83 protein-coding genes, 4 tRNA genes and 1 pseudogene (1 of these 88 only partly in view) are annotated in these 115343 nt (G+C 60.0%); 19 read left to right on the top strand and 69 right to left on the bottom strand.

Features of this window, described 5'->3' with window-relative positions; genetic code table 11:
- Nucleotides 1-395, bottom strand: the beginning of a protein-coding gene (locus HMPREF2927_RS08280; protein ID WP_070687083.1) for an alpha/beta hydrolase. Its footprint begins 424 nt before the window's first position; only the first 395 of its 819 coding nucleotides appear in the window; the start codon lies at nt 393-395; the stop codon falls past the left edge of the window.
- Between the two features lie 86 nt (nt 396-481).
- Complete coding sequence (locus HMPREF2927_RS08950; RefSeq protein WP_081094630.1) at nt 482-808, bottom strand: ATP/GTP-binding protein; 327 nt, start codon at nt 806-808, stop codon at nt 482-484.
- 247 nt (nt 809-1055) lie between these two features.
- Between HMPREF2927_RS08950 and nucS the strand changes: the two genes are divergently transcribed.
- Nucleotides 1056-1769 (top strand): endonuclease NucS, encoded by a 714-nt coding sequence (gene nucS, locus HMPREF2927_RS08285; protein WP_005506450.1) that lies wholly within the window; start codon nt 1056-1058, stop codon nt 1767-1769.
- 261 nt (nt 1770-2030) lie between these two features.
- Here nucS and HMPREF2927_RS08290 read toward each other — a convergent pair whose 3' ends face one another.
- The 13 genes from HMPREF2927_RS08290 to HMPREF2927_RS08350 form a co-directional block, all read right to left on the bottom strand.
- Complete coding sequence (locus tag HMPREF2927_RS08290) at nt 2031-2288, bottom strand: F0F1 ATP synthase subunit delta/epsilon (RefSeq protein WP_049340652.1); 258 nt, start codon at nt 2286-2288, stop codon at nt 2031-2033.
- 2 nt (nt 2289-2290) lie between these two features.
- Entirely contained in the window at nt 2291-3754 is a 1464-nt protein-coding gene (gene atpD, locus HMPREF2927_RS08295) for a F0F1 ATP synthase subunit beta (RefSeq protein ID WP_005507810.1), read from the bottom strand.
- Nucleotides 3755-3810: 56 nt separating this feature from the next.
- A complete protein-coding gene (locus tag HMPREF2927_RS08300; protein WP_070687085.1) occupies nt 3811-4752 on the bottom strand; it encodes a F0F1 ATP synthase subunit gamma in 942 nt (313 codons plus the stop codon).
- A gap of 75 nt (nt 4753-4827) precedes the next feature.
- On the bottom strand, nt 4828-6453 hold the full coding sequence (atpA, locus tag HMPREF2927_RS08305; RefSeq protein ID WP_070687087.1) for a F0F1 ATP synthase subunit alpha: 1626 nt from the start codon (nt 6451-6453) through the stop codon (nt 4828-4830).
- A gap of 187 nt (nt 6454-6640) precedes the next feature.
- Nucleotides 6641-7453: a F0F1 ATP synthase subunit delta gene (locus HMPREF2927_RS08310; RefSeq protein WP_070687089.1), complete on the bottom strand. Its 813-nt coding sequence runs from the start codon at nt 7451-7453 to the stop codon at nt 6641-6643.
- Nucleotides 7453-8010: a F0F1 ATP synthase subunit B gene (locus HMPREF2927_RS08315; RefSeq protein ID WP_005506460.1), complete on the bottom strand. Its 558-nt coding sequence runs from the start codon at nt 8008-8010 to the stop codon at nt 7453-7455. The genes HMPREF2927_RS08310 and HMPREF2927_RS08315 overlap by 1 nt, the downstream gene beginning before the upstream one ends.
- Before the next feature lie 51 nt (nt 8011-8061).
- Nucleotides 8062-8265, bottom strand: a complete 204-nt coding sequence (atpE, locus tag HMPREF2927_RS08320; protein ID WP_005506461.1) for an ATP synthase F0 subunit C — start codon at nt 8263-8265, stop codon at nt 8062-8064.
- 143 nt (nt 8266-8408) lie between these two features.
- Nucleotides 8409-9200, bottom strand: coding sequence for a F0F1 ATP synthase subunit A (gene atpB, locus HMPREF2927_RS08325; protein ID WP_070687091.1), 792 nt, complete (start codon nt 9198-9200; stop codon nt 8409-8411).
- A gap of 111 nt (nt 9201-9311) precedes the next feature.
- Nucleotides 9312-9572 carry a hypothetical protein gene (locus HMPREF2927_RS08330; RefSeq protein ID WP_012903763.1) on the bottom strand — a complete coding sequence of 87 codons (261 nt, stop codon included), beginning with the start codon at nt 9570-9572 and terminating at the stop codon, nt 9312-9314.
- Between the two features lie 28 nt (nt 9573-9600).
- Nucleotides 9601-10167 carry a hypothetical protein gene (locus HMPREF2927_RS08335; protein WP_005506466.1) on the bottom strand — a complete coding sequence of 189 codons (567 nt, stop codon included), beginning with the start codon at nt 10165-10167 and terminating at the stop codon, nt 9601-9603.
- Nucleotides 10167-11453: an MraY family glycosyltransferase gene (locus HMPREF2927_RS08340; RefSeq protein WP_070687093.1), complete on the bottom strand. Its 1287-nt coding sequence runs from the start codon at nt 11451-11453 to the stop codon at nt 10167-10169. The genes HMPREF2927_RS08335 and HMPREF2927_RS08340 overlap by 1 nt, the downstream gene beginning before the upstream one ends.
- A 255-nt stretch (nt 11454-11708) precedes the next feature.
- Nucleotides 11709-13667, bottom strand: a complete 1959-nt coding sequence (locus tag HMPREF2927_RS08345; RefSeq protein ID WP_070687095.1) for a polysaccharide biosynthesis protein — start codon at nt 13665-13667, stop codon at nt 11709-11711.
- The gene (locus HMPREF2927_RS08350; protein WP_070687097.1) at nt 13667-15634 is read right to left on the bottom strand and encodes a glycosyltransferase family 2 protein; all 1968 of its coding nucleotides are present in this window, start codon (nt 15632-15634) and stop codon (nt 13667-13669) included. Before HMPREF2927_RS08350 ends, HMPREF2927_RS08345 begins: the two co-directional genes overlap by 1 nt.
- 429 nt (nt 15635-16063) lie before the next feature.
- Here HMPREF2927_RS08350 and HMPREF2927_RS08355 point away from each other — a divergent pair, with 429 nt between their 5' ends.
- Nucleotides 16064-17065, top strand: a complete 1002-nt coding sequence (locus tag HMPREF2927_RS08355) for an NAD-dependent epimerase/dehydratase family protein (RefSeq protein WP_070687099.1) — start codon at nt 16064-16066, stop codon at nt 17063-17065.
- A 161-nt stretch (nt 17066-17226) separates the two neighbouring features.
- Here the strand turns inward: HMPREF2927_RS08355 and HMPREF2927_RS08360 are convergent, their stop codons facing one another.
- The 9 genes from HMPREF2927_RS08360 to argS all read right to left on the bottom strand — a co-directional run bounded on the left by HMPREF2927_RS08360 (nt 17227) and on the right by argS (nt 30735).
- Entirely contained in the window at nt 17227-18414 is a 1188-nt protein-coding gene (locus HMPREF2927_RS08360) for an L-threonylcarbamoyladenylate synthase (protein WP_070687101.1), read from the bottom strand.
- Nucleotides 18415-18583: 169 nt separating this feature from the next.
- Complete coding sequence (gene prmC, locus HMPREF2927_RS08365; RefSeq protein ID WP_070687103.1) at nt 18584-19492, bottom strand: peptide chain release factor N(5)-glutamine methyltransferase; 909 nt, start codon at nt 19490-19492, stop codon at nt 18584-18586.
- 133 nt (nt 19493-19625) lie between these two features.
- The gene (gene prfA / locus HMPREF2927_RS08370) at nt 19626-20708 is read right to left on the bottom strand and encodes a peptide chain release factor 1 (RefSeq protein WP_005506482.1); all 1083 of its coding nucleotides are present in this window, start codon (nt 20706-20708) and stop codon (nt 19626-19628) included.
- A 142-nt stretch (nt 20709-20850) separates the two neighbouring features.
- On the bottom strand, nt 20851-23004 hold the full coding sequence (rho, locus tag HMPREF2927_RS08375; RefSeq protein ID WP_070687105.1) for a transcription termination factor Rho: 2154 nt from the start codon (nt 23002-23004) through the stop codon (nt 20851-20853).
- A gap of 512 nt (nt 23005-23516) precedes the next feature.
- On the bottom strand, nt 23517-24485 hold the full coding sequence (thrB, locus tag HMPREF2927_RS08380) for a homoserine kinase (protein ID WP_070687107.1): 969 nt from the start codon (nt 24483-24485) through the stop codon (nt 23517-23519).
- 123 nt (nt 24486-24608) lie between these two features.
- A complete protein-coding gene (gene thrC / locus HMPREF2927_RS08385; RefSeq protein WP_060823649.1) occupies nt 24609-25709 on the bottom strand; it encodes a threonine synthase in 1101 nt (366 codons plus the stop codon).
- Between the two features lie 166 nt (nt 25710-25875).
- Nucleotides 25876-27165: a homoserine dehydrogenase gene (locus HMPREF2927_RS08390; protein ID WP_005506489.1), complete on the bottom strand. Its 1290-nt coding sequence runs from the start codon at nt 27163-27165 to the stop codon at nt 25876-25878.
- A gap of 302 nt (nt 27166-27467) precedes the next feature.
- Nucleotides 27468-28988, bottom strand: a complete 1521-nt coding sequence (lysA, locus tag HMPREF2927_RS08395) for a diaminopimelate decarboxylase (protein ID WP_070687109.1) — start codon at nt 28986-28988, stop codon at nt 27468-27470.
- Nucleotides 28989-29070: 82 nt separating this feature from the next.
- Entirely contained in the window at nt 29071-30735 is a 1665-nt protein-coding gene (gene argS / locus HMPREF2927_RS08400; protein ID WP_070687111.1) for an arginine--tRNA ligase, read from the bottom strand.
- 74 nt (nt 30736-30809) lie between these two features.
- On the opposite strand from argS, the gene HMPREF2927_RS08405 reads away from it, so the two are divergent.
- The 3 genes from HMPREF2927_RS08405 (at nt 30810) to HMPREF2927_RS08415 (ending at nt 33319) form a co-directional block, all read left to right on the top strand.
- Nucleotides 30810-30883: transfer RNA gene (locus HMPREF2927_RS08405), tRNA-Arg, on the top strand.
- Between the two features lie 223 nt (nt 30884-31106).
- Nucleotides 31107-32054, top strand: a complete 948-nt coding sequence (locus HMPREF2927_RS08410) for an NADP-dependent oxidoreductase (protein WP_044150576.1) — start codon at nt 31107-31109, stop codon at nt 32052-32054.
- Between the two features lie 14 nt (nt 32055-32068).
- Nucleotides 32069-33319: an alpha/beta hydrolase family protein gene (locus HMPREF2927_RS08415; protein WP_070687113.1), complete on the top strand. Its 1251-nt coding sequence runs from the start codon at nt 32069-32071 to the stop codon at nt 33317-33319.
- A gap of 72 nt (nt 33320-33391) precedes the next feature.
- Here HMPREF2927_RS08415 and HMPREF2927_RS08420 read toward each other — a convergent pair whose 3' ends face one another.
- The gene (locus HMPREF2927_RS08420) at nt 33392-33853 is read right to left on the bottom strand and encodes a helix-turn-helix domain-containing protein (RefSeq protein ID WP_044150579.1); all 462 of its coding nucleotides are present in this window, start codon (nt 33851-33853) and stop codon (nt 33392-33394) included.
- A gap of 284 nt (nt 33854-34137) precedes the next feature.
- On the opposite strand from HMPREF2927_RS08420, the gene hrpA reads away from it, so the two are divergent.
- The gene (gene hrpA / locus HMPREF2927_RS08425; RefSeq protein ID WP_070687114.1) at nt 34138-38640 is read left to right on the top strand and encodes an ATP-dependent RNA helicase HrpA; all 4503 of its coding nucleotides are present in this window, start codon (nt 34138-34140) and stop codon (nt 38638-38640) included.
- Nucleotides 38641-38922: 282 nt separating this feature from the next.
- Here the strand turns inward: hrpA and HMPREF2927_RS08430 are convergent, their stop codons facing one another.
- The 6 genes from HMPREF2927_RS08430 to glnA all read right to left on the bottom strand — a co-directional run bounded on the left by HMPREF2927_RS08430 (nt 38923) and on the right by glnA (nt 45858).
- On the bottom strand, nt 38923-39918 hold the full coding sequence (locus HMPREF2927_RS08430; RefSeq protein ID WP_070687116.1) for an HNH endonuclease: 996 nt from the start codon (nt 39916-39918) through the stop codon (nt 38923-38925).
- A gap of 328 nt (nt 39919-40246) precedes the next feature.
- Nucleotides 40247-40318 (bottom strand) — tRNA-Val (locus tag HMPREF2927_RS08435).
- Nucleotides 40319-40342: 24 nt separating this feature from the next.
- A tRNA-Cys gene (locus HMPREF2927_RS08440) sits at nt 40343-40413 on the bottom strand.
- Nucleotides 40414-40460: 47 nt separating this feature from the next.
- Nucleotides 40461-40533: transfer RNA gene (locus HMPREF2927_RS08445), tRNA-Gly, on the bottom strand.
- 409 nt (nt 40534-40942) lie between these two features.
- On the bottom strand, nt 40943-44287 hold the full coding sequence (locus HMPREF2927_RS08450) for a bifunctional [glutamine synthetase] adenylyltransferase/[glutamine synthetase]-adenylyl-L-tyrosine phosphorylase (RefSeq protein ID WP_210399835.1): 3345 nt from the start codon (nt 44285-44287) through the stop codon (nt 40943-40945).
- A 230-nt stretch (nt 44288-44517) separates the two neighbouring features.
- Complete coding sequence (glnA, locus tag HMPREF2927_RS08455; RefSeq protein ID WP_012903787.1) at nt 44518-45858, bottom strand: type I glutamate--ammonia ligase; 1341 nt, start codon at nt 45856-45858, stop codon at nt 44518-44520.
- Nucleotides 45859-46257: 399 nt separating this feature from the next.
- Here glnA and HMPREF2927_RS08460 point away from each other — a divergent pair, with 399 nt between their 5' ends.
- On the top strand, nt 46258-48105 hold the full coding sequence (locus HMPREF2927_RS08460; RefSeq protein ID WP_070687118.1) for a geranylgeranyl pyrophosphate synthase: 1848 nt from the start codon (nt 46258-46260) through the stop codon (nt 48103-48105).
- Between the two features lie 66 nt (nt 48106-48171).
- Nucleotides 48172-49086: a 3-methyl-2-oxobutanoate hydroxymethyltransferase gene (gene panB, locus HMPREF2927_RS08465; RefSeq protein ID WP_070687120.1), complete on the top strand. Its 915-nt coding sequence runs from the start codon at nt 48172-48174 to the stop codon at nt 49084-49086.
- Between the two features lie 153 nt (nt 49087-49239).
- Here panB and HMPREF2927_RS08470 read toward each other — a convergent pair whose 3' ends face one another.
- Nucleotides 49240-49497: a hypothetical protein gene (locus tag HMPREF2927_RS08470; protein ID WP_083311243.1), complete on the bottom strand. Its 258-nt coding sequence runs from the start codon at nt 49495-49497 to the stop codon at nt 49240-49242.
- A 269-nt stretch (nt 49498-49766) separates the two neighbouring features.
- Here HMPREF2927_RS08470 and map point away from each other — a divergent pair, with 269 nt between their 5' ends.
- Together map and ppgK are read left to right on the top strand one after the other, a co-directional pair.
- Entirely contained in the window at nt 49767-50678 is a 912-nt protein-coding gene (map, locus tag HMPREF2927_RS08475) for a type I methionyl aminopeptidase (RefSeq protein ID WP_005506520.1), read from the top strand.
- 147 nt (nt 50679-50825) lie between these two features.
- On the top strand, nt 50826-51677 hold the full coding sequence (gene ppgK / locus HMPREF2927_RS08480) for a polyphosphate--glucose phosphotransferase (protein WP_070687122.1): 852 nt from the start codon (nt 50826-50828) through the stop codon (nt 51675-51677).
- Nucleotides 51678-51837: 160 nt separating this feature from the next.
- Here the strand turns inward: ppgK and nrdR are convergent, their stop codons facing one another.
- From nrdR to dinB, 24 genes and pseudogenes are all read right to left on the bottom strand, one after another.
- Complete coding sequence (nrdR, locus tag HMPREF2927_RS08485; RefSeq protein WP_005506525.1) at nt 51838-52293, bottom strand: transcriptional regulator NrdR; 456 nt, start codon at nt 52291-52293, stop codon at nt 51838-51840.
- A 190-nt stretch (nt 52294-52483) separates the two neighbouring features.
- On the bottom strand, nt 52484-56026 hold the full coding sequence (dnaE, locus tag HMPREF2927_RS08490; RefSeq protein WP_070687124.1) for a DNA polymerase III subunit alpha: 3543 nt from the start codon (nt 56024-56026) through the stop codon (nt 52484-52486).
- Between the two features lie 91 nt (nt 56027-56117).
- A complete protein-coding gene (locus HMPREF2927_RS08495; protein WP_070687126.1) occupies nt 56118-57104 on the bottom strand; it encodes an RluA family pseudouridine synthase in 987 nt (328 codons plus the stop codon).
- 122 nt (nt 57105-57226) lie between these two features.
- Nucleotides 57227-57853 carry a signal peptidase II gene (gene lspA / locus HMPREF2927_RS08500; protein ID WP_105360669.1) on the bottom strand — a complete coding sequence of 209 codons (627 nt, stop codon included), beginning with the start codon at nt 57851-57853 and terminating at the stop codon, nt 57227-57229.
- A gap of 289 nt (nt 57854-58142) precedes the next feature.
- Nucleotides 58143-58682: a DivIVA domain-containing protein gene (locus HMPREF2927_RS08505; RefSeq protein WP_049345219.1), complete on the bottom strand. Its 540-nt coding sequence runs from the start codon at nt 58680-58682 to the stop codon at nt 58143-58145.
- Nucleotides 58683-59149: 467 nt separating this feature from the next.
- Complete coding sequence (locus HMPREF2927_RS08510; protein ID WP_049340717.1) at nt 59150-59449, bottom strand: YggT family protein; 300 nt, start codon at nt 59447-59449, stop codon at nt 59150-59152.
- Between the two features lie 10 nt (nt 59450-59459).
- A pseudogene (locus tag HMPREF2927_RS09335) lies at nt 59460-59771 on the bottom strand (cell division protein SepF); the annotation flags it as partial.
- 805 nt (nt 59772-60576) lie between these two features.
- Nucleotides 60577-61410, bottom strand: coding sequence for a YggS family pyridoxal phosphate-dependent enzyme (locus HMPREF2927_RS08520; protein ID WP_070687130.1), 834 nt, complete (start codon nt 61408-61410; stop codon nt 60577-60579).
- 35 nt (nt 61411-61445) lie between these two features.
- Nucleotides 61446-62294 (bottom strand): purine nucleoside phosphorylase YfiH/LACC1 family protein, encoded by an 849-nt coding sequence (locus HMPREF2927_RS08525; protein ID WP_070687132.1) that lies wholly within the window; start codon nt 62292-62294, stop codon nt 61446-61448.
- A gap of 149 nt (nt 62295-62443) precedes the next feature.
- A complete protein-coding gene (gene ftsZ, locus HMPREF2927_RS08530; protein WP_005507755.1) occupies nt 62444-63634 on the bottom strand; it encodes a cell division protein FtsZ in 1191 nt (396 codons plus the stop codon).
- Between the two features lie 196 nt (nt 63635-63830).
- The gene (locus HMPREF2927_RS08535) at nt 63831-65528 is read right to left on the bottom strand and encodes a cell division protein FtsQ/DivIB (RefSeq protein ID WP_083311245.1); all 1698 of its coding nucleotides are present in this window, start codon (nt 65526-65528) and stop codon (nt 63831-63833) included.
- A gap of 9 nt (nt 65529-65537) precedes the next feature.
- Nucleotides 65538-67037, bottom strand: a complete 1500-nt coding sequence (murC, locus tag HMPREF2927_RS08540; protein ID WP_070687136.1) for a UDP-N-acetylmuramate--L-alanine ligase — start codon at nt 67035-67037, stop codon at nt 65538-65540.
- On the bottom strand, nt 67037-68137 hold the full coding sequence (gene murG, locus HMPREF2927_RS08545; protein ID WP_070687138.1) for an undecaprenyldiphospho-muramoylpentapeptide beta-N-acetylglucosaminyltransferase: 1101 nt from the start codon (nt 68135-68137) through the stop codon (nt 67037-67039). The genes murC and murG overlap by 1 nt, the downstream gene beginning before the upstream one ends.
- Nucleotides 68138-68347: 210 nt before the next feature.
- Nucleotides 68348-70519: an FtsW/RodA/SpoVE family cell cycle protein gene (locus HMPREF2927_RS08550; protein ID WP_070687140.1), complete on the bottom strand. Its 2172-nt coding sequence runs from the start codon at nt 70517-70519 to the stop codon at nt 68348-68350.
- 149 nt (nt 70520-70668) lie between these two features.
- The gene (murD, locus tag HMPREF2927_RS08555) at nt 70669-72255 is read right to left on the bottom strand and encodes a UDP-N-acetylmuramoyl-L-alanine--D-glutamate ligase (protein ID WP_070687142.1); all 1587 of its coding nucleotides are present in this window, start codon (nt 72253-72255) and stop codon (nt 70669-70671) included.
- Nucleotides 72255-73460 carry a phospho-N-acetylmuramoyl-pentapeptide-transferase gene (gene mraY, locus HMPREF2927_RS08560; RefSeq protein ID WP_070687144.1) on the bottom strand — a complete coding sequence of 402 codons (1206 nt, stop codon included), beginning with the start codon at nt 73458-73460 and terminating at the stop codon, nt 72255-72257. The genes murD and mraY overlap by 1 nt, the downstream gene beginning before the upstream one ends.
- Before the next feature lie 6 nt (nt 73461-73466).
- On the bottom strand, nt 73467-75086 hold the full coding sequence (murF, locus tag HMPREF2927_RS08565; RefSeq protein ID WP_070687146.1) for a UDP-N-acetylmuramoyl-tripeptide--D-alanyl-D-alanine ligase: 1620 nt from the start codon (nt 75084-75086) through the stop codon (nt 73467-73469).
- A complete protein-coding gene (locus HMPREF2927_RS08570) occupies nt 75079-76824 on the bottom strand; it encodes a Mur ligase family protein (protein ID WP_070687148.1) in 1746 nt (581 codons plus the stop codon). The genes murF and HMPREF2927_RS08570 overlap by 8 nt, the downstream gene beginning before the upstream one ends.
- A 168-nt stretch (nt 76825-76992) precedes the next feature.
- Entirely contained in the window at nt 76993-78858 is a 1866-nt protein-coding gene (locus HMPREF2927_RS08575; RefSeq protein ID WP_070543344.1) for a peptidoglycan D,D-transpeptidase FtsI family protein, read from the bottom strand.
- Nucleotides 78859-78920: 62 nt separating this feature from the next.
- Nucleotides 78921-79916, bottom strand: a complete 996-nt coding sequence (locus HMPREF2927_RS08580) for a cell division protein FtsL (RefSeq protein WP_070687150.1) — start codon at nt 79914-79916, stop codon at nt 78921-78923.
- A gap of 20 nt (nt 79917-79936) precedes the next feature.
- A complete protein-coding gene (rsmH, locus tag HMPREF2927_RS08585; RefSeq protein ID WP_070687152.1) occupies nt 79937-81001 on the bottom strand; it encodes a 16S rRNA (cytosine(1402)-N(4))-methyltransferase RsmH in 1065 nt (354 codons plus the stop codon).
- 110 nt (nt 81002-81111) lie between these two features.
- Nucleotides 81112-81543, bottom strand: coding sequence for a division/cell wall cluster transcriptional repressor MraZ (mraZ, locus tag HMPREF2927_RS08590; protein ID WP_070687154.1), 432 nt, complete (start codon nt 81541-81543; stop codon nt 81112-81114).
- 511 nt (nt 81544-82054) lie between these two features.
- Entirely contained in the window at nt 82055-82456 is a 402-nt protein-coding gene (locus tag HMPREF2927_RS08595; RefSeq protein ID WP_005506566.1) for a DUF3040 domain-containing protein, read from the bottom strand.
- Nucleotides 82457-82703: 247 nt separating this feature from the next.
- On the bottom strand, nt 82704-84086 hold the full coding sequence (gene dinB, locus HMPREF2927_RS08600) for a DNA polymerase IV (RefSeq protein ID WP_070687156.1): 1383 nt from the start codon (nt 84084-84086) through the stop codon (nt 82704-82706).
- Nucleotides 84087-84271: 185 nt separating this feature from the next.
- Between dinB and HMPREF2927_RS08605 the strand changes: the two genes are divergently transcribed.
- Complete coding sequence (locus HMPREF2927_RS08605) at nt 84272-85504, top strand: polyprenyl synthetase family protein (RefSeq protein ID WP_070687158.1); 1233 nt, start codon at nt 84272-84274, stop codon at nt 85502-85504.
- Nucleotides 85505-85630: 126 nt separating this feature from the next.
- Here HMPREF2927_RS08605 and HMPREF2927_RS08610 read toward each other — a convergent pair whose 3' ends face one another.
- On the bottom strand, nt 85631-85999 hold the full coding sequence (locus tag HMPREF2927_RS08610; RefSeq protein WP_070687160.1) for an Rv2175c family DNA-binding protein: 369 nt from the start codon (nt 85997-85999) through the stop codon (nt 85631-85633).
- A gap of 249 nt (nt 86000-86248) precedes the next feature.
- Here HMPREF2927_RS08610 and HMPREF2927_RS08615 point away from each other — a divergent pair, with 249 nt between their 5' ends.
- The gene (locus HMPREF2927_RS08615; protein WP_246827401.1) at nt 86249-87949 is read left to right on the top strand and encodes a serine/threonine protein kinase; all 1701 of its coding nucleotides are present in this window, start codon (nt 86249-86251) and stop codon (nt 87947-87949) included.
- A 164-nt stretch (nt 87950-88113) separates the two neighbouring features.
- Here HMPREF2927_RS08615 and HMPREF2927_RS08620 read toward each other — a convergent pair whose 3' ends face one another.
- Nucleotides 88114-89478 carry a class II 3-deoxy-7-phosphoheptulonate synthase gene (locus tag HMPREF2927_RS08620; RefSeq protein WP_070687164.1) on the bottom strand — a complete coding sequence of 455 codons (1365 nt, stop codon included), beginning with the start codon at nt 89476-89478 and terminating at the stop codon, nt 88114-88116.
- Nucleotides 89479-89827: 349 nt separating this feature from the next.
- The gene (locus HMPREF2927_RS08625; protein WP_070687166.1) at nt 89828-90577 is read right to left on the bottom strand and encodes a lysophospholipid acyltransferase family protein; all 750 of its coding nucleotides are present in this window, start codon (nt 90575-90577) and stop codon (nt 89828-89830) included.
- Between the two features lie 214 nt (nt 90578-90791).
- Between HMPREF2927_RS08625 and HMPREF2927_RS08630 the strand changes: the two genes are divergently transcribed.
- Together HMPREF2927_RS08630 and HMPREF2927_RS08635 are read left to right on the top strand one after the other, a co-directional pair.
- Complete coding sequence (locus HMPREF2927_RS08630; protein ID WP_070687168.1) at nt 90792-91658, top strand: alpha/beta hydrolase; 867 nt, start codon at nt 90792-90794, stop codon at nt 91656-91658.
- Nucleotides 91659-91808: 150 nt separating this feature from the next.
- Nucleotides 91809-93950, top strand: a complete 2142-nt coding sequence (locus HMPREF2927_RS08635) for an AMP-binding protein (RefSeq protein ID WP_070687170.1) — start codon at nt 91809-91811, stop codon at nt 93948-93950.
- Nucleotides 93951-94078: 128 nt separating this feature from the next.
- Here HMPREF2927_RS08635 and HMPREF2927_RS08640 read toward each other — a convergent pair whose 3' ends face one another.
- The 6 genes from HMPREF2927_RS08640 to HMPREF2927_RS08665 all read right to left on the bottom strand — a co-directional run bounded on the left by HMPREF2927_RS08640 (nt 94079) and on the right by HMPREF2927_RS08665 (nt 103817).
- Nucleotides 94079-95536, bottom strand: a complete 1458-nt coding sequence (locus HMPREF2927_RS08640) for a mycothione reductase (protein ID WP_070687172.1) — start codon at nt 95534-95536, stop codon at nt 94079-94081.
- Between the two features lie 318 nt (nt 95537-95854).
- A complete protein-coding gene (locus tag HMPREF2927_RS08645) occupies nt 95855-96667 on the bottom strand; it encodes a ParA family protein (protein ID WP_070687174.1) in 813 nt (270 codons plus the stop codon).
- 190 nt (nt 96668-96857) lie between these two features.
- Nucleotides 96858-97505, bottom strand: coding sequence for a MerR family transcriptional regulator (locus tag HMPREF2927_RS08650; RefSeq protein ID WP_049337541.1), 648 nt, complete (start codon nt 97503-97505; stop codon nt 96858-96860).
- 726 nt (nt 97506-98231) lie between these two features.
- Nucleotides 98232-99005, bottom strand: a complete 774-nt coding sequence (locus HMPREF2927_RS08655; RefSeq protein ID WP_070687176.1) for a transcriptional regulator FtsR — start codon at nt 99003-99005, stop codon at nt 98232-98234.
- A gap of 594 nt (nt 99006-99599) precedes the next feature.
- Nucleotides 99600-99992: a glycine cleavage system protein GcvH gene (gene gcvH, locus HMPREF2927_RS08660; RefSeq protein ID WP_070687178.1), complete on the bottom strand. Its 393-nt coding sequence runs from the start codon at nt 99990-99992 to the stop codon at nt 99600-99602.
- Nucleotides 99993-100325: 333 nt separating this feature from the next.
- Complete coding sequence (locus tag HMPREF2927_RS08665) at nt 100326-103817, bottom strand: bifunctional proline dehydrogenase/L-glutamate gamma-semialdehyde dehydrogenase (RefSeq protein WP_070687179.1); 3492 nt, start codon at nt 103815-103817, stop codon at nt 100326-100328.
- Nucleotides 103818-104328: 511 nt separating this feature from the next.
- On the opposite strand from HMPREF2927_RS08665, the gene HMPREF2927_RS08670 reads away from it, so the two are divergent.
- The gene (locus HMPREF2927_RS08670) at nt 104329-105255 is read left to right on the top strand and encodes a LysR family transcriptional regulator (protein ID WP_070687181.1); all 927 of its coding nucleotides are present in this window, start codon (nt 104329-104331) and stop codon (nt 105253-105255) included.
- 181 nt (nt 105256-105436) lie between these two features.
- Here HMPREF2927_RS08670 and HMPREF2927_RS08675 read toward each other — a convergent pair whose 3' ends face one another.
- The 3 genes from HMPREF2927_RS08675 to HMPREF2927_RS08685 all read right to left on the bottom strand — a co-directional run bounded on the left by HMPREF2927_RS08675 (nt 105437) and on the right by HMPREF2927_RS08685 (nt 108850).
- Entirely contained in the window at nt 105437-106246 is an 810-nt protein-coding gene (locus HMPREF2927_RS08675; RefSeq protein ID WP_070687183.1) for a transcriptional initiation protein Tat, read from the bottom strand.
- Nucleotides 106247-106257: 11 nt separating this feature from the next.
- Nucleotides 106258-107634, bottom strand: a complete 1377-nt coding sequence (locus HMPREF2927_RS08680) for a 6-pyruvoyl tetrahydrobiopterin synthase (protein ID WP_070687184.1) — start codon at nt 107632-107634, stop codon at nt 106258-106260.
- Nucleotides 107635-107902: 268 nt separating this feature from the next.
- A complete protein-coding gene (locus HMPREF2927_RS08685) occupies nt 107903-108850 on the bottom strand; it encodes a sugar-binding transcriptional regulator (RefSeq protein WP_049359844.1) in 948 nt (315 codons plus the stop codon).
- A gap of 123 nt (nt 108851-108973) precedes the next feature.
- On the opposite strand from HMPREF2927_RS08685, the gene HMPREF2927_RS08690 reads away from it, so the two are divergent.
- The 4 genes from HMPREF2927_RS08690 (at nt 108974) to HMPREF2927_RS08705 (ending at nt 114437) form a co-directional block, all read left to right on the top strand.
- Nucleotides 108974-110719 carry a glycerol-3-phosphate dehydrogenase/oxidase gene (locus tag HMPREF2927_RS08690; RefSeq protein WP_070687188.1) on the top strand — a complete coding sequence of 582 codons (1746 nt, stop codon included), beginning with the start codon at nt 108974-108976 and terminating at the stop codon, nt 110717-110719.
- Nucleotides 110720-111064: 345 nt separating this feature from the next.
- Nucleotides 111065-111862, top strand: a complete 798-nt coding sequence (locus HMPREF2927_RS08695; RefSeq protein ID WP_049345203.1) for an MIP/aquaporin family protein — start codon at nt 111065-111067, stop codon at nt 111860-111862.
- A 45-nt stretch (nt 111863-111907) separates the two neighbouring features.
- Nucleotides 111908-113464, top strand: coding sequence for a glycerol kinase GlpK (glpK, locus tag HMPREF2927_RS08700; protein WP_070687190.1), 1557 nt, complete (start codon nt 111908-111910; stop codon nt 113462-113464).
- A 706-nt stretch (nt 113465-114170) separates the two neighbouring features.
- Nucleotides 114171-114437: an N-acyl-D-glutamate deacylase gene (locus HMPREF2927_RS08705; protein WP_233992197.1), complete on the top strand. Its 267-nt coding sequence runs from the start codon at nt 114171-114173 to the stop codon at nt 114435-114437.
- A gap of 109 nt (nt 114438-114546) precedes the next feature.
- Here the strand turns inward: HMPREF2927_RS08705 and HMPREF2927_RS08710 are convergent, their stop codons facing one another.
- Nucleotides 114547-115164: a hypothetical protein gene (locus HMPREF2927_RS08710; protein ID WP_070687194.1), complete on the bottom strand. Its 618-nt coding sequence runs from the start codon at nt 115162-115164 to the stop codon at nt 114547-114549.
- Between the last annotated feature and the right edge of the window lie 179 nt (nt 115165-115343).

Raw genomic sequence — 115343 nt, forward strand, 5'->3', positions numbered from 1 at the left:
ATTGCGTCGAAGTCCTTCTTCTCGGCAAAGCCGCCGTCAAAGACGCCTTCGCTGGTGCCGCGAATCGAGGAGGTGCCGCGGGTGTTGAAACGCAGCACCGCAATGTTCGACAGTGCCGGCAGGCGGAAGGACGCCTTCTTGTACACGTGCGAGTCCATGTAGCCGCCGTGGGTGGGCAGCGGGTGGAAGGTCACCAGGGTTGCCTTGACCTCGCCTTCGGGCAGGGCGAGTTCACCGACGAGGCGCTTGCCGTCCGCAGTTGTGACGGTGAAGTTCTCGCGGCGTGCCGGAAGCACAGTACGTGCCTTAATGGGGGTGGGCTCAGCGGCGGTGCTGAAGACGTAGCGGGCGGGATCGAATTCCTGCTCGCGGGTGATATCGGCGGTGTTGCTCATTGCGCGTTCCTTCAAAAAATGGATTCGAGAATGTGGTTTTGGTCAAGAATGTAGTCTTAGGCTGCACCTCAAGTGCAGTGTTCAGCCTATTTGCGGCGGATGCGCCAGCAGTGCTGATGCCAGTGTCTGCGCTCGTCAATGGCGCGGCTACGGCCCATCGTGTGGCTTTCTTGCCACACCACCAGATGCGCTGTTCTGGGCGGAATCGGGCGGTAGCATTCGGGGCAGGTGTAGGTTTTTTGGGCGTTGACGGCGGGAATGTATTGCACCAGCCAGTCACCGTATCGGTCACGTTCCAATCGAGGTGCAGGATCGAGGATCCTGCTGATATCACGCCCTGCGGGTGCTTGACGGTGCCACTTATCGCTGGTGGTGCCGGATACTCGCCTACCGGGATGATTCTTACGTGCCATGAGCCCTATTCTACCGCGCCGCTCAGCTATCTCTACCTATCGGTCCTGCCACTGTTCGCTCTGCGCTCTTCCTCATACTGGCGTGGTACTCATGCTGAGGCGGTACTCCCCCGCTCTGTGCCGCGCCTCCCTCCTGTGCCGTACTTCCCTACTGTGCCCCCGTACCGCGACCTGTACCAAGCTCAGGTTCCCTAGCTCATACCCTCACCTGCTAGAGCCAAACACTCGTACCTGCTAGAGTGGACGGATGCGTATTGTCATTGCTGAATGCTCCGTAGATTATGAGGGCCGCCTCCGCGCCCACCTGCCCCGCGCTACCCGCCTGCTGATGGTCAAGAATGACGGCTCCGTCCTCATTCACTCCGACGGCGGTTCCTACAAGCCCCTGAACTGGATGAGCCCTCCCTGCTCCCTGCTGGTAGCTGAGCGTGAGGACGTTCCGCAGAGCATCCGTGAGGACCTAGAGTCCGATGTTCAGCAGCTGTGGACCGTTCAGGCAGCTAAGAGCGATGACCGCCTCATGATTCGCATCTACAAGATTGAGCACGAGCACGCCACCGACCTGGGTGTTGATCCCGGCCTCATCAAGGACGGTGTGGAGGCTGATCTGCAGCGTCTGCTCGCAGAGCAGATCCACACTCTCGGTGAGGGCTATTCGCTGGTGCGCCGCGAGTACCCGACCGCTATCGGTCCGGTAGACATCATGGCGAAGGATGCGCACGGCGTCTCCGTGGCGGTTGAGCTCAAGCGTGTGGGCGATATTGACGGTGTGGAGCAGCTGACCCGTTACCTGGAGTTGCTCAACCGTGACCCGCTGCTGGCACCGGTGCGCGGCGTATTTGCGGCACAGACGATTAAGCCGCAGGCACGTACCCTGGCTGAGGACCGCGGTATCCGCTGCGTGAGCCTGGACTACGATGCGATGCGCGGCGTGGACGACTCCGCTGACCGTCTGTTCTAGCTGACCGTCTGTTCTAAACGGCTCTAGGCTAAGCAGCTGCACATAGCTTGAGGGGCGCCTCCCGACCATGGGAGGCGCCCCTTTTCAGCCCATCATCTTTCTGCCCGCGCTCTTTCGGCGCACGCGTTCTTTCTGTGCACACTCTCGTTCTGCGTAAACAATCTACCCCCGGATACACCAATCGCCGGTGCCCCTCCCCTTTCAGGGTGGAACACCGGCGAGGTGTACACAGTGGCTAATTCCCGCTGAGGGGAACCAGCTTTAGATCTGTGCGTGCTTTGCAACGATGGTCACGTGATCGTTCGAGACGGTCAAGAAACCTGCGTTGAGGATGGTCTTAATGGGCTCACCATCAACGGGTTCAATGAGCAGCTCGCCGTCCTGTGCCAGCAGCGTGCAGGTGGGGATCATGCCCGGCAGGATGCCGAGGTCACCGCTGACGGAGCGTGCACGAACGTACTTCGCTTCGCCAGTCCACACGACGCGTTCGCGGGAAACAACTTCAACTTTCAGAGCCATGATTACTTAGCTCCAGTCTGTGCCTTGATTTCCTCGTAGCGGCGCATAACGTCGTCCATACCACCAATGTTGTAGAACGCCTGCTCGGGGATGTGGTCGACATCGCCGTTGCAGATCATCTGGAAGGACTCGATGGTGTCCTTCAGCGGAACGGTCGAACCCTCGACACCGGTGAACTGCTTTGCAGTGTAGGTGTTCTGGGAGAGGAACTGCTCGATACGACGTGCACGTGCCACGACGATCTTCTGCTCCTCGGAGAGCTCGTCCACACCCAGAATCGCGATGATGTCCTGCAGTTCCTTGTTTTCCTGCAGAATAGCCTTCACACGAATTGCGGTGTCGTAGTGCTCCTGACCGATGTACTGTGCGTCCAGAATTCGGGAGGTGGAGGACAGCGGGTCAATTGCCGGGTACAGACCGCGCGATGCGATTTCACGAGAGAGCTCGGTGGTCGCATCCAGGTGCGCGAAGGTGGTTGCCGGCGCCGGGTCGGTGTAGTCATCCGCAGGCACGTAAATTGCCTGCATGGAGGTGATGGAGTGACCGCGGGTGGAGGTAATACGCTCCTGCAGCAGACCCATTTCGTCCGCCAGGTTCGGCTGGTAACCCACTGCGGAGGGCATGCGGCCCAGCAGGGTGGAAACCTCAGAACCTGCCTGAGTGAAACGGAAGATGTTGTCGATGAACAGCAGCACGTCCTGGTTCTGAACATCGCGGAAGTACTCCGCCATGGTCAGACCGGTCAGTGCCACGCGCAGACGGGTTCCCGGGGGCTCATCCATCTGGCCGAACACAAGAGCGGTGTCCTTCAGAACGCCTGCTTCTTCCATTTCGACCCACAGGTCGTTACCCTCACGGGTACGCTCGCCAACACCGGTGAACACGGAGGTACCACCGAAGTTACGAGCCACACGGGTAATCATTTCCTGGATCAGCACGGTCTTACCCACGCCTGCACCACCGAACAGACCGATCTTACCGCCCTTGATGTAGGGGGTCAGAAGGTCGATGGACTTAATACCGGTCTCCAGCATTTCGGTGGAGCCTTCCAGCTCTGCGAAGCCGGGAGCGGCACGGTGGATCGGCCAGTAGGTGTCAGCCTTGATCTCGGAGTTCGGCACGTCGAGTGCGTCACCGAGAACGTTGAAAATGTGGCCCTTCACGCCGTCACCAACGGGGACGGAGATCGGTGCGCCGGTGTCGACTACAGCCTGACCGCGGACCAGGCCGTCAGTCTGCTGCAGGGAGATAGCGCGAACGATCGAGTCGCCCAGGTGCTGTGCGGTCTCGAAGGTGATGGTGCGGGTGCGACCGTCGAGGGTCAGCTCGGTGGTCAGAGCGTTGTAAATCTCGGGGACCTGACCGGCGGGGAACTCGACGTCGACCACGGGGCCGATGACGCGGGCAATACGACCCGTTGCGCCCTGAGTCGGTGCGGAGACCGATTCGTTGTAGGTGGCAGTCATATTTCTCACTTACTTAGAAAGTTTGGACAGTTGATGGCTTCGTTGGCGTACAAGTACTAGGAGCCGAGGGCGTCTGCGCCGCCCACGATTTCGGAGAGCTCCTGAGTAATTTCCGCCTGACGTGCGTTATTCATCAAACGGGTGTACTTGGTAATCAGCGTCTCAGCGTTGTCACCTGCGGTCTTCATTGCGCGCTGGCGGGATGCCAGCTCACTTGCTGCTGCCTGCAGGAGGCAGGAGAAGATACGTGATGCAATGTAGCGCGGCAACAGCGCGTTGAGCACTTCCTCAGCGGAGGGCTCGAACTCGAAGGATGCCGCCTGCTCGTACTCAGCCTTGGTCAGTTCCTCATCGGGAACGATTTCCTCGCCCATAGCCTTTGCGTCACCCACGTGGATGGGCAGCAGGCGCAGGATCTTGGGTTCCTGAACAACCATCGACTTGAACTCGGTGTATACGATGTGCAGTTCGTCCACGCCGCCCTCTTCGAAGGGCAGGTCGTAGGCTTCGAGTAGCGCGTCACGAATTTCGACGGCAGTTTCAACACGAGGTGCATCGGTGTGCCCCTCCCACGCACGGGCGTAGGGGCGCTCACGGAACTCGAAGTAAGCCTTTGCCTTACGACCAACCAGGTACAGCTGTACCTCCTGGCCGTTAGAGCGCAGCCTCTCAATCAGAGATTCGGTACGACGCAGGATAGCGGAGGAGTACGAACCTGCCAGGCCACGGTCACTGGTAACAACCAGGATTGCGGAGCGGCGATGTTCGTAGGCTCCGGACTCGTTCGGCTTGTGAATCAGCGGGTGCTTAATACCGTGCTGAGTCGCAACCGCAGTCACCACGCGGGTCAGAGCGTTCGCGTAAGGTCCGGCTGCCTGAGCAGCGTTACGAGCCTTGTTAATGCGGGAGGTCGCGATCATCTCCATCGCCTTGAAGATCTTCTTCATAGACGACGTCGAAGCAATCTTCTGTCGGTAAACCCTAATCTGGGCTCCCATAGAGCTTCCTTTCTCCTTGCTTTCTGCCCCGCCCCAGCCTCATAGCTGAGGCGGGGAGAAGGCGAGGACTAATCGCTAACCGATGGTTTCCTGAGTGATGTCGCTATCGCGAGCTGCCTTGTGCTCCTCGTGACCTGCGTCGACGAGGTGGCTGCTGCCCTCAGACTTGAAACCCTGCTTGAAGTCAGCAACTGCGGACTTCAGAGCTGCAACGGTGTCATCCTCAAGCTTGCCGGAGGAAGCGATATCGGTCAGTACCGAGGTCTTGTGACGCAGGTACTCGATGAATCCTGCCTCGAAGCGCAGCACGTCGGAAATCTCGATGTCGTCGAGGTGACCGGAGGTACCAGCCCAAATGGAGACAACCTGCTCTTCAACTGCGTACGGGGTGTACTGCGGCTGACGCAGCAGCTCGGTCAGGCGAGAACCGCGGGTCAACTGTGCCTTGGTAGCATCGTCCAGGTCGGATGCGAACATTGCGAACGCTTCCATCGAACGGTACTGTGCCAGCTCCAGCTTCAGGGTACCGGAGACCTTCTTCATAGCCTTGGTCTGTGCGGCACCACCAACACGGGAGACGGAGATACCGACGTCGACTGCCGGACGCTGGTTAGCGTTGAACAGGTCGGACTGCAGGAAGATCTGGCCGTCAGTAATGGAAATGACGTTGGTCGGAATGAAGGCGGAAACGTCGTTTGCCTTGGTCTCAATGATCGGGAAGCCGGTCATCGAGCCTGCGCCCAGCTCGTCAGAGAGCTTAGCGCAACGCTCCAGCAGGCGGGAGTGCAGGTAGAAGACGTCACCGGGGTATGCTTCACGTCCCGGCGGGCGGCGCAGCAGCAGGGACACAGCGCGGTATGCTTCTGCCTGCTTCGACAGGTCGTCGAAGATGATGAGGACGTGCTTGCCACCGTACATCCAGTGCTGGCCGATAGCCGAACCGGTGTAGGGTGCCAGGTACTTGAAGCCTGCTGCGTCGGATGCGGGAGCTGCCACGATGGTGGTGTACTCCAACGCGCCGCGAGTCTCAAGGGTGTGGCGGACAGCTGCAATGGTGGATGCCTTCTGGCCAACAGCCACGTAGATGCATCGAACCTGCTTGTCCGGGTCACCGGAAGCCCAGTTGTCCTTCTGGTTCAGAATGGTGTCGATCGCGATAGCGGTCTTACCGGTCTGGCGGTCACCAATGATCAGCTGACGCTGACCGCGACCGATCGGAATCATCGAGTCGATTGCCTTCAGACCGGTCTGCAGCGGCTCGTGAACCGACTTACGCTGGGTCACGCCGGGAGCCTGCAGCTCCAGTGCGCGGCGACCTTCGGACTCAATGGGGCCCAGGTCATCGATTGGGTTACCGAGGGGGTCAACAACGCGACCGAGGTACGCGTCACCAACGGGCACCGAGAGGACCTCACCGGTGCGGTGTACGACCTGGCCCTCTTCAATACCGGTGAAGTCACCCAGGACGATTACACCAATATTGCGGGTATCCAGGTTCTGTGCGAGGCCGAGGGTGCCGTCTTCGAAACGAAGCAGCTCATTCGCCATAACCGAGGGAAGGCCCTCGACACGAGCGATACCGTCGGAGGCCGATACAACTCGACCCACCTCAACACGTTCTGCATTGCCGGGTTCGTAAGACGCTGCAAACTCGTTCAGCGCATTACGGACATCTTCGGCATTGATGGTCAGTTCGGCCATCTTGTGTCCCTGCTCTCTCATTGTGGTTGCGTTCCGTCAACGGAACCAACCGAAACTTGCAATTCGGGTTGAACGGGCGGGCAATGCCGCCGCTTCTGCGAAGGAGGCATCAGCCACGCACCCGCTACCCGAGGTATCTTCTAAATCACCGTTGCGACGAACGGTTCAGCGTCGCTAGCTTGAGCCGCTAGCCGATGGAACGAGTCAGGTCGGACATGCGGGTCTCGACGGTACCGTCGATCACCTCGTCGCCCACCTGAACACGCAGACCGCCCAGAACGGCGGGGTCCACCGAAACGTCGAGCTTCAGCTCACGGCCGTACACGGCGTTGAGCGCGCGACCGAGACGTTCAAGCTGTGCCTGCGACAGCGCAATCGCGCTAGCTACTCGCGCAATGTAACGGTTCTGTCGCGTGACGATGATTTCTGCGAACTCATCGGCTACCCGTGCAGCGTGACGGCCGCGGGGATTGGAGCCAACTCGTTCGAGCAGAAGCACACCTTCGGCGGTGGTGGCGGGGCCACCGAGCGCCACGGCGAGCTTCTTCTTTGCTTCTTTGCTTGCCTGATGGTCGGACAGCGCTTCCTGCGCCTGAGCGTTGGAATCAACGGTACGCACAAAGGTGAGTAGTTCGTTGAGCACCTCGTCCAGGGCATCCACGCCACCGCGAGACTGAGCCGATGCGGTCACGGCGAGCACTGCTGCACGCTCCAGGGCGTTCGCCAGATCAGCATCATCAGACCAGCGCTGAGCCACCGCATTGGTGAGCACAGCCATAGCCTGCGAAGAGATCTTGCCGCCGAAGACGGTGTTAGCGATACCCTGACGTACTGCTGCATCACGCGAAGAATCGGTGACAGCACGGCGCAGGGCGCCGTTGTGGTCGAGAACATCAACCACAGCGAAAAGCTCGCTCGCCAGGTTCAGGGGCTGCAGGGAAGCGTGAGCTTCCAGCACCTCTTCCACCTTGCTCAGTGATTCAGTAGATACTCCTGCCATTACCGAGCCGCACCTGCGTTCTGCTTCTCGGTTTCAAGGTCAGCAAGAAAACGATCTACCACACGGGCCGATCGCTCATCATCGTTGAGGGCTTCGCCCACAATCTTGCCGGCAAGGGTCGTAGCAAGAGTGCCAACCTCGGAACGGAGGGACACTGCTGCTGCCGCACGCTCTGCCTCGATAGCCTTTGCTGCATTATCGCTAATGCGCTGAGCCTCAGCGGTTGCACGCTCGCGAGCATCGGCAATGATTGCCTCGCCCTCTGCGCGTGCCTCTTCACGAATCTTCTGAGCCTCCAGTCGAGCGCTTTCGAGCTGCTGGGTGTACTCATCGCGAGCCGCTGCAGCCTCTGCCTGTGCCTTCTCGGCCTTGGCAAGGCCACCTTCGATTGCTTCCTTACGGTCCTGGTAGATCTTCTCGAACGCCGGGACAACGTACTTAGCAACGATGTAGTAGAGGATCAGGAATCCGATGAGGGTAATGACAATTTCCCCGACGTCGGGAATCAGGGGGTTCGAAGTTGCCTCCGCTCCCCCGTCGCTTGCCAGATAAATCATGGAGGGAATCCTGTTCTATGGGATGGGTCGTTTAGGATGTGGCAGAGCCGGTTACTTGATGAAGACGAGAACCAGGCCCAGAATTGCCAGTGCCTCGACCAGTGCGAAGCCCAGGAACAGCATGGGCTGCAGGGTCTTCTGGGACTCGGGCTGACGAGCAACGCTGGTCATGTATGCCGCGAAGATCAGACCCACGCCGATGCCGCCGCCAATAGCTGCCAGACCGTAGCCAACCGCAGTGATGGAACCAACCATTATTTTTCCTTTCAACAGTGTTCGACCGGGAACATACCCGGACCGAACAGAGTTTGATTTGAGTTAATAGCCCGCACAGTGAACGTGTGGGTTGCTTTATTCACGCCCAATGACGAACGCGAAAACCTAAAAAACTAGAGAGTTTAGTGTCCCTCGGAAACCGAGCCCTGCAGGTACACAGCCAGCAGCAGAGCGAACACATAAGCCTGGATGCACTGAATCATGAATTCCAGGAAGTACAGGAACATGCCCAGAGCACCGGGAGCAACAGCAGCCAGGTAGCCGATGCCGCCCAGAGTCTCAACCATGTAGGTCACCATGCTGGATGCAACCATCAGCGCCAGGTGACCACCGAACATGGTCGCGAAGAGACGCAGTGCGTGAGTTGCGGGACGAATCAGCAGGTTCGAGAAGAACTCGATCGGGATCAGGATGGGGTAGATCCACACCGGCAGACCCGAAGGCATGGTGATGTCCTTGAAGAAGCCGCCCAAGCCCTTGCGCTTGATACCAACACCAACCCAGGTCAGGTACGCTACGCCAGCCAGCGCGTAGGCGCTACCGGGGTGCGAGAAGGTGGGCAACTGAACAAACGGAATCGAACCGTAGAGGTTGTTCACCAGAACGAAGAAGAAGGAGGCGAACAGAATCGGCACGAACGGCTTGTAGTGCTGTACGCCCAGGGTTTCCTTACCGAGGGAGTTACGAGCAAACATGTAGCCGGACTCAGCGATGAACTGAGTCTTGCCGGGAACCATGGCGCGCTTACGTGCTGCGGTGAGGAAGAAGACCGCGATAATCACCACGGACAGCAGAATCAGTACGTTCTGCTTACCGAAAGCGAAATCACCAATGGTGAAGAAGGGGGGCAGATGCATGTCTTCGGGGGTCGGCGGCACATAGGCTTCCGCGAGGATCAACCCGTTCTCGATCAAAGCAAGTCCTTTCTTGCTACTAGTGGCTTCAAGAGCCCATGTCTGCCTATAAACGACTGACATGCTAACTACATGGATGAATGTGTGACCTAGCGGTCCGCGTTCAATGACCTAGCGGTCTTTATTCTGCCTGGTCATATGGGTAAAGACGAGGGTCAAACCTCCGATAGCGCCAATCAAGACACCAACCCACACCAGCCAGGTGGTGGAGAAGACCAGGTCACCGAGGTAACCGATGCCGCCCCACACTGCTATACCGATGATCAGATAGAGAATCGACATGACTGCACCGGAGAGCCCTCCGTCAGACACCAATTCTCCGGTGGTGCGGAGCTTTTTATCTCCGTCCCACCACTTCTTCTCTTCGGCCAAACGTTTTTCCTTTCAAACACCAATCGTGTTACCGACCATGGTCTTCCGAGTCGGTGTCGAAGTACAAAATTCTCAGTCGTGCGATGCTGACTGTTTCAATAACAATCCACAGAATCACGCCGGTACATGCGCCTGCGAGAGTCCAACCGTGCCTCAAGTTCTCGGGGAACGGCACAAACATCAATACCAGACCGAGCAGAGCAATCTTCACGAGGTAGCTCACCACCAGCGATTTGGGTACACCCCAGTCGAAAATGGGAGCAACCAACATAACTAATACGCCCAGAGTGAAGCATATATAGATTATCAGAAAGCCCAATGTTATTCCTAGCGCGCCCACGGGGCCCGCAAACAGGTACGCACTCATCATACCGCCCAACCAAGCCAGCAGAGAGTAAGCCGATACCCTGTAGAACAAAAATTTCCAGGAAAGCTCTTGACTCTCGAAAGAAGAGGCCTTTAAACCTGCTTGAGCACGCTCTCGGCGGCGTTTCTGCTGCTTCTTGCGCTCCGCCGGCGGATACCACAGAACGTCCACCACGCGCCTCCAGAGAGGCTCTGCGGGAGCCTGAGATTTAGGCTGCTCAGAAGCCATTAGTGTTTCTCCCCACGATTCTGATTAGACTGAGTCGAATTAGGCTGCGGCGAAGAAGAGGAAGCAGAAGAAGGACGACCCGCACGATCCTTCACGGAATCCGGCATGATCGGCTCCGGATGCAACGAGGTCGGCTCCACGTTCTCGGGAGTCGCTGGAACGCCAGTTGCCGAGGTCAAAGAGCCGGTAGCAGGCTCCGAAATAGTCTTCTTCTCCTTAGGTGCAGAAGCAAAGCGCTTCGACAGGTCAATCGTGGAGGTAGGTGCCTCGCCGCCAAAGAGCTGCGGCATGCGCAGGTACACGGCGAGCACGGCAAGAGCCACCAGCACCACGCCAACAGCCGCCAGCACGGCACCCGAAGCAAACAAATCAGAGGCAAACGCCAACAGCACCCACACCAGAATGGTCGTACCGGTCACCACGGCGGTCGAGCCAAGGTGGCTGAAACCAACGTCCGTCAGACGCTGATAGGTGTGCGTGCGGTGAGGCTTATACCACTGCTCCCCCGCCATGAAACGACGGAACAGAGTAATACCAGCATCCGCAAGGTAGGTCACCAGCGGAGCAAAAGCCAACAGGAACGGAACATCCGCAAACCACGCACCCACAGCCAACGTGCCCAGCGCCGCACCCAAAACATAAGAACCCGCATCGCCCAAAAACACGTTCTTACCTGGGCGCACATTCCACGGCAGGAACGCCGCAAAAGCACCGGCAACAGCCACACCAGCCAAAGCCAGCCACGGCAGGTTCACCATCCAACCGGTCAGCGCATACGCCAAACCAGCCACCAGACCGTGAGCACCAGAAATACCGTTAATGCCGTCCATAAAATTCGCCACGTTAATGTAGCCGGCAATAAAAATCGCGCCAAGAATCAGTACCAGAACGTTCGTGCCCTGCACCGTCGCGAAGCTCACGCTCACCAGTACGCCAATCACCAGCTGCAGGCCCGCACGACGCACAATGCTCACGCCGCGAATATCCTCAAGCCAGCCCAGGGCAAGAGCACACAGAATCGCCGCGGCAATCGTCACCGCCAGCTGCAACGACTCAGCAGAACGGTACGTCCAGCCGAACAGGGTAGCCGCCACAAACGCTACAAAGGTCGCGGCCGCAGTCGCCAAGCCCATACCGCGGTAGGTCGGAGCAGTATGCGAAGAACGCTCATTAGGAACATCCACCATGTTGTAGCGGTGCAAAATCGGGCGCACCGCAAACGGCAAAAGGACACCCAAAACAAAAGCAAGAGCAAAAATACTCAACAGCTCAGAAAAGGAGGTCATACCAGCTCCAAGGCATTGGCGCCGCTCCCCTGGACGCAAGCTCCAGAATCGCGGCTGAGGGACGATGTGTGCGTATAGTGTGTGTTTACTTCGTATTCTATAGAACTCTTCAGTAGCCCGGGACTAAACATTACAGATTCTCTCCATACGTTCTGCATATTCTGCGTCCTGAAATGTTCTACACCCGAGAAAGAGAAAACACCGGATACCGCACCCGCCACGCAAGTGCAGCATCCGGTGTCATTTCCGTAAAGATTAGAACGTCTGCGCATCCGCCAAAGTACGCGGATCAGGGGCACGCTCCAGGCCATGACGCTCATAGCCGCTGTGCTCCCGATAGTTCTGAATCCACCGCTCATAATCGAGCTCATCAGGGTCAAGTGCCGGGGCACTCGACCGGGAAATATACCGGTTCTCCTCGCTCGGCACCAGCTTCTCGGTACCGCCGAAGAGAGTCTCATCCAGCTTCTCACCCTTGCGAAGACCAATCTCCTTGATCTCCACGTCATACCGCTCATACGCCTGGCGCATCGCCTTCGCAACGTCCAGGATCTTGACCGGCTGACCCATATCCAGCACCATGACCTCGCCCGGGCGACCAATCGCACCGGCAAGCATCACCAGCAGGCAGGCATCGGTAATCAGCATGAAGTAACGGGTCGCACGCTTATCCGTCAGAGTAATCGGACCACCCGAAAGAATCTGCTTCGTAAAGAGCGGCTTAATCGAACCGCGTGAACCAAACACGTTACCGAAACGAACCGACACGTAGGTATTGCCGGTTTTCTCGCCAAAGTACGCGGTCAGACGCTCCGCCACGCGCTTGGACTGACCCAGCGCAGTCTTCGGGTCCGCAGCCTTATCGGTCGAAACGTTTACGAAGGTCTTCACACCCACCGCCTCCGCGGCACGCAGCACGTTCAGAGTACCCAAGGAGTTCGTCTTCCACGCCTCCTTCGGGTACGCCTCCAGCGCCGACACATGCTTCAAAGCCGCAGCGTGGAACACCACCTCGGGGCGACGGTCACGGAAAATCTCCAGCAGATTATCGCCCTCACGGATATCAGCCAGAATAATGCGGTCATCATCCAGGCTCGACTCGTGAGTAATCGAAACCTTCGTCTCCATCAGCAGAGTCTCATCATGATCAAGCATCATGAGGGTCTCCGGCTCAAATTCGCTAATCTGACGGCACAGCTCAGAACCAATCGAACCGCCCGCACCGGTGACCAGCACACGCTTACCGTGCAGGTACGAACGCAGAATATCGCGGTCAATATCGTAGTTAATCTCACCACGAATCACGCGCATCAGGTCGTTATCGCTCGCGGTAATCAGACGCTCACCCATCAGTCGAGCATTCGCACTACTAATACGCTGAACCTCAACCTTAAGCTTACGCATGCGGTTGCAGAAGGACTCGAAGTAATCCTCCGACATATCCGAAATCGTCACCAGAATCTTACGGGTACCCGACTCACGAATCACCTGCTCCAGCTCACGGTAAGTCGTAATCACCGAAATGCCGTGGAACTTCGTACCAGCCTTCAGCTGGTCATCATCGAAGACAGCAACCGGGCGAAGCTTCGCCTCCTCATCGTGCAGCATCGAATCCATGACCATGCCACCGATAAAGCCGGCACCGTACACAATCACCGGCTCGCCGGTCAGCTCACGCACCGCACCGCGCTCAGTGTACACACGCTTCGCCATGCGAGCGCCCGCCATCATGATGAGGCTAAATGCCGCCGCGATTGCAGGCACACTATGCGGAATATGCGGCAGACCCAGCAGCTCATCCACAAAGGAGAAAGCAGTCAACACCGCACCCGCACTCAAAGCAGCCGCGCCGGCACGCCAGGACTCGTCAAACGAACCGTACGAATACACGCCGTTATAAATCTTCACACCCGCCAGACCAATGACCAGGTGCAACACCACAGCCAACGTAGCGGTCATCGTCAACGACGCCGGGTGAATAATATCGAACACCGAGCCGTTACTGAGCAACACACTATAGCGGAGCATGTACGCGAACAAAACCGACAGAACCCAGGCACTCGAATCAATCAGCGCCTGCGCAATCAGCCACCACGGCTTACGCTCATACAGGCGGTTCACCAGCATCGTGCCAGAGTCACCCTCCGTCACCATCGTGCCACGCTGAGCAGCCTTCTGCATCACCACATGAGCGTGAGGTTTCAACTGAGCCACTACATGCCTCCTTCAGATGCGGTACCAGAAGAACGAGAAGAAGCACGAGCCGTCAAAGACGACAACGCACGAAACGCTGAACGGCGCGCCTGCTCAGGAACAAAACGGTACACACTCCGCACCGCCATATTCTGAGCCCACTGAAGCTTAGAAATACCGTGACCGGTGTACAGTCGACGCTGAATCGCCACATCCTGCAACCAGGCGTCCAGTCCCCCGCGCTTCGTGTACGCGCCCGCACCCACGCGGTAACGCACCAGAGCCTCGGGGATATTGCCCAGACGGTATCCGGCATCGCGCAGACGCATCCACAGCCACCAATCCTCCGCGCCGGGCACGAACTCGTAACCGCCCAGCTGCTGCACGGCGCTCTTCACGAATGCCACGGACGGGTGATAAATCGGGTTGCGCGAATCCATCGCGCTGAGCAAACGAGCAGAATCAACAATCGCCTCGCGAGTCGACTCCACCGCAGTATTGCCCTCATTCACCTCAAGCATGGCAGAGCCCAGTACCGTGTAGCCGCCCTGCACCAGGGCAGGAATCAGACGCGCAAAACGAGTCGGCTCAGACAGATCATCAGAATCAGCACGAGCAACCACCTCATACGAACACGCCTGCAGACCGGCGTTTAGCGCCTCCGCCAAACCAACATTCTGAGCCAGCTCAACCACCTGAATCGGCGGGCATTCCAGATTCTCGGCGCGCTGAACCCAGCGGTCCACCACGGCATCCAGCTCGGGGGTCAGCGGGCCATCCTTCACCAAAACCAGCTCAGAAGGACGCACAGTCTGGTTCAGCAGATTCGACTCCAACGCCTGATCCAAGTAGGCGGGGTTCTCCTTCACATACACGCTCATCAGCACCGAGAAATCGGGTGCGGAGCTCACGCAACCGCGCGCCTTCTCAGAATCAGCGCGGCTTTCAGCGGATGCCGGCACGCCGTAGCGGCCGGGGAAAGTCAGCGGGTAAATACCCTCAAGCACCTGAGCATTCGGGCGAGGCGCACGCAAACCATCACGCACACCATCGAGGAAATACCCCAGGTAGGTGCGGCGGTCATCAGTACGCAGAACAGTAGAAATCCACAGGCGCGCCGACGAGCCACCGTACAGCAGCTTCTCCAGCGGGTTCAGGGTACGCGAACGGGTAAAGACCCACAGCTTATTGCGCACATCGTTATAGAAACGCGGACCCGGGTCAGCGTTCGTCGTACCAAAAGTCTTCGTGTGGTGCTTAGCCACCGAGGAAGGCACCGCAATGCCGTCACGGTGATGAATCAGACGAGTCGAAAACTCGAAGTCATCATTCCAAATGAAGAACTCAGCAATCGGCAAACCACCATTACGGCGAATAGCCTGCGCATCCATCAGAATCGACACGAATGAGGCGCTACGAATCGGACGGGCACCCACCCCCTGCGCACGAGCATGACGCTGCTGACCCGCCGCAAACATCGTGCGCGGAGTGTTCATCGGGTGGTCCTCACCATTCGTCCACACCACACGAGACGCCACCACCGCGGGGCGCTGCGAAGGCACCGGCGAATAGTTCAGCCAGGCGGCAACCGCCTCCGACAGGGTGTTCTCGGTCGGCTCGGTGTCATCATCCATAACCCACACCAAATCCGGGTTATGGCGTTCCAGGGCGCGATCAATACCCACCGCGAAACCGCCAGCACCGCCCATATTGCTCTCCAGGCGGACGCAATCCACCGGCAGCTCATAGTCCAGGGCACGCAAATACTCGGCAGTACCGTCCGTGGAGGCGTTATCGATAATCACCACCGCCGCAGGCACACGCTCACCAGAAGCGATACCAGCGAGGGTCTTCGGTAGCAGATCCTCACGGTTATAAGTCACCACCACGGCAACCGTGCGGGGATACTCGTTCAAAGAATCGCAAGAGGAAGACTGATCGGAAGAAGACTGGGCAAAAGCGGTCACGTCGCTGTACTTTTCTGCCATAGGTTCTCCCTCCGCGGCGCGATGCGCCTGAATCAGCCGGTACGCGATACACCCATACCGAGCTGGGCGCTTCTGGTGTTTCTCGCGCCCGCGGCATTCAACCGTGTGGATATATCGCTCAAAGAAAATATTCTACCTGTGGTCTCCACTAGAGAGTGAACCATCACCCCAAAAGACGCCCTATATGACAAATAAACAACCGAATTCAGTTGATTTATCCGTATAGCGGACGCACTGGTTCCCCCACTTGTGGGTATCCATCAAGCTATCAACTTCACAGCCTGTGTTTGCGCTGTGCACCCCGTGCGAAAAAACGACCAGAGACCGAATAAAACCCCACAAATTCCCCATAAAATGTTCAAATATGGGAAAGTTGAAATGACCCCATTTTTCCCCGCAACGTACGCGGGCTCGTGAGAGGTAAAAGAGATGTCCGAATCCAAGTGGAAAGTCATTGGCGCCAGCGGCTTCGTTGGTTCCTCCGTCGTCGCGCGTCTAAACGCAGAAGGTATCAGCGTCGACCCCATTGAGGCACCTCGACTCGCAACCCGAGCCCTTGACGTAGACAGCATCATCGACGAAGCAGACCAGGTTGAAGGCATCATCGACTCCCTCGCAGAAGCCTTCGCGGGCGCGCAGGTCGTCGTCAACGCAGCAGGCCTCGCGGCACCCAACATGCAGGATCTGCCCCCGCTCGTCGGCGCAAACGCCCTGCTTCCCGCCGTAATCGCCATCGCCGCGCAACGCACCGGCGTGCGCCGCGTCATCCACCTCTCCTCCGCAGCGGTACAGGGCCCGCGCCTCGTGCTGGATGACTCCGAAGAGACCAACCCGTTCAGCGCCTACTCCTTCTCCAAGGCACTCGGCGAAGAAGCGCTGCTCGACCTGCAGGACTACTTCCTCGAAGAGCACCCCGACAGCGCACCCGAACTGTGCATCCTGCGCGCAACCAGCGTGCAGGGCCGCGGCCGACGCACCACCGAACTCTTCGCCAAGATGGCATCCTCCCCATTCGCATCCGTTGCGGGTGCAGGCACCGGCAAGTCCCCGGTTTCCAGCGTGCACGCCCTCGCAGAATTCGTGGTCATGCTCGGCACCTTCCCCGGCGAGCTACCCACCATCGTGCTGCAGCCGTGGGAAGGCGCAACCGTCGCCTCCGCATCCGTGGATGCTGGTCGCCGCCACCCGCGCCGCCTGCCCGAATGGCTCTGCCGCGCAGCAGTCAAGGCGGGCTACACCGTCTCCGAGCTGATGAACGACAAGTTCGCAGGTTCCGTGCGCAAAGTCGAGGTCATGTGGTTCGGCCAGGGCATCGACGACTCCTGGGCACGCGAAAACAACCTTCTGCCCACCCCGCGCGTGCGTGAAGTACTGCGCAACGCCCACACCGCGCTGGGTAAGAAGAAGGACCGCCGCTTCGAGAAGAACTAGGTAGCGCGCGTGTTCTCCTAAAGGTGCACGACCTGAGGCACACACCCTAGTGGCGCACCTCTAGAGAGCTCATAACGAAAGGGAACCCCCGATATATCTGAACGATATATCGGGGGTTCCCTATACGTTTTTATGCTCCGGGCTCATACACGCGCAGAGGTTTAGAGGTGATCCTCCGGGGTGTCTTTCTGCTCGGTCTTTGCCTCAGCTTCAGTCTTGGTAGCCTCAGTCTTAGCTTCTGCCGGCTTAGCCTCATCCTTAGAGGAAGTCTCAATCTTCGACGCGCCAAAGACCAGCGCGCGAGCAGTATCAGCAGGAACCGGGTGGGTCTGCGGCTCATCCGCACGAACCGGCTTCGGAGTGTTGTCACGGTAGCCGCGCGAACGCTCCTGATCCACGCCAGTGCTGAAAGCAGAAGACAGAGCCGAAGTAGCGCCCAACAGGGACGCAGCGACAGAACCGGCAACCGGTGCCGAAGCGCGACGAGCAGGCTCACCGCTCACAGTGTGGGTGCTGTCCCACTGCTCGTACGCCTCATCCAGGTCAGCCTGCTCATCCAGAGCACGCTCAGAAGGAGTCGACTCAGACGACGCGGAAGAAGCAGCCTCAGCCTCCTCAACCTTACGAGCCGCTTGCTCGTCAGCCTCCGCACGAGTCAGGATGGTCGGAACGACCTCGCGCAGCTCCTCCACCGAAATCGCGCCCTCACGAACCACCACGTAGGGGAAGGAGGTGCAATCCAGAATCGTGGACGGTGCCGGGTCACGCTCAGTCACCACAACCACGCCGTCCTCATTCGGCTCAGACTCAAGCGGCTTAGGACGAGCGCCACCGTCAATCACCACGGCAACGTCCTCACCCAGGGAATCCATGGCGGTATGTGCGTCCAGTGCGGCTTCCTGACCGGTCTTGTTCGCGCTCGAAACCGCCAGCGGACCGTGCTCAGTCAGCAGCTTCAGGGCGAACTCATCATCGGGAACACGCACGGCAACAGTACCGCGGGTCTCACCCAAATCCCAGCTCAGCGACGGGTACGCGTGAAGAATCATAGTCAGTGCGCCGGGCCAGAAGCGACCACCCAGATCGTAAATATCGTCCGGAACGTCGTCGACCACGCCAGCGAGCGCAGCAAGATCAAAGATCAGCACGGGCGGCGGCATGGTGCGGTCGCGGCCCTTATCTGCCAGCAGCTTGGCAACGCCCTGATGCGAGAAAGCATCGGCGGCAATACCGTAGACGGTATCGGTGGGCATCACAATCGTGTCGTGCGCCTTCAGCGCCTCGCGGGCAGCTTCGATGGCCTCGCGGGTCTCAGTTTCAGTCGTTACGGGGTACAGCTTTGCAGTCACGGGTCTTATTCTCTCATGTTTTTCTGGATGCGGCGAGACACCGGCACCCACAACGCGCCATGTGGAAGCACTCTTCCGGGGGTTCACCATATTTCACCGGCTCTGAGCTGGCTGAGGAGGCGGACGCGTTGCCTTCACGCAGCCCGGCACGGGCTAGGTGGTGCATCTACTAGTCTAAAGGCTCTAGTGGGCGCGGTTTATAACCGACGCTATGACGCGGACGATTATTCAGGTCACGCACCGGGTAGCAGCCCTCGAAGCCGACACGCGCCAACAGCTCGGCGACGGCGTCTTCCTGGGTGTCGTCGTGCTCCATGATGAACAGGCCGCCGGGGGTAAGAAGCTCGAAGGCGCGGGCGGCAATTGCGGAGGGCATCTGCATGCCGTCCTCTCCCCCTCCGTACAGTGCCATGTCCGGGTCGTGCAGGGCGGCTTCCGGGTCGGCGGGTACGTTCGCTGGCGGAATGTACGGAGGGTTCGAGAGTACCGCGTCGAAGGTTCCGGCAAGTTCGGGCAGGGCGGTGAGGGCGTCCCCCTGTATCAGGTGCACGCCGAGCGGCTCCAGGTTCTTGCGGGTGTAAGGGATGGCGTCTTCGGAGAGTTCCACCGCGAACACCTGGGCGTTCGGCAGTTCGCTCTTGATTGCCGCGGCGATGGCGCCGGAGCCGGTGCACAGGTCGACGATTCGCGACCCACCGGGTGCAGTGTCAGTGCGTGCGGCCAGCACTTTGAGGGCTTCTTCGACGAGTAGCTCGGTCTCGGGGCGGGGTACGAACACGCCCGGTCCGACTGCCAGTTCTAGGCGGTAGAAGGGAGCGGAGCCGGTGATGTGCTGCAGCGGTTCGCGGCAGGCGCGGCGGGCGACCAGCGCTTCGTACTCTGCAACCTGTTCGGGGGTGAGCCGCTCCCCCATCAGCGCTGCGTGCTGGAGGCGCGAGCGTGAGCCGTCGTAGAGCAGATGCGCGGCGAGGAGCTCGGCGTCGACGCGGGGGCTGGGCACCTGCGCCAGTGCCGCGGTGGCGCGCGTGAGTACCTGCGCGAGTTCTTCTCCGCGCGGGTCGTGCACATTCACCTTCATGACCTCTCCTTTTCATCTCTCAACGCCTCAAAGCCTATCGCGGCATACAGGTGAGGGGCTCCACCGCCGTAGCGGCGAGCCCCTCACCAACATCTCACGTCGATTCAGCGAATCGGCACGAGCAAATACAGAATTACTTCTGTTCCTGGCCCACCTGAGCGAGGCGGTGCGCCTCATCCATCTCAATAGCGGACTGAACTACAGGCTCCAGGTCACCATTCAGCACAGCATCCAGGTTGTACGCCTTGTAGCCAGTACGGTGATCCGCAATGCGGTTCTCCGGGAAGTTGTACGTACGGATACGCTCCGAACGGTCCATGGTACGCACCTGCGAAGCACGGTGTGCCGCGTTCTCAGCGTCAATCTGCTCCTGCTGGTGCGCCAACAGGCGCGCACGCAGAACGCGCATCGCAGCTTCACGGTTCTGCAGCTGAGACTTCTCATTCTGCATCGCCACCACAATGCCGGTCGGAAGGTGAGTAATACGCACCGCCGAGTCAGTGGTGTTCACCGACTGACCACCGGGGCCCGAAGAACGGTACACGTCAATCTTCAGGTCGTTCTGGTTAATCTCGATTTCCTCGGGCTCATCCACCTCGGGGAACACCAGAACACCAGCAGCGGAAGTGTGGATACGGCCCTGAGACTCAGTCGCCGGAACACGCTGCACACGGTGCACGCCACCCTCATACTTCAGGTGCGCCCACACGCCCTCAGCCGGCTCATTCGAGGAGCCCTTAATAGCAATCTGGGCGTCCTTGTAGCCGCCAACATCGGTGCTGGTCGAAGAAATAATCTCAGTCTTCCAGCCCTTGTTCTCGGCATAACGCATGTACATGCGCAGCAGGTCACCAGCGAACAGAGCCGCCTCGTCACCACCGGCACCAGCCTTCACCTCAAGAATGACGTTACGGCCGTCATCCGGGTCACGCGGAATCAGCAGGCGGCGCAGCTTCTCCTGAGCAACCTCCAGCTCCTCCTCCAGACCGGGAATCTCCGCCGCGAAATCCGGATCCTCATCAGCCATCTCGCGAGCAGCCTCAAGGTCATCCTTCAGTGAAGTGTACTTGTTGTACGCAGTCACAATACCGGTCAGCTCCGCGTAACGGCGGCCCACACGGCGTGCCTTACCCTGGTTCGCCTGCACAGCGGGGTCAGCAAGCTGATTCTGCAGGTCAGTGTGCTCATCCAGCAGAACCTGAATAGATTCAAACATTCTGTTCTCTCTTCCATCTCCCGCACTTTACGCCGCACGGGCAGGCACTAGACATCTCGCACCCCACACAACAGGGATGCGCAAAACGAACGTCTCACGCGCCCCACCCACATGAGGAGGTGGGGCGCGTGAGATACGAGCCTTAGTCGACCAGACGCAGACCGTTCTTCTGAACCGTCAGAAGGAACTCCACGTTGCTTTCAGTCTTACGCAGCTGGTTGGTCAGAACGCCCAGAGCCTGCTCAGGCTCCATACCCGCCAGGGCACGGCGCAGACCCCACATAATCTTGATCTCATCCGGGGAGAGCAGATTCTCCTCGCGGCGAGTACCAGAAGCGTTAATATCAACCGCCGGGAAGATACGCTTATCCGCCAGCTGACGGGATAGGCGCAGCTCCATGTTACCGGTGCCCTTGAACTCTTCGAAGATCACTTCATCCATCTTCGAGCCGGTCTCAACCAGGGCGGTAGCCAGAATGGTCAGCGAGCCGCCCTCTTCAATGTTGCGGGCAGCACCGAAGAACTTCTTCGGCGGGTACAGTGCGGCAGAATCCACACCACCGGAGAGGATACGACCGGATGCGGGAGCCGCCAGGTTGTATGCGCGGCCCAGGCGGGTCATGGAGTCCAGCAGCACGACCACATCGTAGCCGAGCTCCACCATACGCTTCGCACGCTCAATAGCCAGCTCAGCCACGGTGGTGTGATCCTCAGCCGGGCGGTCGAAGGTCGAGGCAATAACCTCACCCTTAACGGTGCGCTGCATATCGGTCACTTCTTCAGGACGCTCATCCACCAGGACCATCATCAGGTACACGTCCGGGTTGTTCACAGTAATCGCGTTCGCGATGGACTGCAGCATGAGGGTCTTACCCGCCTTCGGCGGGGACACAATCAGACCACGCTGACCCTTACCAATCGGGGACACCAGGTCAACCACGCGGGTGCCCAGCTTCTTCGGGGTGGTCTCCAGGCGCAGACGCTCCTTGGGGTACAGCGGGGTCAGCTTCGAGAACACGCGGCGGTTCGCTGCTTCCTCAACGCTCTGACCGTTAATCGCCTCAACCTGAACCAGGGCGTTGAAACGCTGGCGGTTGTTCGACTCACCCTCGCGCGGCACGCGAATCGCGCCGAGCACGTGGTCGCCCTTACGCAGGTTGTACTTCTTCACCTGAGCCAGGGAGACGTACACGTCATTGGTGCCGGGCAGGTAGCCGGTGGTACGCACGAAAGCGTAGTTATCGAGGATGTCCAGAACACCCGAAATCGGTGCCAGCACATCGTCTTCGCTCAGACGAGGCTCGTTCTCCTCGCGGCGGCGAGCCTGCTTCTCAGCACGCTCAGCCTGACGGTCACGCTTGGAACGGCGCTCAGTGCGCTCGGCACGCTCTGCGCGTTCTGCACGCTCAGCAGCCTTACGCTCGGCACGTTCGCTACGCTCAGCATTGCGCTCTGCACGCTCCGCCTGGCGGTCACGCTTGGAACGACGCTCAGTACGCTCACCATCCTGGTCGCGGCGACGCTCACGGGTACGAGTACGCTTCGAGCTCTTCTCACCGTCAGGGGTACCAAAAGTCATGTCCAGGGCAGCGTTCAGGCTGTCCAGGCTCGCGGTGCCGTCAGCGGTAGCAGCCTTCAGCTCAGCCGAGTTACCGGGCAGGTCAACCTGCTCCGAACGCTCACCAATACGCTCAGCAGCCAGCTCAGCGCGCACATCCAGCGGGGGAAGCTCAGCGGGCTTCTCATCCTTACGGGTGCGGGTGCGGCGGGTACGCTTCTCCGGCTTCTCGTTATTCTCAGTCTTCTCGGACTTCTCAGCCGATGCGTCCTCGCCCTCAGCGGCGCGGCGAGCGCGCGCACGCTTCTGAGCGGGAGTCTCATGGCGGGAAGAACGGGTACGCTTCTCAGACTTTTCAGCCTTCTCAGCGCCCTCGGCGGGAGCCTCAGCAGCCTCCGCGTTTTCGGTCTTCTCAGCCTTCTCCACCTTCGCCTCAGCATCCTTCTGGGTGCGAGTACGGCGGGTACGGCGAGGGTTAGACTCCTCAACCTTCTCAGCAGCGGGGGTCTGGGCAGACTCAACGGGAGTCTCAGCCTTGGGCTCAGCAGGAGCGGCTACGGCGCCGCCACGCTGATGCTCCTCAAGAGCCTGAACCAGCTCAGCCTTCTTCAACTTCAAATAGCCGCGGATACCAAGCTGCTGGGCGAGGACACGCAGCTGCGCGACCTTCAAGTTCGCAAGTTCCGGTGCGGCAGCGGCCGTACCGTACTCATCGGTGACAACAATATTCTTTGCCAACTACAATTCCTTTGGTTATAAGCCCTGAAAATCTTCAGAATAAAGATCGGGCGAACGCTATAGCGCGGTCAAAGGCTTAGACACTGCCGAAAGAAAACAGCAGTCCGCACCTTCGACTCCCTCGAACCGCACTGGAGGCGGTTCGCGTCTCTTACCGTACCCGCTGATTCAGACACAGCGAGCACACACGGAAGATAAGGCGCTCTATCACAAATGTGGGCAAGCCCAAACCATCATCTCTAAGAACCATCTACATGAGATGAAGAGGACGGATTGGTCACTTTGAAAGGGCACCCGCCGCGAAACCGAACCTCCAGAAAAGTCTTCCCCTATGCGTCAGAAATAAAGAAAGACATGAATCCCAAAGGCACTCCCCCGAACCTTACCGGCTCCCGCCCAGATACAAAAGCATCTGAGGCATCAGGGGAAACGGAAGTACGTTACGAAGGATAGTATCGACGGTCTACATTGAACGACGGGCGAACCTCAACATAGGACGAACTAATAACGTCCTACTGAGTAACTATAACACCTTCAGTATCAATTTCAAGGGGAAGAACCCGCCAGTTCAAGCGGCGATCCACAATAGCGCTACCAGGGTGAGTCGCCTCAAACTCGGCAATCGCCTCCTGAACCTGTCGCACCTGCTCATCACCGTGCGCAAAGGTCAAAACAGTCGGGCCAGCGCCAGAAATCACCGCCGCAAAACCCTGACCGCGCAGGTACGCAACCAGCGCAGCCGACGGCTCCATCGCGGTCACGCGGTACCCCTGATGCAGGTAATCCACGGTCGCATCCATCAGGTACTCGGGAACATCAGAGAGAGTGCGCACCAGCAGCGCCGCACGAGCCGAGTTCGCCACCGCCTCAACATGGGGCATCTGCACAGGGATCAGCGAACGAGCAAGCTTCGTCGACACCTCATAATCAGGCACAGCCACCACAGGGTGAACCTCAGGATGCACCGGAATAATCAGGGTTTTCCAGTTACCCATCTCACCCCAGGACACCGACAGGTTGCCGTAAATCGCCGGAGCCACGTTATCCGGGTGGCCCTCCATATCGGAGGCGACCTGCAGCATCTGCTCACGGCTCAGACGGTGCGCCTCCGGCAGCAGACCACTCGCCGCAGCCACACCCGCCACAATAGCCGACGCCGAAGAACCCATACCGCGAGAATGCGGGATCTTATTATCAGCAATCAGCTTCACCGGCGGCAGTTCACCCAAACCAGCCGCCACAAAACCAGCCTTCATCGCCTGCAAAACCAGGTGGCTCTCGTCGTGAGGAACGTCCGCGCTACCCTCACCACTGAGCTCAAACTCCAGGCCGGATTCAATACGCTCAACAACCAGCTCATCATAGAAGCCAAGACCCAAACCCATGCTGTCATAGCCGGGACCCAGGTTAGCGCTCGTGGCGGGAACGCGAACCTTAACGGACGCGCCCACCGGAATATCAGAAATATGCAGGGAAGACATGAGAAGAACCTCGCGATCGGTGACGTAATGAGTGAATAGGTGAAAGATATAAAAAGGGGCTGTCATGCAGGTGCACCCCGCCCCGCAAACACGGGACGGAGTGCACATCGTAGTATGAATAGGCTAGTGCAAATCGAGAATATCTGCCACAGCAACCACGTCGAAGGGAGCCTTAGTCGGCTCAACCTTCACGCCGTTCACAGCCTGCAGAGCCCACTGCGGGTCCTTCAGACCGTGACCGGTCACGGTAATGACGATGGTCTTACCCTCGGGAGCTTCACCGGCGCGGTGCTTCTTCAGCAGACCCGCAACACCAGCAGCCGAAGCCGGCTCCACGAAGACACCCTCGCGGGCAGACAGCCAGCGGTGCGCCTCCAGAATCTCCTCATCGGTGACAGCCTCAATCACGCCGCCAGACTCATCACGAGCAGCTTCAGCCTTCTCCCACGACGCGGGGTTACCGATACGGATCGCGGTCGCAATGGTCTCAGGAGCCTCAATCGGGTGACCAGCAACGATCGGTGCAGCACCAGCAGCCTGGAAGCCCCACATGATCGGGCGCTTGGTTGCAACCGGCTCCAGAACCTTACCGTCACGGTTGGTGTAAGGCTCCGAGTACTCCTTGTAGCCCTTCCAGTACGCGGTGATGTTACCCGCGTTGCCAACCGGCAGCAGGTGGTAATCGGGAGCGTCACCCAGGGTGTCAACAACCTCGAACGAACCGGTCTTCTGGCCCTCAATACGGTAAGGGTTGACCGAGTTCACCAGGAACACCGGGTAGTTCTCGCTGAGCTTGCGAGCAATCTCCAGGCAGTTATCGAAGTTGCCGTCAATCTGAATGATGTCAGCACCGTGAGCAATAGCCTGAGACAGCTTACCCATAGAAATCTTGCCGTCCGGAACCAGCACTGCACAGCGCATACCAGCCTGCAGAGCGTACGCAGCAGCCGAAGCGGAAGTGTTACCGGTCGAAGCACACACAACAGCCTTCGCACCGTCACGCTTAGCGGCGGTCATCGCGCTGGTCATACCGCGGTCCTTGAACGAACCGGTCGGGTTCATACCCTCAAACTTCAGGTAAACGGTGTTACCGGTCTCAGCAGACAGTGCCGGCGCGTGAATCAGCGGGGTACCGCCCTCGCCCAGGGTCACCGCCTTCACATCGTCTGCGAAAGGCAGACGGTCACGGTACTCATTGATAACGCCCTGCCACACGTGTGCCATTGGCTTCTCCTTCAATCTTGGCGCCCCGCCCGCCGGACCTCCCATAGGTCCGGCGCGGTAGCGGGTACGCGGGTTCGTTCGTGAGCGATGCTTCTACACGCAAACATCGCAGGTTTAGTGAGCGGCGCGTGCCACACATCAGTTCGCGCTAAGTAATTCTCGGCGCTTAGTGCTTCTCAGACTCCACGCGGATGACCGAGTTCACCTCACGCACAGTGTCCAGCGCGTCAATCACAGCAATCGCACGGCGCAAATCAGCGTCCTTCGCAGAGTGGGTGACCATACGAATCTGAGCCACACCCTCCTTCGGGGCGGACTGGCGCAGAGAATCAACAGAAATACCGTGCTCAGTCAGGATGCGGGTAATGTTTGCCAGAACGCCCAGGCGATCCTCCACCAAAACACCCACCGAGTAGCGAGACACCACGTTATCCAGACCGGTTGCGTGCAGCTGAGCGTGAGAAGTCTCCGGAACACCGGGACCGCCCAGCACCAGACGACGAGCCAGGGACACGAAGTCCCCCAGAACAGCCGAAGCAGTCGGTGCGCCACCCGCACCGGGACCGTAGAACATCAGCTCGCCAGCGTTCTCCGCCTCAACGAACACAGCGTTGAACGCACCGTGCACGCCCGCCAGCGGGTGCTGACGAGGAATCAGGGTCGGGTTCACGCGAATGTTCGCGCCATTCTCACCCTCACGCTCGCAAATAGCCAGTAGCTTGATGACGTAACCATCAGCATCCGCGGCAGCAACATCATCAGCGGTGATGGAAGTAATGCCCTCGGTGTGCACGTCATCAATAGTGAACGTCGAGTGGAACGCCAAAGAAGCAACAATCGCAGCCTTCGACGCGGCGTCATGGCCCTCAACGTCAGCGGTCGGGTCAGCCTCAGCGTAGCCAAGCTTCTGAGCCTCAGCCAGTGCGTCCGCGAAGGATGCGCCGGTGGTGTCCATCTGGTCAAGAATGTAGTTGGTGGTGCCGTTCATGATGCCCAGAACGCGGGTCACACGGTCACCAGCCAGGGAGTCACGCAGGGGGCGCAGAATCGGGATAGCACCCGCAACAGCAGCCTCGTAAGAGAGCTGAGCACCGGACTCATCAGCGGCAGCCTGTAGCTCCACGCCGTGCTTAGCCAGCAGCGCCTTGTTGCCGGAGACCACGGACTTACCCGCCTTCAGAGCACGCAGAATGCGAGTGCGAGCCGGCTCAATACCGCCGGTCAGCTCGATGACCACATCCGCCGCATCAATCAGGGATTCAGCGTCGGTGGTGTACAGCGAGGGATCCGCATTCCAGTGGCGGGATGCATTAGTATCGCGCACAGCAATACCGATCAATTCCACGGGCGCGCCAATGCGCTTTTCAAGGACGGCATTATCCTCTACCAGGATGCGAGCAGCCTGGGAACCGACATTACCGGCACCAAGCAGTGCTACTTTGATCTTTTCAGCCACGATAGTCTCTTTCTACGGTCTGTTCCAGGTTCGCCCCGGAATCTCTTCGGGCTAAGGCACGGATACGGCGCAGAGCACGCACCCAACAACCACTTTATCAAGAGGCGGCGACGGGGCTGCAGCCTCAAGGTGCGACTTTTACTCTCTGAGATGAGGTTTCCCTCACAGTGATGAGGTGAACCTTATCTTCTGTCATGTTGTGAACGCACAAAACCGTGAAGACCCCGCCCGCAACCGTCACCTCACGGCACGCATTGTAGAAACGGGAACTTCACGGCTTTTCATGATGTCAGACAGGGCTCTTAGATTTCCGACCCCATATCCAGCGCCAACATATCCTCCTCACGCTGACGGCGAATCATCACGCGCGAAGGCTTACCCTCAGCAGTGGCAATCACCGGCGGGCGAGTCAAGAAGTTATAGTTCGAACCCAGCACATAGCAGTACGCGCCGGTCGCCGGAACCGCCAGAATATCGCCAGCCTGCAGGTCAGCCGGCAGGTAGCAGTAACGAACCACCACATCGCCAGACTCACAGTGCTTACCCACCACGCGAGAGAGCACCTGCTCCCCCGCCGGGGCACGATTCGCCAGGGTCACCGAATAATCCGATTCGTACAGCACCGGGCGGGCGTTATCGCTCATACCGCCGTCCACCGAAACATAGCGGCGCACGCGAATCTCGCCATTCTCATCCTCAATGCTCACGTTCTTAATGGTGCCGACCGTGTACAGAGTCGCACCCGAAGGACCAGAAATAGAACGGCCCGGCTCAAACGACATGTGCGGAATCGCCATGCCCAGGCGCTCGCAGGTTGCCGCGACGGAAGCGGCAATCGACTCGGTCACCTCGGTAATGGAGCGGGGGCGATCCGCCTCGGTGTAGCCGATGCCGTAGCCGCCGCCCAAATCCAGCTCCGGCAGGGTCACGCCCAGGTCACGGTTGAGGCGGTTCATGAACTCCAGGGCGGTAGTAGCCGCCTGTTCGAAGCCCTCCGCCTCAAAAATCTGCGAACCAATATGGCAGTGAATACCGCGAAAATCCAGGGAATCGGTTGCATTCAGAATCGCGGCAGCCAGAGCCGCGTAAGAATCAGTAGACTCAACACCCCAGTGCTCCAGCTCCTCCTCATCCAAACCCGCGAGCGCTGCGGTGCCGGGCTGCAGGGACATGCCGAACTTCTGGTCCTCGTGCGCGGTCGCAATGGACTCGTGGGTCGAAGCATGCACGCCGGGGGTGATGCGAATCAGCACCGGAACCGGGGCGTAGGGTTCCTCGCCCTCCGCCACACGCTCGGCGGCAAGCTCGGCGTACACGCGCTCAATGAGCTTGAGCTCGTCCACCGAGTCAGCCACCACGCGGCCCAGGCCGTTGCGGATCGCGCGGGCAATCTCAGCCTCCGACTTGTTGTTGCCGTGCAGGGCGATGTTCGCGCCGGGCACCTGTGCGCGCAGAGCCAACGCCAACTCACCACCGGAGGCGGTATCCAGGCACAGGCCCTCCTCAGTCGCCCAGCGTGCCACAGCGGTGGACAGGAACGACTTACCGGCGTAGTAGACGCTCACCTTCGCACCGTGCGTGGCGAAAGCCTGCTCAAAAGCGGTGCGGTAGGCGCGGGCGCGGGCGCGGAAGGTCGTCTCGGAGAAGACGTACTGCGGGGTTTCGTGCTCAGCAACCAGGTCGCTGACGGTCACGCCGTCAATGCAGAGCTCGCCCTGCTCATTGCGGGTAAAGGAATCCGTCCAGATGGTGCGGGACAGGGCTTCGGGGTGCTCGGGGTAGGTGAGCCATTCGGGGGCGTAGAGGGCGCGGGCTTCGCTCATCGTGTCTCTTTCTTAGCTATCTTGCCGGCATACGCTCAACCCCCGCCCCGGTAGCACCGGGTCGGGGGTTGAAACGAGAGTATTACATGCGCTCGGGTGCGCTCACACCCAGCAGGTTCAGGCCGTTAGCCAGCACCTGCTGTGCCGCGTTGTTCAGCAGCAGGCGGGTACGGTGCAGGTCGGTGACCTCTTCATCAGCCTTGGGGGTGACGCGGGAGACACCGTACCAGCTGTGGTACGCCGAAGCGAGCTGCTCCAGGTAGCGGTTCACACGGTGCGGCTCGTAGAACTTCGCGGCATCACGCACAGCAGCGGGGAACTGGCCGAGTACAGCCAGCAGCTCGCCGTCAGCAGCCGAGTCGAGCAGGGAGGTGTCCACGCCGTCCTCAACCTTCACGCCAGCCTCCGCAGCATTACGTGCCACAGCGGCGGTGCGTGCGTGAGCGTACTGCACGTAGTAGACCGGGTTCTCGTTGCTCTTGGAGGTCAGCAGGCCCAGGTCAATGTCGATGGGGGTGTCCACCGAGTAGCGGGTCAGCTCGTAGCGTGCCGCGTCAACGCCAACAGCCTCGACCAGGTCCTCGAGGGTGACCACGGTGCCGGCACGCTTGGACATGCGGACGGGCTTGCCGTCCTTGACCAGGTTCACCAGCTGACCGATCATGACCTCAATCTGGTCGGCGCGGTAACCAAGAATCTGGGCGATAGCCTTCAGACGGCCCACGTAGCCGCTGTGGTCAGCGCCGAGCATATAAATCGCCACGTCAGCGGGGTTTACTGCACGGGTCATCTTGTCCTGGTAGTAGGCGATATCACCCGCCACGTAGGCGTGGTTACCGTCAGACTTAATGACCACGCGGTCCTTGTCGTCGCCGTAGTCGGTGGTGCGCATCCACCATGCGCCGTCAGCCTCGAAGAGCTGACCGTTCTCGCGCATAGCGTCGAGCAGGGCGTCCACCTTGCCGCCTTCGAACACGGAGTTCTCGTGGAAGAACACGTCGAAGTGAGTACCGAATGCCGCCAGGGACTCCTTGATCTGATCGAACATCAGGTGAGTACCGATTTCGCGGAAAATCTCTTCGGGGTTCTCAGCCTCAAGCGCGTCGGGGCGCTGAGCCAGAATCTGGTCCTTAATGTCAACAATGTACGCGCCAGCGTAGCCGTCCTCGGGGGTCTCCTCACCGCGAGCAGCGGCAATCAGGGAGCGCACGAAACGGTCAATCTGGGTACCGTGGTCGTTGAAGTAGTATTCACGCACGACGTTAGCGCCCTCAGCCTCAAGGACGCGGGCGAGCGCATCACCGACGGCAGCCCAGCGGGTGCCACCCAGGTGGATGGGGCCGGTGGGGTTCGCGGAAACGAACTCAAGGTTAATGGTCTTACCAGCGAACTTGTCGCTGCGACCGTATGCTTCACCAGCCTCAACGATGGTGGCGGCAAGCTCACCAGCAGCTGCGGCGTCCAGGGTGATGTTCAGGAAGCCGGGGCCAGCAATATCTACGGATGCAACACCGGCGATGGCGCCAATCTTCTCTGCCAGAAGAGCTGCTACCTCACGCGGGTTCTTGCCCACCTTCTTGGCGAGCTGCAGAGCGACGTTAGTTGCCCAGTCGCCGTGTTCACGGGACTTGGGGCGCTCCACTCGGACGGCGGGCAGTTCAGCGCCCTCCACGAGGGTCAGCTGGCCGGAGGAAATGGTTTCTTCAAGGGCAAGCGCAATGGCTTCAGAGAGTTCTTCAGGAGTCATAACAAACTATTCTAGCAAGCCTTGGCAGGTACCTGACCCTTTATCTAGTGCTTATCTGATACCATAGGTGGGTTGCCTCTGTAGCTCAGCGGATTAGAGCACCAGTTTCCGGTACTGGGGGTCGAAGGTTCGAATCCTTTCAGGGGCACGATGTTCTTATTCGAGAGGGAACACGGGAGCCGATATCCGAGGCGTATTGTTCGGGTATCGGCTCCTTTTTATTTAACGGTCATGCCGGGCAGCTTCAACCTCAGAGGGTGGACACTACCCGCCTGCCTATTGTGGCAACGCTAACAGCCTTGAGAGAATGGGAAAACGCGCACACCCGTCACATCAGCACGGCTTCAAGCCACAACAGCGGAGGTAACCCGATGACCACCATGCGCCAGATTCAGCTCACCGAATGGGGCGACGAAAGCGTTCTGCACGAAGCAAACGTGCCTATCCCCTCGCCGGTGCGCGGTCACGTGCTCATCAAAACGGTTGCCGCCGGTGTCAACCCGATTGATGTGACCACTCGCAAGGGTCTGGGTCCCGCCGCTCAGCTGGCGGATCCGTCGTACAAGCCCTTCGTGCCCGGCTGGGATGTTGCCGGCACCGTGGTTGCTACCGCCGGCGACTACACGGGTTTTAAGGTGGGCGACGGCGTATTTGGTCTTGTTTCTTTCCCCTCCCCCGCCGGTGCGTACGCCGAGTATGTTCTCGCCCCGGCGCATCAGCTGGTGAAGGTGCCCGCCGATGTTCCCTGCGCGCAATTGGGTGGCGCTCCCCTGGCGGCGCTGACCGCATACCAGGCGCTCTTCGAAGTGGCGCGTTTGAAGGAAGGCGAGCGCGTACTCATTCACGCCGGTGCCGGAGGCGTCGGCCACCTCGCCGTTCAGCTGGCGGCGCAGGCTGGCGCTCAGGTTTTTGCGACCGCCTCCGCGGCAAACCACGAGTTTGTGCGCTCGCTGGGTGCCCAGCCCATTGATTACCGCACCGAGGATTTCCGCGCCGTACTGGGCCAGACCATGGATGTGGTGCTCAATTCCACTGGTCAGCAGACCTTCCTCGATTCGCTGGAGGTGCTGGTTCCCGGCGGCCGTATTATCACCCTGACCAGCCCCGACCCGCTGGATGTTGCGCGTGAGCGCGGCTTCGAGGCGCAGTGGCTGACGGTTCACCCGGACCGCACGCAGATGCAGGAGATTGCCCGTCTCATGTCCTTGGGCCTGTTGAAGGTGCACGTGGATCAGGTGCTTGATTTTTCGCAGGCTGCGCAGGCTCATGCCCTGGTTGCGACGGGTCGCACCCGCGGCAAGATTGTACTGGTTCCCTAGCGAGGTGCTGATTCATGCAGATTTCTGAGAGCGCGCCCACCGTTGAGGTCGCATTGAACGCTGAGGACGCGCCGAATGTAGAGGGTGCACTGACCACTGAGGGCGTGCCAAAGGTTGAGAGCACCGAGTACCGCTCCGGTTTTTACCGCGAGGCGGGCTTTTACGACGCCCACTCGTTACCCGACTACGGTGCGCAGTCGCCGGTAACTCGCGAGGCGTTCGCCTACGATTTCTTCCCCGCGGCTGCTGATTCTTCAACTGCCGAAACTTCAGCTACCGAGCCTTCTTCCCCCGCGCCGTTGCTGGTGTGGGTTCACGGTGGCGCCTGGCGTTTCGGCACCAACCAGGCCCTACGCGACACTATCCTGCGCGCCCCTTCCGGGGAGCAGCCCAATACCCAGGCGCTCATGCGCGCCGCTTTTCAGCAGGCGGGCTGGGCGGTCGCGTCCATCAACTACCGGTATTCGCATCAGGCGCTCTTCCCGGGTGCCCTGCACGATGTGAAGGAGGCGGTGCGTTTCTTCCGCGCCAACGCGCACGAATTCGGTATTGATCCGCAGCGCATTGCGGTAGCGGGCGGAAGCGCGGGCGGGCACCTGAGCATGATAGTTGCGTATACGGGAAATTCCTCCGTTGAGAATTCCGCCGCCGGTAACTCTGTATTTGGGGATTCTGCGAGTGCACCCGAACACGCCGAGCACGACGAATACTTCGAGGGCAGGGCGGCGAGCGCCTACCCATCCCATAGTTCACGGGTGGTTGCGGCGGCTTCGTTTTACGGGGTCAGCGATTTGAGGACCATCTTCACCGATCGTCCTCTGGCTGGCTATGCCCTCGATCATCCCGAGGATGACGGGGCTGAATGGCGACTGTTGGGAAGCACCCACCCCGTACCCTCAGATCTGTCGGCTGTCGACGCTTCCAAGGGAGAGCGGGCGGTTCCGGGTGTCAGCATCGAGCGCGCCCAAAAGAACTGGGAGCGTGCGCATCCTATTGATGCGGTACGCCCCCAGAAACGAGCGAATAAGATCGAAAGTGCCTCTGCACAGGAAGTGAGCGGCGGTGCCACTCCCCTGATGCTCGTGCACGGTATTAGTGATTCGTGTGTGCCGTACCAGCAATCGGTGCGGGTGTATCAGGCGCTGCGCACGCGGCAGGTGCCTACCGATTTGGTGCTGGTTCCGGATGCCGAACACGGGGATTCGCGCTGTTTTAGCCCCGATATTGTTCAGCAGATGCTGCGATTCTTCAACCGCATTGTATAGCTCAACTGCGCTATCTGAACCGTACTGTCCGGTCTGGGTGATTGATCAGAAAGTAATCGACCAGATGCGGGTTTAGCGAACGCGGCGGTTCACGTATTCGTGCTCGAGGCGGTAACGTTCGAGGTCGTCAAAAGCAACGCGACGGTGCGTGTTAATGCGCTCGAACGGAATATCTCCGCGCTCCAGCAGGCGAACAACGGTCGGGCGGGATACGCCCAGGTAGTCTGCTGCCTCCTGCGTGGTCATGAGGCGGTCCTGGCGGACCACGCAGACATCCTTGCGGTCGGCGAATGCGCGCGCTACGGAGGTGAGGGGCCCGTACATTTCGGGAGAAATCTGTACGCGCTCGCCGTCGCCGGTGACCAGGTAGAGGGTTTCTTCGGCACTGAGGCGGTCAAAGTGGGTGCGCAGACTCGCGTGAACGAGGGCTTGGAAGAGTTCTTCGCAGCGGTGGTGAATTTCTTCGTGCTGTCCGTCTTCGTAGCAATCCAACACTGCAACACGTGTTGCCGGGTACGTCTTTGGTGATGGCATAGTCACTCCTTCGTTACTGTGTTATTCACCACTGTAGCAGTTGAACGAAACTATCGAAAGAAAGTTAAGAAGCGCAGTTAATTCGCATCTACGGTGCATAAAATTCAGATGAATAATTATTAACTCTCTTAATAGCATTTGATGTCATTTATTGTACATTAAATGCTCTCCTGGTGTCAGTATTCCACCACCGCCCACCCTGGGTTACCGCGAACAAACCCAAATATGACAAACAAAGCACACCCCAAGCCCACCGCGGGCAAGGCGAGTACACTGGATAGGATATGTCTGAGCAGAAATCCACGAAGAAACACGCAGATACTTCTAAGGCCCCCCGCACCGCCCCCACCATGGCGAGCATGGCCGCCGCAATCCATGCGGCAAAGGTACGATCCTTCGAAAAAACCGGCGAAAAAACCGCAGATAAAACTACTGAAAACAACGCGATAAAAAACGGCGCCCCCAAGAAGGGCGCGCAGAAGAATAACGCAGACCGCAAGAACTCCTCCCGCGGCGCCTCCGAACGCAACTCCAACGCCTCCCGCTCCAACCGACGCGCAGGCGCCAACAACCGCGCCCGCAAGCTGGGCAACCAGCAGGGCGACAGCAAGAGCAGCCAGCAGAACCGCCCGGCACCGCGCCGCTACGAACCGCTGATCCCCGAGGCCATCACCTACCCCGAAGAGCTACCCGTCAGCGAACGCCGCGAAGACATCATGAACGCGATCCGCGACAACCAGGTCGTCATCATCGCGGGTGAAACCGGCTCCGGTAAAACCACCCAGATCCCCAAAATGTGCCTCGACCTGGGCCTGGGAGAGAAGGGCCTCATCGGCCACACCCAGCCACGCCGACTCGCCGCACGCTCCGTCGCCGAACGCATCGCCGAAGAACTCGGCCAGAAAATCGGCAAAACCGTCGGCTACCAGGTGCGATTCACCTCCGAAGTGGGCGAACACAGCGCTATCAAGCTCATGACCGACGGCATTCTGCTCGCCGAGATCCAGAACGACAAGCTGCTGCGCCGCTACTCCACCCTCATCATTGACGAGGCGCACGAACGCAGCCTGAACATTGACTTCATCCTCGGCTACCTCAAGCGCATCCTGCCGCAGCGCCCGGATCTGAAGGTCATCATCACCTCCGCGACCATCGACCCGGAGCGTTTCGCACGCCACTTCTCCCCCAGCTACGTGCCGGGCAAGGACATCGTCGACGAAAACCTCAGCGCCGAAGAACGCGAAATCGCCGAAGCAATCCTGCCCGACGACGCGCCGCCCATCATTGAGGTGTCCGGCCGAACCTACCCCGTGGAAATCCGCTACCGCCCGCTCGACGAGGAAGACTACCTCAGCGACGACGAAATCGAAGACGACCACGACCCCACCGACGGCATCCTCGACGCCATTAAGGAACTCTCCAAAGAAGCGCCCGGCGACATCCTCATCTTCTTCTCCGGTGAACGCGAAATCCGCGACGCCAAGGACGCCATCGAGGCAATGGTTCTCAAGTCGCCGCGTCTGAACTACGAAGTGCTGCCCCTGTACGCGCGCCTCTCGCTCGCCGAACAGCACCGGGTGTTCTCCCCCGGATCCCGCCCGCGCATCGTGCTCGCCACGAACGTTGCCGAAACCTCACTGACCGTGCCCGGCATCAAGTACGTCATCGACACCGGCACCGCACGCATCTCCCGCTACTCGGCACGCACCAAGGTTCAGCGCCTGCCCATCGAACGCATCTCGCAGGCAAGCGCCAACCAGCGCTCCGGTCGATGCGGCCGCGTCAGCGACGGCATCGCAATCCGCCTCTACTCCGAGGAAGACTTCAACTCACGCCCCGAGTTCACCGACCCCGAAATTCTGCGCACCAACCTCGCAGCCGTCATCCTGCAGATGATCGCAATCGGCGTGGTCCGCGAACCCGGCGACATCTCCCGCTTCCCGTTCGTGCAGCCGCCCGCATCCCGCGCCATCAACGACGGCGTGAACCTGCTGCGCGAACTCGGCGCGCTCACCGAACGCCCCCGCGCCCCCCGCAAGGGCCGCGGCAATAGCGCAACCCTCACCGCCATCGGCCGAGCCATGGCGGCATTCCCCGTGGACCCGCGCCTGGCCCGCATGATCATTGAAGGCGGCCGCCGCAACTGCGCCAAGGAAATGATGGTGCTCGCCGCCGCCCTGACCATCCAGGACCCGCGCGAACGCCCCGCCGACGTGCGCGCCGAAGCAGACGCCATGCACGCCCGCTTCGTCGACGACACCTCCGACTTCTCATCCTTCCTGCTGCTTTGGGACTACATCAACGAGCAGCAGGCGGCGCTGTCCTCCTCGCAGCTACGCAAAATGTGCCACCGCGAATACATCAACTACCTGCGCATCCGCGAATGGCAGGACCTCTTCGCCCAGCTACGCGAAATGGGACGCACCGCCAACATTCACGCCAGCGGCGGCAGGGACATCAACGCCTCCGCCCACGAAATCGACATCCACAAGAGCCTGCTCTCCGGCCTGCTCTCGCACGTAGGCGTCAAGGAAGAACGCGAAAAAGACTCCAAGGGACGCAACCGCGGCCCCCGCGAATACCTCGGCGCACGCGGCACCAAGTTCGCAATCTTCCCCGGCTCCGGCCTGTTCAAAAAGAGCCCCGACTGGGTGCTCTCCGCCGAACTCGTCGAAACCTCCCGCCTGTGGGCGCGCACCAACGCCTCCATCGACCCGCAATGGATCGAAGAAATCGGCAAGCACCTCATCAGCGTGCAATACTCCGAACCGCACTGGTCCCTCAGCTCCGGCGCGGCAGTCGCCTACGCCAAGGGCACGCTCTTCGGCCTGACCATCTACGCCGACCGCCCCGTGCAGTACGCCCGCGTAGACGCCGCCGCGGCCCGCGAACTGTTCATCCAGTCCGCCCTCGTCGAAGGCCAATGGCACACCCAACACAAGTTCTACCTGCGCAACCAGCGCGCCCTCGCCGAAGTCGAAGAACTCGAAGCACGCCTACGCCGCCGCGACCTGCGCGTAGACGACTCCGTACTCTTCGCCTTCTACGACGCACGCATCCCCGCCCACGTGACCGACGTGCGCGCCTTCGACAAGTGGTGGAAGCAGGCACGTCTCGAAGACGACAACTACCTAGACTTCAACCCCGAAAAGCTCATCAACGAGGAAGCCGCCGACTACGACGACTCCCAGTTCCCCCGCCAGTGGGTGCAGTGCACCGACAGCGGCGAACTGACCCTCGACCTGCGCTACGAATACGCCCCCACCGCCGGCATCGGAGGCGCCCGCACCGACGCCGCCAAGCGCGATGGCGTAGCAGTCCAGGTACCCATCCTGTTCCTCAACCAGCTGAACCCCGAACCGTTCCGCTGGCAGATTCCCGGCCTGCGCCACGAACTCGTCACCGCGCTCATCAAGTCGCTGCCCAAGGCGATTCGACGTAACTTCGTGCCCGCACCCGACGTGGCACGCGCCGCCTGCGCCGCCCTGGAAGAGGACTACTCCCCCGCCACCGACGAGCTCATCCCCTCCCTGGCACTCGTACTACGCCGCCTGCGCGGCGTCGTTGTCGAGCCCGAAGCCTTCAACTGGGACGCCGTGCCCGAACACCTGAAAATGGGATTCCAGGTGCGCAACGCACACAACAAAATCCTGGGCGAAGGCAAGGACCTGCGCGCCCTGCAGCAGCAGCTCCACAAGGAGATTCGCGGTGCCCTCGCCGACTCTCTCGGCGCATCCGATGACACCATGGCAAAAATGGTGGCGCTCGCGCAGGGTGGTTCGGGCGGCTCGGGTAACTCGGGTAACTCGGGTAGCTCCGCGGCTTCTGCCAAGAAGAGCGCAAAGAACGCTCAGAACGGCACCGCCCAGGTAGCCGATGCGCATGGTTCTCAGGTACGCGAAATCAGCGGCCTCACCGAATTCCCCGCCGATCTCTTCCTCAACGGAGAAATCCCCCGCAAGGTACAGCGCATCATCGCCACCCAGGCAGTCAACGGCTACCCCGCCCTTGTCGACGAAGAAACCAGCGTAGGTCTGCGCATCTTCCCCACCGAAGCCGAGCAGCTCCACGCACAGCGCCGCGGCATCATCCGCCTGCTCCAGCTGCAGGTGCCCTCGCCCGTACGCTACGTGAGCGAACACCTCTCCCATAAGGAGAAAATCGTCTTCACTCAGAACCCGCACGGCTCCATCGACGAACTCATTCGCGACTGCACCGTCGCGGCACTCGACCACCTGGTGCCGCACACGCCCATCTTCACGCACGCCGAATACAGCGAACTCTACGAGCACGTGCGTGCCGAACTCATCGAGACAGTCTTCGACGTCACCAAGCTCGTCGCCGAAATCCTCTCTGAAGCCACCGCGCTGAAGAAGGCAATCAAGAAGGCAACCTCGCTGACGACCATGCACGCCGTCTCCGACGTGAAGGCACAGATGGAGAACCTCGTCTACCCCGGATTCGTAGCGAAAACCGGCTACGACCAGCTGGTTCACATCCCCCGCTACCTCAAGGCCGCCCAGGTGCGCCTGACGAAGCTCGGACCAAACCTGCACCGCGACAACCAGCTCATGCTCACCGTGCAGGACCTGGAAGACTCTTACGATAACGCGGTCAAGTCGCTACCGGCAGGCACCATCGTGCCGGATGCGCTCCGCCGCGTGAACTGGATGATTGAGGAGCTGCGCGTCAGCTTCTTCGCCCAGGAGCTTGGTACCGCCTACACGGTGTCTGAGAAGCGCATTGCGAAGGCTCAGCGTGAGGCGCTGGACGCTATCAAGCGCTAATTCCGGGAATACGGTTTAGTTGCGGATGGCGGTGTTCGTCCTTGCTCCTGCAGGGGCACCCGCCCTCGCAGAACTCGGGCACCCTGATGTCGCTACGGACGACACCGCCTGTCCGCGGTAGGTTCCCACCTCAGCTTGCGCGGTGAACAGCAAAGAGCCCCCACACGATCTCCTCGTGTGGGGGCTCTTTCATCTCTGTGGTTTTTGATGCCCGGCGGGTCGGCAAGCTATGCACTTCCTCCGCTCCTGCAGGGGAACCCGCCGCACCCGGAAGGTGCGGCTTTATGTGAGCCGCAGGTTCCGTCCGCGTACGCAACGCCAGCAGAGGGTCTGCAAGTTCTCGGGCTCATTGTTGCCGCCTTCGGAAAGCGGAATCTTATGGACGACCTCTAGGATGAGGATTCGTTCACGCATGATGGAGTTGCCGCATCCGGGGTTTTGGCAGGTGTAGTTGTCGCGTTCTTTGATGCGTTGGCGCAATTGGGCGGTCATGAGGGTGCGTTTGCCGCCTTCGGGCCATGCCCAGCGTATTTTGCGTTCTAGGGTTTCGGAGAGCGCGTCGAGGGTTGGGGTGTCGAGGGTGACGGTGACGGCGCGGTTTTCTTTGCTGCTGGGTGAGGCGTATTCGAAGCGGTAGACGGGGTATGGCACGGTCAGCCCCACGTGGCAGACATTGAGTTTGTCCCAGAACTCGTTGGCGTATTGCTTGGTGATAAACTGGGGCGGGTTGATGTGTGCGATCATGTCCTCTTCGCGGCGTCGCACGTTGTCGATTGTGGTTTCGAGACGTGCGATATCGTCGGAGAGGCGTTGTACGTCTTTGAGGGTTTGCAGGTCGGCTTCGATGTGGAAGTATTTGGTGAGGCTGCCGATGGGGTCCCGCTCGGCTTCGAGAACAACCTGTTGGGAGGCCTTGTAGACGTGCGGGTGGCGTTCTTCGGGTTTCTTCTGCAGCAGTGTCTGCCAGGTTTTAGGTTGTTGAACTTCGACTGTGGCGAGGTGGCTGTACATACCGTTGGTGGAGGTTCCGAGTTCGTAGATTCCGTGGGTGTAGATATCGTGTACGTAGCTGGCAACTTCGTTGTATTCGCCGGCGAGTGTGGCGGTGCGTTGGCGGTGTGTCTGGAATTCGGGGGATGCGAAGTACCGGTTTTTGCGGATGGTCAGGATGATACCCAGAATGAGCACGATGATGACGACACCAAGGATGACGTACCAGAGGGAGAATGCGAGGCATACGGCGAAGAAGATGCCGAACCCTTTGAGGAAGGATTTCACGGGTGTTCCTTTGCGATACGGCGGTGTATCTGTGAGTATAGATTTCCTCCCTTAGGGTATCGTAGGTGGGTACCGCGCGCAAAGCTCTTGGTCACGTCAATGAGCTATTGAAAAGGTTCGGCGGCAGACGTACACCTTCCGAATGCGCCCTCGGGTTGCCCGAAGCGAAGCGAGGGCGGGTCCCCTGCGACGGCACGGAGGAAATATACGCAGCACCGCCTCCAGAACATACACAGGGCAACAGAGGAACACCATCCCTCCCGCAAACCCAAGAAACCAAAAAGTTAAACACAAAAGCCCTTAGCTCGAAAGCTAAGGGCTTTATCTGTGCGCGATACTGGGATCGAACCAGTGACCTCTTCCGTGTCAGGGAAGCGCGCTACCGCTGCGCCAATCGCGCTCACAAAACAATTGTTTTGTTGCGAGGTGAGGACGGGATTCGAACCCGCGTACACGGCTTTGCAGGCCGCTGCCTAACCACTCGACCACCTCACCGCATACGCTCCACAAGGGAACGCGTTCGAACTCTTGGAGTCCTTACGAGCGGTTGACGAGACTTGAACTCGCGACATCCACCTTGGCAAGGTGGTGCTCTACCAACTGAGCTACAACCGCATATCAGCGTATTCAATTTGAATCATGACGAGGAGTTTGTTGCTCCGTCGTGCTGACAGGTAAATACTATACGGGGTTTTTGAGTGTTTGCCAAATCCTTTGCCAATTACCCTGCGTTCCGCATGTTTCCGGGGCAGAACGGGGTGTTTTGCTTCGTTTTTGAGGAGTGCGAGCAAAATTTATTTTCATGGTGCCGGTCACATTTTCAGGGTTTTGGGGTGGTTGCTGGTCCCGTGAGGATAGCGGCGGGCACAGGATGTCCGCTGAGCGTCCACAAAATTTTTCAAAAGAGAATCACAAGAGAACGAAAAGGAGGGGTGGGGAACCAGGTTCCCCGCCCCTCCCCCATGAAATTTGCGTCAGAAATCCGCACCGGCAAAAACGCCAGGCTCATGTTTTTCTGGAGTCTCTAGAGTTCTTCGAAGAAGAGGCGTTCGTAGACCTTGCGGGCGTTGCGGGTTTGGCGCAGGTAGTCCTCTTCGAGGGCGCGTGCACTGCCGGCGGGGTATCCGCACCAGCGGGCGATTGCTTCCAAGTCGGCGCGTCCCGAGGGTAGGGTGTCGGATTGGCGCACGCCGCGCAGTACGTTGCCACCGCGAATCTTCGTGGCGAGCAGCCAGGCGCCGCTGAGGATTTCAGCATCCGCAGCTTCGACCAGCCCCGCCTCAACCGCCGCATTCAGCGCCTTCAGGGTGGAGGTGGTGCGCAGCCAGGGCACGGCGTGCGCGTGGCGTAGCTGTACGAGCTGGACGAGCCATTCCACGTCGGAGAGGCCGCCGCGGCCGAGCTTGAGCTGGCGGGTGCGGTCGGCACCGTGCGGCATGCGTTCGTTTTCAACGCGCGCTTTCATGCGGCGAATCTGCTGCACCTGTTCGGGCGTGAAAGTTGCCGGGTAGCGGTACGGGTCGATGAGCTCCACGAAAGCCTCGCCTAGCGCCTCGTCGCCGGCGATGGGGCGGGCGCGGGTGAGCGCCTGGAACTCCCAGGTTTCCGCCCAGCGTTCGTAGTAGGAGCGGTAGGAGTCCAGCGAGCGCACGATAGCGCCCTGCTTGCCTTCGGGGCGCAGATCGGCGTCCACTTCGAGGGGCCGTTCGGCGCGAATGGCGGGTTTGACGGGCTGTTTGAGGAGCGTCAGGGTGCGATTGACGATGCGTGCCGCCTGTTCCTGCGCGGCGTCTTCGTCGGCCCCGTCGAGGGGTTCGTGAACGAACATGACGTCTGCGTCGGAGCCGAAGCCGTTCTCGGCGCCGCCGAGGCGGCCCAGGCCGATGACGGCGATGCGGGTGAGCAGCTTCTCCCTCGCTGTCGCCTCAGCTTCGGCGGGTTCGGCGCCTTCCGGCGCCGCTTGGAGTTCACGCAGGGCAATCTGCAGCGCCGCACCGATCGTGCACTCGTCGATGGCGGCAAGACCGGCGCAGGTGTCCTCAATGTCGACGATGCCCAGGGTCCAGCCCATGGCGGTGCGCAGGGTTTCGCGGCGGCGCAGGTAGCGCACGGCGCGCATCGCTTCGGCGGCGTCCTCGTGGCGTGCCAGCAGGGAGGAAATCTCGGAGGCGAGCGCTTCCTCCCCCAGCGGTTTGAGGTCGGCGACCTTGTCCAGCCAGGCGATGGAGGCGGAGGCATCCTCGAGCAGGTCGGTCATGAGGCGCGAGCTGGAGAGTAGCTGGCTGAGGCGTTCTGCGGCTGCGGGTGAGTCGCGGAGCATGCGCAGGTACCAGCTGGTGCTGCCGAGTGATTCGGAGACGATGCGGAATCCGAGCAGGCCGGCGTCCGCATCCACACCGCGGGCGAACCAGCCCAGCAGCACGGGCATGAGGTGACGCTGAATGTCTGCGCTACGGGAAAGTCCCGTGGTGAGCGCCTTGATGTGGCGCATGGCGCCGCGCGGGTCGCGATAGCCAAGGGCTGCGAGGCGGTCCTGTGCCGCCTGTTCGCTGAGCACCACTTCGTCGCGGCTGAGCGTGGAGACGGCGGCGAGCAGCGGGCGGAAGAAGATCCGCTCGTGCAGTGAACGGACGTTCCGTTTAATTTTCTGCCATGCCTTGAGCATCTGCTCGGCAGAGAGCGTGCCGTTGCGTTCCGGGGAAAGGATCGAGCGGGCGAGGGCGCGCTGTTCGGCATCCTTTTCGGGCATCAGGTGGGTGCGGCGCAGCTGCTGCAATTGGATGCGGTGCTCGAGCACGCGCAGCTTCTTGTAGTCGCGACTGAATGCTTCGGCGTCGGTGCGGCTAATGTAGCTGACGGCGGTCAGCGCCGCGAGGGAATCCACGGTAGATTTGGTGCGCACAGCGGGGTCGGTTCGACCGTGCACGAGCTGCAGCAACTGCACGGTGAACTCAATATCGCGCAGGCCACCCGGGCCCAGCTTGATCTGGCGGTCTACCTGGTGTGAGGGAATGTTGTCGGTCACGCGGGCGCGCATCGCCTGCACGGATTCCACGAAGGATTCACGGGCGGCGGACTCCCACACGAAGGGGTCGATTGCGCGGGCGTAGCGGGCGCCCAGCTGAGCCGAACCGGCGATGGGGCGTGCCTTGAGTAGAGCCTGGAATTCCCAGTTCTCAGCCCAGCGCTTGTAGTACTGAACGTAGGATTCGACGGTGCGAACCAGCGGGCCGTCCTTACCCTCGGGACGCAGGTTCGCGTCGACCTCCCAGAGAGCGGGTTCAGGTGCGGGGCCCATAATCGCGCGGGTGAGGGCGTGCACGAGCTCCGTGCCGATGGTGGAACATTCATTCTCGGTGAGCTTGAGCGGGGCGCTCTCCCCCTCCGCCACGGCATTGGGCATGGCGGCGGGTTCCACGGGCGCAACCACATACACCACATCAACGTCAGAGATGTAGTTCAGCTCGCGGGCACCGCACTTACCCATGCCGATAATCGCCAAGTCCAGGGCGTCTACGGCTTCGCCTCGGCGAGGAGCCGCCAGACCGGGACCCAGTCCCTCCGCCACTTCGGTGCGCGCAATGGCGAGCGCGCCCTCCAGCGCGGCGGCAGCCAAATCGGCGAGGTGACGACCGATGGTGGGCATCATTTCGACCGGGTCTTCACAGCACACGTCGAGCAGGGCGATGCGCGCCAGGGCGGCGCGGTAGGCGACGCGCAGGGTCACGTAGCCGTCTTTGCCGGTCTGCTCGGCGGCAGCGCGCGGACGCTCTGCGTGGGGGTCGGCGCCGAGGGCGGTGAGGATATCGCGGCGGTAGGGGGTGTCCAGCGGTGCGATGGGGGTCAGGAATTCCCCGTCGGTTTCCGGCAGAATCGACGCCGGGTGCTGGGAGCGAATCAGCGCGCTCTCCGCCGGGTACACCTGCGTGTCGAAGAGCGGGTCAATGTGCTCGGGGCGGCGGTAGAGAAAATCGCCAATCGCCTGGGAGGCGCCGAGCAGGCGGTACATGCCGAATTCTTCTTCGCCGCGGTTGGCGCGCTCAGCAACCGCCGGATGCTTCTCAATGAGGCGCACGAGGGCGGGCAGGGCAATATCCGGTGAGGGCGCGAGGCGCAGCCCGGCAAAGAGCGCATCCTGCGAGACGTGCTTCAGTTCGGGTGCGTTGAGCCAGCGTTCTGCCTTGGACGGGTCGTGGAAGCCGGTGGCAATCATGCGGGTGTGCAGGCGTAGCTGGGCTTTGCGTTCGGCTTCGGCGCGCTGCTCGTCGTCGAGCGCGTCGGGGGCGATGTCGGTCAGCGATTTGGGTTCTTTGGCGGGGTCGATAATGCGGATGAGCCCGGTGGTCGGGTAGTGGGAGCTGTCAGTCATAGCGTGAGAACCGTGGGTAGAGAACTGTGGGTGGAGAGTAGATCCGGGGTGGAAAGTATAAATTTCGCCGGCAAAAATCGGCGGCTAAAAATCGGCGGTGAACGGTGAAGACGATAGGTGCATTTGATAGACCTGTGGGCGGTACCCGCCGGCGTGTTGACCGGTAGCGGGTACCGCCCTGAGGCTGTCAGCGTTCACTCATCGTCAGAAGAGGTGAGAGAATCCAGCCGTTAGAGGATTCCGAGGTTGTGCTTGAGCTCATACGGGGTCACCTGAGCCTGGTACTGGTCCCAGTCGGCGCGCTTATTGCGCAGGAACTGCTCGAAGACCTGCTCGCCCAGAACCTCCGCCATGAACTCGGATTCTTCGGTAATGTTGATGGCTTCACGCAGGGATGCGGGCAGCGGGTTGTAGCCCATGGCGCGGCGTTCTGCGTTAGTCATGGCGGCGAGGTCCTCGGTCACGGCGGGCATGAGCGGGTACTCGTTTTCGATGCCCTTCAAACCTGCGGCAAGAATCACCGCGTAGGCGAGGTACGGGTTCGATGCCGAGTCCAGGCCGCGGTACTCGATGCGTGCGGACTGCATCTTGTTCGGCTTGTACAGGGGCACACGCACGAGGGCGGAGCGGTTGTTGTGGCCCCAGGAGACGTAGGAGGGCGCCTCGCCGCCGCCCCAGAGTCGCTTGTAGGAGTTGATGAACTGGTTGGTGACCGCGGTGAATTCGGGGGCGTGCTTGAGCACACCGGCGATGAAGTGGCGTGCGGTCTTGGACAGCTGGTATTCGGCACCGGCTTCGAAGAATGCGTTGGTGTCGCCTTCGAAGAGGGAGAAGTGGGTGTGCATGCCGCTGCCGGCGTACTTGGTGAAGGGCTTGGGCATGAAGGTTGCGTACATGCCGAGCGAGTAGGCGACTTCCTTGATGACGGTGCGGAAGGTCATGACGTTGTCGGCGGTCTGCAGGGCGTCGGCGTGGCGCAGGTCGATTTCGTTCTGGCCGGGGCCGGTTTCGTGGTGGCTGAATTCGACAGAGATGCCGACTTCTTCAAGCATGGTCACTGCCTTGCGGCGGAAGTCCTGCACGATGCCGCCGGGGGTGTGGTCGAAGTAGGATTCGTAGTCCACGGGCACGGGGAATCCGTCGGCGCCGAGCTTGGAGGATTCGAGCAGGTAGAACTCAATTTCGGGCGAGGTGTAGCAGGTGAAGCCCATCTCCGCAGCTTTGTTGAGCACGCGCTTGAGCACGCCACGGGTGTCGGAGGCGCTGATCTCACCGTCGGGGGTGAGCACGTCACAGAACATGCGGGAGGTGTAGTCTTCCTCGCCGCGCCAGGGCAGGATCTGGAAGGTGGAGGGGTCCGGCTGCAGCAGCATGTCGGATTCGTAGATGCGGGAGAAACCCTCAATCGAGGATCCGTCAAAGCCCAGGCCCTCGTCGAAGGCGCTTTCTACTTCAGCCGGTGCGAGCGCAACGGATTTGAGGGTGCCGACCACGTCGGTGAACCAGAGGCGGATGAAGCGGATGTCGCGCTCTTCGATGGTGCGCAGTACGAATTCCTGTTGGCGGTCCATAAGTTGCCCTCTCGGTGCGGGCGCGCATCCGCGTGGTACCCATCTGTGGGTGGCGGAGGCGCGCTAAATTTGCTGCCGAGGTGAGGAAGACCCTGTTGCGGAAGGTCATGCATACCCCTTGGGGTTCCAAGGGGTTGCGGCGGGTTGTGTACCAGCGGTGCTGGCGCCTCCTTGCCCCGGCGTGTGTCCTGTTGTTATCTAGCCTATCGGGTTCTGCTGTGTGGCGGGTGGGTGGGAGGTTTCGTTTGTGTAAATTCTCTTTTCGTGTGCCGCGGTAGCTCAGATTCTGGGCGGTATCGGGGGCCGCTCCCCCACTTTCTGCGGTGCGGGTTGTGTTCAGATACCTAGCAGATGACGGTTCGCGGGGCGTGGTCGGGGTCGCCTTGCGATAATGGGGGTATGCTACATTCCGTTCTTCTCTCATCAGCTTCGCAGGCGCTGTCCGCGCAGGTAGCGCCCGCACAGATTCCTCTAGCGGCAAGCACGCTGGTTGCTGCTGACCCCACCGGGCTTGAGTGGCTGCTACTTGTTGCCGCCCCCATTGTTTTCTTGGTGTTATATCTGGTCTGCCTTTTTGCGGTTGCGGTCTTTGGCCCGACAGTCATGAAGAATAACAAGACCGGTGGTGCGACCTACCTGCTGGACCGCCCCTCCCGTGTGGCGTTTAGGATTCGCACCCTGGCATTGTGGGCGCTGATTGGTGCGTTTATGGAGTTCATTTGGACCGGTTACACGGGCCGTTTGGGGTCGAGCGCGGCTATTCCGATCATTATTTTTAGCTGGTCGTGGAAGTACACTTTCTTCTTCTTGCCGCTTCAGGTAATTCGTTCCTGGTACGTTCACGCAAGCCGCGGCAAGTATGATGCACTGTCGGCTGAGGGTGCTCAGCGCCGTGAGAAGCTGAACCGTAAGAGCGCTTACGAGGTGTCGAAGATGATGCAGCGTAACCCGCAGCAGTTCGCCATGAATAAGGAGCTGCATACGCTGGCGCGCGGTCAGAAGATTGCGGGCGTGCGTCCGTTCCAGCACCTTGACGAGGCGGGCAAGAAGCGCCGCACGAACTATACGGTGGAGCTGGCTGTGGCGCTCATGCAGGCGCGTGCCATGAACCCCGGCAAGCTTCCGTCGGAGGCATTCGGCGAGAGCATCCTGGGTATGGGTGTTGGCATTACGTCTGATCGGGCGGTGGAGCAGACCTGGTTGACTCTGTGCACGGAGCGTATCAACGCGCCGGATGCGCCGAACTACCCGGATTCGCTGTACCCGGTGGCGGCTCGTTTTTCGCTGTTTACCACGATGTCGCTGTTGCAGCCGGTGATGGGTCGCCCCTATTCGCCGTTTACTGCGCCGGATGCGCGTCGTTTCGTGCCGCGTGATTTCTCGGCGGATACTGTGCTGTTGAAGACTGAGGAGCTGGGCAAGAAGGCTTTGGCGCAGAGCGCTATTTTCCGTCAGATTCATGAGCGTCTTCTGCCGTTGCATCGGCAGCAGCCTCAGCTGGTGGATGGCCGCGCCCTGGCGTATTGCGGTGCCCTGCTGGTAAGCGTGGCGAAGGCGGAGGCGGAGAGCCAGCGGTTGACGAGCCAGATTCTGGCGACGGCTGCTTCTGAGCGTGGCATCCTGTCCTTTGGCGTGTTCTCGCAGATTTCTGAGGATTATCAGTGTGTTCAGCGTCTGCTGAATCTGATGGTGAAGGCGACCGCCGACGTTGAGCGTTTCATCAACGCGGTGGAGGCGCTGGTGCAGATGCATTCTGGTCCGGTTCAGCCTTCCGGTATTGCATACGAGAAGGTGCAGATGGAGTATATCGCTGCTCTTCTGGACGTTATTGTCTTCTCTTCGCACGCCCCGCTTGCCGGTTCTATTCAGGCGTCTTACGCCCTGCTGAAGGCAGACTATGAGGCGTTTACTTTCAACACCACCGATGAGCTGAGCCGCAGCTACTGGCTGCAGTACGCGAAGAACGCGGTGAACGCCTGCGATACGGGCCTGTCCCAGGGCTATGAGGGTTTCTTCGATAACGATGCGGCGCTCCCGGCGTGGGAGTCCTACGCGGAGGACGTCGTGAAGGAAGTCTGCACCTATTCGATCATGCAGCTGTACTGGGATGCTCTGGTGCAGCAGGCGCTCATTCAGCGCGATTTGCCGCGTGAGTTTAGTGATGCTTCTTCCGCTGTTCCGGAGCTGATGAATAAGAACGCCGCTGCATCGTTCCCGACCTACTACATTAATCTCATCTGGAACTAGGCATAGTCGTTCCCTCGTGGTGAGCGGTACGCCAGGTTGGAGCCGTGCAGGGTTAGAATAGTCAGCATGACTACTGAGCGTTCTTCCGAGATCTCTTCGCCCTACGCGGCACAGCCTGCCGCTACCTCTGCGGCTGTTCCCGCGACTGCTTCTGCATCGAAGCCTTTTGACCTGGACAGCGTCAAGAAGGTGCGTACCGTTCACCTGGCTCAGGCTAAGGCGACCGGTCAGAAGTTCTCCATGCTGACCTGTTATGACGCTCTGACGGCGCAGATTTTTGATCGCGCCGGCATCGACATGCTGCTGGTGGGCGATTCGGCGGCGAATGTGGTGCTCGGCTACGAGTCGACCCTAACCATTACCCTGGATGAGATGATTCCGCTGGTTGCGGCGGTTTCTCGCGGTGCATCCCGCGCCATGGTGGTTGCTGATTTGCCGTTTGGTTCTTATGAGCAGTCCCCGCAGCAGGCGGTGGCGAGCGCTGTTCGCATGATGAAGGAGGGCGGCGCGCACGCGGTCAAGATTGAGGCGGATGCCTCGATGGCTGAGTGGGTTCGTGCCCTGGTGCGTACCGGCATTCCGGTGGTGGCGCATGTTGGTTTCACTCCGCAGTCGGAGCATGCCCTGGGCGGTTTCCGTGTGCAGGGTCGCGGTGATGCGTCTGAGCGTGTTCGTGAGGATGCGGTGGCACTGGCTGAGGCTGGCGCGTTCTGCGTGCTCATGGAGATGGTGACTACCCAGACTGCGCAGCTGGTGGATGAGGCTGTGGGCGCTGTGCCGACTATCGGCATTGGTGCCTCGAATGTGACCACCGGTCAGGTGCTGGTGTGGCAGGACATGATGGGTGTTCGCGCCGGTCGCGTACCGCGTTTTGTGAAGCAGTTTGCGCAGGTCGGTCAGGTCATGGAGGACGCTGCGCGTGCTTATCGCGATCAGGTGCGTTCGGGTGAGTTCCCGGCGGCTGAGCACACTTTTGAGTAGGCTTTAGGCTGAGAAGAAAAGCTTGATGAAGAAAGACCCCCGTATCCGGTGCGCCGGGTGCGGGGGTCTTTCATCTCAGGCTGTATGTCTGTTGGGCGGCGTGCGCCTTGAGCAAGGCTGAGGGCGTTGAGCAAGGCTGAGGGTGCTCGTGCTTTAGAGCCAGCCGCCGTCCTTTTCCCAGGCGTCATTGCGTTCGCGGGCGCGGTCCATGGCGTGTGCCGCCTCCTCGTAGGTTTTGAAGGGGCCCCACAGGGAGGTGACGGCGCTCTGCTGGCCGCGTTCAACCTCGCCGGTTTTGAGGTTGTACCAGTACTCTTCTTCGTGGGCGCTGGTAGCGTCGGTGGCAGCGTGCAGGGTCTTTTCGGCCGCCGATTCGATGGCTTCGCTCAGGCGGTGCTTGTGGTGGCTCATGGTTCTCCTTCGACGGTGAGGGGTTGGTGTTTCTAGCTTCTCACGCGCATAGGTTCGTGGCAATGAGGCGGGTGGAGCTTCTCACGGCGCTTCCCCTCCGCGGTCTTCCGCTGCTGCCTTCCACACCGGCTTTCCGCCCTCACAGTTTTTGCCTCCAGCGTGCATGAAATTTTATTCACAATCTGGAAAAAAGGTACGGCTTGTGTATCCGCCGCTTTTTAGCGCCTGAGCAAGCGACACAACCCGCCCACGCCCGGTAAGATGAAACTATGTCTTCAACCAAAACGAATACTTCGCACAATCTTCCCGCAGAGCCCGGTCGAGCACCCGTCGGTTGTCTGACCCCCGGACGCATCACCCCCATGCGCCCGGTCCCCTCGCACATTGTTCGCCCCGAGTACGTGGGTAAGCCCACCGCCAACGAGGGTAACGACTCGAACATGTACACCCCCGAGGAAGTTGAGCGGGTTCGCGCAGCCGGCAAGATCGCGGCAGGCGCCATCGTTGAAGCATCCAAGATTTGCGTGCCCGGCACCACCACCGACGAGATTGACGTGCTGGTCCACGAGTACATTTGTGACCACGGCGCGTACCCCTCCACCGTGGATTACCGCGGCTACCCCAAGTCCGTGTGCACCTCCCTGAACGAGGTCATCTGCCACGGCATCCCGGACTCCACCGTGCTGGAGGACGGCGACATCCTCAACCTGGACGTCACCGCATACCTGGACGGCATGCACGGCGACACCAACAAGACCCTGCTCGTCGGCAACGTGGACGAAGAGTCCCGCCTGCTGGTTGAGCGCACCGAAGAGTCCCTGAACCGTGCGATTAAGGCTGTGAAGCCGGGCCGCCAGATCAACGTGATTGGTCGCGTCATTGAGAAGTACGCTGCCCGCTTTGGCTACGGTGTGGTTCGCGACTACACCGGTCACGGTGTGGGCCGCGAGTTCCACTCGGGCCTCATCATCCCCCATTACGATGCGGCACCCGCCTACGACACCGAGATCCGTGAGGGCATGATTTTCACGATCGAGCCCATGCTGACCCTCGGCACCATCGAATGGGACCTGTGGGACGACGACTGGACCGTGGTCACCCGCGACCGCAAGCGCACCGCGCAGTTCGAGCACACCCTCGTGGTGACCGCTGACGGCGCGGACATCCTGACCCTGCCCTAATCCGCAGCCCTCTGGGTTTCCTGCTTGTGCTGATACGACTTGTGCAGGTACGAGCCCAGCACCTCACTTTTATATCAATTCACCCACTGACAAGCCCGCCCACTCACCCGATTGCACGGCAGTAGGCGGGGCGAAAGAGAGAAAACCATGAGCGAATACGCAGAACCCGGCGTCATCAACGAGCTGCCCGCCCCCACCCCCAAGGACCTGCAGATCGGTGTGGACATTGGAGGCACCGGTATTAAGGGCGGCATCGTTGACCTGCGCACCGGCGACCTCGTGTCCGACCGCTTCCGCATCGACACCCCCAAGCCCGCAACCCCCGAGGCTGTGGCTGAGGTCGTACGCCGCGTAGTCGACGAGCTGCAGGGCCGCGACCTGGCACCGGATCCCGAGTCGGCTGTCGGCATCGACTTCCCCGCAGTGGTGAAGAACGGCATGGTCTTCTCCGCAGCGAACGTGGACGACTCCTGGATTAACACCGACCTGGAGCAGGTCATGAGCGAGGCGCTGGACGGCCGCACCGTCTACGGCCTCAATGACGCTGACGCAGCCGGTCTGGCTGAGGCAACCTACGGCCAGGGCCGTAACCGTGACGGCCTGATTGCTGTCATCACCCTGGGCACCGGCATCGGCTCCGCCCTCATCAACGACGGCGTGCTAATCCCGAACACCGAGCTGGGCCACCTGGAGATCGACGGCCACAACGCCGAGTCTCAGGCTTCTGCCCGTGCCCGAGAGGTGCACGAGCTGTCCTGGAAGAAGTACGGCAAGCGCCTGTACCGCTACTTCGAGCACGTTCAGATGCTCTTCTCCCCCGACCTGTTCATCATTGGCGGCGGCATCTCCAAGAACCCGGAGAAGTTCATGCCTTACTTTGAGGATCAGATTCGTACCCCCATGGTCATGGCTGCCCTGCGTAACAACGCGGGTATTGTGGGTGCGGCACTGTGGGCTGGCGGCATGCTGCAGGAACGCAAGCGCCGCGGCGAAGCGTAAGGGTTTGCTTCCTGCTATCCGCCTCGGATAGCGCTTCACATACGTACGAAGGGACCGCCTTCCGAATCATTCGGAAGGCGGTCCCTTCTGTATGCCGCCGCTCATGTAGCGGCGGCTGAGCTCATTAGCTACTGGGTTAGCTAGTGGCTGTGCTAGCTAGTTACTGGGCGATGCGGTCCTCACGCAGACGCGCAATCGCCTCCTCAAAGTCCTCAAGGTTCTCAAACGCCTGGTACACGCTCGCAAAACGCAGGTAGGCAACCGCGTCCAGCTTCGACAGCGGCTCCAGGATGGTCAGACCCACCTCGTGCGCGTTAATCTCCGCCAAACCGCGGGCACGAATCAGCTCCTCAACCTCCTGGGCGAGCTTCGCCAAATCATCCTCACCCACGGGGCGGCCCTGGCATGCCTTACGCACGCCGGCGGCAATCTTCGAACGGTCAAAAGGCTCGGTCACGCCGGAACGCTTAATCACCGAAATGGTGGTGGTTTCAACGGTCGTGAAGCGGCGAGCGCAGGAGGTGCACTGGCGGCGGCGGCGAATTGCGGCGCCGTCATCGGTGGTGCGGGAATCCACCACGCGCGAGTCGGTGTGCTTGCAATAGGGGCAGTACATTCGTTTCTCCTTGGCTGGGCGCTAGCGCCCGCGTATACAGCGCTCAAGAATATTTATACCTATTCTACCGTGATATAGAGCGGATACACCGTATGTTTTGAGTGAATATACGCTCAGGGTGGACTCTGCTATGCAGAATCCACCCTGTCGTTCCCCTCAGCGGGGGTTGTGCGTTGTTAGCGTGCGTTGTTTAGCGTCGAATGCAGCTCGGACCGAAAATCGTCTTGATTTCACCGAAGAGGCTCGGGTTCGGCTCCACGCGCACGCTCGCATCCAGCAGCACCAGCTGCTCCTTATCGCGGGTGCGCACGAGCATGCGCACATCCGCGGTGCCCTTGTGGTCGCGCAGGGTCTCCTTCAGCTCCTTCAGGTTCGCCTCGGTCACCAGGTACTCGGGTACCACGATAGTGATGGGTGCGGCGCGGCCGTCATCGCTGATTTCCAGGATCTGCAGTTCCTGCGCGCTCATGTTCACGCTGCCGTCGTCGCGGCGCTGCACGCGGCCACGAATCGAGCAGATGAGGTCGTCCGCCAGGGCAGCGCCCATCGTCTCGTAGGCGCGGGAGAAGAACATGACCGTAATGGTTGCACCCGAGGGGTCTTCCAGTTCCACGGAGGCGTACTGGTTACCGCTGGACTTGGCAATACGGCGTGAAACGCCGGTGAGCATACCCGCAATGGTGACGGTTTCGCCGTCGCGCACGTGCGAGTCTTCACCGATGATGTCGTGCACCGAATGGCTTGCGGCATCCGAGAGCGCACGTTCCAGGCCGCGCAGCGGGTGGTCCGAAACGTACAGGCCCAGCATGTCACGCTCAAAGTTCAGCTTCTCGCGGCGGTCCCACTCGGGCACGTCGGGGATGGTCACCGTCAGCTCGTCGCCGAGAGCATCGTCCATACCGAGGGAGCCGAAGAGGTCGAACTGACCCGCCGCTTCCTTACGCTTGACCGCCACGGCTGCGTCCACTGCCGCCTCGTGAATGAGGGACAGCGAACGGCGGGTATGGCCCAGGTCGTCGAAAGCGCCTGCCTTAATGAGCGACTCGATGGTGCGCTTATTGCACACCTGCAGCGGCACCTTCTTCAGGAAGTCGTTGAAGGACTCATAGCGGCCCTTCTCCTCGCGGGCGGCAATCATGCCTTCGACCACGTTCGCGCCCACGTTACGAATCGCGCCCATACCGAAGCGGATATCGTCACCGACAGGGGCGAAGGTCAGGGTGGATTCGTTCACATCCGGTGCGAGCACGGTAATGCCCATGGCGCGGCACTCGTTCAGGTACAGCGCGAGCTTGTCCTTGTTATCGCCCACGCTGGTCAGCAGCGCAGCCATGTACTCCTGCGGGTAATGCGCCTTCAGGTACGCCGTCCAGTACGACACCAGACCGTACGCAGCCGTGTGCGCCTTGTTGAACGCGTAGTCAGAGAACGGCAGCAGAATATCCCAGAGCGCCTTAATAGCGCCCTCAGAGTAGCCGTTAGAAATCATGCCGTCGTGGAAGGTAGCGTACTGCTTATCCAGCTCCGCCTTCTTCTTCTTACCCATCGCACGGCGCAGCAAGTCTGCCTCACCCAGAGTGTAGTTCGCGACCTTCTGAGCAATCGCCATAACCTGCTCCTGATACACAATAAGGCCGTAGGTGGTGTCCAGAATATCCTTCAGCGGCTCTTCCAGCTCAGGGTGGATTGGCTCGATCTCCTGCTTACCGTTCTTACGCAGAGCGTAGTTGGTATGCGAGTTTGCGCCCATCGGGCCGGGACGGTACAGCGCCAACACTGCCGAAATGTGCTCGAACTCCTCGGGCTCCATGAGCTTGAGTAGCGAGCGCATCGGGCCGCCGTCGAGCTGGAACACGCCGAGGGTGTCGCCGCGCGCCAGCAGACGGTACGATTCCGGGTCGTCCAGCGAGAGGGATTCAAGGTCCAGGTCGATGCCTCGGTTAGCCTTAATGTTCTCCACCGCATCAGAGATGATGGTGAGGTTACGCAGACCCAAGAAGTCCATCTTAATCAGGCCCAGGCCCTCACAGGTGGGGTAATCGAACTGGGTGATGACCTGGCCGTCGGCCTCGCGGCGCATCACGGGAATCACGTCTATCAGGTCCTTGCTGGACATAATCACGCCCGCAGCGTGCACGCCCCACTGACGCTTCAGACCCTCCAAGCCCTTCGCGGTTTCAAACACCTGGCCGTAAATCTTATCGACCGGGTCCTCAATGAGGGCACGCAAATCTGCCGCCTCGGCGTAACGCTTATCCTCTTCGTTGTACACGTTCGCCAGGGCGATGTTCTTACCCATGACGTCCGGCGGCATCGCCTTGGTGAGGCGCTCGCCCACCGAGTACGGCTGGTCCATCACGCGGGAGGCGTCCTTGAGCGCCTGCTTCGCCTTAATGGTGCCGAAGGTGACAATCTGCGCGACCTTGTCCTCACCGTACTTATCGGTCACGTAGTCGATGACCTCGCCGCGGCGACGATCGTCGAAGTCCACATCGAAGTCGGGCATGGAGACACGGTCGGGGTTGAGGAATCGCTCGAAAATCAGGTCGTGGTCGAGCGGGTTCAGCTCGGTAATGCGCATCGCGTACGCCACCATCGAGCCTGCACCGGAGCCACGGCCCGGACCCACGCGGATGCCGTTGCGCTTTGCCCAGTTGATGAAGTCGGCGACCACTAGGAAGTAGCCGGGGAAGCCCATGGAGGTAATAACCCCCACCTCGTACTCCGCCTGCTTGCGCACAACATCAGGGATACCCTGCGGGAAGCGATAGTGCAGGCCCTTTTCAACTTCCTTCACGAACCAGGATTCCTCGTTTTCACCCTCGGGCACGGGGAAGTTCGGCATGTAGTTCGCCTTGGTGTTGAACTCCACGTTGCAACGTTCAGCGATTTCGAGGGTGTTCTCGCAGGCACCGGGAATGTCGCCGAATAGGGCGTACATTTCTTCTGCCGAGCGCAGGTAGAAGTTATCCGCGTCGAACTTGAAGCGCTTGGGGTCGGTGAGGGTCGAGCCGGACTGCACGCACAGCAGCGCCGCGTGGGCGGTGTGGTCTTCCTGGCGGGTGTAGTGCAGGTCGTTGGTGGCGACGAAGGGCAGGTTCAGCTTCTTGGCGAGACGGTGCAGATCCTCCTGGACGTTGCGTTCAATATCCAGGCCGTGATCCATGACCTCGCAGTAGAAGTTATCCTTACCGAAAATATCGCGGAATTCACTCGCCGCCTGGACCGCCTCGTCAAACTGGCCCAGGCGCAGGCGCGTCTGAACCTCACCGGAGGGACAGCCGGTGGTGGCAATCAGGCCCTTCGAGTAGGTCTGCAGCACCTCGCGGTCCATACGCGGCTTGTACAGCTGACCTTCCAGCGACGCAATCGAGGAGGCGCGGAACAGGTTGTGCATGCCCTCGGTGGTTTCAGCCCACATGGTCATGTGGGTGTACGCGCCACCACCGGACACGTCGTCGCGGGAGCCGTCGCCCCAGCGCACACGCGAACGGTCGGTGCGGTGCGTGCCGGGGGTCAGGTACGCCTCCACACCGATAATGGGCTTGATGTCGTGCGCCTTAGCCTGGCGCCAGAAGTCGAAGGCGCCAAAGAGGAAGCCGTGGTCACTGGTCGCCATGGACTTCATGCCGAGTTCTTTAGCGTGGGTGAACAGGTCACCCAGGCGCGCGGCGCCGTCGAGCATGGAGTACTCGGTGTGCACGTGCAGGTGCGTAAATTCTTTGGTTGCCACGGGAATCTCCTGGAGGTGTGGGCTGGAGGATGGGCGGTGAATGTGAAGCTGTGTGCGGCGGTCCGCGGACGGCTATACCTAGCCGGGTTGTCTAGCCGAGCTGAACCTTACCCTCGCGCAGAGCGGTCAGCGCGTAGGACAGGTCGAGCGGGTACTCGCTGGTGAAGGTCACGCGCTCACCGGTGCTGGGGTGATCGAAGCCCAGGCGGTGCGCGTGCAGCCACTGTCGGGTCAGACCCAGTTCGGCGCTGAAGCGCGGGTCGGCCCCGTAGGTCAGGTCGCCGCAGCAGGGGTGGCGCAACGCGGAGAAGTGCACACGAATCTGGTGGGTGCGTCCGGTTTCCAGGTGCACCTCCACCAGGGATGCGGGGCCGAACGCTTCGAGCACATCGTAGTGGGTGATGGAGTTGCGGCCGTCTTCAACCACGGCGAACTTCCACTCGTTGCCGGGGTGGCGACCGATGGGTGCGTCAATGGTGCCGCGCAGCGGGTCGGGCAGACCCTGCACGAGGGTGTGGTAGACCTTGTCCACGGTGCGTTCCTTGAAGGCTCGCTTGAGTTCGGTGTAGGCGCGTTCGCTGCGGGCTACGACCATCAGGCCGCTGGTGCCCACGTCCAGGCGGTGCACAATGCCCTGGCGCTCTGCCGCGCCGGAGGTAGCAACCGAAATGCCCTCGCCCATGAGCGCGGAAATGACGGTGGGGCCGTGCCAGCCGGGTGAGGGGTGTGCCGCCACGCCTGCGGGTTTGTCCACCACAACGATGTCGTCGTCCAGGTGCATGATGCGGAAGCCATCCACCTTTTCGGGGCGGATGTCCGCCAGATCGCGCGGTGCGGGTGCATCGACGACGACCTCGTCCCCTGCGGACAGCTTGTATGACTTACCAATTTTCACGGCCTTGCCGTTGTTGGTCACGGTCACGTGGCCGTCACGAATCCACCCGGAGGTTCGGGTGCGCGGCGCGTCGAGGGCACCGGCGAGCGCGGCGTCCAGGCGCATACCGGCGAGCGCGCCTTCAACGGTGAATTCGGCGCGGATGCGTGCCGAATCTTCGGCGGCGTTGGTGGTTTCGCTCATGCGGCTCTCCTTCGGGTGGTGTTTGCTTTGGTTGTCTGTGTGAGGGGTCGTCTGTGTGAGAACGTCTTAGTAGGCACGTGTGTCGGCAACGTAACCGTCGGCGCGTATGCCGGAACGGGGAGCTACTTGGCGCTCTTCCCTGCCGCATTCTTGTCGTCAGCCTGCACACGGGTTCCGTTGAGGTTCAGACCCTTGAAGTTCAGCAGCACGATGAACGCCATGCACACGCAGATTGCAGAGTCTGCAATATTGAAAATCGCGAAGTTCGGCACGGAAATAAAATCGACCACGTGGCCGGAACCGAAGCCGGGCTCACGGAAGAGACGGTCGAAAAGGTTGCCGCAGATACCGCCAAGCAGACCGCCTAGCGCGAGGGTCCAGGACAGGGCGCGGGTGCGGCGCAGCAGGTAGAGCACCACGGCTGCGGCGGCGACCATGACGAGGGTGAAGATCCAGGTGACGTTCTCGCCCATGCTGAATGCGGCGCCGGAGTTACGAATCGAGTACCACCACAGAAGCCCGTCAATGACGGTGATGCGCTCTCCCAACTGCATCTGGGTCACGACCAGGTATTTGGTGCCCTGGTCGATAGCGAACACGACGGCGGCGAGCACGAGCGCGAGAATCCCCGCGGAGCGTCCAGTAAGGATGCGCACGCGGCGTCCAGTAGCTTCTTCGGTGGTGTTTTCAGCGGCGTTATCGCTAGCCTGTGCGACTGAGGATTCAGCAGTCTTGGGGGTGTTGGTCATAGCTCTCCTCTAGTCTGTGCCGGTTGTTGCGCCTACGGTACGGAGGCAGGGCGCGCTCGCGTTCGGTAGTGCCCCTCTAGCTTAGCAAATCGGGGTAGCGCATCGAGTATTCGGGGGTGATGTGGCGGTTACTCTCCCCCGCTTCGCACGCTGGGTTTTTAGGCCGTGCCGGGCGGGCATGAGAATACCGCCCGGTTCTTTCGATCTTCCCCGGTGAATAGCGGTGGAAGAGAAAGAATCCGGGCGGCATACGCTTCAAAGCGTCGTTAGCTTATTTAGGCACACTGATTTATGCGGAAGCCTCGATGGACTTGAGGTTTTTCAGCTCCTGAACCTGTGCGTCCAGGTGCTGCAGCAGCTTGGAGCGGTAGCGGCTCTCGAAGCCACGCAGAGCCTCAACAGCGATCTCCAGCTCTTCCTTCTCGTCGGTGAGGCGAGAGAGAACCTCTTCGCGCTGCTGCTGAGCTTCGCTCACCATAGCGTCTGCCTTCCTCTCTGCCTCTTCGAGCAGTTCAGCCTTAGCCTTCTCGCCCTGTGCCACGTAGTCGTCGTGAACCTTCTGTGCCATGGCGAGTAGCGCCGCCGCGTCCTGAGGTGCAGCCGATGCCGCCGAGGACTGTGCGGGTGCTACAGCCGCTGCCGGAGAATCGGGTGCGTTTGCAGAGAGCTGCTCAACCTGACGTTCCAGGGCGTCACGCTCGGAGTAGAGTGCGCGCAGTTCGACAACAAGCTCGTCCAGGAAGTCATCGACCTCGTTGCGGTCGTAACCGGACTCTTCGGTTACGATTTTGAAGCTCTTAGTGATCAGGTCTTCGGGGGTGATTGCCATGGGCTTCTCCTCTGGGTATCCCTACGGGGTTTGGTGGTGATGTTGAGTGCCGCGGATTCACCAGCCAGATAGGGCGTGGCCCCAATATTTCAGGGTCCCGATGATTCAGGGCATGGTCATGCCGCGATGCAGTCGTTGGCACCAATTCTACTATTCTTTGGTTTCTGTGCCCGGTTATACGTCGGTTGAATCGTAAAATATTCGCTCTGCGCTAGGGTGGGATTCACCACGTCTAATATCCGCCCTAGTCCCCGCTATCGCCCTTGTATTTTCTGCCCTGCGGTGCATTTTGAGAAGGTTTTCGAGACGGCATTTTGACGCTCCCCAGATAGAACACAGGTACTGAACACAGGTACAGAACACAGGTACAGAAAACCCCCGCTCTGTACTCAACCCGTGAACGGGTCAAGCAGGCGGGGGTCTATCGTTTGTGCTCGTCAGCTGTCGTCTCTTAGCGGAGTACGCGCTTACGAGAAGGTCGCGGTCATCCGCATCATGATGCTCAGCAGCAAAGACAACAGAACAATCAGAATCAGGAAGCCGGTGTCCAACGCAACGTTACCCACACGAACCGGCGGGATCAGGCGGCGCAGCTGGTTCATCGGCCAGTCAGTCACCGCATACACGCCGCTGGCGAAGAGCAACACAATGCCCTTGGGTCGCCACTCCGGAGCGAACATGCGCACCCAGTCAAAGAGCATGCGCAGCAACATCGCAATGTAGAGAACGTAGACGACAATCGTAATGAGGGCGAAAATATAACCCATCTATCAGTCCTTAGCCCTGGTCGAAGGGGAATTCGCCGTCGGTCTCAAAGCCGGCGGGAACCTCGGAGTTAGCCACACCCAGAACCTCCAGGTTGGAGGGGGTCAGCAGGAACACCTTAGCGGTGACGCGCTCAATGCGGCCTTCCAGTGCGAATGCCAGACCGGATGCGAAGTCCACCAGGCGCTTTGCGTCTGCGTCAGGCATTTCTTCCACGTTCATAATCACGGGGATGTTCTCGCGGAATGCCTCACCAATGATCTTTGCGTCATTGTAGGAGCGGGGGTGGATAGTGGTGATGCGACGCAATTCGTCCTCTTCTTCCTCGTAACCGTAGGTGTATCCGTTGGTTTCTTCGGGCTCGTAGCCCTGGTCGTAGTAGCCGTCGTTGGAGTACGTCTCGGCGTACTGCTCGGTATATTCGGTATTCGGCACCGGGGTTTCCTCCCAATTGTCTGCGCTGACGTCGTCCCAAGTCTGCTCGGTTTCTGCCAGATCAGCTGTGGTTTCAGGTGTATGAGCGGTGGCGTATGCCGCTGCATCTACGGTTGCTCGTCCGTCGGCAGATTCTTCTGCGTCCAGATACTCGGTTTCTGTACCGTCATCGTAGCTATCAGCCTGCAGGTACTCTTCCTGTTCAGTATAGGCGGGTTCGTCCTGCGGGTGGTAGGTTTCGCTCTGCGACTCGGCGACGCTGTACTGTGCCGAGCCGGGCAGTGCTGAGAGCCTGTTGGCGCTGTCGGTCTTCTGTGCTGTAGCAGCCTGCCTTGCGGAGGCATTCGCCTCCTTGCGGGTGTCAGCCTGCACAGCCTGCGGGGATTCTTCCGGCGTCGCCTCGGCGTCCTGGTATCGTTCCAGGCCGAGGAAACCCGCCAGACGGCTTTGCTTCGCCATGATTCTCTCGCTGTTCTTTGCTTGTGATGTACAGGGTCTGCCGTGGTGCTTCGTCAGAAGGTGAGTGCGTGACGGTACGCCATGCACCGGCATGTATATATTACCAGCGCCCACCCCGCGCAGGCGGTCAAGGGCACCGATGATTATGCCGCAGGTCTGCACCGAAAGCAGCCCAGCGCTCGAAAAATAGCCCAGGGCTCGAAAGGGCAACGCACGGCACGTAGCTTAGGCGAGGCTAAAGCGCCGGGCGCTTACCCATGATGTCGCTACCCACGCGTACGCAGGTCGAACCCCAACGCACCGCCGCCTCCAAATCCCCGCTCATACCGGCAGAAATCTCGGTCGCGTGCGGCACCTGCTCACGCACCAGCGACGCCAAACCGTAGAGCTTCTCAAACGCCGCATCCGGGTTCATGCCCAGCGGCGCCACCGCCATCACACCGCCACAACGCAGATGCTCGTGGTTCTCGATGCGTTCCACCAGCTCCAGCAGCTCGGAGGCGCTCGTACCACCGCGCGCGCCCTCAGCGGCGTGGCCAGCCGTCGCGACCTCCGCCAGGGACACCTGCACCAGGCAGGTCAGCGCGCCCTGCTCCGCCGCCGCGGGTGCGGGCGCCTCCCCCGCTTCAAAGCGTGCCAGCTGGTTTGCGTACGCCTTCGCCAGCGCGTCTGCCAGGGAGGGGCGGTCCACCGAATGCACGCTGGAGGCATACTTGACCACAGACTTCGCCTTGTTCGTCTGCAACTGGCCAATAAACGCCCAGTGCGGGGGCTGCACCTCACGCTGGGCACAGTATGCGGCGAGCTCACGAGCCTTCGCGCTCGCCTCCTGGTCGCGGTTCTCACCGAAGAGAGTCACTCCCCCATCCAGCAGCGCCGCCGCGTCGGAGGCGGGGAAGAACTTCGTGACCGTCACCAGCTGCACCGGGGCGCTCGCCTCGGTACGCACTGCGCTGTGGTCCTGCTCCGCGGCGCGGATACGCTCAAGCACTCGGCGGTAGTTCTGCAGCAGCTGCTCGGCACGTTCGGGAGTGTACTGCAGGTTCTCTTCTACGTTCATTTCAGACATCTTCTCTCCTTCAGCGGATTCTATCTTTAGCAGCTCTAGGCGGCAGGCTCTGCCGCCTTCTCGATCCACACCAGACCCGCGATACGGCCCGGCTTCTCACCGCGGTTCGTGAACCCGCGATGCGAATACACCTCGGGCTCCTCAAACGTGCACTGCGCACAGTCCATGCTCACCTGCACGCCCGCCTCCTCGAGCACGGCGCGGGCACCGGCGGGCAGGTCCAGGCCGGGGGTCTGCTGGCTGGTCACCGAATGCACCTGCGGAATCAGTTCGGTGGACTCGATGCGCATCGCCTCGGGCACCTCGTAGCAGCTACCGCAAATGCTCGGACCCAGCCAGGCGGTAATTTTCTCCGCGCCGAGCTGACGCATCCGCTGCACGGTCTGCTGGAGCACGCCGTCAAGCAGGCCGCGGCGGCCAGCGTGAGCCACCGCCAGGATCGGTTGCCAGTTCGCGACCCGCTCACCCACCAGCACCACGGGGATGCAATCGGCAACCATAATCGCCAGGGGCACGCCCTCACTGCTAATCGCCGCATCGGCGACCGGGGAGTTCTCCAGCACCGCGCGGGCACGCTCAACCGTACGCTCCTGCGGGGCACCGGGTGCGCAGGATTCCACTTCATAATCTTCCGGGTAGGCAATCTGCACGCCGTGCACCTGGTTCAGGTAGAAGAACGGCTCGGTACCCAGCGCTTCCTCCAGCGCGGCACGGTGGTTGAGGGTGCGCACCAGGGAGGCATCCATACCGCCGCCGAGCTCATCATCCACATGCAGGCCCAGGTTGCCCGCCGCGCGGGAGGTGAAACCCACCCGCACACGCCAGGGACCCAGGGTGCGGGTAGCGGCAGAGGCAAGCAGCGAAGTTTTGGGGTTATCGCTCATCTTCTATTCCTTCATCAGATGTCAGCGGGTATAACGGCGGGTATAGCAAAGGGGAGCCGAGAACAGCACAATGTGCGTGTTTCTCAGCTCCCCTATAGCTTCATAAGACTCTCAGCCGTGCAACGCCTATGCGTTCACAGCCGGGCAGACTACTTCAGGAAGTCAGGGACGTCCAGGGTGTCGCGGCGAGCCGGAGCTTCCTCCACAACCGGGGGAAGGTCAACGTCGAAGCCAGCAGCGCCGGTGGAAGCCGGAGCAGCAGCGGGTGCGTTGTAGCCGTAGCCGTTAGCAGCCGGAGCAGCCGCAGCGGTGGAACCGCCGAAGGATGCCTGGGTGCGCTGAGCCTGAGTAGCCGCAGCAGTAGAAGCGTTGGAGTTGGTCTCCGGGTTCACTGCGTCAAAGCCAGCAGCAATCACGGTCACGCGAGCCTCATCGCCCAGTGCGTCATCAATAACCGCACCGAAGATGATGTTTGCGTCGGGGTGAGCAACTTCCTGAACCAGGCGTGCAGCCTCGTTGATCTCGAACAGACCCAGGTCGGAGCCACCCTGAATGGACAGCAGAACGCCGTGTGCACCGTCGATGGATGCTTCCAGCAGCGGCGAAGCGATAGCCAGCTCAGCTGCCTTCACGGCACGGTCCTCACCGGATGCCGAGCCGATACCCATCAGAGCCGAACCTGCACCCTGCATGACGGACTTAACGTCAGCGAAGTCAAGGTTGATCAGGCCGGGGGTGGTGATCAGGTCAGTAATGCCCTGCACACCGGAGAGCAGAACCTGGTCAGCGGACTTGAATGCGTCCAGCATGGAGACGTTACGATCCGAAATCGACAGCAGTCGGTCGTTCGGAATAACGATCAGGGTATCAACCTCATCGCGCAGAGCAGCGATACCGGTCTCAGCCTGGTTGGAGCGGCGACGGCCTTCGAAGGTGAAGGGGCGGGTCACCACACCAATGGTCAGAGCACCGAGGGAGCGGGCAATACGTGCCACGACAGGTGCGCCACCGGTACCGGTGCCACCGCCCTCACCTGCGGTCACAAAGACCATGTCTGCGCCCTTGAGGACTTCCTCAATTTCCTGCGCGTGATCCTCGGCTGCCTGACGGCCAACCTCGGGGTTTGCGCCCGCGCCAAGACCGCGGGTCAGCTCACGACCAACGTCCAGCTTAACGTCTGCATCGGACATCAGCAGAGCCTGAGCGTCAGTGTTGATAGCAATGAACTCAACGCCGCGCAGACCAACCTCAATCATGCGGTTGACTGCGTTGACGCCACCGCCGCCGATACCAACGACCTTGATGACTGCCAAGTAGTTCTGGGGAGTTCCAGCGTCCATGTATTCCTCGATTGTTCCGTGTTCCAGCTTCGGAAGACCCGCAGCTTAATCTAAGCCTGAAGGTTTCCTCTAAAGAATGACTTTATCTGCTAGGATACCAAACTGTTTTTGTCGGTTCCTAGTCACACAGCGCAATTACCCCCTCTTTTTGCGGATTTCACACAAAAAGGGAGGATAAAGCGCCTGAATGGTTCCCCTAACGGGTCACCGGTACGCGCGGGGCAGACACGTCATAGACGGTCACCTTCTGCGTCTGTGCCTCGGAAGATTTCTCCTCCTGAGCACGTTTGGCAATAGCCTGGCGCAGGGAGAGCAGGACCTTCGCCTTCAACTCGCTCTCTTCAGCGGTTCCCCACTGCACCGTAGTATTATCCCTCAAGGTTAGAGTGATACTTGAGGTTGACGTAGCGCCGGCTTCCTTAACCTGAGCTAGAAGTTCAGAGGGCATTGCCGAAAGCGCGGTAGAAATAGTGCGGAACTCAGCCGAAGTCTGCGGGTCATCACCGCTGAAACGAACCAGCGGCACCGACGTATCGGGCTGAGTTGCCGACTCCAGAAGGCTCACACCATCGCTATCAACAGTATGGTACGTATCGCCCTGCTTCACAACCGCAACCGCGGTACGCTCCTTCAGAGTCACCACCAGCTCATGCGGCGGACGGCTCTCCACCTGCACGCTACGAATCACATTATCCTGCCCAATCAGCTCACGCACCTTCTTCTCGTCGATGCGAGTGAGCGGAACACCGCGCAGAGGCTCCAGCTTCTGCTCCACCTGAGTAGTTTCCAGCAGGGATGCGCCGCGCACCGTAATCTTCTGAGTCGCCAACAGGGGCGAGAAGAAGACCAGCACCACGTACAGCACCGCAATAATAGCCAGCACCGAGGCGGTGTACAGCAGCTTACGGGCACGAGTCAGAGGCGCACGCTCCTTACGGGGGCGTTCCTCAGCACGCAGGCCGTCCAGGCCCGGATCCTGACGCAGACGCTCACGGTGAGCCTGACGGCTCGCACGCTCGCGCTCCTTCTCAATCTCCGCGGCACGCTGCTGCTCACGCTCGGCACGCCAACGACCAAAACGGCTCGCGGGGCGAGGCTCTTCAACAGCCTTCTCCCCCGCCTTATCAGCGCTTTCTTCGGCGTTTTCTTTAGCCTTCTGAGCGGCAGACTCTTCGCGAGATTCAGCAGAATCGGCAGATGCCTTATCAGCGGTGGACGCCGACTTCTTGCCAGCTTCCTTATCGCTGCCTTTACCTGCACTCTTCACCGGCTGCGAGGATGCAGTCTGAGCAGAGCTGCTCTGAGCAGAGGCACCCTTGGCGGATGAAGTCTTCGACGAGGAATCCTCATACGCTTCAACATCAAACAGCTCAGGCGCGTGCTCAACCTCAGACACGGTACGACCGGTCATCAGCGCAGAACGCACCGAATCCTTCAAAGACTGTGCCGAAGAATGAACCGCCGCAGCGCTCTTGGAAGCCGAAGAATCAGCACCGTTCTGGCTATGCGACTTATGCACCACCGGCTTACGCGGCATGTGTCGCACGGAGCTCGAAGACTGAGTAGCGGAAGGCTGATTAGCGGCAGACTGCGCGCCAGAAGGCTGGGCAGAAACCTCGGAGGTTGCAGACACAGCAGGCTTAACGGCATTAGTCTGCGTAGCACCAGTCGGCTGGGCTTCAGCATGAGGGGCTTCAGCCTTTGTTACCGAAACCTTCACTGTCTGAGACTGCGCGGACTGAGACTGCGCAGATTCAGCCTGCACAGGCTTAGATTTCTTAGCCTCAACCTGCACATTCTCAGCTACCTGCTGGGCGCGCAAACGAGCACGCGAACGCGGAGCCTTCGGTGCGCGCGAGGAGGAATGCCCCTCCGAAGAGAGACCAGAACTCATCGGCACAGCCTAAGCCTCCGACTTCTTCGACTCGCCACCGTAACGGATTTCCAGGGACTCCAGCAGACGCGCACCCAAAGCGGTCACATCGCCAGCGCCAACGGTCATCACAATATCGCCATCCTGAGCGCAGGTCACAATATCCTCAATAGCGTCCTCAGCGGTAGCGTAACGAACCTCAGAGAAACCAGCACCGGTAATCAGCTCACTGGTCACACCCTCAATCGGCAGCTCACGAGCCGGGTAAATATCCAGCACATGAGCACGGTCAGCCATCGACAGGGCCTGCGCGAACTCCTTTGCAAACTCGCGAGTACGAGAGAACAGGTGCGGCTGGAAAATCACGTACAAGTTGTGGCCATCAGCCACGGTACGGCCCGTCTCCAGGGCACGGAACACCTCGGTCGGGTGGTGTGCATAGTCATCAAAGACCTTCACGCCCGCAACCTCACCACGCAGGGTGAAGCGGCGGTCAGCGCCCACAAACTCAGCCAGAGCACGAGCAATATCAGCAGCCTCGTAACCAGAAATCAACGCCGAGGCAAAAGCAGCCGAAGCGTTCAGCTGGTTATGAATACCGGGCACCTTCAGCGCAAGATCCTGCTCACCCTCATAACGCACACCGCGGCACTCAAAAGACCACGACAGGTGCGACGACGAGGAAGAACCAGCGCTGGTAATCTCACTAATGTGCAGGTCAGCGCCCTCAGACTCGCCGTAAGTCACCACGGGCACACCCGCCGCACGAGAACGAGCCGCCAAATCAGCCGCGCCCGCATCATCAGCGCAGGTCACCACAACACCGTTAGGTGCCAGCGAACCCACAAAACGGTTGAACGCCTCAAAGACACGCTCATCCGTCTCATAGAAATCCAGGTGATCCGGCTCAACATTCGTCACCACAGCAATAGCCGGGCGGTAACGCACAAACGAGCCGTCCGACTCATCAGCCTCAGCCACAAAAATCGACTCCGGGCCCTGAGCACCCAGGTGAGCGTTCGTGCCGCGACCAGCAATCACAGTACCCACCGCGAACGACGGCTGCGCACCCAGCTGATCAAACATCACAGAAATCATGGAGCTGGTCGTGCTCTTACCGTGAGTACCGGCAACAGCAACCACCTGAGACTCACCCATCACAGCGGCAAGCGCCTCAGAACGATGCAGCACACGCAGACCCTGCGCACGAGCGGCAACAAGCTCCGGGTTATCCTCACGAATCGCAGTAGAAATCACCACGGTATCAACGTCCACAATGTTCTCAGCCTGCTGAGGAACACCCACACGAGCACCCGCAGCACGCAAAGACTCAACAGTAGCCGACTCTGCACGATCAGAACCGCTCACCGTCACACCAGCCTGCAGCATCAGAGCGGCAATAGCACTCATACCAGCGCCACCAATACCGATGAAGTGCACACGGCCCAACTCGCTCATCTTCGCACGCTCGGGGAACGGCGGGTTCAGCGGTGCCGGCAACACCATCTCAAGATTCATCAATTCAGTCATTACTTCTCAGCTGCCTTCAATACTGCTTCAGCCATAACGCGTGCCGCGTCACGGATACCAAGTTCATACGCCGCAGCGCCCATGCGCTCCAGCTCCTCCGGGTTCGCCATAAGAGCCGGAATCTCACGGGCGAACCACTCACCGGTGACCTCTGCATCCTTCACCAGCAGAGCCGCAGACGCCTCCACCAGAGAACGAGCGTTCAGAGCCTGTTCACCATTACCAATAGGAAGCGGCACAAAAATCGCGGGAACACCCACAGCGGCAACCTCACTGACGGTCGCCGCGCCCGAACGCACCAGCAGAAGATCAGCGGCAGCATACACATCCTGCATTCCGTTGCTGAACTCAATCTGACGGTAATTCGGGGCGCTCAACAACTCGCCGTTCTCATCCAGAACAGCCTTACCCTTGCCGGTAATATGCAAAATCTGGAAGTCCCACTCCGCAAAGTGGTCACGGCACGCCGCCACCGCATTATTCAGGCTCTGCGCACCCAGCGAACCACCGGTCACAATCACGGTCGGCTTCTGCGGGTCCAGGCCCAGGTTACGGCGAGCCTTCGAACGGTGCGCCTCACGGTTCAGGTAGGCAATCTCATCCTTCATCGGCATGCCCACCAGGGTCGCGCGCGGGAAAGGAGTATTAGGGAACGCCACACCGGTGAACTTCGCGAACGTACCGCCCAGACGGTTTGCCAAACCGGGCCTCGCGTTCGCCTCATGAATCACCACGGGAATCTTAGCGCTCAACGCCGACAGATACGCCGGCGGGCACACGTAGCCGCCCACGCCAACAACTACGTCTGCATCTGCTTCTTTGAGGATGCGGCGGGTCTTCGACAGGCCACCAAAGAACTTAGCGGGGAAAGCCAAAGCGGCACGGTTAATGCTACGAGGGAACGCCGCACGAGGGATGAACTCAATATCGAAACCAGCTGCCGGAACCAGCTCGGCTTCCATCTTATCCGCAGTGCCCAGCATCAGAATCTTAGCGTTCGGCTCAAGATCACGAACCGCACGCGCAATCGCGAGCATCGGATTAATATGACCGGCGGTGCCACCACCGGCGAAGACTATAGAGGGCGCCTTCTTCGTCATAGGTCTTTCTCCCAACACATCGGTACAGCATCATTTTACGCTATCGCACCTGTTCAAAAGAGCGCCCCCGCCATTGAGCTACAACTCAATAGCGAGGGCTTTATCTTATATTCAGCACATATTCATCACGGGTAGAGGCACGAACCGCAGCTCGTTCCCCCGAATGTCAGCCCCCGATATGCAGGCTTCGCGGAGCGGGTTCCGCGGGGTTTAGCCTTGCTTACGGGTGCCGCGCTGATCCGAGTTCCGAGCCGCGCCCTGAGCCGGACGCTGCGCCTGCTGGGCGCTGTTCTTCGGAGCGCCCTTGGCCTGAGTACCCTTTGCCTGGGTGCCCTGTCGCGGCGCTGCCTGACGTTGAGCGCCCTGTCGAGGATTGCCCTGTCGAGGATTGCCCTGTCGCTGGGCACGACGCTGACGATCCTCAGGATGCAGCGGCTGCAGACCCGCAGGTAGCGAACCCGACGGACGGTGCTGTGCGCTACGGGGCTGAGCACCACGAGCCTGCTGCACTCGCTTCTGAGCAGCAGGTTTCTGAGCAGTAGGCTGCTGAGCGGTACGGGGCTGAGCAGTACGAGGCTGAGCAGGCTTACCCTGTGCCGCTCGAGTAGAGGCAGTACTCTTCTGGGCAATACGAGTCTGCTGACCGGTACGAGGCTGAGCGGGAGCCTTCTGCGGAGCTGCCTTCTTCGGTGCAGGCTTCTGCGGTGCAGGTTTCTGCGAGGCCTTCTGCTTCTGAGCTTCAGCCTTCTGCTCCGCCTTCACACGGGCAGCTTCCTCACGAGCCAGACGCGCTTCCTCACGAGCCAGACGCGCCTCTTCTCGAGCCTGCGCCGCCTCCCGGCGAGCCTGTTCCTCCTCGCGACGAGCCTGCTCCCGGGCCTGGCGCTCCTGCTCACGAGCCACACGAGACAACTCGCGCTGCTGATCCGGCGCAAAACCCAACCAACGGCGCAACGTACTCTCCGGACCGAAAACAACCTTCAAAGGATTATGTTCCTTCAACAGGTGGCCACCAGCAGCCGCACGAGCAGCCTCTTCCTGATTCAGCACATCCTGCAACGGCGTACGACGCTGCCATTCAGCATTCTCACGACGAACCTCACGCGCGCTCTGGGTCTCAATATTCGACGGTTTCGTCGCGCCACGCAACGGAGTCTGCCGCGCAAACGCCAACAACAAACCCGCCGCAAACAACGAGGACAACAGCGACGAACCACCATAGGAGACAAACGGCAAAGGCACACCAATCACCGGCAAAATACGGGACACCATGCCCATATTGATAATCGCCTGAGAGGTCAACCAAATCATGATGCCGCCCGTAGCCAAACGCACCAGCGGATCAGTAGTACGCAGCATAATACGAACCGCGCAGTACACCAGGCCCACATACAGCAGCAGAACCGCCAGCGTACCCAGCAGACCCAGCTCCTCACCAATAATGGCGAAAATATAGTCGTTATGCGCCTCAGCCAGGTAGTTATACTTCTGGCGCGACTGGCCCAGACCAACACCCAAGAAGCCACCGGTCGTCAGCGCCACCTCACCAGAATTCGCCTGGTCACAGTTAGCGTTCGTGCACGAGCCCCAAATACCGAAAATACGAGCCACACGGTTCGCGCTACTGAGCACACCCACCAGCGCCAACACCGCAAACGCGCCGCCAATCTTCAGCAGCGAGCTGCGAGAAGCACCCGCCAGCCACATCATGCCCACAAAAATGAAGCCATACACCATGGCGGTACCCATGTCACCACCGAGCATAATCAGCAGCACCAGGGCACCCACACCATAAATCGAGGGGAACAGCGTGCGCCAAATACTACGAGAAATATCGCCGTGACGGCTGTACACCCACGCCAGCCACATAATAATCGCCAGCTTCGAAAACTCCGACGGCTGGATCTGTCCGATGCCGGGGATCTTCAACCAGTTACGGTTACCGTTCACCTCAACGCCAACGACCACCACAGCAAGCTGCATGACCAATGCGATAGTCAGCATCGCGTACACCACAGACTTCTTGTGGTAATACCCAACAGGGATACGCGTAATACCCGCCATCGCGAGAACGCCCACGACCAAGAACATAATCTGAGACGAAACCTGCGAGAACGGCGACTGCCCCTGCGAAATCATGGTGACGCTCGACGCCGACAGCACCATAATGCAGCCAAAAATAGCCAGACCCAGGGTCGTCACCAGCAGCATCACCGGCACATCCCACAGGTCAGCCTTCAAACCACGACGGTACAGCCTACCGGCACGAGCACGGAACGGCGCAGAGAAATCCTCCAAACCGGCTCGCAAAGACGCCCAACGACCACTCGTAGTCGAACGCGCCGAAGAAGCCGAACGCGCCGAAGATGCGCTGGTACTCACATGCCCTCCTATAGGCCTCAACTGCCACGGATCCGTCGTGGCGAATACACGAAAAAGGTTCAGGGGTGGGACACCGTTACCATCCCACCCCCGAGAAGAACCCGCAGAAAGCGCCCCGGTCACCCGAGACACCCCCTGCAGGTAGCGTCCTAAGAGTCAGCCAGCTGGGCGGCGACAGCGTTCGCAAACGCATCACCGCGCACCGCATAATTCTTGAACTGGTCCATCGACGCAGACGCGGGAGCCATCAGCACGGTATCGCCCGGATGCGCCAGCTCAGCAGCCTTCGCAACGGCCGCGTTCATCACGGCAATGCCGTCCGAAGAATCAGCCACAGCGGCGGTCATATTGTAGGTCGGAACCTGCGGAGCGTGGTTAGCCAACGCCGACTTCAACGCCGCAGTATCAGTACCGATAATCAGCACAGCCTTCAGACGCTGAGCGTGAGCAGCAATCAGCTCATCGTACTCAACGCCCTTCGACAGGCCGCCAGCAATCCACACCAGCGAGGGGTAACCGCTCATCGACGCGTTCGCAGCGTGAGGATTCGTAGCCTTCGAATCATTCACCCACATGATGTCGTTCGCGTAACCCACCAGCTGGTTGCGGTGTGCACCGGTCTTGAAGGAACGCAGGCCAGCGCCCACAGCCTTCGGGTCGATATCAGCCGCACGGCACAGAGCCGCAGCCGCCAGAGCATTCTCCACGGTGTGCTTTGCGGGCATCTTACCGGGTGCCGGAGCGAGATCCTCCAGAACCGCCAGCTCATACGCCTCGTTGTAACGGTTCTTCAGGAAGGCTCGATCCACCATGATGTCCTCAGCCAGGCCGAGCATCGACACGGCGGGCATCTCAGTGGAGCTGAAACCAATCGCGCGAGCGCCCTCAATGACGTCCGCGTTCTCGACCATACGCAGGGTGTCCACGTGGTCGGTGTTGAAGATGCAGGCAACCTGAGTGTGCTCGTACACGCGAGCCTTATCAGCCTTGTAACACTCGAACGAACCGTGCCAGTCCACGTGGTCCTCAGCAATGTTCAGAACCACCGAAGCGTACGGGGACAGCGAGTAGGTCCAGTGCAGCTGGAAGCTCGACAGCTCCACCGCGAAGAACTCGTAGGGCTCATCGTCGGCAATCGCGTACACGATGGGCATGCCCACATTACCGACCTGAATAGCCTTCTTACCGGCAGCCTTCAGGATGGAATCGACCATGCCCACGGTGGTGGTCTTGCCGTTCGTGCCGGTTAGGCACAGCCACTTGGGGGTCGGGCGGTCGCTGCGCTCATTCAGGCGCCACGCCAGCTCCACATCGCCCCAAATCTGGATGCGACGCTCATACGCGTCCAGCATGACCGGGTGGTCGGGACGCAGGCCCGGGGAGGTTACCACAAGCTCGGGTTCCTGACCATCCACCGGGGGCAGTGCGCGCATGTGCTCGGGACCAAACAGGCCCTCAACGTTGCCGTAGGCGTTAGCGTACAGGTCGATGCGCTCACGCTTCTCCGGGGTATCTGCCCCGTCGATGACAACAATCTTCGCACCCAGCTGAGCGAGCACATCGGTCACAGCGTCTCCGCTGGTACCCATGCCCACCACGACCACACGCAGGTTAGCCCAGGGGGCGCCCCAGTGAGTCAGCTCCGCGAGGCGCTCGTTCTCATACACCGGGTTCACCGCAATAGCGGCGGCGTTCGCTTCAATGCGAGCTGTATCCGGCTGTTCATTAGTTGACATTAGTGAATCACTCCAGAAGTCTGCGAGAACCAGTCACCGAAGAACAGCGCCAGGGCAACGAGCACGCAGAGGGCGTTAACAACCCAGAGGCGGAACACGGAGTTCACTTCGCCGCTGCTGACGGTACCGGGGGCAATGCCTCGCTTATCAATTGAGTACTTGCCGTTGACGCCGACCTTCTCCATGTGGTGATGGAAGGGGGTCATACGGAAGTAACGGTGCGCATGCAGGGGCTTCTCCCCCGCTGCGACCGAACGCTTACGGCTGGTCTTGAACACGAACTTCTGCACGATCACAGAGAACACTTCCAGCACGGGAATCAGAGCGATGACCAGCAGAAGCAGTTCGGTGCGGGTGAACAGCGCGAAAGCAACCATTGCGCCACCGAGCGCCAGGGAACCGGAGTCGCCCATGAAGATCTGTGCCTTCGACACGTTCCACCAGAGGAAGCCAGCCAGCGAACCTACCAGGGATGCGGCAATCAGAGCCAGCGAACCGGGGTCGCGCACATCGTAGCAGGCGGTGCCGGCACCGGCGGAGCAGGCGTGTACGTACTGCCAGATGCTGATGGTCAGGTAGCCGGAGAAGATGGTCATCATGATGCCGCCAGCCAGGCCGTCCAGACCATCGGTGAAGTTCACCGCGTTCGTACCGGACAGGGAGATGAGGGTAATCCAACCAACCAGCAGGATGGAGCCGAAGACCGCGCCCGCCGCGAACAGATCGATGGGCAGGTCACGTACGAAAGAGATGGCGGTCGACGCCGGACGAGCACCCGACTCGTTCGGGAACTGGAATGCCAGGTACGCGAAGGGCAGGGTCACGCCCAGAAGACCAATGGTCTTCTGCTTCTCGGTCAGACCCTCGTTGCCCTTATTGCGGAACTTCATGATGTCGTCCGCCGCGCCCACACCGAGCATGCCCAGGGTGAAGGCGATGGTCAGCCACGCGGTAGCGGTCGGTACCGGCGCGGTACCGAAGAACAGGGCGCTCACCGCAAGGGTCAAGAAGTAGGCGAGAATCGCCGAGGGGATGAAAATCAGACCCGCCATGGTGGGGGTACCCGCCTTGTGCTGGTGGGCCGCCGGGCCTTCCTCACGGATGAGCTGGCCAAGCTTCAGAGACTTCATCTTCTTGATGAACACCGGCAGCGCGGTGAGGGAGATGAGGAATCCGAAGATTCCAGCAATCAGCACGGTAATCATAAAGCGCTACCCTTCGTTCGTGGTCTGTTCGGTCGAAGTACGGTCGCCATTAGCGGTACCGTCCAGGTGAGCGGCAAGGTGGTCGCTCAAATCGGTGGTTTCAACAAAGTCACCGGCAGAAAGCCAGGTCGGTGCCTGCTCTTCCTCAGCGCCGAAGGTGTACTCGGCGAAAGCAACCTGGTCACCCAGAATGCCCAGCTTCGCGCCGTTCGAGGACTTGAAGAGCACAATATCGCCGGGGTGAACCTCGGCGCGCAGGATCTGCTCTGCCTCTTCCGGGGTTTTCACCCAGGTCGCCTCATTACCCCAGGAGCCTTCCAGATGAGCAGCATTGTAGATGGGCTTCGTCTCGTCGCCCACAGCAATCAGCTTGGAAATGTTCATGCGCACCACGAGGCGACCGATGCGGTCGTGCTCCTCCACGGAGGCGTCACCGAGCTCCAGCATGGCACCCAGAACAGCCCAGGTGCGGTGCGGCTGACCGGTCGCCGGGTCAACGGTGCGGCCCAGCTGCGCCAGAGTGCGCAGTGCCGCTGCCATCGACTCGGGGTTCGCGTTGTATGCGTCGTTAATGACGGTCACGCCATCAGCGCGGTCGGTGCGAGCCATACGCCACTTCGAAGCTGCCGCCGCCTTGTTGAGCGCGCGAGCAATCTTCTCACCGGAAATACCGCTGTTGTAGGCGACAGTCGCCGCAGCCAGCAGGTTGTGCACGTGGTGCTCACCAATCAGCTGCGAGGAAATCTCGTACTCGCTACCGTCAGGCAGGCGCAGAGTGAACTCGGGGCAACCGGCATCGGTGGTGCGCAGATTCAGCGCCGCCACGTAACGCTCGTAGGGCTGACCGTTCGCGTCGGTCTTCTCACCCACGCCGAAGTAAGTAATGGGGGCAACCGAACGCGACGCCATGCGCAGCACGCGCTCATCGTCAGCGTTCAGAGCCAGGGAGCCGGTCGGCTGAACGCCCTCAGCCAGCTCACCCTTAGTACGCTCAATATTGTCCACGCCGCCGAACTCGCCAGCGTGCGCGGTACCAACCTTCAGGATTGCACCGTGATCGGGGTGCGCAATATTCGCCAGGTACTCGATGTTGCCCACGTGGTCGGCACCCATCTCAATGACCAGGTAGCGGGTGGACTCATCCGCACGGAAAACGGTCAGGGGCACGCCCACCTCACTGTTATAGGAACCGACCGGTGCAACGGTCGGGCCCTCCGGGGTGAAAATGGCGGCAAGAAGGTCCTTGGTGGTGGTCTTACCGGCAGAACCGGTAATGCCGATAACGGTCAGCTCGCCCTGAGCGCGCATCTGCTCAATGGAATAGCGCGCCAAATCGCCCATCGCCAGCACCACATCGGGCACCTGGATGCTCGGGTAGGGCACGCCCTGCTCATCGAGTACTTCACGCTCGACCAGAGCCAGGGTCGCGCCCCGCTCAAACGCCATGGGGATGAACCTGTGACCGTCAGTGACCGCACCGGGCTTCGCCACGAACAGGGTACCGGTCTGCACCTCGCGGGAGTCGGTGGTGGCGAAGTCTGCGTACACCTGCTCCTCACGGCCCTCCAGGCCGATAGCGGTGCCGCCGGTTGCCTCAATAATCTGGGCGGCGCTGAGCTTAATCATTCTTCACCATACCTTCAGCGGTCTTAGAGTCACTTTCATCGAGCATGCGCTGGTAATCAGGCAGAATCTCGAAACCGTGCGCGCGCAGGGCACGAGCAGTTTCAACACTGTCGTCCAGGGCGATATCCACGCCGTCAACATCCTGTTCGGTTTCGTGGCCGCGGCCAGCAATCAGGATGGCGTCGTGCTCGCCTGCCAAGGCAATTGCCGCCTCAATAGCGGCGGCACGCGGAGCGATATTCAGAATCTTGGTGGCTCGGCGGTTCTCAGCCTTCTGCGCGCCCTCCTCAACGGCGGCACGAATCGGCGCGGGTGCCTCACCGTGCGGATCATCATCAGTCACGATGACGATATCTGCATTCTGCGCAGCAATCGCACCCATAATCGGGCGCTTGAGCTGGTCACGCTCACCGGTCGCACCGAAAACAATCATGACCTTGCCATCACCGGGGCGATCCATCGCCTCCAGGGCACGAGTCAGGCCGTCAGGGTTGTGGGCAAAGTCCACAATCGCGTGCGGAGCCAAAGAAATCAGCTGCATACGACCCGGCACCACCGGAGTCAGAGCCGAACCGGACGCCAGCTCGGGCAGCAGGCGCTCACGCTCAGCGGAGTCAGTGTCCAGGTACGCCATGAGAGCCGCCAGCGCGGCATTCGAAACGTTAAAGTCAGCGGGCAGACCGGTGTAGCATTCAACGCTCTCACCGGCGCCATTAGCCACATGGAAGCGGTGGCCCAGGCCCTCACGCTGAACCTTCACCACAGCCCAGTCGCGGGCACCAAACTCTGCGGGCACCTCAGCCAGACCGGCACCGCGAGCAGTCACCAGACGGTGAACCTGCTGCGCACCCATCTGCTCGCAAGCGGCAGAGAACATCTTCTCGCCCCACTCGTCATCAGCAGTAATCACAGCCAGCTCGGCACGTTCGGGAGTGAACAGCTGAGCCTTCGAGTCGAAGTAGTGCTCCATAGTGCCGTGCAGGTCCAGGTGATCCTGAGTCAGGTTCGTAAAGCCAGCAACCGCATACTTCACGCCGTCCACACGGTGGTAATCAATCGCGTGCGACGACACCTCCATCGCCGCGCAACGCACCTGATGCTGACCCATAATCGTCAGCAGAGAATGCACGTGAGGAGACTCCGGGGTGGTCATCTTCGAAGGAACCGACACACCATCAATCAGAATCTGAATAGTGCCAATCAGACCGGTCTTCACACCCAGACCGGTGCGGAACACCGACTCCAACATATAGGTGGAGGTGGTCTTACCGTTCGTACCGGTCACCGCGTAACGGTGGGTAGCGGGGAACGAAGCCGAACCATAAATCAGCGCAGCCAACGGACCGACATACTCGCGCAGGTTCTCAGTCACCAGGACAGGCACCGGCGCCTCACCCAGCAGCTGCGCACCGGCAGCATCCGTCAAAATAGCGGAAGCACCCAGATTCAACGCGGCCTCAGCAAACTGCGCACCGTGCACCTTCGCACCGGGCAGAGCCACGTACAGGTCCTGCGGGCGAACACCTCGGGAGTCCATGCTAATACCGGTAACCTCAACAGAATCACCGGATTCAGAACCCTGAACGCCACTAGCCAGCTGGGAACTCACCTGAGCACCCAATCCCTGCAGATGTTCGCGAAGGTGCGCCAAACTCACCGGGCGCACAGAATTCGGGCGCAGAGTCTGAGCGTCGCCGCCCAGCAGGTTCTGGCCGGGTGCGTGAGATGCGGTATCCATCGTCCTTCTTTCCTCTCCGCTGTCCGAAGCGGTGAGCTCTGTATGGTCAATGCGCTCAAGGCACACAGGGTCATTCAATATTCTACGGGCTTTAGGCTTCGACAGGTGTTCAGTCCCGGGGCTTCTTCATCACGAATCAGCTACCGGGAACCTCTCCCCCGCTCGCCTTTAGCTCGTCTTATTGGGGCTATCCTCAGCAAAAAGCGGAATCAACTCCGGTTCACCGGTAGAACGCGGCACATTATAGGTGTGCAGGGTCTTCTCCATAATCTTGGAGAACTCAGCCGTCGTACCGTTCGCACCCACGCTACCCTCAGGACGCTGCATGGTCACCGCCACCAAGAACTGCGGGTTCTCAATCGGCGCCACACCAATAAAGGACGTCGTGTTGCCGTCGTAGCCGCCCTTCTCACTCGGAGTTTCCGCAGTACCGGTCTTACCGCCCACGCGGTAGCCGGTCACCTTCGCCGGACGGGCGTGGCCTTGCTCCACCACATTCTCCATGAGAGTCAGGCAGGAAGCGGCAGTCTCCTCGCTGACCATGCGTTCGCCAGGCTCTACGGCACGCTTATGTTCGGTACCGTCGGCGTCAATGATCGCGTCCACAATGCGCGGCTTCAGACGAACGCCCTTATTGCCCAGCGCCTGGAAAATCATGGCGGTCTGCAGCGGAGTCTGCGCAACACCCTGACCGAACAGCACAGTGTACTGCTGACGGCCATCCCAATCACGCCAATCAGCGATTATACCCTGCTCCTCACCGGTCAGCTCAATGCCGGTAAACTCGCCGACGCCGTACTTCTTCAACCAGTTGTAGCGCTCTTCCTTGCTGAGCTTCTGACCGACCAGCACCGTACCGGTGTTCATCGAGTCATGAATAATGCCCGAGAAAGTACGCCGCTGCGCCCCGTGCTCAAACGCATCCTTGAAGGTCTGGCCGTCAATCGTGAGGGTCGCGGGCACATCATACACACTAGTCGGAGTCGTCAGGCCCTGCTCAATCAGCGCCGAAGCAGTTAGCATCTTCTCGGTCGAACCGGGCTCCACGCTCTGCGAAATAGCGCGCGGGGTCATGTCCGCCGCGTCCTCAATGGTTGCCGCGCCCGGGTCCATCGTGGAGGAATCAGCGAGAGCCAAAATGGAGCCGTCACGCACATCCATAACAATGGCGGTACACCATTCAGCTTTCAGCTCCTCGGCGCGGGCACGCACCACCTGCTGCGCAAAATACTGCACATCACGGTTAATGGTTAGGCGAATATTCTTACCGTCCACCGCCAGGCGCTGCTCTTCCTTCGCTACGGGGATACGCACGCCATCAGCGCTAATCTCGTAGGTGCGCTCACCGGGGGTACCGGCAAGCTCCTTCTCAAAGACACGCTCAATGCCCACGGAGTAGTTACGGGACACCGTACCGCCCGTACCGTTGCCGTCTGCCTCTTCAACAATGTTGTACTTACCGACCACGGAACCGCCCACACTACCGTTGGGGTACAGGCGCTGAGAGAACGCCTCACCGTAGATGAAGGGCGCACCCAGGGCATCAATCTTATTGAAAATTTCCGGGGTGATATTTGCTTTGATCACCGAGTACTTTGAGGTGCCGTCCAGCTTGGACTTGATGAACTCATCGGTAATACCCGGGTCAACGGTCTTAAGAATATCGACCATCTCGTACACCAGCTGGTTGGGGGTCACCTCAATCTTCTGGGTACGGTCCTCGTTGTAGCGTTTGAAGGTCGCCACAGCGCTCTGATCTGCGGTCAGGTTATAACGCTGCACGGTACGCGCCATAACGTTACCGTTGATATCGAGAATCTGGCCACGCACAGCAGGCAGCACCTGCGAGCGCAGACGCTTCTGACGGGACGCATTCGCCACCGCACCGGGGTCAAAGCCCTGGCGGATAAACAGGTTCGCACCGATAACGCCCAGAGCGCAGGTGGCTGCGGCGCCTGCGACGAAGCCACGGCGGGTCAGATCCGGCTGACCGGATGCCGATTCGTTCGCGTTCTTACGCGCGTCGGAGCTCATGCGGTGGTCCTTTCGCTGGTCTAGTCTATCGGTGATGCTGTGCATCCTGTGGTCAATGGTGTTTATCGTGCAGCCTGGCTTGCCGCGGGGCTAGCGGCAGGGCTGGGTTGCTGAGCGGCGCTCGGTGCAGCAGATGCGGCGGGGCTAGCAGGTGCGCTATTCGCCGGTGCGGGGTTAGCCTGCTGGGCGGGGTTAGCCTGCTGCGCGGGGCTTGCCGAGGCGCTTGCAGATGCCTTTGCCGTAGCGCTCGCCTGGCTGTGTCGCTGCTGAACAGACTTGTCAGCATCCACAATGCCCTTGGCGTAGCTTTCTTCCGAACCCGCTGCCGGCGGCGAAATCAGGTTCTCCTGCTTGGATCCTTCAATACCGGTGGGGCTTGCAGCCGGGGCGGGGGTGCCCTCAATCGTGGAGGACTGCAAGTTCAGGGTCGCCTGCGAAGAGCTCACAAACATGCCCAGGGTACTTGCTCGAATCGCCAAATCCTGCGGGGCTTCCTTGAAGCCAATCTCCTGCTGCAGCGCCTGATTTTCTTGCACAAGCTGCTGCTCCTGCGCGCGCAAATCCACCATGTCGTACTGGCGGGTCACGATCAGTACGTTGAGCAGCAGAATAAAAATCAGGGTCAGCGGAATTGCCGCAAAAACAGCGAGCATGGTGGGCGGGCTGAGCTTACGGGCTCGGCGGCGCACAGTGGACAGCGGGTTACGCTGCTTAGGCTTCTCTTCTCGGGTCTCTTCGGTGCGTGCTGCTGCACGGACGCTCGAGGGCACACGGCTCGCGTTCGTTGAGGTGCGCTTACCGCCGTGAGATGCGGCGGTGCTGACGGGGCGGACCACCGGCTGGGAGGCGGTGACCGGCTCCAGACGCGCGGTGCGGGTGCGGCCGGAGTGTGCTCGGGTGGAGGCGCGGCTCGCCCCGGTAGAGCCGCCAGTAGAGGATGCGCGGGTAGAGCCAACGGCGCCGGGGGTGCCGGCGGCAGGGCGCGAGGAACCGGCGCGTCGACTCCGCGGGGCGCCCTGGGTGCGGGTGGGGCGCTGGGATGCGTGCTGGGTGCTCACTCTTCTTCGCTTTCTGTCTTCTACTTGGCGGGGATGCGGATCTTCTCGGCGGCGCGTAGCTTGGCGCTGGCGGCGCGAGAGTTCTGTTCAATTTCCTCGTCGGTAGGCGGTTCGGCGCCGCGGGTAATGATTTTGACGGTGGGCTTGTGCTCTTCAAGCTCTACCGGGAAGCCCTTGGGTGCCTTGGAGGTTGCCTCCGCGGTCAGTGCCCTCTTGACGATTTTGTCTTCGAGGCTGTGGTAGCTCATGGCGACAAATCGGCCGCCGAGGTTGAGCGCCTCCAGGGCTGCCGGTACGGCGCGTTCGAGGGCTTCCAGTTCGTGGTTCACTTCGATACGCAACGCCTGGAAGGTGCGCTTGGCGGGGTGTCCACCGGTGCGCTGCGCGGCGACGGGCACAGCCTTCTGGATAATGCGTACGAGCTCACCGGTGGTTTCCAGGGGCGCGTTGGCGCGGGCGGTGCAGATGGCGCGGGCGATACGCGATGCGAACTTCTCTTCGCCCCAGTTGCGGATAATGCGGCGCAGCTGGTCTTCGCTGTATTCGTTGACGACGATGCGGGCGGTGAGCTCGTCTTCGGAGTTCATGCGCATGTCCAGGGGAGCGTCGTAGGAGTAGGCGAAGCCGCGGGTGCGTTCGTCCAACTGCATAGAGGAGACACCCAGGTCCATCAGGATGCCATCAATTCCCTGCACGCCGGCGGTTTCCATGGCGCGGTCAATTTCATCGTAGACGGCGTGCACGGGTACGAAGCGGTCACCGAAGCGCGCCAGGCGTTCACCGGCGATGGCGTGCGCCTGCAGGTCGCGGTCAATACCGATCAGCACAAGGTTTTCGAAGCGTTCAAGCAGCGCCTCGGAGTGACCGCCCATACCGAGGGTGCCATCAATAACGTAGGCGGTGCCGCGCTCCTCAACGGCGCGTTCAATGCCGGGTGCCAGCAGGTTAATACAGCGGTCCAGCATGACGGGCACGTGACGTTCGCTGGCTTCACGCTGGGAGAGGTTCTCAATGGATGCGCCGGTGACCTTGGTGGCAGCGCCGGATGCGGTCGTACCGGTTTCGGGGGCGTGGTCTACGCTCATGGGTGCTCCTGTGAGAGTTTGTCCTGCGGGAAGGCTGGGAAGGCTTACGGAAGAGTGGTGCGGGTGCTAGAGATGCCAGGGCGGTAGCCGTCGCACCGGCGGGATGCCGGTTAGAGTAGCGGACTGAACGGGTCCTCGTCGAGGGAGGCAAATTCAGCTTCGGTGCGGACGAGGTATTCTTCCCAGGCTACGGCGTCCCAGATTTCTGCGCGGGTACCGGATCCGATGACGACGAGGTTGCCTGTCAGTCCTGCGTATTGGCGCAGTATCGGCGGGATGGTGATGCGTCCCTGCTTGTCAGGCAGTTCGTCTGAGGCTCCTGAGAGGAAGACTCGCAGGAAGTCTCGGGCGGCTCGTCCCGGCAGGGGCGCGGTGCGCATCCGTTCGTGGATGCGTTCAAATTCTGCGGCGGGGAAAACGTACAGGCATCGTTCTTGACCGCGGGTCAGAACGAGGCCTGCTGAGAGTTCCTCACGGAATTTGGCGGGAAGAATGATGCGTCCTTTGGCGTCCATTCGTGGTGAGTAGGTACCTAAGAACATTCACTTCACCTCCCCGATGTGTGCCCCTGATGTGTGCCGATGTGCTGAAGCCTGCGGGAGCGTGGTTGCTCCACGAATCCTGTAGGTGCCGGTGGCGGGGTGTGCCGGGCCCTGCACCTTCGTCGGTTGCTTGAGGGCACGACGATAGGACTGACTTTCAGCTTTCCCCTCCACTTTACCCCACTTTCCACCACCTACCCCACCCGGCAGAGTATCTTTTAGTGTTTTTATGCTCTCTTCTGCATTTTTAACGCTTACGCATATCTTCTGCACAGCTTCGGGTGTGCTCCTGCTCAGCGTGCCGCCCTCAGATTGCCTACTTCGAAGAGGCTCAGGTATGTCCATGGTTCGGGGCGTAACGCCCGGCGCCCGGAACTTGGGGCATAAATGGGCACGAGAAAGCGGAGGTAAGAGAATTCTTACCTCCGCTTGATCGGTCTTGAGTTTTGAGATGTTCGCATCGGGGGCAGCCCTAAAAGCTAGGCCGCAAAGTTTCTGCGTCCTGAATGCTCTAGAACTGACCGTTATTACGCTCGTCCCAGCGGTCTTCGAGGCGGTTCATGAAGGAAGACCGTTCCTTCTGCTCGCGCTGACGCACGCGAGCTGCGCCCTCTGCCTTACCGCCGAGGAAGGAGTCGACCGGGGTCTTCTTGCTGGTGGTCGCAAAGTACACGCCACCCGCTGCGAAGAGGAAGCCGAATACGCCCAGCCAGATCATATTAGATGCGACCGCACCGATAATGATGCCCAGACCGATAAGAACGAAGAGAATACCGAGAGCCAGGTGGCGAGCACTAAAGACCGGCGCAGTATTGCCAGTTGAGGACATGGAGGAGGCAAAGTGCGGATCCTCATTGCTCATGAGTTCTTCGAGCTGGTCCAGAACCTTCTGTTCACGCTCGGACAGTGCCATCGTTTTTCTCCTTTGAGGTGTCTCTACTCAAGATGACGTTCGTATCAGCAGGGTTAGCTGGTGTACCAGCTGGCGCGGTGAGCGCTTCTTCCCGTCGTACGCTTCCCATCGTACCCCGCCGGGTGGGGTTGGCGCATTCTTTTTCAGGCAGAAGTACCTTAAGGTCTTCTATGGAGGGCGCTACTCTTTCTGCGATGCTTCCCCTCTTCCCTCCCTCAGTCTTTTGCACAGCCTTTTACTCAGCCGTTTACTCGGCCTTTTGATCCGGCACCGCCACCCCGGAGGCTGGTTTGAGGCTTTCCTGCGAGTACTTGCGATGAATGGCGTCCATGACGTGCTCAACCTCGGACCATCTGCCGCTCTTCACGAGGCGGGCACCGGACCCCGAGTGAGCGCCAGCTCCCGAGCGAGTACCGTTCTGCGGGCTATTGTCCGCTCCCCCGCCGCCTCGTTGTGAGGAAGCGGTTTGTGCTGAGGCGGTTTGTGCAGAGCGTGGGTTTGCCCCGCTCTCGATGGAGTCGAAGAGGGTTTGTTGCACCCCGTCTTCGGTGCGGGCGAGCTTTTCGGCGCGCACTCCGATGAGCCGCAGGGCGCGTGGCGCCTCCTGACCCACCAGAATTTCATCGGCTCGCAGGGCTTCCAGAGCCAGGGAAGCAATCTGCATACCGGAGTCCACGGGCACGTTTAGGGGGATAGCGCGGGTGTGCGTTTCGAAGGTGTTGTAGCGGATTTTGAGGCTGATCCCTCCGGCGAGTTTCCCGGCAGATCGCAGACGCTTTCCCAGTTTGAGACTCAGCTCCCGAATAGCAGCACTCACCTCCTGGGCATCGGTCGTATCCGTCTCGAAGGTGTGCTCGCCGCCCATGCTTTTCTCTTCACGTTCGGTGATCACGGGGCGTTCGTCAATACCGCGCGCCATGGCCCAGAGGTGCTCGCCCGGGGCAGTGCCGAAGCGTTCTTTGAGCCAGTCCAGGCTCATGGACCTCATCTGGGCGATGGTGTGAATACCGTATCGGGAGAGCTGCTCGGTACTCTTCGCACCCACTCCCCACAGGTCGGAGACTTTTCTCGGGTCAAGAAATTCTTGAACGCGCTCGGGTGGAATGACCCACAGCCCATTCGGTTTACTGCCGGTGGACGCCATTTTGGCGAGCAGTTTATTGGGCGCCACCCCCGCGGAGGAGGGCAGGGAGAACTCCTGCGCGATGCGGTCGCGAGCACGCTGCGCCAGGGCGACGGGGTCTTGGCCGTGCAGGTAGGCGCCGGTGAGGTCTACGAAGGCTTCATCCACGCTGACCTGCTCAACGTAGGGGCTCAGATCGTGAAGGATTGCCATGACGGCGCGGGAGTAGTGCCGGTAGTCGCCACGCAGCGGCAGGACGGTGGCGTTGGGACTGAGGTTCCGGGCGCGACTGAGCGGCATGCCGGAGTGCACTCCGTGGGCGCGCGCCTCGTAGGAGGCGGAGCATACGACCGAGCGGGGGCCCAGGGGCGCCACGATAATGGGTTCGCCGCGCAGAGCGGGGTTTTCGAGGAGTTCGACGTTGACGAAGAAAGCGTCCATGTCCAGGTGCATAATGACGCGGCCATTCCTTGCGCCGCTGTTCTTGCCGGTTCGCGTCTGCCCCATGTCGCCTCCTCTCATCGCGATTCCGCCCACCTACCGAAAATATAGCACATTTCTACGAACAATAGGGGCAATATATCGTAAACGTGTTCGTAAATACGTTCTCTTGGGCTTTTCTCCACTAAGCTAGAAGAAGTGCACACCGCACGGCATCAGGACCGTACATAGCGACCATCAGCGAGGATAGTATGACTCCCCCTTCTCCTTCCGGAGCACCCACTCCCCAGGCGACCGAGAGCCTCACAGTAGCGGCACCGAATATCCCGGCGGATTCTGCGCACCTCGCCGAGCGTATTGCTGAAGAGCAGCGAGCCTACCTGCACGCTTTTGACACTCTCATGGCTGAGTTTTTTACCCGCCAGCGCGAGCTACTCGAGGGCATTTCTTCTGAGACTCTACCCCTGCTGGAGGCTATTGAATCCCTCTCCACCGGCGGCAAGCGCCTGCGTGCCCTGCTGAGCTACTGGGGTTGGCGAGGTGCCGGCGGCGCACCCGTAACCGAGAACCGCGCATCCTGGTCTATTGTGAAGGCCGGCATGGCGGTGGAGCTGTTCCAGACCTCCGCGCTGATCCACGACGACATTATCGACCGCTCCGATACCCGCCGCGGCGCTCCCTCCGTGCACAAGCGTTTCGAAGCGGCGCACGAGCAGAATAGTTGGCGCGGTGATGTTTTCAACTACGGTCTGACCGGCGGTATTCTTGCCGGCGATCTGACCCTGGCGTGGTCTGCCAAGGTTTTCGCGTCCCTGGGTGAGGGAGCGATTTATAGCGCCCCTGCGCGCACTATTTTTGACCGGATGCGCACCGAAGTTCTGGCGGGTCAGTACCTGGACGTCTACTCCGAGGTTCTTGAAACCGAGGACGCTCAGGCGGCTCTGCAGCGTGCCTTGAACGTGATTCGTTTCAAGTCTGCCAAGTACTCGTGCGAGCACCCCTTCACGATTGGTGGTGCTCTGGCTCTGCAGGCTGCCGCGCTGGAGAGCGGTGCCGGTGCCGTGAGCGAGCAGCACCCGGTACTTGCCGGTTACCGTGCGTTCGGCCTGCCGCTGGGTGAGGGCTTCCAGCTGCGTGATGACGAGCTGGGCGTCTTCGGCCAGCCCGAGGTAACCGGTAAGCCTGCTGGCGATGACCTGCGTGAGGGTAAGCGTACCGTGCTGGTGGCGCTCACCTCCGCTGCCCTCGACGAGCAGGACGCAGCGCTTCTGCACAATAGCTTGGGCAACCCCGAGCTGAGTGATGAGCAGGTGGAGCGCATCCGTGAGCTGATGGTTTCTTCGGGCGCTTTCGCCAAGCATGAGCAGCTGATTGAGCAGAAGTCTCAGGCTGTGTTTGAGGCGCTGGAGGCGATGAACCTGGACGAGCTGACGTATGCGGCGCTGACCGATATCGTGGGCCGTGCACTGCGTCGCAAGGCGTAGATGCCCTGCGTCGTAAGGCGTAGAGGTTCAACGCAGTTAGAACGTTAAACAAGTTGAGGCGGCATACCGGAGTATGCCGCCTCAACGTATTTAGCTATAGTTCTGAGCCGCTATTACCGAGCCAGATTACCAAGCCAGTGCCTGCGCACGGCGACGGATCTCAGTCTTACGACCGTCAATCAGCGCGTCGATGGGACGGCCGGGCAGGGACTCGTCGCTGGTGTACAGCCACACGATAGCTTCTTCATCGCTGAAGCCGGCATCCTTCAGGACCGCGAGGGTGCCCTTGAGGGATTCGAGTACTCGCGAACCGTTCATGAACAGTGCGGGTACCTTGCGCACGTTGGTTTCCGGGTCGCGCAGCGCGATGAGCGTACCGTCAGAAATCAGGTTGTGAACGCGGGTCACCTTCAGGTCGAGGGCCTGCGCAATTTCGGGGATGGTTACCCAATCGCCGACGAGGGCGAAGGTCTGAGCAATATTTTCGTTAGTCACCTTTTAAGAGTGCCAGAGCTGGCACGTATTTACCACTTTTGACCCGCATCTGGAGCGGGAGCTCTCCTACGCACCTTTCTTTTTTGCGCGTTGCCGGCGGTTCTTGCGTTGGAGTCGGGTCCACCGGCACTTTGTAAGAATTCGCTGAGTGTTCACCTGCTCGGCGCCCTTTGGCATCGCTTCTGCCCAGGTGGGCGGGCTAAAATGTTGAGACGTATGAATACTCCCAGCCCACGCCGGATTTCTCCCGTGAACCCTCGTTCTTCTGCAAATACTTCTGTTCCTCCCGCCACTCGTCCCGCTGCCCCGGATACCGCTATTGGTTCTTCGCAGTGGCTCAGTGGCGCCATTATTGAGGGTCACTACCAGGTGGGTTCGCTTATTGGCCGCGGCGGCATGAGCGAAGTGTATTATGCGCTGGACCTGTGGTCGAATAACCCGGTTGCGCTCAAGGTTCTCTCCCCCGCTCTGGCTGAGGATGCAGCGAACCGTCAGAAGTTCCACCGTGAGGAGCGCTCGATGCGCCAGGTGGGTGGCGGCGGGCATACGGTGGGTGTGATTTCATCGGGTACCGAATATTTTTCGGGTCAGATGGTCATGTATATCGTGCTCGAGTACGTGCACGGTTGTACGCTGAGCCAGCTGCTGCGTGTGCGTAATGCCCTCTCGCTGGGTGAGGCTCTGGATATCCTCATTCCGGTGGTGGAGGCACTCTCGGAGGTGCACGCTAACCGCTATCTGCACGGCGATATTAAGCCGGGCAATATTCTTCTCGACGCTAACGGCCAGGTGAAGCTGACGGACTTTGGTCTCTCCCGCCGTGACGATCAGGTGGATGCGGGTGCCCCCATGGGCACCCCCGCCTACGTGGCGCCGGAGGTTCTGGACCCGAAGGTGAAGGTCGGCGCGCAAGCCGATATTTTTGCGCTCGGCGTGATGATGTACCGCATGCTTTCAGGTCGTCTGCCCTTTGTGGGTTTGGAGAACGACCAGCAGGTGCTCTACCACAACGCCAATATTGAGATGCCCGCGCTGACCGATGTGGTGCCGGGTGCGGACCGCGACATTGCGGGGCTGATTTCGTGGTGTACCCGCAAGCAGCCTCACGCCCGCCCGGAGGATGCGACCGAGCTGTTCACGGCTCTGCTGGAGATTTCTGAGTCGTTGGGTGAGTCTGAGCGTGCTTGGCGCGCGCCCTCGTGCCCGGAGCCGGAGCTTCCTCTATGGGAGGCTGTTGCCGATATTGCGGAGCGTAGCGGTGCCGCGCAGATGGTGCGTAACACCCCGATTAGCGCGTTTAGCGATGCCCGCGATCTGCTCGCCTACGATGTGTACTCCCCCGACAGCCTCGTGTACGATGCCTCGGCAGCGGGTCAGGGCGTGCACCTTGCCGACGTGGATGCTGAGGACTCCGTGCTGAACCGCCAGGGCATTCCACCGTTGGTGCGTTCCGCCTCCGATAATGACGAATCTGACCCCGATCAGGAACAGGAAGGCTCAAAGGGTAAGTCCGGCAAGCGCGGTCTGGGCTCGTTCATGGGCCGCCGCGCCTCCGCAACAAAAGGCTCGCTCACTCAGTCCGTCGGCATTGGCCCGCAGACGGAACAGGAGTTCATCTCAGCTCATGGCGAGTACGCCCCGATTCATGCGGAGCGTTCGTTGAGCCCCTCGGGTGCGCGCCGTTCGAAGTCTAAGGGGTCGGCGAGCGCAGCTGAGGCTTCACCGGCAGAGGAGGTCGCTTCTTCTCAGGAGTCCGAGCAGTCTTCGCAGAAGGATCCTCGCCTGCCCGCCAAGCAGTTTAGGACCCCGCCTTCCGGTATGGCGGTGGGCGGTTGGGCTCTGGCGCTGATTCTGCTGGGCATGTGTTCGAGCTTTACCGGTTGGTGGCTTGCGACCTCACTGGTGCAGTCGCAGTGGTGGCACAATATTGAGGCGTTCCTGACCTTCTAGTAGTGTCCCCCAAGCACTCTGTCCTCGTCTGTGCACTCTGTCCTCGTCTTTGCAGTGCGCAGGTTAAACGCAATGCCCGGGTCTTCATTCATGATGAATGAAGACCCGGGCATTGTTTTTTCTGCTATTTCTCACCGACTAGCACGGCGAGGCGCATGAACGTTTTATGCGCGGTTCTTGAGGTACTCGGAGACCAGGAACGCGATTTCCAGGGACTGCGAGTGGTTCAGACGCGGGTCGCACAGGGACTCGTAGCGGTCAGCCAGTGCTGCCTCGTCGATAGCGTCGGAGCCGCCCAGGCACTCGGTCACGTCGTCGCCGGTCATTTCCACGTGGATGCCGCCGGGGAACGAACCCAGTGCCTCGTGGACCTCGAAGAAGCCGCGGACCTCGTCGAGCACGTCGTCGAAGCGGCGGGTCTTGTAGCCGGAGGGCACGGAGATAGTGTTGCCGTGCATCGGGTCGGTAACCCAGACGACCTTCGCGCCTTCAGCCTGCACACCCTCAACGATTGCGGGCAGCTTCTCGCGGATATTCTTCGCACCCATGCGGGTGATGAAGGTCAGGCGGCCGGGCTCGCGGTTCGGGTCGAGCTTGTCGATCAGTGCGAGTGCATCCTCAGCGGTGGTGGTCGGGCCCAGCTTCACGCCGATGGGGTTGCGGACCTTGGAGAGGAAGTCTACGTGTGCATCGTCGATGCCGCGGGTGCGCTCGCCAATCCACAGGAAGTGTGCGGAGGTGTCGTAGGGCAGGTGGGTGCGCGAGTCGATGCGGGTGAGGGCACGCTCGTAGTCCAGCACGAGTGCCTCGTGGCCGACGTACATGTCGGTGGTCTTGAGGGCTTCGAAGTTTACGCCGCATGCTTCCATGAACTTGAGGGCGCGGCCGATTTCGTTGGCGGTCTTCTCGTAGCGTTCGTGTGCGGGGTTGGAGGTGAAGCCGCGGTTCCACTGGTGTACGGCGCGCAGGTCTGCGAAGCCGCCCTTGGTGAAGGCGCGCACCAGGTTCAGGGTGGATGCGCTGGTGTGGTAGCCGCGCAGCATACGCTTGGGGTCGTGTACGCGGGCTTCGGGGGTGAAGTCGAAACCGTTGACGGTCTCGCCGCGGAAGGAGGGCAGGGTGACATCGCCGCGGGTTTCCATGTCTGCGGAGCGCGGCTTGGAGAACTGGCCCGCCATACGGCCCATCTTCACCACGGGCATGGAGGCGCCGTAGGTGAGCACTGCAGACATCTGCAGGATGGTCTTGACGCGGCCAGAGATCTTGTCGGCGGTTGCACCCGCGAAGGTTTCTGCGCAGTCGCCGCCCTGCAGGAGGAATGCGCGGCCTTCAGCAACCTCACCGAGTGCCTGGCGCATGGCGTCGACTTCACCGGCGAAGACGAGCGGCGGTACCGAGTTCAGCTCGGCGATGGTGCTCTCAAAATCTTCGTGCTCGCTCCAGGTGGGCTGCTGGTCAATGTGCAGCTGACGCCAGGTGTCCAGGCCGTGGTCGGGGGCCTGCGAGGTGCTGAGGTTTTGGTTGCTCATCTTCACTCCATCGGGATGGTCTTGTGCGTTTTCTGATTCAGCCGCCGTTTCGGGTGTTCGGCGCGCCGTGTGCGGCGTGCTGGCTTGCGATTCTTCAGGCCGAATAGACCTAATTGTACTCTTGCTTGCTTCAACACCTAACCCTGCAGTCAGGTACATCTCACATGTTTAGATAGCGCCACCCGGTGTCGGCGATACGCGGGTTGATATACACCGCTGCAGAGCCGCATACGAAAGGGCGGGATGCGGCATGTACCGCATCCCGCCCTCTGGCGTATGTGTGCATCTGGCGTATGTGCGCACCCGGGGTGCTGTCTCAGGATGCTATCTCAGGGTGCTGTCTCAATGTTTAGTGCTGCAGGTGTGCGACTGCCTCATCAGCGCTCATGTTTTTATCAGCCATGAGTTTCTTGACGCGGTCGGCGTACACGTCCACGTATTCCTGGCCGCTGAGGGCACGAATCTCGGAGCCAATACGGTGGGCGATTTCACGCTGAACGCGGTGGCTCAGGTCTGAGCCGTCGGTGTATTCCTCGAAGGTGAGGGGCTTGCCGATAATGGTACGCACCTGGATAGGCTTGCCGTCGTGGCGCAGACGGATACGGTTCGAGCCGGAGGGCTGAATCAGGTCGGTACCGATCTGTCCGATGGGCACTACGGGCACGCCTGCTTCAACTGCGAGGCGGGCGACACCGACCTTGGGGCGGTAGCCGCGTCCGTCGGGGCTACGAGTGCCTTCGGGGTAGATGCCGATGATGCCGCCGTCCTTGAGGACCTGCGCGCCGGCATTGAGGGATTCCTGGCTCTTCTGGCCGCCGGAGCGGTCCATGGGAAGCTGGCCAACGCTGCGGAAGAACGCCGCCATGGCGCGACCCTTCACGCCGGGGGTGGTGAAGTAGTCGCTCTTGGCGAGGAAGTTCACGGTGCGCGGCATGGCGAGAGGAATAAAAATGGAGTCGCAGAATGCCAGGTGGTTGCTGGCGACGATGTAGGGCCCCTCGGGCAGGTTTTCCAGGCCAACCACGTCGTGGTGGTACAGTCCCTGCAGCAGGGGTGAGCCAAGAACCTTGAGCGTTGAATAGAGGGCGGTGTTAGGCATTGGGGTCTCCTCTCTGAATATTCCCGGGTCAATTCTATCTTGTCTGGAGCGTAGCGAGATAATAAAAGAAAGAGAACGATTTTTCTGCGCACCGGTGTATCGGGTGCGCTGGGGGCGATATACCAGCATCGGTGCTGTATCTGTGGTAGCCGGTCGGGGTACGCTATAGAGCCTCGCCTACGCTAATAGTGCTGCAGGTAGGCGAAGGAGGACCATGAGCATTTTCGATAATTCGCTGGAACCGGTCAAAAGGATTCGGCGTAAGGCTCGCGAGCGCAGGCTTCTTGCAACCCAAAATGTTAAGGAATCTTTGGCGCGTCGCCTCGGGGAAGAGCAGGATGCATTCGACCACTCCCCTGTTTCTTTTGCCCCTGATTCGGGGCAGCATTCCGTGGGTATTTTGCTGGTGCATGGTTTTACGGGTTCGCCGCACAGTATGCGCCCGGTGGCTCAGCGTTTTATGGAGCTCGGTTATGCGGTAGAGATGCCTGTGCTGACTGGGCACGCGACCCGTTGGCAGGATTTGCGTGATAGCACGTACCAGCAGTGGCTGGATTCTGCTGAGCGGGGGTACCGCCGCCTGACCAATCAGGGCTTGCAGGTGGTGGTCATCGGAATGTCGATGGGCGGTACGGTGGCGACTCACCTGTCGGCGCGTCTGCCGGTGGCGGGTACAGTGCTGATTAACCCCTATATGGTGGATGTGAACCCGATGATGCGCCACGCCGGCAAGGTCTCGAAGGTTCTGCCGGTACTCAAGGCGATCGGTTCCGATATTGCGGTTCCGGGCGTGAGCGAGGGTGCGTATTCTCTCGTTCCGACCGCGGCGGTGCATCAGTTGCATCTTTTGGGTGCTGAGACTCGTGCTCTGATTCCGCAGTTGAAGTCGCCGGTTCTGTATTTGCGTTCACTGGGCGATCATACTGTGTTGGATAGCTCCCACAGATATTTTCTCGAACATTGTTCAGTTCCTGTAGAATTTAGGTGGCTGACCCGTAGCTACCATGTGGCAACTCTGGACTATGACGCAGAGTATCTGCTCTCCGCCATCCAAGCTTTTGTCGCATCCCTAAACCACTAGTTCTGCGGCTCCGCTCGCTGCAACTGGCGTAAGCATCACCCGCCGTAGCGAGTAGAACAGCAGATAGATATTACGGCTCCTTGGGCCATCGAGGACAGCCCGCGGCACCGGATCCGCCACGGGCTCACGCCCTGATTTGAAAGGCGCATTATGAAAGTCTTCTCCACTCCCGCTGAGGTTATTGTCGACCCCTCACTGAATCTGACAAGCATTGTTGAGCGCCACCGTGCCGATAGCTCCAACCCGTTGCTGTACCGCCGTCAGATGTCTCCGGGTAACTGGCAGCCGGTTCACTCCCAGCAATTCCACCAGATGGTGACCGACCTGGCTAAGGGCATGATTGCCGCTGGTATCCGCCCGGGTGACCGTGTGGGTATTATGAGCCGCACCCGTTTTGAGTGGACCGTCATTGACTTCGCGATTTGGTATGCCGGCGCTGTCTCTGTGCCGGTATATGAGACGAACGCTGCCGCCCAGGCTGCGTGGGCTCTGTCCCATTCTGAGGCTGTCGCCATCTTCGTCGAGGATGAGAAGCTCCTGAATCGTGTGGCTGAGGCTGAAGAATACGCCGCTTCTACGTCTGAGCCGTGCCAGCTCAAGCACCGCTGGGTCATTGAGAACGGCGACCTTGATACCCTCAGCGCTCGCGCGTCCGAGGTGAGCGATGAGCAGCTGGAGCAGATACGTTCCGCCGCCGGTTGTGATGACATCGCGACCATTGTGTACACCTCCGGCACGACCGGTCGCCCCAAGGGTTGCGCGCTGACTCACGGTCATTTCCTGAACCTGAGTGCCAACACTAAGTTTGCAGAGACTGAGATTGCAAACTCGCGTAACTCCTCTATTCTTTTCTTGCCGCTGGCGCACGTTCTGGCGCGTCTGATTCAGGTGCTGGCACTGGACGCTGGCCTGGTTATCGGCCACTCCCCCAATATCAAGAACCTGGCTGCTGACTTGGATAGCTTCAAGCCGACCATGCTGCTGGTGGTTCCCCGCGTCTTTGAGAAGGTGTACGAGGGTGCCATGGCGAAGGCGGCTAAGGGCGGCAAGTTCAATAAGGCTCTCTTTGAGCGTTCCACCGATATTGCGGTGCGCTGGTCGCAGGCAAAGGTTGAGGGCCGCGTGCCCGTCAAGCTGGCGGCACAGTACGCTCTGTACGACAAGCTGGTCTACTCGAAGCTGCGGTCGGCTCTGGGCGGCGAGCTGCGTTACGCGGTCTCCGGCGGCGGCCCCCTCGGCGAGCGCCTGGCGCACTTCTTCCACGCGGTGGGTGTGCAGGTGGTTGAGGGTTACGGCCTGACCGAGACCTGCGCCCCGATTGCGGCTGGCCGCATCGACCCGTACCAGATTGGCATGATTGGCCCGCTCATCCCCGGTTCCGAAGGCTACATTGCTGAGGACGGCGAGCTTCTGGTTCGTGGCGTGGGCGTGATTAGCAGCTACTACAAGAACCCCGAGGAGGATGCTCATGCGTTCACCGAGGACGGCTGGTTCCGTACCGGTGACCTGGCTCGTTTCGATGAACGAGGCTACCTGAAGATTGTGGGCCGTAAGAAGGAAATCATTGTCACCGCCGGCGGTAAGAACGTGATTCCGGGTATTGCGGAGGGTCATTTGCGCACTTCTCCCCTGGTTTCTCAGGCGATGCTGGTTGGCGATGAGAAGCCGTTCATTGCGGCTCTGGTGACCCTGGATCCGGATACCCTGCCCGAGCAGTTGGAGCACCTGGGCTTGCCGCGTTCGCTCTCCATTCCGGAGGCTGCCGTTCACCCGGCGGTTCGTGCCGCAATTCAGAAGCTCGTGGACGAGGCGAACCAGCTGGTTTCCCGTGCCGAGGGCATTCGCGAGTTCCGCATCATGAACCGTGACCTGACCGAGGAAGATGGTTACCTGACTCCTTCGCAGAAGCTGCGCCGCGCGAAGATTCTGCAGGATTTCTCCTCCTACGTGGATGAGATGTACGGTAAGGTTTCTGATAGCACGTCGGATTCTTTGGCTCGTCTGCAGGAGTACGCAGCGGAGCAGTCTGAAAAGTTCGCTGAACTGCGTGAGCAGGCGGCTGAGCGTCTGCACGAGTACGCGGATCACCAGGCGGAGCGTCTTGCAGAGTTGCGTGAGCAGGCGGCTGAGAAGTTTGAGGAGCTGCGTGAACAGACCGCTGAAATGATGCAGAAGCCGCATGAAGATAAGGCTGAGAAGGCAGAAAAGGCTGAGGATTCTTCTGCAGAAGCTGCTGCTGAAAAGGCAGAAGCTAAGAAGGCTGAGAAGAAACCTGAAAGCGACAACGCATAACCGGCTCTGGCCACCATTAACGAGAGGAGGGGGGTCGTACCTAAGCGGTACGACCCCCCTCCTCTCTGTTTGTTCGCTAGATGCCTCGGCTTCCGGGCGTTATCTAGCCGTCGTTAGATGGCGAATTCTTAGTTTGCGGGCTCGTCGAATTCCAGGCCGAGCAGCGCGTTCTCAACGATTTCGGTCAGTGCCGGGTGGATCCAGTACTGGCCGCGTGCGAGGGTTCGCGCATCCATACCGAAGCTCATTGCCTGCAGGAGCGGCTGGATGAGCACGGAGGACTCTTCACCGACCAGGTGTGCGCCGAGCAGCACGCCGTTGTCCTTGCGGGCGATGAGCTTGCACAGGCCAATCTTGTCTTCCATTGCCCAGCCGTAGGCGGTGTCGCCAAAGTTCTGTGCCTTGACGGTAATCTCAAAGCCTTCACGCTCAGCGGCCTGGCGCGCCTGCTCTTCGGTCATGCCGACCACGGCAATCTGCGGGTTGCTGAAGACCGCGGCGGGTACGTAGCGGTGGTCACTGGCACGCAGGTCCTCGGGGTGGCTGAGGTTGTGCTGCACAACGCGGGCCTCGTGGTTTGCAACGTGCTTGAGCTGGTAGCGGCTGGACACGTCACCGAGGGCGTAGACGCCGGGTACGGGTGCACCGTTGTAGAGCACGCGCTGGTGCTTATCGACGCTGAGCTGACCGCCGTCCTGCACGTCGAAGTAGTTCTTCGCGTTGAGGGTGTCGGTGTTGGGGCGGCGACCCGTAGCCACGAGCACAGCGTCTGCCGGGATTTCGAGCAGTTCTTCACCGTTCTCGGTGGTGCGCTTCGCTACGACGGTCACGCTGCCGTCGGCGTTCTCACGAATCTCGGAGAGGGACGCATCCTTGACGATGTTCCACTGCTTGCTTGCGGCTTCTTCAAAGCGTGCCACGACCTCTTCATCCACGTTGCGCAACAGGCGGGAGGAGCGGTTCAGCTGGGTCACTTCGGTGCCGAATGCAGAGAAAACGTGGGAGAATTCTGCCGCAATCACGCCGCCGCCGATGACGACCATGCGCGCGGGTAGCTCGTCCATGCGCATGACATTGTCGTTGGTGTAGACCTTGGAGGAGTCGATACCGGGAACGGGAGGCAGCACGGCGCGCGAACCAGCCGCAATCACAATCTGGCGGCCCTGCAGGCGGGTGCCGTCGGTCAGCTCGACGGTGTGGGAGCCTACGAAGCGGGCGTACTGGTCGTAGAAGTCGACGTTGGGCAGGCCGGCACGCCAGTCGCGGCCGCCCTCAGCGATCTGGTCGATGCGGGAGGCAAAGATGCGGTCACGAATCTGTGCCCAGTGCACGGCGTCTACGTGCGCGTCGACGCCCAGGTGCTTGACCTCGCGGGTCTTCTGCGCGATAGTCGCCGGGTAGACGTACATCTTGGTGGGGATGCAGCCAACGTTGAGGCAAGTGCCGCCGAAGATGCCGCCGTCGATGAGGGCGACCTTCTTGTCGTCCCATTCGGGGCCGATGAGGGTGTTGCCGGATCCGGAGCCGATGACGATGAGGTCGTATTGTGCTACGCCGTCAATGCGTTCTACGTTCTCGATGCTCATGTGGTCCTCTCGTTGATGGTGTTGAGGCTGGGCTCGTTCCCAGCGTGCCCCCCTCGATGGCGGGGTTATTTCTGTTACTGCCACTATAACGCGTGGAGGCTACCGGCTATTCCCGCAATCTCGTGTCAATGTTGCCGGATATGCGAAAATGCGACATCCCAAAGAACACAGCCCTGAGAACACAGCCCTGAGAACACAGCGCTGAGAACACAGGGGTTCTTTGAGAAGACGCACTCAAGCGTTGATACCTCAAGCGCTGAGGACTATTCGAGCCCGCGGATTAGTGACGTGTAGATGTCTGCGATTAGAGGTTAGCGCTTAGATATCAGCCATCAGCCCAGCCAGCAGGCGGGTGAAGTCAATGGCGGGATCAACCGATTCTTCGTCGGGCCAAAAATGAATCGGATACGCGGCGCCCTGGGCACGCTGCAGCACGGGGCTTTCAGCGAGCACGGGTTCTGCCACGAGCTCACCGAAGAGGGAACGCATTTCGTCGCGTCGGTAGCTGTGTTCGCTATCGTTGGGGCGCATCTTGTTGATAATGACGCCCGCACCTTCGATGCTGATGCCGCTTTCCTGCTGAAAGCGCACGATGGCGCGCAGGGTTCGTTCGGTGCCCGCCACGGAGAAAAGAGAAGGCTCAGCGACCGAGAGGATGCGCTCACTCACCGCCCAGCCCATTGAAGACAGGGTTCCGAGGAACGGCGGGCAGTCAATTAGGATGACGTCGTAGGCGTCCGCTGCCGCCTCCACCATGCGCTTGAAGCGGCGGATGAACGGCGCAGCTTCCTGCCGGTCCACGAGGGTGGAACGAGCCGAACCGCGCGCCACCTTCACGCTACCGGTGGTCACGGGGTTATTGGTCAGCAGGGTGGGTTTGCCGACGAGCGCGTTCCAGGAGGAGCTACCGGCTTCCTCCGCGAAGGCGCGCTCATTGGAACTGGCGATTAGGGAGGCGACGTCGGGGATGGATTCATCCACCGCCAGGCCGGTGCTGGCGTCGCCGTGGGGGTCGAGGTCAATAACGAGTGTGGAGAGTCCGCTGTGTAATGCCGCGGAGGCAAGCCCCAAAGTGATGGACGTTTTGCCAACGCCGCCCTTGAGGCTGCTGATACTGACGATGCGGGGCATGCAGGTCCCTTTTATGAGTGAGGTGTAATGCCCCTTCATTTTAGCGAATCTTCGCTTTTCTTCTGGCTCTGACAGCGGTGTATCTTGAGTTTTTCTCAGGCGGGCATTGAATATTCCCTCGGGTTTAAAGCTTCAGCCCGCGCTCGCCACCTGGCAGGTGGTAAACGCGGGCTGATCTAAGTTTTATGTTTTATGCCTGTGCACGGCGGGCACGGCGGGCGGCGAGTTCGTCGCCTTCGAAGTTTTCGTGCATTTCTTCGCCGGGCTGGCCGTTGAGGTTCATTTCGATTTCGCGCCAGACGCGACCGATAGCGATACCGAAGACGCCCTGACCTGCCTGAACCAGGTCAATGACCTCGCTCGGGGAGGTGCATTCGTAGACGGTGGTACCGTCACTCATGAGGGTAATGTTCGCGAGGTCGTCAATGCCGCGGGTACGCAGGTGCTCGATGGAGGTGCGAATCTGCTGCAGGGACACGCCGGTGTCAAGCAGTCGCTTCACAATCTTGAGCACGAGCACGTCGCGGAAGCTGTAGAGGCGCTGGGTACCGGATCCGGAGGCGCCACGCACGGTGGGTACGACTAGGTCGGTGCGTGCCCAGTAGTCGAGCTGGCGGTAGGTGATGCCGGCTGCCTTGCAGGCGACGGCGCCACGGTAGCCGAGGTTTTCCTCGACGACGGAGACCGGGTCGGTGAAGAGTACGCCTTGTTCACCGCGCGGAGGCGGTGCTACGGGGAAGAGGGTGTCGAAGCCGTCCAGGGGCTGGTCGAAGCCCTGGGGTGCCTCATGGGTGCCTGCGGCCTCGCCTGCATTTTCGGCTACCTGCTGCTCTAGCACGGTCCCTCCTTTTCATTAACCCGTTTAATGCGATTCACCGCGCCCTATCAAATGTGGTCGATATCGTTCCGGTGTAGACCCGATTCTCGGGGTGAGATTCTAGGGTTGAGGTCTAGAATCTGCGTCTATGATTCGCGTGGCTCCTCTACTGGGTTCCGGCGCGGTTTTCAATACTACACAGCGGTTCAACAGTGCGACCGATGCGCGATAGGCGCGGCTGTTCAATCTATTTTAACTGATAGAGGGCTCTACTTAAAATTGAACCCACCGGAGCGAATGATCTTTTCAGATTCATTCTTGCCTCAATAACGCCTCGTAGGGGCGCTCCTTCCCCGCTGTTCCGTTCGCTTTTTCTGGGCACCCCCGCACAGGGGAGTTTAAACAGGGGAAATTTAAAAAGTAAATGCGTACGGGCTGGTAGTCCGTACGCATTTACAGCTGAGTTGAGTGAATAGCCTTGGCAGGCCGGGAGCCCCCTGGTGAGAAAGCTCTTCGTGTTGGACGAAGGGGTAGAAAATCCGAGCGTGCCAGCGTCGGCTTCGTCCAAGTCTAGAGGCCGCTACCCGTTGGTAAGGGGTAGGGACTATAGTTGGTAAGGGGTAGGGACTATAGAGGGAATCACCGTGGTCAGCGGTGTTTCCCGAAGGAAATCCCCATTTGGGGTGCGGTAGAACCGCTGAGAGTTCACGAACGACAGGCTGTCCGGCAGCCTGCGTCTTCGTTCGCCTACTCGTAGGTAGGCATCGCCGATTCGACGAGAGTTGCGTGCAGCTGCAGGCACAACTTGCGGATCTTGTCGGCTCGTTCCTGCGCCTGAGCCTGGGAGGCTGCGTCGCGGCGCGATGCCAGCGGAGCTACCGCAATTTCCACGAGGGAGATTTCGCGGTCTGCCGCAGACTTGAACGCACGCAGGTGACGGGGCTGAATGCCGTGCTGGGTCAGCTCCGCGCTCACGCGGGCGATCAGCACGTCGTAATCGGTGTACTCCACATCCGAGCCATCTTCGAGCAGTCCAAAGTCAATCAGCTCGCGAATCAGTTCGGGAGTGGTGTTAGCGTATTCTGCCAGCTCACGGAGGCTGTAAGTACGGCCTTCCTGCTCGTCCGGTCCGAGGACGGTATCCAGGACGTCTTCGCTTACGGTGGTGGGCATGGAGTTCAGTACGCGTCCGGCTTCCAGGTCCTCCAGGTGCTGACGGATTACCTTGAGCGGCATGTAGTGGTCGCGCTGCATAGTGAGAATGTAGCGCAGGCGCTCAATGTCAGTCTGGGAGTACTTGCGGTAACCGGTTTCGGTACGGCTGGGGTGCACGAGACCGCACTCTTCCAGGAAGCGAATCTTGGAGGCGCTAATTCCGGGGAACTCCAGGTCAAGCTGGCTAAGAACCTGACCAATGGTCCGGCTCTTAACGTCACGCGGGTTACGGTCAGAGTCGCCGTTCTCCACGTCCTCTAGTTGAACCTCAGCGTTAGTGAGGTTCTCATCGATGCGTGAGGTCATCTATGTCTTTCGGGTACTTGTTCGGTCGATGACGATACTCGCCGTATTTGAGTGAATGGCTCGTTCCCCGGGTCGGGGGTCTCGCTTCGTGCCGAACATCTTTGCTTAGTGTTGAGAGTGTGATAGATAAGTTTAGTTGTTTATCACGAAATGATAAACCGCAAACCTTCGAGACAATCTTATAGCCTCACAAGGCATTTTGCTATTTAGTTCGCCCTTTTCAGAGGCTTTTTGAACCCAAAAATAGCCATACAATCAAACATTATTCAGTAGAGACAGTACCAATTTTAGCAAAATTCCAATACCTCGAACACATATATCTCATATTGGACTGCTTTACGAGGAAAATTTTATCTTCTCGCGATAGTTGAAGTTTTCATCACATTTAACTTGAAAGAGGCTCCCACTAGGGGTTTAGTCATCCTTCAAGCCCCTTTAGTGAATTCCTACACCTTCAAGACTAACCTTAAATGCGCCCAACTATTTGCGTTTGTGTGCATTTTAAAAGAAAAACGGCGAGACCAATCGGTCTCGCCGTCTCACCACTACATACCTCTTATCCGAGGCCTATAGAAGGTCTTAGAGTCTATCGACTTAGAGTTTGTCCAGCTCAGCCTTGTATGCCTCTGCATCCAGCAGGTTCGCCAGGTCATCAGTGTTCTCGGGGCGAATCTCAATGATCCAGCCCTCGCCATAGGGGTCAGAGTTGACCAGTGCGGGGTCATCCTCCAGACCCTCGTTCACTGCAACAATCTCGCCCGCAATGGGAGCGAAAAGATCAGAGACAGACTTGGTGGACTCAATCTCACCGAAGCTATCCTCAGCAGCTACAGAATCGCCAACAGAGGGAAGGTCGACGTAGACGACGTCACCCAGTGCATCCTGAGCGTGGTCGGTAATACCAACACGTACGGTGCCCTCGGCGGTGAGAGCGGAAACCCACTCGTGCTCAGAAGTGTAAGAGAGTTCTGCGGGAACGTTGCTCATAGCAGCGGTGTCCTTTCAGTGTGTTCTTGCGTAGCGCGGACCGTCCCGCGCACGGTGTCGTTCCGTATGTGGGATGACGGAACGTCCTACACCAATTATCACATAAGAAGTAACGCGGGGCACGTCCAAACACCCCCGTACCACTTCTATGACACTATATTTTCCTTATCCTATCTAACCGCTCAATAAGCGCCCCTTCCCAAGGCCCTAGAAGTACCCCTATTACTCACCTCCAGCAGACAGCCATCAGACACACCAAAAGGCTCAGGGCCCCACACCATGAAGGTGCAGAGCCCTGAGCCTTAGGCTAGAGAGCTAAACTCTCACAGCGCCTTAGCGGGAAGAAATGACGCGCTCGGAGAAGCGGTTCGGGTTACCGAAACGGTGTGCGGTAATCGAAACAGCCTGCTCGCGGAGGAAGGGCAGCATCTCGATACGGCCAGCCTCGGTGACGGGTGCGAAGTACACTGCAACGTCCGGGCGACCGCCCAGTGCGGTGTAGATGGACTTCTCATCGTTACCGATGTAGCGGATACGGGTGCCTTCCAGCGGGGTACCAGCCAGTGCGCGGACCGGGGTCTTTGCGTTGGATGCCAGGTACTCACGGAACTGAGCGTCCGACTTGACTTCGTACTTGATGCCCTTGTTCTCGAGGACGCCACGAACGTCGACCGGCAGGTCCTTACCGACGGACAGAGCAACCGGTGCGTTAGCTGCCAGACCGGCGAGCACAACGCGCAGGGTCTCTGCTGCGGATGCGGACTCGTCTGCACGAACCAGAACCTGGGTGGGTACGTAGCGCAGGATGTTGCGCTCCACGCCCAGCTTCGAGGGATCGTGGCCGAAGCCGAACTCGGTGTCCCAAGCGTGTGCGTCAGAGGAGACACCGCGCTTGATGAATGCGAAGTCATCGCGCTTGCCGAGCTCGGAGTTCTCGATGGTAGCCAGGGTCTCGCGAACGGTCACCGACTGGGTGGTTGCGGTTGCGGTTGCCTGTGCGGGCTCCCAGTCGGACAGAGCAATCAGGTAGCTGGGGCCACCAGCCTTGGTACCGGAGCCAACGGTGGACTTCTTCCAACCACCGAAGGGCTGACGCTGAACGATTGCACCGGTAATTGCACGGTTCACGTACAGGTTACCTGCCTGGACCTTGGAGAGCCACAGCTCGAGCTCGTCAGCATCCAGCGAGTGCAGACCTGCGGTCAGGCCGTAATCGGGTGCGTTCTGCAGCTCGATTGCCTCTTCCAGGGTGTCAGCGGTCATGATACCCAGGATGGGACCGAAGTACTCGGTCATGTGGTACTCAGAACCGGGCTTGACACCTTCGCGAACACCGGGGCTCCACAGGCGGCCAGTGTCGTCCAGTTCCTTGGGCTGAACGAGCCAGCGCTCGCCCGGGCCGAGGGTGGTCAGACCGCGCAACAGCTTCTCTTCCGGCTTCTGAACAACGGGGCCCATCTCGGATTCGATGTCCTGCGGGTGTGCCACGTGCAGGGAGCTGACGGAGTCAAGCAGCTGACGGCGGAAACGCTCAGACTGTGCCACGGAGCCAACCAGGATGACGGTGGAGCCAGCGGAGCACTTCTGACCTGCGTGACCGAATGCCGAGTAGACGACGTCCTTGACGGCGAGGTCGATGTCAGCGTTCGGGGTGACGATGATGGAGTTCTTACCCGAGGTCTCACCGAACAGGGGCAAGTCATCACGCCAGGAGCGGAAGAGCTCAGCGGTCTCGTAACCACCGGTCAGGATCAGGCGGTCAACCTCGGGGTGCGAGATGAGCAGCTTGCCTGCAGCGCGGTCAACAACCTTGACGAGCTTCAGAACTTCCTTGGGAACGCCTGCATCCCACATGATCTCTGCGATCAGGGCACCGGTGCGAGCGGTGATGGTTGCGGGCTTGAAGATGACAGCAGAACCTGCAGCCAGACCAGCCAGAACACCACCGGCGGGGATAGCGGTCGGGAAGTTCCACGGGGGAACAACCAGGGTCAGGTCAACGGACTTGGGCTTTGCGCCGTCGATCTTCTCGAGGTCCTCAGCCAGCATTGCGTAGTAGTATGCGAAGTCGATTGCCTCGGAGACCTCGGTGTCGCCCTGCTCCAGGGTCTTGCCAGCCTCAGCTGCCATAACCTCCAGCAGGTCACCGCGGCGCAGTGCGATTGCCTTACCGACCTTGCGCAGAATCTCTGCACGCTCGTGGCCGGAGAGCTTGCCCCATGCCTTGCCAGCCTCTTCGGTTTCCTTGATCAGCTTCTCAGCCTCAGCCTCGCTGGTCAGCTCGTTAGCCTTGAGGGTGTCGATGCCCAGCTTGGTGGTCTTGGAACGCTCGAGGATTGCGCGGCCCCACTCGCGGTTACCGGAGAGTGCGGGGTCGGTGTCGGGGGTGTTCTCGAAGCGGCCTGCCGGTACGAAGACGTTGTCCTCGTTCTCGGTCAGACGGTTCTGAGTGCGCTTGGATGCGGGAACCTCATCGGTGACGGAGTTCAGTGCACGCATGAAGCGGTCCTCTTCGCGCTTGAAGATGGACTCGTCGGTTGCCAGGTCGAAGATACCGGACATGAAGTTCTCGGAGGAAGCGTTCTCCTCGAGACGACGAATCAGGTATGCGATAGCAACGTCGAATTCCTTGGGGTTCACGACGGGCACGTACAGCAGCAGGTGGCCAACGCGACGGCGGATGATCTCTGCCTGCTGCTCAGCCATACCAATCAGCATCTCGAACTCGACGCGGTCCTTCACGCCACGGTCCTCGGACAGCAGCAGTGCGAAAGCAACGTCGAAGAGGTTGTGGCCTGCAATACCGAGGCGAACGTTCTTCACGTGCTCGGGACGCAGTGCGTAGTCCAGAACGCGCTTGTAGTTGGTGTCAGCAGCCTGCTTGGTGTCCCAGGTGGTCAGCGGCCAGCCGTGCATAACAGCTTCCACGATTTCCATGGAGAGGTTTGCACCCTTAACCAGGCGGACCTTGATGCCTGCGCCGCCAGCAGCAACGCGCTTTGCGGACCACTCCTGCAGGTGCTGCATTGCAGCCAGGGTGTCGGGCAGGTATGCCTGAAGCACGATACCGGCTTCCAGGTCCTTCAGGTGGGGCTGGTCCAGGATCTTGGTGAACACCTCAATGGTGAGATCCAGGTCCTTGTACTCCTCCATGTCCAGGTTGATGAACTTCTTGGGGGAGGTGGATGCAGCCAGCTCGTACAGCGGGGTCAGGCGGCGAACAGCGGTCTCAACAACCTCGTCGAATGCCCAGTGCTGGTGGGGGCCGGAAACAGCGGACACCTTGATGGAGACGTAGTCAACATCGTCACGTGCCAGCAGGCGCTTGGTCTCAGCCAGGCGGTGCTCTGCTTCCTTGTCACCCAGAACTGCCTCACCGAGCAGGTTGACGTTCAGGCGGTTACCGGTCTTGGTCAGCTCTGCAATTGCGTCGCCCAGCTTCTCCTCGGAAGCGTCGACGATCAGGTGACCAACCATCTCGCGCAGCACGCGGCGTGCAACGGGAACGGTGGGCCATGCGACCTTGCCAGCCAGCTTGCCACCGAAGCCAACAGCGGACTTCATGTACCAGGGCAGGAAGGAAGGTGCCAGGCCTGAAATACGGGAAAGGTTGCGGCCGGAGACGTTGTCGTCTTCGGGGCGAATAACGCCATCAACAAAGCCGACGGTGAAGGGAAGACCATTGGGGTCCTTCAGAACACCGGCGAGCTGCTCAGCCGCGAAGGTGGGCTTGATCGACTGGGACTCATTTACCCACTGACGAACAAGCTGACGAGCTTCCAGAGCCATCTTCTGGTAGTGCTCAGATGCGAAAGGATGGGTCATCCTTGACTCCTAACTATCTCACTGTGTGCGGTGCACACCACGTTTGGCGATGTCTCTATTTCACCACAAAAGGGTAATAAATACCTCATTAGAAAAACTGAATGTTTTTTCCAAAATCCATTTAGTTTTTCTAAATGATTGTGCGGTGCGGTTCCCGCCCGGCAACCCTCCGAACACCGAGCCCAAAGAGAAGAAACGAAGACCATAGCGACATCGCTATCAATCCCTCTCAGGCTAGCACTTTCAGAAAGCAAATACCGAACCGATTTCGTAACAATCGAACACTTCAACCCCATTCCCAAAAGCATCTTCGACTCTAAGAATTATCACATTCACGCAAAATACCCACTACACAAGCCAACATGCCTACCCGAGATTCCCGCCATCTCAAAAAGAGCTGCAACAAAGCCCACGCGGTACCATAGACAAGAGTCCACGATGAGAGACGCACCACGGAAGAGCTCAGCGGCACAATCTGCAGAACAACCGGGCGCGCCAGGGAGGAAATAACGTGTCAATCTACGACATTCGACGCATGCAAATGCTCCTCGAAATCCAAGAACGAGGCACCGTCATCGCTGCCGCAGAAGCGCTCAGCCTCACTCCCTCCGCCGTCTCCCAGCAGATTGCCACCCTCGAGAAAGAAACCGGCACCCCGCTTCTGCAGCGCATCGGCAGGCGCGTACAGCTCACCAGCGCCGGACTCATCATCGTCGACAGCGCCCGCAGCATCCTGCGCGAACTCGACCGCATGCAAACCTCCGTCGCCAACCTCACCGGCGAACCTGCAGGCATGGTTCGCCTCGCCATCTTCCAGTCCGCAGCCTTCGCACTGCTACCGGAAACCCTCAGCTACCTTGCCGAACACGCCCCCTCACTCACCCTGCAAGTACTGCAAATCGACCCCGAAACCGGCACCTCCCTGACCCGAAGCCGCGAATACGACATGGTGCTCTCCGAAGCCTACCCGCACCACCACATCCCCGAATACCCCGAACTGCACTCCGAGCTACTCACCGAAGACCCGCTCAGCCTCATCGTGCCCAGCACCTCCACCATCACCTCGATTGAGGAGGCGCACGCACTCCCTTGGGTCCTCGAAATGGAACAGAATACCTCCCGCAGCTGGGCGCTCAACCAGTGCCGCACCGCAGGATTTGAACCGGTCATCCGCTACAGCGCAAACGACATGATCACGAACTCCAACCTCGTCAAAGCAGGATTCGCCGTCACCATCGTGCCCGGCTTCATCCTCTCCTCCCTCTCCACCACAGAGGGGCTACGCATCGTAGAGCTCCCCGGCAAACCCTCCCGCAAAATCTTTACCGCCGTGCGCCGAGAGTCCGCCGCCAACCCCGCCATCGCCATGGTGCGTGAAGCACTGCACCACGCGGTGCAGGTGGCATTCGGCGAACACGACAGGACCGAAACTGCATAAGAAAAACCAGCTGCCGCCCACGCCGGCAGACTAGATACTGCAAAGGTCGGGGCCGTTCCCACGAACGACCCCGACCTTTCAACATACCTTTTTGAACAGGCGCCTATATATAGAGGTATAAAAACACACAGCGGAGCCGTTCCCCCGCCGTACCCATCCTTCACAGGAGCCAGCCCAACTGCTAGTTCAACGAAGCAACCACAGCCGGGCTCTGCACCTCGTAGAACGACGAGGACAAACCAGCCGCCGCCATATCCAGCACAGCGCTCACATGAACCTGCTTCAACGCAGAACCGGCAACGCCCGAAGCCACCTGATAATTCAGCTGAACATCCAAGCGGTGACCGCGAGGAATAGCAGTGCGCAACTCCAGAACGTTCTCGCTGCCAGCACCAGCCTGACCGGTCTGCTCGCTACGGCGCACCGCATCAAGATTCAGAGCATCCACAGGAGCCACCAGGGCCGAAGCACCCAAGCCGCCCGAAGGCAGCACCGCCTGACCCGAGGAAACATGAAGAGTCACCGCAGGATTCAACAACAAACCAGTCTTCGGATCCTGCGCGCGAGCACGCACCATCAGGCGAGTACCCACCGGCAGCGTCGAATTGCCCTCATTAATAATGCTCAGGCGAGTCGGCAGATTCCGGAAAGCAACAGTACGTGCCGGCTGACTCTGCAAAGACACAGCCTGCACACCGTTAGCAGCCTTCAATTCCAGGCGGATGCACGACTCGTTATAGCGCATCGGAACCTGCACCAGCGCAGAACTCGCCGCGCCGCCGTGCTGTCCACCGCCATGCTGTCCACCGCCGCGCTGCCCGCCACGCTGTCCGCCAGGGCGCTGGGTCACCGGGGTCACGCGAGCGCGCTTACCGCCCGAACGAGTTGCCGCCGCCGCAGCGCTCACGCCGCCAGCTACCAGGGCAGCCGAAGCACCCGCAACCTTCAACGCGGTACGGCGAGAAGCGTTCATCAGATTATTCTTAGTCATTTTCTACTCCTCTAAGCCTTCGCGATACGGTACACGCCGCTAATCGTGCCCTGCCACCAGGTGCCGTAACGGTCAATCGTGCCCACCATCTGCAGGGTGTCACCACCGCCAAGCAGCAGGCTCACATGCTGAGGCAGGCGCTGCTCGTGCATCGTCTTACCGGTTTCCATTTCCAGCGCGACAGCCCAGGCGTAAGCGCCATTCGCCAAACCAGCCGGGCCGCGGCGACGCTCACAGGTATAAATCAGACCATCAGCGGTGGAATAGCGAGGAACAGCCGAAGAGTACACATCCTTACGGTCCCAAATCTTACGCAGACCGCGGTCGGTAATATCCCAACGCTCCATACCGGGAGCAAAAAGCGCATTCGCAGGAACCGACGGGCCGGCACCCTCCGGATACTTCGGGTAGGGGTAGCCGTAGGTGCTTGCACCGACCATCGTGTTGCCCACACCAATCATGGAGTTCTCAGTGCCAGAGGTACCGGCAGTAAACAGGCCGGCACTACCGACCTTCGCACCGTTATCGGTGCGGTACACAATGACCGACTCCTGAATATCAGAGTTATCGGTCAGCATCACGTAATCCGAACCGTTCGGGCCAAAGAACGTCGGGGAGGCACCCGAACCCCACGCGAGCTTACCGGGCTTGCGGGCGCTACCGCGGTCGTAGGCATGCCACCACTTGAGGGTGGGCGCACCGGTTGCGGTAGCGTTCAGCATATAAATAGCGTGAGAAGTCACCACGCTCACGCCCTGCGGGCACGCCGAAATCGAGTTATCAATACGCTCACCCGCAATCGACGCCTTATTCAGGCGCATCGAGCGAATCGTGCCGCGAGCAGAATCAATCACCGCAATGTAGCCGTTCTTCGTCGCAACCCAAATGCGACCGGACCAGTCGGGTACCAGACCAACCACAGCGTCATTAGCACTCTGGGCGAGCATGCGGCTCAGGTCAATACGCTCATCAACTCGGATGCTGCGTCCGTCAGCAGAGTGGGAGAGGCGCAACAGGCACTGAGAGCCATCCACCAAAACCATGCGGTCCTGCGCGTCAAGGTAGGCATACACGCCACCGAGCAGTGCGCCCTTCGGGATGTCCAAGTGGGAGAGCTCGCGGCCGGTATGAGGATCAAGAATAGAAAGCTTCGGGGTAATGAACTCGCCGTGGGCGAAGACCTGGGTGCAGAGCACCTGAATAAAGCCGTCGCGTCCAGCAAGGATCGTCGGGCAGGCGCCGCCGAGCTTCGTGCCGGTAATCTTCCAGTCGCCAGCGCCGGGGCCAGCAAGAGGAGTAGCGTCGGAAGACTGGGCATCACCGTGCATGGTGGTAATGCCGGGTGCGCCCAGGTGCGGATTCGCCTGGGCGTTATAGGTGGGGGTCATGGTTGGCTCTTTCTAACGGTGAGTGGCGCACACCTTCAATGGAGTGCACAAATATGCGCTTTCACATGCGCAAACGTTTCACATTGTAGGGTCAGAAAGCAGTTTTTGACGACACTAAAGGGTACCTTGAAACATTGTTCAGGCAACACTTGAGAGCTTCACTAGGAAAGCTCTCAAGCACTACCCTTTCAGATTCAAGGTGCCCTTTTAACCCATAGCCACGGACCTTCATACCCGCGAACCTCGTGTCCGCGACGATTATTTTTAGCTATTTCTCCATGAGCGCCTTTGCCAGGGCATCATCAAGAACCAAGTCAGTAATTGCGCCCGTACGCAACGCGCCGCGCAAAGCACGCACACGGTGAGTACCGGACGCAACGCAAATACGGCGCGGAATGCGGGCAAGCTCCTTCGGAGTCGGACCGGACGCACGCTTATTCAACTCAAGATCAGCCCACGAGCCGTCCTCACGCAGAAGAATCGTGCACATATCCCCCACAACGCCCAGCTCACGCAACTGACGCTGCTCCTGCACCTCAAAATAGCCACCCGAATACACGTGAGAAGGAATAGGTCCACCAAAAGCACCCACGCCAAAAATAGCGAGGTCAACATTCTGCTGGGCATGCAGATTCTTCTGCACGCTACGCTCACGCCACATGGCGGTCTTCGTGTCCGCATAGTCAAAGAACGCGGGAACCGGAAAATGGATAGTCTGCGCATCATAGGCATTCACCAACTGCCCCAGCAAGGAACCCAAGTACGGAATACCCGAATGGTGCGCATTACCGGCGCCGTTCATCTGCACGACAGTCACGCCTTTCAGAGGACGACGCGGCAGATGACGAGAAATCTCAGTCATCGTTGAACCCCACGCCACACCCAGGCTCGTTCCATTATCAATCAGGGAATCAAGGAGAGCCGCCGCGGTACGGGATACCTGACTCATACGGGCAATGGGGGTAGCATCCGAACGGACATTCACGAGAGTAACGCGCACCTTATAGCGCTCACCGATGCGGCGCTCAAGCTCGCTGCGGGCACGGAAGGAATCATCTAGACGGATCTGCACCATGCCGCTTTCACGAGCACTTTTAAGCAGACGTGACACAGTGGCTCGAGAGACCCCCAGACGGGCCGCGATAGCGTCCATCGTCATGTTGTGAATGTAGTAAAGCTGCGCTGCCTCGTAGGTATGGTTAGCGCGTTCGTTCATCTGCCACAGACCCCCAGTGAAAATCCGTTCATACTGCTTGGTTATTATTTCACCATTGGGTTTTACTAAATGCAAGATGAAACCCCCACGCCGCACAAGCGGCAATACAGGAAAGAGCAGTACATGAGCTCCCAGCACATTGCACAGCAGTCTCAGCTGACCGCCGAGTCCCGCGCCAAGGCGCTCAAGAGCATGGTCAACGAAGAACTCGACATCTTGGTCGTCGGCGGCGGCATCACCGGTGCAGGCATTGCCCTCGACGCAGCAACCCGCGGTCTGCGCACCGGTATCGTCGAAGCAGGCGACTGGGCTGCAGGCACCAGCGCATGGTCCTCCAAGCTCGTTCACGGCGGCCTGCGCTACCTCTACAACCTCGACTTCAAGCTCGTGACCGAAGCACTGACCGAGCGCGGCCTGCTGCTGAACAAGATCGCACCCCACCTGGTGCACGCACAGCCCTTCCTGTGGCCCCTGAAGATGCCCGTCATCGAGCGCGCATACTCCGCAATCGGCATCGGCATGTACGACACCCTCGCATTCCTCGGCTCCCGCGGCAACAAGGGCGTCCCCTCCCAGCGCCACTTCACCAAGGCCGGCACCAAGACCGTCTTCCCCGACATCAAGGACTCCGCATTCAGCGGCGCAATCCAGTTCTACGACGCACGCGTTGACGACGCACGCCTCGTCATCGACGTCGTCCGCACCGCTGCAAGCTACGGCGCACTGGCTGCATCCCGCACCCAGGTTGTCGGTTTCACCAAGGACGCATCCGGCCGCGTCATCGGCGCAGAGCTGGCAGACCTGGAGACCGGTGAGCGCCTGAACGTACGCGCAAAGCACGTCATCAACGCAACCGGCGTGTGGACCGAAGAGTCCGAGTCCCTGGCTAACCCCGATGCAGGCCTGGAGGTTCTGGCATCCAAGGGTATCCACATCGTGGTTCCCCGCGACCGCATCAACGCAACCAGCGGTATCTTCACCAAGACCGAGAAGTCCGTTCTCTTCATCATCCCCTGGCAGCGTTACTGGATCATCGGCACCACCGACACCCCCTACGCCGAGGACCGCGAGCGCCCCGTCGCAACCAGCAAGGACATCGACTACGTCCTGATGCAGGCCAACAAGCTGATCGCTAACCCGCTGACCCGCGAGGACATCATCGGCACCTACACCGGTCTGCGCCCGCTGCTGCAGCCCAAGGTCAAGGACGGCGCAGCATCCACCAAGGTTTCCCGCGAGCACACCGTGACCGAGGTTGCACCCGGCATGAGCGCCATCGCAGGCGGCAAGCTCACCACCTACCGTGTCATGGCTGCCGACGCTGTCGACTTCGCACTGGGCGAGCAGGCTAAGCAGAACCCCTCCGTGACCGCAACCATCGGCCTGGTCGGTGCAGACGGCTACCACGCAATCGCTGCTAACCGTGCACGCTACGCAGAGCGTTACGGCTGGGATGAGGACCGTATCACCCACTTGCTCGAGCGTTACGGCGCGCAGATTGAGGACCTCGGCGCTCTCATCGACGCTGACCCCTCCCTCGGTGCTCCCCTGGCTAAGGCACCCCAGTTCCTGCGTGCAGACGTCGTCTTCGCTGTCCGCTACGAAGGCGCCCTGCACCTGGAGGACGTGCTGGTCCGCCGCGTACGCCTCGACCTCGAGCAGCGCGACCGCGGCCTGGCAGCAGCAGACGAAATCCTCGACATCATGCGTGCCGAGCTCGGCTGGGACGACAAGAAGGTCAAGGAAGAGCGCGACCTCTACGCCGCACGCGTGCAGGCTATCCGCGAGGCGGAGTCCACCTCCACCGACGCTGAGGCATCGGCAAAGATTGAGGCTGTCACCCCCGTGGCACCCCGCGTGAAGCTCTAATCCTTAGAGCTTTCGCACACCTTTCGTAACCGATTATTTGGTACGAACCAACCGTTCGCCCCTCACCGAACATGGGCTATCTCATATTTCTCGGTGAGGGGTGGACGGACGGTTAAATAGCCGTTTACGATAAACCCCAGCACAAAGAAGCAGAGCGCTAAATACAGGGTTAGCTCACTGGTACGATCTGCTTCTCAACCAGAAACATCTATCAAATTTTCGTAGCAACCGCTACACATTTCAGCACAGCGTTGTGCCCCGATCCGCCCGTGCGGTGAGGACGCACGGGAACACGCAAGCAAAGGTTCGCTTGCCTTCCAGACGCTTCGTCTTCAAGGAGCATCAATGTCTCTTCTTGCTTCCGCAGGAACTGTACTTGCAGCCGGCTCATCCGCTCTCGTGGATGCATCCGGTGCCCCCACTACCCTCGGAATCTTCGCTTCCGAGTTCTTCGGCACCTTCATTCTGATTCTGCTCGGTGCCGGCGTATGCGCCGCAGTGACCCTCAAGAAGTCCTACGCTAAGGACGCAGGCTGGGGTGTTATCACCTTCGGATGGGGTCTGGCAGTGTTCACCGCCGTGTACCTCTCCTTCCATTCCGGTGCACACCTGAACCCCGCAGTGACCGTCGGCCTGGCAACCGCAGGCCGCGACCTGGCAACCGGCGTTCCCGCAACCCCCGGCAACATTGCCCTGTACATCGTCGCTCAGATGCTCGGCGCAATGGCCGGCGCAACCGGAGCGTACCTCACCTACAAGAAGCACTTCGATGAGGACCCGGGCGACCGCCTCGGCATCTTCGCAACCGGCCCCGCCATCAAGTCCTACGGCTGGAACTTGCTCACCGAGATTATCGGCACCTTCGTCCTGATTGGCTGGATCATCGCATCCGGTAAGACCCCCGCCCAGACTGGCCCCTTGGCTGTTGCCCTGGTCGTTGTATCCATCAGTATGAGCCTCGGTGGCGCAACCGGTTCCGCTATCAACCCCGCACGTGACCTCGGCCCCCGTATCGCCTACACCTTCCTGCCCATCCCCGGTAAGACCGGTTCCAACTGGTCTTACGCATGGGTTCCGGTTGTTGGCCCAATCATCGGCGCTATCCTCGCAGGCCTGATCGTTCCGGCAGTTCTGCCCCTCTAAACCTCTCTAATACCCCCCCCGTTCTTTTGTTCTAAGGAAAAATCAATGACGACTTCTCTGCACTCCGCAACCCTCAACACCGAGCGCAAGTACATCCTCTCCATCGACCAGGGCACCACCAGCTCCCGCGCAATCCTGTTCAACAAGGCAGGCGAGAACGTAGCGCACGGTCAGCTCGAACACGAGCAGATCTTCCCCAAGGCCGGCTGGGTCGAGCACAACGCAACCGAGATTTGGCAGAACGTCCGCAAGGTCGTAGCAACCGCAATGGCAAACGGCGACGTCAACCACCACGAAATCGCTGCAGTCGGCATCACCAACCAGCGTGAAACCACCGTCGTGTGGGACAAGAACACCGGCGAGCCCGTCTACAACGCAATCGTCTGGCAGGACACCCGCACCCAGGAAATCGTTGAAGAACTCGCAGGCGAAGAGGGCGTTGGTAAGTACCACGACATCGTTGGTCTGAACCTCTCCACCTACTTCTCCGGTCCCAAGATCAAGTGGATCCTGGACAACGTTGAAGGCGCACGCGAGCGCGCAGAGCGCGGCGACCTGCTCTTCGGCAACACCGACACCTGGCTGGTCTGGAACCTGACCGGTGGTGTTGACGGCGGCGTTCACGTCACCGACGTAACAAACGCATCCCGTACCCTGCTGATGAACATCCGCACCCTCGAATGGGATCCGCAGATCGCTGCTGACATGGGCATCCCCATGAGCATGCTGCCCGAAATCAAGTCCTCCTCCGAGGTGTACGGCTTCGGCCGCGCAACCGGTCTGCTTAACGGCACCCCGATTGCCGGTATCCTGGGCGATCAGCAGGCTGCCACCTTTGGCCAGGCCTGCTTCGAGAAGGGTATGGCGAAGAATACCTACGGTACCGGTAACTTCATGCTCATGAACACCGGCAACGAGCCCGTCTTCTCCAACAACGGTCTGCTGACCACCGTCGCCTACAAGATTGGCGACGCAGCTCCCGTCTACGCTCTGGAAGGCTCGGTCGCGATGAGCGGCTCCCTGATTCAGTGGCTGCGCGACAACCTGCGCATGATTGAGAACGCTGCAGAGTCTGAGGAACTGGCTACCTCCGTTGAGGACTCCGGTGGCTGCTACGTTGTTCCCGCGTTCTCCGGCCTGTTCGCGCCTCACTGGCGTTCCGACGCTCGCGGCGTCATCGTTGGTCTGACCCGCTATGTGAACCGTGCACACATCGTGCGTGCGGCACTGGAGGCAACCGCGTTCCAGACCCGCGAGGTTCTGGACGCAATGAACGCTGACTCCGGTGTTGAGCTCTCCGAGCTGCGCGTGGACGGCGGCATGACCGCTAACGAGTTCCTCATGCAGTTCCAGGCTGACATCCTCGGCGTTCCCGTGATCCGCCCGAAGGTTGTTGAGACCACCGCTCTGGGCGCAGCATACGCTGCAGGTATCGCTGTTGGTTTCTGGAGCGGCGAGCAGGACGTTGTGGACAACTGGGCTGAGGACAAGCGCTGGCTGCCCTCCATGGAGCCCGCAGAGGTTGACCGCCAGTACCGCCTGTGGAAGAAGGCTGTCTCCCGCACCCTCGAGTGGGTTGACGAGGACGTTCCGACCGCCTAATCACAGCACCCGTTGCCTAACGGCACGGCCCGCGTACTAGCGACGCCCCGGCTGCTTCTCCCCCGCTATGGGGTTGAAGCAGCCGGGGCTTTTCGCTGTTTTATGACGCTCAATTCAGCGTTTATTGCGGCGTAATTTCTACAAAAATTAGTGCTGGGGTACCGTTGGTTTTTGTAAATTCGGTATCTTCCGCCGGTCACCTGGCGCGGTGTTGTTCGTGAGGTGTCAGTACCGCACAGGACGCGTACGCGACATATTCATGCGCTGTCCTGACAGGAGTCGACGGTTCGCGCTGATACTTTATTTACGTTCCCGTCCGCCACGGTGCTTCACGTACTGCGGCGGACGGACTTTTATCTCTTGTTACTTGGTTCTCTGCGTTAACGATGAGCGGGTTTCATTTTTCGTGTTGCAGTTCTCGCTGTAAAAATCACTGGTTTTATGCCCCTTGTTGAGATACCCGTTCACATGTTGTGTGGGGGTTGGTCTAACAGCGTTTATTTACCTTTGATGTCCACTTCAAGCGCCGTATCATAGATATATAGGCTTATTGATTCTATTCTGACCACCGAAGATGGCGGTTAGTTACGTATCTGGCACCTTCCGGTGGTCGTGAGAACGGAGAGAGGCTCCGTTGGAAGGAGGGAGCGGGTTTCCCGCACCGATTATGGTTGATGTCCGTCGCCGCAAGCTTGCAATTATTACTATGAACGTTTCAGTTCTTGCAGCTGCTCTCTCCTGGCTGTTGGTGCTCTTCTCTGTCATGTATTCTCCCGCAGCTATACCGTGGGCTCTGGGCGTTGCTATCGTACTGACTGTGATTGGCGCCTACGCGCTGTACCGCTACTACTCCAAGTACTCACACATGCTCCCGAACGAGGACCCGGACGCGCACGATGTGCTCGGTCACGACCTGCACTCGACTCACCTGCCGCATCTGCACCACACGGAGCGCACTTCTGACGGCGCGTAATTCTGATGGAGCGTAATTCTGACAGGGCAGCCGCTAAGTAGCGAGCTCCTCATCCCCTAGACAGCAAAATGTGCCGCCTCACCAATACCGGTGAGGCGGCACATTTACTTTAAGATCGCGGTTCAGAGTCCGGCCCTGCAACCATGTCTGGACGGTTTGAGCCAGTGCTTTGACGCTCTTCGACTTCAGCTCTATCTAGTTCTGTCCTTTTGTTCTTTTGAACTACAAGAGCGTTATATTTCCAGCCGAGGATTCGTTCAAAAAGCCATCCACCCCAGATGAGCGCAGCGGTAATGAGAGCGACAGGAATCAGAAAGATGAGGACTTTCGGGTCGCGGGTGTGGTCTGAGGTGCTCCCCGCGGTGAGCTCCCACAGCGCAAGGATTGGTACCGCCATTATAGGCATCGCTATAAAAAGGATGATGGCATAGTAAATGCCCATCATGCTACCAGGCCTACCTCTATTTATACGGGCCTGGGTAACAGCTCTCTTCAGACATTTGTATTCATCTAAGGTTTCACCGTCTAGATGCGAAGCATCAGGGATCTTGGCCATGACGTACCGTACGGCTTCTAAATCTGAGGGCGAGCAAATAAAGATATGCCCCTGGGAGGTAACGGTATATTCTTTCGCGATGTCGAGGCACGCCTGCGCGTAACGGTTATTGAGCTCTCGACTCTCGGGGTTTTCTTTGAGTTGCCGGCGGATGTCTTTCAGGTCTTCCATGTTTCTCCTTGCAATTTCAGTCGTCGTTGAGCCCATCGTTGAGGCACGAGAAACACAGGTCATCCCCCCCACCCTCTGCGGGGTGGAGAAGCCGGAGTATTGAATTGCGGTGTATCGGTGTGTACTTCACAGAATGCCAGTTCTTGGGGTTCAATCAAAATTGCCGGGGCATCCTGAGA

The organism is Rothia sp. HMSC061E04, assembly GCF_001813685.1.
GTDB classification, from domain to species: Bacteria; Actinomycetota; Actinomycetes; order Actinomycetales; family Micrococcaceae; genus Rothia; species Rothia mucilaginosa.

Bases quoted from the DNA above. Each gene is read 5' to 3' on its own strand.
- HMPREF2927_RS08335 (WP_005506466.1), bottom strand. From the start codon at position 10,167: ATGGCTTCTGAGCAGCCTAAATCTCAGGCTCCCGCAGAGCCTCTCTGG.
- HMPREF2927_RS08575 (WP_070543344.1), bottom strand. From the start codon at position 78,858: ATGAGCTCCGACGCGCGTAAGAACGCGAACGAATCGGCATCCGGTCAG.
- HMPREF2927_RS08630 (WP_070687168.1), top strand. From the start codon at position 90,792: ATGAGCATTTTCGATAATTCGCTGGAACCGGTCAAAAGGATTCGGCGT.
- murD (WP_070687142.1), bottom strand. From the start codon at position 72,255: ATGTCAACTAATGAACAGCCGGATACAGCTCGCATTGAAGCGAACGCC.
- nrdR (WP_005506525.1), bottom strand. From the start codon at position 52,293: ATGTACTGCCCCTATTGCAAGCACACCGACTCGCGCGTGGTGGATTCC.
- HMPREF2927_RS08310 (WP_070687089.1), bottom strand. From the start codon at position 7,453: ATGGCAGGAGTATCTACTGAATCACTGAGCAAGGTGGAAGAGGTGCTG.
- thrC (WP_060823649.1), bottom strand. From the start codon at position 25,709: ATGGCACACGTGTGGCAGGGCGTTATCAATGAGTACCGTGACCGTCTG.
- HMPREF2927_RS08315 (WP_005506460.1), bottom strand. From the start codon at position 8,010: ATGATTTATCTGGCAAGCGACGGGGGAGCGGAGGCAACTTCGAACCCC.
- atpE (WP_005506461.1), bottom strand. From the start codon at position 8,265: ATGGTTGGTTCCATCACTGCGGTTGGCTACGGTCTGGCAGCTATTGGC.
- HMPREF2927_RS08470 (WP_083311243.1), bottom strand. From the start codon at position 49,497: ATGAGCCACCACAAGCACCGCCTGAGCGAAGCCATCGAATCGGCGGCC.
- argS (WP_070687111.1), bottom strand. From the start codon at position 30,735: ATGACTCCTGAAGAACTCTCTGAAGCCATTGCGCTTGCCCTTGAAGAA.
- murG (WP_070687138.1), bottom strand. From the start codon at position 68,137: ATGACGAAGAAGGCGCCCTCTATAGTCTTCGCCGGTGGTGGCACCGCC.
- HMPREF2927_RS08290 (WP_049340652.1), bottom strand. From the start codon at position 2,288: ATGGCTCTGAAAGTTGAAGTTGTTTCCCGCGAACGCGTCGTGTGGACT.
- HMPREF2927_RS08710 (WP_070687194.1), bottom strand. From the start codon at position 115,164: ATGGAAGACCTGAAAGACATCCGCCGGCAACTCAAAGAAAACCCCGAG.
- prfA (WP_005506482.1), bottom strand. From the start codon at position 20,708: ATGTTTGAATCTATTCAGGTTCTGCTGGATGAGCACACTGACCTGCAG.
- lysA (WP_070687109.1), bottom strand. From the start codon at position 28,988: ATGAGCGAAGCCCGCGCCCTCTACGCCCCCGAATGGCTCACCTACCCC.
- HMPREF2927_RS08620 (WP_070687164.1), bottom strand. From the start codon at position 89,478: ATGAGCAACCAAAACCTCAGCACCTCGCAGGCCCCCGACCACGGCCTG.
- HMPREF2927_RS08640 (WP_070687172.1), bottom strand. From the start codon at position 95,536: ATGAGCATCGAGAACGTAGAACGCATTGACGGCGTAGCACAATACGAC.
- HMPREF2927_RS08690 (WP_070687188.1), top strand. From the start codon at position 108,974: ATGAGCTCCCAGCACATTGCACAGCAGTCTCAGCTGACCGCCGAGTCC.
- hrpA (WP_070687114.1), top strand. From the start codon at position 34,138: ATGTCTGAGCAGAAATCCACGAAGAAACACGCAGATACTTCTAAGGCC.
- HMPREF2927_RS08705 (WP_233992197.1), top strand. From the start codon at position 114,171: ATGAACGTTTCAGTTCTTGCAGCTGCTCTCTCCTGGCTGTTGGTGCTC.
- HMPREF2927_RS08410 (WP_044150576.1), top strand. From the start codon at position 31,107: ATGACCACCATGCGCCAGATTCAGCTCACCGAATGGGGCGACGAAAGC.
- ftsZ (WP_005507755.1), bottom strand. From the start codon at position 63,634: ATGGACGCTGGAACTCCCCAGAACTACTTGGCAGTCATCAAGGTCGTT.
- HMPREF2927_RS08665 (WP_070687179.1), bottom strand. From the start codon at position 103,817: ATGACCCATCCTTTCGCATCTGAGCACTACCAGAAGATGGCTCTGGAA.
- HMPREF2927_RS08635 (WP_070687170.1), top strand. From the start codon at position 91,809: ATGAAAGTCTTCTCCACTCCCGCTGAGGTTATTGTCGACCCCTCACTG.
- mraY (WP_070687144.1), bottom strand. From the start codon at position 73,460: ATGATTACCGTGCTGATTGCTGGAATCTTCGGATTCCTCATCTCCCTC.
- murF (WP_070687146.1), bottom strand. From the start codon at position 75,086: ATGATTAAGCTCAGCGCCGCCCAGATTATTGAGGCAACCGGCGGCACC.
- HMPREF2927_RS08625 (WP_070687166.1), bottom strand. From the start codon at position 90,577: ATGCCTAACACCGCCCTCTATTCAACGCTCAAGGTTCTTGGCTCACCC.
- HMPREF2927_RS08350 (WP_070687097.1), bottom strand. From the start codon at position 15,634: ATGGCAGAAAAGTACAGCGACGTGACCGCTTTTGCCCAGTCTTCTTCC.
- HMPREF2927_RS08495 (WP_070687126.1), bottom strand. From the start codon at position 57,104: ATGAGCGAAACCACCAACGCCGCCGAAGATTCGGCACGCATCCGCGCC.
- HMPREF2927_RS08680 (WP_070687184.1), bottom strand. From the start codon at position 107,634: ATGACCCCCACCTATAACGCCCAGGCGAATCCGCACCTGGGCGCACCC.
- atpD (WP_005507810.1), bottom strand. From the start codon at position 3,754: ATGACTGCCACCTACAACGAATCGGTCTCCGCACCGACTCAGGGCGCA.
- thrB (WP_070687107.1), bottom strand. From the start codon at position 24,485: ATGTCTTCCCTGCATATTTCTGATATTCCGGTGGGCGCGTCCGTTAAG.
- gcvH (WP_070687178.1), bottom strand. From the start codon at position 99,992: ATGAGCAACGTTCCCGCAGAACTCTCTTACACTTCTGAGCACGAGTGG.
- HMPREF2927_RS08420 (WP_044150579.1), bottom strand. From the start codon at position 33,853: ATGCCATCACCAAAGACGTACCCGGCAACACGTGTTGCAGTGTTGGAT.
- HMPREF2927_RS08415 (WP_070687113.1), top strand. From the start codon at position 32,069: ATGCAGATTTCTGAGAGCGCGCCCACCGTTGAGGTCGCATTGAACGCT.
- mraZ (WP_070687154.1), bottom strand. From the start codon at position 81,543: ATGTTCTTAGGTACCTACTCACCACGAATGGACGCCAAAGGACGCATC.
- lspA (WP_105360669.1), bottom strand. From the start codon at position 57,853: ATGACCAACACCCCCAAGACTGCTGAATCCTCAGTCGCACAGGCTAGC.
- HMPREF2927_RS08450 (WP_210399835.1), bottom strand. From the start codon at position 44,287: ATGACTGACAGCTCCCACTACCCGACCACCGGGCTCATCCGCATTATC.
- HMPREF2927_RS08675 (WP_070687183.1), bottom strand. From the start codon at position 106,246: ATGACTAAGAATAATCTGATGAACGCTTCTCGCCGTACCGCGTTGAAG.
- HMPREF2927_RS08570 (WP_070687148.1), bottom strand. From the start codon at position 76,824: ATGGATACCGCATCTCACGCACCCGGCCAGAACCTGCTGGGCGGCGAC.
- HMPREF2927_RS08520 (WP_070687130.1), bottom strand. From the start codon at position 61,410: ATGTCTGAAATGAACGTAGAAGAGAACCTGCAGTACACTCCCGAACGT.
- HMPREF2927_RS08535 (WP_083311245.1), bottom strand. From the start codon at position 65,528: ATGAGTTCTGGTCTCTCTTCGGAGGGGCATTCCTCCTCGCGCGCACCG.
- HMPREF2927_RS08695 (WP_049345203.1), top strand. From the start codon at position 111,065: ATGTCTCTTCTTGCTTCCGCAGGAACTGTACTTGCAGCCGGCTCATCC.
- HMPREF2927_RS08340 (WP_070687093.1), bottom strand. From the start codon at position 11,453: ATGACCTCCTTTTCTGAGCTGTTGAGTATTTTTGCTCTTGCTTTTGTT.
- HMPREF2927_RS08685 (WP_049359844.1), bottom strand. From the start codon at position 108,850: ATGAACGAACGCGCTAACCATACCTACGAGGCAGCGCAGCTTTACTAC.
- HMPREF2927_RS08605 (WP_070687158.1), top strand. From the start codon at position 84,272: ATGACTCCCCCTTCTCCTTCCGGAGCACCCACTCCCCAGGCGACCGAG.
- map (WP_005506520.1), top strand. From the start codon at position 49,767: ATGTCTTCAACCAAAACGAATACTTCGCACAATCTTCCCGCAGAGCCC.
- ppgK (WP_070687122.1), top strand. From the start codon at position 50,826: ATGAGCGAATACGCAGAACCCGGCGTCATCAACGAGCTGCCCGCCCCC.
- HMPREF2927_RS08300 (WP_070687085.1), bottom strand. From the start codon at position 4,752: ATGGGAGCCCAGATTAGGGTTTACCGACAGAAGATTGCTTCGACGTCG.
- murC (WP_070687136.1), bottom strand. From the start codon at position 67,037: ATGACTGAATTGATGAATCTTGAGATGGTGTTGCCGGCACCGCTGAAC.
- HMPREF2927_RS08525 (WP_070687132.1), bottom strand. From the start codon at position 62,294: ATGAGCGATAACCCCAAAACTTCGCTGCTTGCCTCTGCCGCTACCCGC.
- HMPREF2927_RS08355 (WP_070687099.1), top strand. From the start codon at position 16,064: ATGTCCGAATCCAAGTGGAAAGTCATTGGCGCCAGCGGCTTCGTTGGT.
- HMPREF2927_RS08645 (WP_070687174.1), bottom strand. From the start codon at position 96,667: ATGCCCCGCATCGTCAGTATCAGCAGCCTCAAGGGCGGCGTTGGCAAA.
- nucS (WP_005506450.1), top strand. From the start codon at position 1,056: ATGCGTATTGTCATTGCTGAATGCTCCGTAGATTATGAGGGCCGCCTC.
- atpA (WP_070687087.1), bottom strand. From the start codon at position 6,453: ATGGCCGAACTGACCATCAATGCCGAAGATGTCCGTAATGCGCTGAAC.
- HMPREF2927_RS08655 (WP_070687176.1), bottom strand. From the start codon at position 99,005: ATGACCTCACGCATCGATGAGAACCTCACTAACGCTGAGGTTCAACTA.
- HMPREF2927_RS08950 (WP_081094630.1), bottom strand. From the start codon at position 808: ATGGCACGTAAGAATCATCCCGGTAGGCGAGTATCCGGCACCACCAGC.
- glnA (WP_012903787.1), bottom strand. From the start codon at position 45,858: ATGGACCGCCAACAGGAATTCGTACTGCGCACCATCGAAGAGCGCGAC.
- rsmH (WP_070687152.1), bottom strand. From the start codon at position 81,001: ATGAGCGTAGACCACGCCCCCGAAACCGGTACGACCGCATCCGGCGCT.
- glpK (WP_070687190.1), top strand. From the start codon at position 111,908: ATGACGACTTCTCTGCACTCCGCAACCCTCAACACCGAGCGCAAGTAC.
- dinB (WP_070687156.1), bottom strand. From the start codon at position 84,086: ATGGGGCAGACGCGAACCGGCAAGAACAGCGGCGCAAGGAATGGCCGC.
- HMPREF2927_RS08460 (WP_070687118.1), top strand. From the start codon at position 46,258: ATGCTACATTCCGTTCTTCTCTCATCAGCTTCGCAGGCGCTGTCCGCG.
- panB (WP_070687120.1), top strand. From the start codon at position 48,172: ATGACTACTGAGCGTTCTTCCGAGATCTCTTCGCCCTACGCGGCACAG.
- HMPREF2927_RS08595 (WP_005506566.1), bottom strand. From the start codon at position 82,456: ATGGCACTGTCCGAGCGTGAACAGAAGGTTCTGGACCAGCTCGAAGAA.
- prmC (WP_070687103.1), bottom strand. From the start codon at position 19,492: ATGAAGGTGAATGTGCACGACCCGCGCGGAGAAGAACTCGCGCAGGTA.
- HMPREF2927_RS08510 (WP_049340717.1), bottom strand. From the start codon at position 59,449: ATGGGTTATATTTTCGCCCTCATTACGATTGTCGTCTACGTTCTCTAC.
- HMPREF2927_RS08505 (WP_049345219.1), bottom strand. From the start codon at position 58,682: ATGGCAATCACCCCCGAAGACCTGATCACTAAGAGCTTCAAAATCGTA.